Origin of the sequence: Sedimenticola selenatireducens, assembly GCF_007625115.1 — a bacterium.
GTDB lineage: Bacteria > Pseudomonadota > Gammaproteobacteria > Chromatiales > Chromatiaceae > Sedimenticola > Sedimenticola selenatireducens_A.
The window spans coordinates 1-115,343 of record NZ_VMNH01000010.1; the positions used below are offsets into that span (position 1 = coordinate 1).

Here is a 115,343-nt window from a genome sequence, read left to right on the forward strand (position 1 = left end):
ACAGCTTCTCTGCGAAACTCTTCGGTATAGGCTGGTTTTCTATGCTTTGTCATGTGACATCTCCGTGCTAGACCTAAATCTAACTATAGAAGGTGTCTACTATTCGTGGGTAACTCGGTTTTTCCTGATTTTAATAAGCGTGTAATAATTCCAAAAAAACTTTCCCAATATATTTCTCTTGCACCTTCGGCAGTAGAGCTGCGAAAAGATTCACTAAAAAGATTATTAGGATTCTCATTTGGTAGACCTGGATATGAATCTAGTTGATCGCCAAATAAGTAGGCGCTATGTCTAAAGCCCAATATGATATTTTTTATAGAATCATTGGTTTCTAAATAAACAAGTGATTCTTTAATCCATTTAGAACAGCCGGGCTGCTTTACTTCAAAGAGCAGTGCAGGTGGGCAGCCGCTAAAACTTAGATGCAATAATCCTTTTCCATCTTGCTCGAGAATTTTAGAAAGAGCATAGGTTGGTTCCACTATATGGCTGTCTCCAAAACTTGCCCAAGTAACATTATTTTCGAAGTATCTGCAAGACACATCAGGACTCAAGTAATCTGCACCCTTAGTGTGACATTCCTTTCTTTTAGGGCTAGGTTGGATAGTTTCAGTATATATATTATTTGCAAAGCGCCCCTGAAACCCTTGGTATAAATGGCCTGAAAGTCCCACCGATAATACAAGAATGATTGAAGCGGCAGAATATTGAAAAATAGCTTTTCTATTAAACGACGTTTTGCTTCTAAATGGCTTTTCAATGAATCGATAGCTCAAGTACGACAATATAAAGGTAGCTATGATAGCCGATACAAGCATCGGAGTACTTGGTTCTCCGATTGTTTTAAGACGGAGAAATGCAAACAGTGGTTGATGCCACAAATACAGTGAATATGATATTAGCCCTACAGATACAAACAGTCTGGTTGAAAGGAATCGTCCAACAAAAGTATCACTCTTCCCGAAGATAATAATGAAGCATGTTCCAAGAACAGGGGTTAGAGTAAAAAAGCTTGGAAAAGGCGTTTGTGCGTCGAAGAATAATATTGACACTAAGATTAGTAAAAGCCCAAGTAACCCTATTATTTCCCTCGTTAATTTGGTCGTGGATATCGTTTTTAAATTCATGAAAGCCACTAAAGATCCAAACAACAATTCCCACGCACGACTAAAGATCAAGTAGAAATTTTCATCTACCCAGCCTTTTGTCGATAAATATTGTGAGAGAAAAAGCGAAATTAGAGATATTACAACTAGTATAGAGATGATGTTTTTTTTGCCTGCTGACCAAAGAAGCATCAATAGGATAGGGAAGAAAATATAATACTGTTCTTCAACTGCAAGGCTCCATGTATGCAGCAGTGGCTTTTCATCTGAGACTGTTGAAAAGTATCCACTTGTTAAATAGAAAAATATGTTTGACGAAAATGTCGCTACTGAGACAAGACTTTGAGAATAAGATTTCAATAAGTCGGCAGGCATTAATATAAATGCAGCGATTGTGGTGAAAAGTAAAACCAGACTTAGTGCGGGAAGTATTCTTCTGGCTCGGCGTTCATAGAAGTTTATAAGTGAAAACTGCTGTTTACTTATTTCGGCTACAATAATTGATGTAATCAAATAACCGCTGATAACAAAAAAAATATCAACGCCGATATAGCCACCACTAAAGCCAGAGAAGTCTCCGTGAAATAATATGACTGGGAGAACGGCTATGGCGCGTAGACCATCTATCTCTTTTCTGTATTGCAACTAAGTATTCCTTTACAAGGATTGATTAATGTTCCAAGTCATCCGCGCCCGGTGTTGTCCACGGGCTGCAGGAGAGTCACATATATAGTTATTGTACTGAGTAACTGATAACCATCCAAAATGTAAATGTCAAATCACAGGTGTGCAACCTACCGCATATTTAAGCTTGTTAAAGAGCTCAATCATTTGAAATTGTTCTGTTTGAAGCCACTGTTTTAGTTCTCCTGCATTGAGACGATCGACCTTCATGTCCTTTTCAGGGGTTTGGAGGGAGACAATTTAGATAGTTTACGGCTCAGTGACCAAGCGATTAGAGGCTGTATTAGTTTCACTGCTTTAGGCTTGCATACGCAATTAGGGATAGGGGTGGGTCAAAAGTCCACAACTGACAGCCCAGTGACCGACGCCCAAGGTATATTTCTACATCACCAAAATGAACATTTCAAATCAGGGTCAGGCAAGGATCATTTGTTGCCTATTTTGGGTGATTAGTGCGTTTCAAATGTGCACCAGATGTGCACCGGGGAAAAAACAAAGGAGTTGGGATTTCTCCTAACTCCTTGATTTTATTGTGGTGGGCCATGTAGGGGTCGAACCTACGACAAATGGATTAAGAGTCCACTGCTCTACCAGCTGAGCTAATGGCCCAATTTATGGGGTGGACGATGGGGCTCGAACCCACGACAACCGGAATCACAATCCGGGACTCTACCAACTGAGCTACGCCCACCATAAACTGTAAAGAACTTGGCACGCCCGGCAGGATTCGAACCTGCTACCCTCGGCTTAGAAGGCCGATGCTCTATCCAAATGAGCTACGGGCGCATGATCGAAAAAAAATGGTCGGGGTAGAGAGATTCGAACTCCCGACATCCTGCTCCCAAAGCAGGCGCGCTACCAGACTGCGCTATACCCCGATGACCGGACCCTCGCCGTATCGCGAAAGAGGCCGGAATAATACGCAGCCATCTGCAATGAGTCAACGAAAAAATTCGCTAATGGGGTGCTTCACGCGGTGAAAAAAGTGGTCAATCGCGCTATTATGCGCCCCTTCCTTTCAAACTGTAGTGGAATCTCACGAAATGAGTGCAAATATCCTTGATGGCAAGGCCATCGCCGCCGATCTTCGCAGCGACATCAAGGCCCAGGTGAGCCGGATGACTGAGGCTGGCGAGCGTCCACCGGGTCTGGTAGTGATACTGGTCGGCGAGGATCCGGCTTCCCAGGTATACGTCCGCAACAAGCAGCGCTCCTGTGAAGAGGTAGGATTCCTATCAGAATTGCGCAGACTGCCCGCCGAGACGACCGAGGCCGAACTTATAGCGCAGATCGATGAATTGAATGCCCGGGAAGATGTCGATGGCATTCTGGTGCAGTTACCACTGCCCAAGCAGATCGATGAAGAGACCGTTACCGAACGCATTCTACCCACCAAAGATGTAGACGGCTTTCACCCCTACAATGTGGGCCGTCTGGCGCTGCGTATGCCGATTATGCGCCCCTGCACCCCCAAGGGTGTTATGACCATGCTGGAGCGCACTGGACAGCGCCTGGAGGGGCTAGACGCGGTGATTATTGGGCAGTCCAACATTGTCGGTCGACCCATGGCGCTGGAGCTGCTCGCCGCCCGCTGCACCATCACCGTTTGCCACAGCCGCACCAAGGATCTGGAAGAGAAGATTTCCAAGGCGGATATTGTGGTTGCCGCCGTGGGCAGAGCCAATTTTGTTAAGGGCGAGTGGATCAAACCTGGTGCCCTGGTGATCGATGTGGGTATTAACCGACTTGAAGACGGCACCCTTTGCGGTGATGTGGATTACGCCTCGGCGGCCGAGAAGGCGGCGTGGATTACGCCCGTGCCTGGCGGTGTTGGCCCCATGACCGTCGCCACACTACTCGAAAACACCTTGCAAGCACGGGAACTGCACGACCGTTAATGCTTCTCCGGCGCGGCTTGTTCTTTGTTCAAGTCGCGCCCTACCCACTCCATTCTTGCTCGCAACAATCGCTTTAACAGCTGTAAAAGCAGCCAGATAGAGGCGAGTGGAAATAACACGGTCTGCATCAGAAATACCACGATCATCTGGATGGCATGCTCGCTGATATGGGTCGCCGCTTGATTGAATGCGGCCATTCGGGATTCAATATCTATCGCACGAGTAGCCGTTTCATAGACGCGCTTTGCTTCATCAAGCAGTGATCGTTCATCGGCCTTCGCCAGTGGCGGCTGAATCTCACTATTCACTTCACCAATATGAGTGGCCGCTTGTTCAAGTTGTGTTTGAGATTCACTGTATTGCGGCGCTAAAAATGCACGATAAAAACTTTCGCTACCAATTGCCATCAATGCAACAGAGAAACGCAGCACCAACAAGACCAGCGCAATCCGGCACAAAAACCTCCGTGTACCAATCAGCGACTGACTTGGCCACCAGAGCACCCATAGCAAGCTGGCTACCGCTCCAAGCGTAATGTAAGTCAGCCAGGACGATGCCATAGCATCCAGTAGGACGCGCTGGATACCAAACGAGGTGCTGCTGGCCAGCATCACCCAGGAGAATCGCTCGACTAGATCATTAACCGGATCCAGTATTTCTCCCGGTTTAAAATTAAGACCAATTCCTACTGGTTCTATCGCTACTTCAGTCCCCTGGGCCACTGAAATAACCCCATTTAATCCCCGACTCAAAGCAAAAACCACGAGCGCACGCTTGAACCCCGCCTCTGTGTATTCATGACCCAACCGATCTAGCGTGCCGAACTGGATCAATGCCATCAAAACAATCAGCAACAGAGAATAGGTGAATTTTCGGGTCAAGGGATGGAACATTGTTTGCGCTCGTCCATTGAATGTGAGATCAATGTTTAGATCATACGCCGATCTTGTACTTTACAACCACAACAGAGAACTGGACGGAAAAAATATCTGTGGGATAACGTGACGTACTGGGCAAGGTAGAATAACTATGGCTTTCATCATCACCAAATACGCTCACTTCCTCGGTATTCTGCTGCTGTTTTCCAGTTGTCTACTGGAATATCAGCGGCTCAAGCCAATACTTACACGTGCAGAGGTTAAGCGATTAGCACGCGTCGATATTGTTTTTGGATTATCTGCCTTGCTGGTTTTAATGAGTGGATTGGCAATGGCGCTTTGGCTAGCCAAGCCACTGGACTATTATCTGAACAACTGGATTTTCCACTTCAAATACAGCCTATTCATTGTCATCGGGCTGATTTCAGCCTACCCAACGGTTTTCTTTATTCGTAACCGACGGGGGAATGATGCGGATACTCTTGACCTACCGAGAGGCATGAAAACAGTTATCACACTGGAATTAACGGGGATACTCTGCCTGCCTTTGCTGGGTATATTAATGGCGGCTGGGTTTGGTGCAATCAGATAAGCCGATAAGGGTCGGAGTCGAATAGCACTTACTTAAGCAGATTCGTATCCAATGTAGGGTGGGTTAGGCGCGTTGTTTGCGCCGTAACCCACCAACGGTGCCGTCAGGCACACCTTAAATAAACGACTTGTGTTGCTGCGCAACGCTTGGTGGGTTACGCAAAAAACGCTAACCCACCCTACATTTGAGCTTAAGTAAGTACCATTCGGGTCGGAGTCAATTTTTGACTCCGACCCTTTGCCGATTAGGCCGCAGGATAATCTTCCAAGCCCGGATTACCCTTCATGCCAACCAGCTTTGGGGTATTCAGTTTATTGATCTTCACCTGTTTCTGATCACGCAAATAATCGGCGACCACATCCCAGATAGGACGACCGGGTGATTGTGAGCCCACCGTTGCCCAACCGGCGACCATATATTTTTTATTCGCTTCGATCTTGGTGCCATCATCCAGTGTCATGTCACTGATACGCTTACCGAACGATTGATTGGGGTCGCACACATAATCCAGACCACCTACCCGCACCATATCTCCGCCCTGCTGGAAGTAAGGGTCTGGATTAAACAGATTATCACCCACATCTTCCAGAATCGCCTTGATGTCGGCACCACTCATCTCTCGACGGTAGGTTTCTGGATAGGTGATGCAGGTTTGGTCCATGACGTTTTCCATGGTAATGGTCTGCCCGGGTATGACGGTCGTTCCCCAACGGAAGCCTGGGGAGAGCGATATCTGTGCATCATTCACTTTATTTAATGCATCACAGATCACTTGATCAAAGGTGCCATTGAAGTTTCCACGCCGATAGAGTGTCTCTTCAGCGAGCGCCAAAGGCTCTTCAAGTTGCGTCTTGTAAGGCGCACGTACCTGATCGATGTAAGCCTGCATGGCAGGATCAGCTTTCAAAAGATTGGAGAAGATCGGCACCAACCGGTATTGGAAGCCTTGGAGTTTGCCATTACGCACATCCAGATCCATAACGCCGAGGAATTTTCCGTTGGAACCGGCATTGGTCACCAAGGTTTTTCCTGAGCTATTTTCAACCACCGTTGGTGCCGGCATACCATCGTGAGTATGGCCACCAAAAATCACATCAATGCCGGTGACTTGTTCCGCCATCTTGAGATCCACATCCATGCCATTATGTGACAATACCACGACCAGATCGGGTTTTTCGTTGGAGCGCACCTGATCAACTACGGCTTGCATTCGCTCATCCTGAATACCAAAGGTCCAATCAGGTATAAAACGCTGTGGATTGGCGATTGGCGTATAGGGGAAGGCCTGCCCAATCACAGCAACGCGAACACCATTCACTGTGCGCATTGTATACGGCTTAAAAGCGAGGCCCGCATCTTCGTTGAAGCCATCAAAATCACTGAACTTGTAATCAAACAGCGCCTCTTCAGTGACTTTCACATTCTGCGCAATGAACTCACCCTTGAACTCACCGATATTTTCGATGACCTCACGGTCCTGATAAGTGAACTCCCAATGCCCGGTCATGATATCTACGCCCAGGAGATTACAGGCTTCCACCATATCCTTGCCACGGGTCCAGTACGCGGTACCTGAACCCTGCCAGGTATCGCCACCATCGAGCAACAACGAGTTACCATCACCCCGCTCTGCACGCAATCGCTTGACCAGACTGGCGAGATGAGCAAAACCACCGACCCTACCGTATGTTTTAGCCGCTGCATCATAATTCAGATAACTGAATGCATGAGCCGCCGAACTATCCGGCGTGACGCCAAAGTGCTTCAGAAAAGCGTTACCCACCAGATGGGGTGCTTTACCCAATGCGCCACCCACACCCAAATTGACATTGGGCTCACGAAAATAGACTGGATTCAACTGCGCATGACAATCTGTCATGTGCATCAGACAGACATTACCGAACCGTGGGATCTCATAGAGATCGGTCGGACGCTGACTGGAAGCACGAAGTGATCCCGGCAGTAATCCAGCCGCACCTGCCATACCCATGAGGTGCAGGAACTCTCGTCTTGATAGGGTCATAGTGAATTAACCTTTTTCCAGGCACTGATCAAACCAATGACAGGGCCTGTAATTTCTTATTGTTTACCACTGTGAAACAGCCCGTTTCACAGTGGTTTGGACTTGCTGCACAAGGTGCAGCATACCTCCCAAAACATCAAAACTAACCGATGGCCTCTTCAGCAGAATCCGTCTCACCTTTGTTATCAGTCCAGGTTAGTTTGAGTTTTTCGCCTTCACCGCCATCAAATTTAAAAGAGAGATAGGGGTTTTTGGAAACACCGCCACTCCAATGTGCGTTCATCACCATCTTGCCGCCTACTTCACAGACTACTTCCTGAATATAGTGAGCCGGCACCATGCCACCCGCCTTGGAGTCTTTACGAAATCCAGATTCCATCTGATGAGTTAACAGTGCCTTGACGGTGGTGACACCATCTTTAAATTTTGCGCGAATCTTGATGCTCTTTGATGCCATGATCGATACCTCAATATGTGTCTAATGTTTAATTGATTGAGTTGTAAAACGGCATTAACCGCCACAACCACCAATGGTCACCTTGACACCTTTTTTTGCTGTGTAGAGCTTGCCACCTGCCTTGACCACAGCAATGACATCACCACTCTTACCCATTTTAATACGGGTTGATGCATATCCATGCGCTCCACCCATCAGGTCAAAACTAGCAACCAGGGGAGCAGGATTATTGGGAGCAGCAATAGTGATGGATTCAACACCCGCCATGGTTGCAGTTACGGTAATGGGTACCACCGCTCCGTTCTCAGCAATCTCGGGGGCCTTAATGCTGATATCACCACTCTCCATCATTTCAGAAGATCCCAATAAATTGGCAAGTCCTTCTGTCATATCTTTTGCACCAAAAGCCTTGGCCGGCCAGGCAGCAAGGACGGTCGTTGGCATTAACAGCCCAGCACTTACCGCCACACCCAGAGTGCTGGCGGCCATGGAACCCTTGATAATCAATCTGCGTAAATTATTCATAACTGTTTCCTGTATTGATTCTATATGCTCAGGGTTTAACGGTGGTCAGGCCTACGCTAACCCAATCCTGCATACCACCGCGATACCACTTCAGCTTGTAGGCTGGATAACCCATTTTCGTGAGTGTTTTTATGTTCACTGATGACTGGGGGCACCATATGCCATTACAAAACAGCACCAAGGTCTTGGCATTGCGGAAATCCCACTTGCCATCCATCTCCTGGACACTGAATTGTTTGACCAGGATATCGTGCAGGGTCTCCGCTTCCGCCTCGATCTCGAAGTTGCCGGCAACATCGATATTGATCCAGTTCCAGGGAATGTTCACCGAGCCAGGAATAGTGCCTCGCTGGATCCAGTCCGGGGTACGGGAATCCACCAGCATCACCGAGCGGTCCCCGTTGCTGATCCGTTTCAGGTAGCCCAGCACCTCCAGCTCACCTACGGTGTCCACCCCCGGTACCAGCTGCATCGGCTGGATGCAGAACGGCGGACAGTGGCGTGAAGTACGCGCGTATGCCTTCGGGATAGTGGCGTTTTCATCGTCGATACGACGAATGGTTACCGTCTTCCCCTGGTGCATCACCTCCAGCGACTCCATCGCCGGAGTAATCTTGGCTTTCGGGCCGGCCAGAGCCTGACCTGCCAGTACCAGGGTGCCGGCCAGGATCAGGTTGATAAGTGCCTTGCCATATTTCATAGTCTCTCTCCTTCAGTGATCGGTCTTCAGTACATTGCCTTCAGGTAGGAGGGTATCTCCAGCTTGCTCTGCGATACCGCCTGCTGGTAGCCGAGATTGCCCTCGCTCTCGGCCTTGTTGGCCAGCCTGATCGCTTTTGCGTAGTCACCCTCTTCGACCGCTTTCTTGGCGTTCTTGATGAACTTGCCAGTATCCCGCCACTCGCCATTGACCGAATCCGCCTTCTTCTGTGCCGCTTCCGCCCGGGTAATCGCCTCGGAGGCTGTTGCAGCATCCGCCTTCATCTCACCCGCCAGCAGTGCTGTGCTGCCAGCCATCAGGCCGAGAACAATCGCTACTGCGGCCCATCGTTGTACTCTGTTCATAGTCTTCTCCAGATTCTCTGCTTGTCTGATTCTGTACTTATCCAGCAGGCTCATTTTCGTGCGCCGGGCCCGTTAAGCTCCAGACCATTGCTCAGGTAACTGAGGAAATACTCCAGGTTGCGGTACTCCGGACCCTGCGCCTTCATCGGTTTGGCACGAATATTCTTGTTGCAGCCAGTGAAGCGACGGTGCAGGGTGCCCACGGTGCCCCAATCGACCTTGGAGCGGTACACCGGCCAGTGGGTTATATGACCGACCGAGGGACTGAGGATCTCGGTACGCACCTTGAGCCCGGTGTTCTGAACATGGCAGGTGGCGCAGGAGAAGTTGAGCTGGCCGCGGCGGGTAAAGTAGAATTTCTTGCCATCTTCATAGGCGGCCATTGCACGTGGATCATCCTTCGGGACTTCGACATTAACCACCTTGCCCCGGGACTGGAAGGCAATGTAGGAGAGGATGTCGTTGATCGGCCCCTTCTTGTACTTCAAGGGCTTCTCGCTGTTGGCCTTGCGGCACTGGTTCAGTGCCAGCGGCAGGGTCATCACCAGCCCCTGCTCCCGGTCCCAGCGTGGGTAGTTGTGGGCAATCGCCGGACCATCGGGAAAGCAGTCCTTATAGCCCTTGCCATTGGCAAACGGTTTTTCCCACATCACCTGCCCACGATCGATGAACGGCTCGTAGGGAGGGAATTCTTCGATCGCTTCCCAGTTCTCTCGCCCGACTGGGTCGATGGCGTAAGCGCCGTTGGCGTACTCCTCCATCGGCACGTTGGGGAACTTGCCCTTATAATATTTAATGAAGGCCATACGATCCTCTTCGGGACCGGCCTGTGCCGACACGGCCGTTACTAGCAGCACGGCCAAACTGATCAGTAGCTTTTTCATAGTCTCTCTTCCGGTAGCAGTAAGCAGTTGCGTGAGCGTTGTCTCTAGAGTGTCCAGATATACTCAACGACCTTATCAATCTCGTCATCTGTTAAGACCTTGAAGCGGCCGAATGGCACCATTGCAGACTCCGGGTTAGCCGCCGTTGCATCCCAGATCTGAGCACGTAGCTTGGCCTTATCAGGAAAACGGGCTTTCATGGCAATCAGGGGCGGGCCGATGTTGCCTGGTGATTCGCCATCCTCGATCATGTGGCAAGCAAGGCAATTGCCTTGACTGCGACCGGTTGCAATGGCCTTGCCTGCTGCCACGATTTTTGGATCAGACGGTGCTGCCATCGCGGCCGGCTCTTGTTTTGTTACGGGTTTATTTGAGCAGGCGGTTAACCATGCTGCTGATGTGATGACGACCAGTGTTGAAACCAGTCTGACCATTTTTCTCATCATCTCCTCCTTAGGCGGATGCTGAAAGGTGACCGCTTGCCCAATGGTAGGACGTTAGCCTGTGTGCTTCCCTGCACGCCCTGTTATCGGACAACCGGTCAGTGATGTCGTCAGTCTGCCTAGTTTATTGCTTTACTCAGGAAGATTGCTGTCGGCAGGGTCGCTACGGCCAGATCTTCCCGGGGCAGATTTTCAGACGTACCTGATTATGGAAAGTGATTTGCTTGTTGAAAATTGGAACATACAGCCGCTGATATTGGGGTTTACCTTAACCGCACTTGGGAGGCTACCCATGTAAATCCGCTTTTCCATTCTTTAGTTCGGATAGTCAACAGACTGTTGTTGGTTTTTGAGTTACAGGTACCACAGCGTACCGGAACAGTGGAGGGTAAAAAACAAGGTGTTTTATAAGGTAGATTCGCTTGCACTATCACACCCAAAAAAGTGGACGCAGTAGTACAGCTATTGGGATTCCAGCGTCAACATCATACGCATCAGGTCTGATAATGTTTTCGCTTCCATCTTATCCATGACCTTTGCCCGATGCGCTTCAACAGTGGATTGACTCACTGAAAGCTCTGAGGCAATAAGTTTATTTCGTAACCCCTGTATTACAAGTTCGAGCACCTCACGCTCACGAGGTGTAAGACGCGACAACTTGGCTTCAATATCAGCAATATGGGAAGCCTCGCCCCGTTGACGTGCGTCATGCTCAAGGGCTCGATGTACACTGTCCAGTAGGGACTGATCATTAAAAGGTTTCTCGATAAAATCAATCGCTCCTGCCTGCACGGCACGCACAGCCATCGGTACATCACCATGTCCCGTAATGATGATAATAGGTGGGCAAAGTGCTTCTTCTGTCAATTGCATCTGCAGATCCAACCCACTCATTCCTGGCATACGCACATCCACCACGATACAACCAGGACGGGTCGGGTCAAACTGCTTGAGATAGCTCCCCGCCGAATCAAACAGCTCTACCTTGAGGCCAACAGATTCCATCAATAGCTGAAGCGCTTCCCGCACTTCCTGGTCATCATCGACAATAAAGATCGTACTCTCACTCATGACGCTGTCTCTCTTGTTTGTGACGTTGGCAACTGGAACACGAAGGTGGCTCCTTTACGGCTATCTGATTCGACAAAGATACGGCCCTTATGCGCTTCAATGATCCCCTGACTGATAGACAGACCCAGCCCCATGCCATTTGATTTTGTCGTAACAAAGGGATTAAACAGTTGATCGGCTATCGAGGCATCCAATCCCGGCCCTGTATCACGCAGCACCACTTTTACATAACCGTCTTGTAGATTCCGGGTAGAAATATTAAGCACGCGCGTCCCTTCAGGTACCTCTAACATGGCTTCTATCGCATTTCTTGCCAGGTTCAGGATCACCTGATCGATCTGGACATGTTGGGCGAGCACCGCACCTACATGTTCATCCAACTCCAGATCAATTCTGACACCGGCCTTACGAATCTCCGTACGGAGTAGCGTGATCACTTCATTAATCACTTCATTAATATCAATCAGACTTAACTCAGGCTGCTCTTTTTTTACAAATTGCCGGAGGTGACGAATAATTTTGCCGGCCCGTGCCGCCTGCGCACCAATACGTTCCATCACATCAATCACTCGTTCAGTCTCTCCGTTGTTGCTCTCCAGCATGCGGATACAGGCATGTGCATTGGTCGCTATAGCCGTCAACGGTTGATTAATCTCGTGGGCGATCCCCGATGCCATTTCACCCATCGTGCTCAAACGCGCCACATGAGCCAGATCATCCTGGTGCTGTCTTGCCTCTTCATCGATTCTTTTACGATCACTGATGTCACGGAACACCACAACACTGCCAACCGTCTTAAACTGGGCATTCTTAATCGGTGTGCTGGAATACTCCACCGGAAAACTGCCACCATCTTTTTTCCAGAATACATCATCATTGACAAAACGGGGAATCTGATCCCTGCAAGTCGCATAGACCGGGCATTGATCAGCGGGGTGAGGGGTGCCATCTGCACGGGTATGATGCAAGATTTGATGTTGATTCTTACCAAGCAGCTCTTCTACTGCCCACCCAGTGATTTGCGTCATTGCCCGATTGGCGAAGGTGGTATTGCCCTCCATATCTACCCCAAGAATACCATCCGCCACAGAATTTAGAATCAGCTCATACTGCTGCTCAAGATGCAACTTGGCCTGCTTTAACTCCCGATTGAGACGCGAGACCCAGGCCGTCATAAACAGCATGAAAGCAACAAACACTGACGTTACCAACAACCAATACCAATATTTTTTTATCGCATCCAGCAGGGTAAATCGTCCGGAATACTCATAGGGAGGGAGATGTAGATCTATTAACAGATCATGTACCGATTGATAGTCCAGTGGTATGGTCCAACCGGCATAGTTACCCGCCTTCGCGGCTGGGTGGATCTTCGGCATGTTCAATAGAGCAACCGCAACTTTTTGGGCCAGCTCATTAGAGGTATGCAATACTTTACTGAACGGCCACTCCGGATAAAGTCGGGTACTGCGATTAAGCAGAAAACCAGGATTCACCTTGGGATTGATGATTTTAAAGTCATGGATGTTGATCAGCTTGGCGGCGGCCATACGTTCGAGGATGTCCGTACGAACCATCCCCACATCAACCCGGCCATCCCTGACAGCACGCACCACATCATCATGGATACCACCAAAACTGAGTGATGCCATATCTTTGTAGGGATCCAGACCGATAGCCTTTAATTCACGCCAGGACGTCTGAAATCCTCCCAACGAAATCACGTCAACCGCCAACAGGCTTTTCCCCTTCAGATCGGCAAGCGTATTGATATCATGACGATCCTGTCGCGTGAAAATGACACCCCCAAATACGTTATTCGCCACATCACCTGCCTGATTATTGAGTGTGGCAATACGCGAAATACGATAACGCACCTCCAGGTTGACATAGATACCGGGGTTAACGAGGATAAAATCAACCTGACCAAACTTGACGGCAGGATCTACCTCATCAAAATCGAGCGGAACTATCTCGAACTGATATCTTGGTACCACCCTACTCAAATAGGTGGCGGTAGGTGCCCACATGGCGTAGGTGGCTTCATTACCCCGATGGCTCAGCACACCGATCCTAATGACCTGGTCTTCTGCTTGGATAGGGCCAAATAGCTGTATTAGCAGCAGGAAGAACAACAGGGTCCGACGCCACATGGTGATATCCTAAATGGGTGATGATTGCAGACTACGGAAATTTGCCTGAGCAGGCAAGTTCATAACCTGCTACCACACAGCCGCTCTCCAAACATAAAAAACATCCACTTGCTGTTTATTTACATATAAAAATCAATTCGTTAACCCATATCATCTCTCCTTTGAATTGCTCTGGCAAAAAAAACCTGGTCACACCATAATGGAGGTAGGGAATAGAGGAGATAACAACATGGCTAACTATCAACACATCTTACTTGCTGTCGATTTTTCCAAGGAGTTTGAAACCGTACTTAAAAAGGCGATCGAGCAACAGAAAATCAACGACGCCCAGATGACTTTGGTACATGTTGTAGAGTACACAGGTGCTATGTACACCGGTGAAATCCCTTTACCAGAAGATCTGGACCTGGATCAGCGTCTCGCCAAACAGGCGGAGACGAAACTGCAGGCAATGATTGATCAGCACATGCTAAAAAACGCCAAGCAACAAGTAGAGATTGGAACACCAAAACGGGAGATCGTCCGCGTTGCTGATGAGTTGAATGCCGACCTGATTATTATCGGTAGTCACGGAAGACATGGTCTACAGCTGCTGCTCGGATCAACCGCCAATGGCGTGCTTCATCTGGCAAAGTGTGACGTATTAGCGATACGGGTTGAAAGTGACTGAAACAAAGGCCGGAGCTGAAGCCTGGAAAATACGACAGTGGCTGCCGATCCATGACCGGCAGCAAGGGCGATCGCATGCAGCGTAGACGTTTTATTCAGGCCATTACCCTGGGAACATTGGCAGCCCAGCTACCGACCTTAAGAGCGGGCGAACCCCAGCCAGATGACGCGTCTATCAAGGACTATCTCTACCGCATGCGTTTCCCGGATGACCACTACCATCAGGATATCCTGACCAGTGATCAAGACAAGGTCATTCTCAATCAAGTATGCAAACGCCTGAAAAGGATTCAGCGCGTTGTTGGGTACGGAAACTTCAATATTATCAGTTTTGATGAGGCGCTCGATTTATCAAATCGCTATTCGCGGGTTGGTTCTTTTACCCCTCGAGAAACACAACTGATTGAGCAATTGTTCTATGAGGATGCAGGCATCTATGGTTTCTCAGGCGAGAAGACGATGGAAAAACTAACGGCATCGATTGACCGTCAGGATGTTCGTAAGATACCCGGGTCAGGGCATTTTCTTTTTCGCGGCAGACCCACTGAACTTTACAATGACATCCGCAGCAAGGTCGGTGAGCAGGTTGTGCTTACCTCGGGCATCCGTGGAGTTGTTAAACAGATGAGTCTGTTTCTAGACAAGGCAAGCCGCAACGAAGGTAATCTCTCACTCGCGTCACGCTCTCTGGCTCCACCCGGCTACTCTTTCCATGGAACCGGGGATTTCGACGTCGGCCGTAACGGCTGGGGTAGCCTCAACTTTACCGAGGCCTTTGCTGCAACAGAAGAATTCCGGCGACTCACCGATCTTGGCTACATCGACATCCGCTATCCCATCGACAATCGGCTGGGCGTTCGCTTCGAACCCTGGCATATCAAGATAGGCTGACATGAAGCAACTGACGCTCCTACTTCTGTTACTGTTCACCCAAAGTGTCTTGGCCGATGACCGCCTTGAGTTCAGCCTGCACAAAATAGACTCGGGTGTCCCCGGACCTACGATCCTGGTGGTGGGCGGTATACAGGGTGATGAACCGGGTGGATTTCATGCCGCATCACTCCTAGCAACCGATTACCAAGTTACCCAGGGTAGTATCTGGGTAGTACCAAACCTTAATTTCGAAAGCATTATAAAACGCTCTCGCGGCGTCTATGGCGATATGAACCGCAAGTTCGCACGCATGAAAACGACGGACCCGGACTATTCAGAGGTAGAGCGCATTAAGTCACTGATACGCTCACCTGAAGTGGACTTCATCTTCAACATGCATGATGGCAGCGGCTTCTATCGCTCACAAAATATTGACAGTCAGCACAATCCAAATCGCTGGGGGCAGAGCATTATTATTGACCAGGAGAAGCTCGACACACCGAAATACTCCGACGTTGGAACCTTTGCCCGCGAAGTCACAGAACAGGTCAATCAACAGCTACTCAGTGAGGAACACCGCTACCACGTAAAAAACACCCACACTCGGCAAGGCAATGCCGAAATGGAAAAAACCCTTACCTACTACGCCATCAATAATGGCAAAGCCGCCGTTGGTATCGAAGCCAGCAAGAACCTGCCTACCCATGAACGGGTCTACTATCACCTAAATGCCCTGGAAGCCTTTATGCAGCGACTGGGGATAAAGTTCACACGCTCATTCAAACTGGAACCACTGCTTGTAAAGCAGACTATTGATAATAATATTCGCATTGCGTTACATGAGAACCGACTGCTTCTGGATGTTGCCGAAGCGCGCCGACGCATCAACTATCTCCCAATGAAACGTGATGCTCGAATTGAGTTTACGGCTAGCAACCCCCTGGTTGCGATCACCAGCAAAGGCAATGGTTACCATGTTAACTATGGCAACCGGAATCTGACTTTCTTGCATCCTCAGTTTTTTGAATATGACACGAGCCTGAACGCTATTGATATGCACGTTGACGGTAGCCGCTCCAACGTCAACCTTGGGAGCATTGTGACGGTGGCCGAGCACTTTTCAGTGGACCCGCTTGAAGGCTATCGCATCAATGTGATTGGCTGGACCCGCAAAGGAATAGATAACGAAGTGGGTTATGAGATAAAGCGTGATCACATATCGCGCCATTTCTCCGTGGATCTGAGCGGCACACTCTTTCGGGTTGAGGTCTACCATGAGGAAAAATTCTGCGGCATGGTGCTGGTGAAATTCGCCGGGGCACAGGAAGATCAGCACGCCAGTCTTGAACAGAAGAATGAATCCTGATTTACGGACTAGATAAACCAGCCAAATTGCACGGCAGCCATGTATAAGAGTGTCCCGCTAAAGATACTCAGTAAGGCATTACCCCGCCAGAGATGCAGCAACGTCGTCAACAACAGCGCCAACAACTCATTCACCCCATACGGAGTCTGCGTAAAATCAAGGGATTTGAGACTATAAAGCACTAGCAAGGTCATGATCGCCGGTGGCATATAGCGCCCCAGATACATCAGCAGGGGATGATCACTTTTATTACGAAAGGCTACAAATGGAATCAGCCGCGTGATGAACGTTGCAATCATCATCACCAGAAAAACAGCCAGCAGATAGCCTGTCTGACTCATGACATCACCTGCGTTGTTCTATTGCGGAATAACAGCAGCGTAATGGAAAGCGCGATAGAGACCAGCAACATTTGCTCTTTGAATAACAACAGTGCCACCAAACCACAGATCAGAGCGACCACAAACGGATAGGGTTCGCGCAACTTTTTCCACTGCTCAATCATCAACACCATAAACAGTGCTGTCAGCGCAAAGTCCATCCCCGTGGTATCAAACTCTACATTGGCACCAAACAGGGCACCCAAGGCGCAACCCGTAACCCAGTAAGACTGGTTAAGCGCAGTCAGCGCAAGGTAATAATCCTGCTCATCGTGCCCTTCTGGCGCATGGGTACTGGTAATCAGCGAATAGGTTTCATCTGTCAGGCCAAAGATCAGATAGAGCTTTTTAAGGCCCTTGGCACGATAACGCCCCAAAAGTGAGACACCAAAAAACATATGTCGTGAATTGAGGATGAACGTGGAGACCGCCACTTCGAACAGCGAGGCCTGAGCAGCCAATAGCCCCACCGCCATAAACTGGGCCGCCCCGGCATAGACCGTCAAACCCATCAGCGGCGCATAAAACCACTCATAACCCAGATTCTGAAACAGAATACCGAAGGCCATGCCCAAGGGCACATAGCCGAACATCACCGGTATAGAGGCCCTAAACGCTGCGCTCATTGTGGAGGGCATTTATAAACTGTCCTTAGTGCATCTCATTCTGCTATCCAAGTTAGCGCCGTTGTGAATAATTTCCGGCGGTGCTAACAATCTGCCTGAATCGGAGACAGCTAGCCGAGCCAGACACGAGCGTTACGGAACAGTCGCAACCAAGGCCCATCCTCGCCCCAACTATCGGGATGCCAGGAGTTGGTTACACTGCGAACCACGCGCTCCGGATGGGGCATCATGATGGTGACGCGGCCATCTTGACTGGTCAGGCCAGAGATACCCAGTGGGGAACCATTGGGATTGGCAGGATAACGCTCGGCGATCTCACCACTGTTCTCCACATATTGCATTACGACCTGCTGGCCGACCGAGTCCAGATGATGCACATCGCGGAACTCCGCCCTTCCTTCGCCATGGGCAACAGCGATCGGCAACACCGAGCCGGCCATACCTTGCAACAGGATAGAGGCGCTCTGTTGAATTTTGACGCTCACATAACGCGCCTCAAACTGTTCAGAACGATTCCGTACAAAGTGCGGCCAGTTCTCTGCACCCGGTATCAGGTCATGCAAATTGGAGAGCATCTGGCAGCCATTGCAGACACCCAGGGAGAAGGTCTCCTGGCGCTCAAAATAGGCCTGAAACTGATCTCTGGCCCGGGGATTAAACAAGATCGATTTGGCCCACCCTTCACCGGCGCCTAATACATCACCGTAGGAAAAGCCACCACAGGCGACCAATCCCTTAAACCGGTCCAGCGCTACCCGTCCTGAGAGAATATCCGACATGTGCACATCAATACTGTCGAACCCTGCCCGGTGGAACGCATTGGCCATCTCAAGCTGACCATTAACGCCCTGCTCGCGCAAAATCGCTACCTCAGGCCGAACCCCGGTATTGATCATTGGGGCAGCCACATCCTCCGCTGGGTCAAAGCTCAGTCTGACCTGAACACCTGGATCGCTTGCCTCGGCAATACGGTCAAACTCCTCTTGGGCGCAAGTTGGATTATCGCGCAGTTGCTGCATGGCGAAGGTGGTCTCTGACCAAGCCTGCTGCAATTCAATACGCGTCATATTCAGCCGTGCCTGTTTTCCTCGCTGAATTTCAATGCGATCCTGATCATTCAGCGTACCGATCAGATAGGCATGATGACCTAAACCCGCATCATGGAACTGCTTGAGGACCGCATCGGTATCATTGTGTCGTACCTGAATCACCGCCCCAAGCTCTTCATTAAACAGTACGGCCAAATCATCGTCAGCCAGGTCATCCAGTTGCACAGTTACACCGCAGTGGCCTGCAAATGCCATTTCGCAGAGGGTGGTAAACAGGCCGCCATCTGATCGGTCATGGTAGGCCAACAACAGGTCGTCTTGATTCAGATCCTGTATTACCGCAAAGAACTGCTTCAGTGCATGCGGATCATTCAGATCCGCACCCTGTCGCCCAACTTGTCGGTAGACCTGCGCCAGTGCAGACGCACCCAAACGATTCGCCCCCTTACCCAGATCAATCAGAATAAGATCGGTGTCACCCTGATCGACCCGTAGCTGGGGCGTCAGTGTTCGCCGCACATCCGTAACCGGGGCAAAACCGCTGATGATCAAGGAGAGGGGTGCCGTCATGGCGCGCTCTTCACTCTCCTGCCGCCAGACACTTTTCATGGACATGGAGTCCTTACCGACCGGTATGGATATTCCGAGAGCCGGACACAATTCCATACCCACCGTCTTAACGGTGGCATAGAGATTGGCATCTTCACCGACATGACCGGCCGCCGCCATCCAGTTAGCAGAGAGTTTAATGTCGCTGATCTTTTCTATGGCTGTTGCCGCCAGATTGGTAATGGCCTCACCAATGGCCATACGACCAGAGGCTGGAGCATCAATCAACGCCAGCGGGGTACGCTCACCAATGGCCATCGCCTCACCCGCATGCCCGACGTAATCGGACAAGGTAACGGCCAGGTCTGCAACAGGCACTTGCCAGGGTCCGACCATTTGATCCCGCGCTACCTGACCGGTAATTGAGCGATCGCCGATACTGATCAAGAAGGTTTTATTGGCTACAGAAGGTAGGCGTAACACACGCCCCGCAGCCTCATGCAAAGTTACACCGCTAAAATCAAGCGCGGGTTTGTGGAAGGTGCGTCGCTTGACATCGCGTAACATGCGTGGCGGCTTACCAAACAGCAGCGGCATGGAGATATCGATGGGATTATTCTCAAAATGGGCATCACCCAGCAGCAGATGCTCTTCATCCGTGGCCTCACCGACGATCGCATAGGGGCAACGCTCACGCTCGCAGATCTGTTTGAATTCGTCCAGGCGATTAATATCAATCGCCATCACGTAGCGCTCCTGCGCCTCGTTACACCAGATCTCCATGGGTGACATACCGGGCTCATCATTGGGCACGGTGCGTAGCTCAAAACGACCGCCACGTCCTGCGTCATGCACCAGTTCTGGCAAGGCATTGGAGATACCACCCGCGCCAACATCATGAATAAACAGAATCGGATTATCTGTTCCTCGTCCCCAACAACGATCAATGACCTCTTGGCAACGGCGTTCCATCTCGGGGTTGGAGCGTTGAACAGAGGCAAAGTCCAAATCTTCAGCGGAGGTGCCACTGGCCATGGATGATGCGGCACCACCCCCCAGCCCAATCAGCATGGCCGGTCCACCCAGCACAATCAGTGGCGAACCGGCGGGGAAATCGTGCTTCTTGATATGCTCTTCGCGAATATTACCCAGGCCACCCGCCAACATGATCGGCTTGTGATATCCCCGCAGCTCATCGCCTTCCGGACCCGCCACCCGCTCTTCAAAGGTTCGGAAGTAACCACACAGATTGGGTCGACCAAATTCGTTATTGAATGATGCACCACCAATGGGCCCTTCAAGCATGATATCCAGGGCGGAGACTATTCGATCAGGCTTTCCGAAATTCTCTTCCCACGGCTGTTCGGCACCCGGAATCCGAAGATTGGATACCGAGAAGCCGGTCAGACCTGCCTTTGGTTTAGAACCTTTCCCCGTCGCACCTTCATCACGAATCTCGCCACCCGAACCGGTTGCAGCACCTGGGTCTGGTGAGATGGCGGTCGGATGATTATGGGTCTCCACCTTCATCAGGATGTGGATAGGCTCTGCGCTGTAGTGATAGCGATGGGTATTCGCCTCAGTCAACCAACGCTGGCCCTGGTGGCCCGTCATCACCGCCGCATTATCTTTATAGGCTGACAGGACATTTTCGGGTGATTTTTCGGTGGTATTTCGAATCATCTTGAACAGCGAGTGCGTCTGCTGCTCACCGTCAATAATCCAATCCGCATTAAAAATCTTATGCCGGCAATGCTCAGAGTTGGCCTGAGCAAACATCATCAACTCCACATCGGTTGGGTTTCTCCCCAATCCCTGAAAACTCTCCACCAGATACTCTATCTCATCATCGGAGAGTGCCAGCCCAAGTTGGCCATTCGCGATTTCCAGGGCCAGCTTACCGCCACCCAGCACATCGACCGTGGTAAAGGGTTTTGGTGCTGCCTTTATGAAGAGACAAACGGCCTCGTCCATTTCGGAAAAGACCATCTCGGTCATTCTGTCATGCAGGGCTGACTGCGCGAGTGAAAGTTCAGTTTCACTAAGCGACGCACCACCCTCCAGTGTCAGGTAATAAGCGATACCTCGCTCCAGGCGATCAACCTTCTCTAGCCCACAGTTATGGGCGATATCAGTTGCCTTGGTAGACCAGGGCGAAATCGTGCCCACCCGTGGCGTCACCAGCACCAGCTGTCCGGCGGGCTCATGCTCGGCAAGATGAGGGCCATAACGCAGCACGCGTGCTAGAACGGCCTGCTCGTCACCACTAAGCGACTGATTAAGCTCTGCAAAATGAATAAACTCGGCATACAACCCGACCGGGCGACCTACGGCCTCGACAAGACGTCGTTCGAGTTTATTAAGACGGAAATCTGAAAGGGCTGGAGCACCACGAAGAGTGAGCATGGAGTACCTTATTGGTGAATGGAAAACCAAATCGGCAATGATACTCCAAGCCGATGAAAATTTCCGCCCCGTAACGGACCCCTCTCAGTGGAAAATGCGCGTTTTTTACTCAATCAAGTGATTCGATACGACGCCGATGATAGAGGGAGTAATAGCGTATCCGCGCCGGGGCATGCGCAATCCACCCGGAGATGAGGATAATCAGGATAAACAGCTCAGCCTTCAATTCAGGAAAGGGGGATATCAGAGCCAACAGCAGCAGTTTGACGAATACCGCCTGCCCCCTCAGCTGAAAGAGCCAGATACCATTTGAGTAGATCGATATAAGGGACAAACCCACACCAGAGATGAGCGTCAGGTAAAGATAGAGTTGCCAGCTCTGATCCACCGCCGGGTAGAGAAATCCCGCCCCCAGGCCACCCAAGCCAACCAGATGAGTTGTCCTGAATAACACATTCATCCAGCGCTGACCCGGGAGAAATCTTGACTCTTGTGGGAAAAACCAGGCTTTAAACGCCATACTTTAGACCTCAAACCAGGGACTTACGTCTGATTGATTCGTCAGGGTAAGTCGTGAGGCCAGTTGTGGCAATCGACTTAGAATCGACTCCCGCACTTTATCAGGGTGGTTATTTTTTTCGCTCACATGCGCCACCACAAGATGACGCAGCCGATCATGATCAATATCCGCCAGCAGTGCGGTGGCCTGCTCATTATTCAGATGACCCAACCGACCTCCTACCCGACGCTGTAGGGACGGTGGATAGGGCCCAGAGGCTAGCATTGCTTGATCGTGATTAAATTCAAGCAACAAGGCATTGATGCCTAATAACATCTCCTGGATGTGGGGTGTAATCATCCCCGTGTCAGTGAGAACGCCCAACCGGCAGTCGGATTCTGCAAATACATACTGCACCGGTTCACGTGCATCATGGGGAACGGGATAGGGCTGCACGGTGAGTGCCCCAATTTCGAAGGGGGACTGATGACTATGAATCAGCCTCAGCTCAGGCAGGTCTCCGCAACGGTTCTGTTGATGGGTACCGTGGGTAATCCACACGGGGATGCCATACCGTCGAGCCAGAGGTCCTACGCCCCTGATGTGATCCTGGTGTTCATGGGTGACCAGAATCCCATCCAAACTCTCCGGCATTACATCCAGCAACGCCAATCGCCGCACAACCTCTCGGGCCGGATAGCCACAATCCAGCAGCAAGCGGGTACCACCACCCTCAATGAGCGTGGCATTCCCCCGACTACCACTACCCAATGAGGCAAAACGCACTAAATCATCCGCTATCTATCGAAGTATCTTACTGAAGCTGCTCATGCAGAAGCGTCAGAATACGCAGGGCCGTTTCAGAATTCTCCTGTACACCCTCTTTATTCCTGACCTCTACGCGGGTTCCGCGCCCATCTGCTTCCAGCCCCACCTGATACTGACTCTCTTTATCGATGTTCTGATCATTATCACGCCAGAATGCCAACTTGGATAACAGACCAGGCTCTTCTGTCTCCTTTAATGGATCGTTGTAACGCACATAATAGACCCGCTTTGTGATGTCGCGATCCTCTACCGCAAAGCCGACACGATCCAGGGCAACACCTGTCAGTCGCCAGGCCCTGTTCAGCTCTTCATCCATCAGCAGTAGCACTTCACTGCTGTTGCGAACCAGCCTTGAGCGAGCCTGAACCGCACCAGTCCGCGCCAGTGAAGAGCGGGATTGCTGATCAGCGACTCCCATATAGTTCATGATACGGCGAAGCATTTCTGCTTCAAGCCCATGATCCGTGGGCCGGGGATTCCAAACAGTTCGCTCTGGATCACCGCCGCCATCTAGGATGTACTTCTCCTCCATACCCCGATGAGTAAGGTAGAGCTCAGTGATTCCATCAGTAGTGGCCGGTTCTATGCGCAGACGGTACTGATCACGTGTAGCTGCCGAATAGGCCCCTTCAAAGACCGACCGAATCTTATCGGTGATGAAATCATTCTTGATATCGGCACGATTCTCTAACCAATCGGTCACCATCACACCGACCGTCGGATCCTGTTGCGATAACAGAATGCCATTCTCTTGCCAGAAGGCGACCGTCTTATACCAGACATCATCGGGCGAGCCCTGGATCCGTAACCAGCGCTGATTGCCATCACGCATCACCTCGATCTTCTCTATCTTAGGCAATACACCAGTTCGAGTGGCTACCCTGCCCTGAATCCGTTCCCGTTCCAGCTGTCCCGAAAGCGTTGTGGCCTCGGCACGAGAAGAGCCTGGGATAACCAGCTGATCATTGATCGTGCTTTTGGTGAGATCTGGGGGTATCTCCAGATTAGTACCCGCATCTTTAGCCTTCTTATACTCAACCTTGCGGTCAGGTAAAACATCTTCCACACTCGGAAGTGCACCGCAGCCAGCAACCAAGCTGGCAATCAAGAGTGAAACCAGTTTGTTTCGGTAGTTCAAAGCCATTATTTAAATAAACCTTATTATCGCCTCAATGCGGGCGTTTTTTAGAGAATACCGGCGGCAACCATTGATTGGCGCAACGGGGCTTGATAAGCCTCAGCAAACCATGTCAATGGCAGACGAATACCCTTGGGTATAAGACCCATCTCAGCCAACGCCCATTTAACCGGAATTGGATTCGATTCCAAAAACAGGTCACGATGCAGCGCAGCCAGCGTAGCGTCTATACGGGCGGCCTCATCAGCATCCCCATTCCTTGCCGCCGTGATCATTTGATGCATGGCCGCGGGTGCAATATTGGCAGTCACTGAAATGGTTCCGACACCGCCCAGCAGAATAAATTCACGGGATGTCGCATCATCGCCGGTAATGAGTGCAAAATCGCCGCCGCACAACGCCTTCAACTGCGCAACGCGATCCAGTTGCCCGGTCGCCTCCTTGATGCCCACAATATTCTTTATTGCAGAGAGTCTGCCTACCGTTTCCGGCAGCATGTCGCAAGCCGTTCTGCCCGGGACGTTATACAGTAGCTGGGGAATATCCACAGCCTCTGCTACCGCTTTGAAGTGCTGAAAAAGCCCTTCCTGGGTGGGTTTGTTGTAATAAGGGGTGACCAATAGACAACCGTCTGCACCGGCTTCTTTAGCACAGCGCGTCAGCTGGATTGCTTCTGTCGTGGAGTTTGCACCAGTCCCGGCGATGACTGGCACCCGCTTATTGGTATAGCTGACAACTTGCCGTATGACTTCGCAATGCTCCTGTTCATCCAGGGTTGCAGACTCACCTGTCGTGCCCACAGCTACAATGGCATCGGTACCCTGCTCAACGTGCCAGTTCACCAGCGCACGCAAGCTATTCTCATCAACGCTGCCGTCTTCCCGCATTGGGGTAACGAGCGCTACCATACTGCCTTGAAACATGTGAAAAAACTCCAAATAACCGGCTCAATCGCCCATTCTAAAACGCCTGATTGGACGCTGACAAGGCGGAGCGCTAACTCTACAGAACTCGGATCTGCAAATCGAGCTCAACCCATTGTAATTCATCGCTATTTGATTTGTTACAGTGAAGTAAAACTTATTCAAGAGTTTGTGATTAAATGGTAATCAGACAGTTTGCTAACAAAAACCCAACCAGAACAAGACAAGTGAACCCTGGGGACGCTACACTCAAGGTAAATCAACAGGAGTAACGATAATCTATGTCCACTCAGAACTACTTGGTTATATCTGCACTCGGAAAAGACCGCCCCGGCATCGTTGACGCTTTATCAAAATCAATTCTGGAATTTGGCTGCAATATTACTGACAGCCGCATGACCGTACTGGGAGGGGAGTTCGCCATTCTGCTCATGGTAGAAGGCAACTGGAATACCCTGACCAAGATGGAAGAGTCTATCGCCGGACTTGAGCAGCAGCTCAGCCTGACCATCATCGCCAAGCGAACGGAACAGCGCGATAGAAGTAATCCGTTCCTCCCCTATGTGGTAGAAGTCGTTTCACTGGATCATCCTGGCATCGTCCATCAACTGGCCAGCTTCTTTTCAAAACGAAGCATCAATATCGAAGACATGGCCACCACCAGTTATGCCGCGCCACACACCGGCACAATGATGTTCTCGGTGCACATGACAGTCGGAATCCCCGCCGATATTCATATCGCCTCGCTCAGGGACGAATTCATGGAATTTTGTGACGCTATTAATCTAGATGCCATCATCGAGCCAGCCCAGCGCTGATCAGCTACTGAATCAATTTTCTCATTGCAGGTAATACACAAGAATGAATGACCAGGATAAGAAGCGCCTGTTCGTGCTGGACACCAATGTGCTAATGCATGATCCCACCTCCATCTTCCGCTTTCAGGAGCACGACATCTTCCTCCCAATGGTGGTACTGGAAGAGCTGGACAAGGGCAAGAAGGGCATGTCCGAAGTGGCACGTAATGTCCGCCAGGTTTCCCGCTTTCTCGATGAACTAATGTCGGGCGCGAGCAAGCAGGAAATTGATGCGGGCCTACCCCTACCCACGCCAAGCAACGGTAAAAGCGTTGAGCCCATGGTACCGGGTCGCCTCTATTTCCAAACCACTACGCTGGCCAATAATCTGCCGACCTCTTTGCCAGGAAATACACCTGACAACAATATCCTGAGTACCGCATTAACACTGCAACAAGCCCATCCCGAGCTGGATGTCGTACTGATCTCCAAGGATATTAATCTAAGGATAAAGGCCGCTGTCGTCGGCATCCCTGCTGAGGATTACTACAACGACCAGGTGCTGGATGATGTTGACCTACTGTATAGCGGTGAAGCAGAACTGAGCAGCGACTTTTGGGAGAGCCACAGCAAAGACCTGGATTCCTGGCAAGAGGAGGGGCGCACTTTTTATCGCATCAAGGGTAGCGACACCCAGGAGTGGTACCCCAATCAATGCCTCTTCCTGGACGATGAGACCAACTTCGAAGCGATTGTGCGACGCCGGGATGGTGATGACGCCATCATTGAGATGGCCACCGATTATCGTAGCCAAAACCATGCCGTATGGGGTATTCGCGCACGCAACCGGGAGCAGAATTTTGCCATCAATATGTTGATGGATCCTGAAGTTGATTTTGTATCACTGCTCGGTACCGCCGGCACGGGCAAGACGCTCCTTGCACTGGCAGCGGGACTCACGCAAACGCTGGATCTGAATATCTATCGCGAGATTATCATGACCCGGGTAACCGTACCTGTAGGTGAGGACATCGGTTTCTTGCCCGGCACTGAAGAAGAGAAAATGACGCCGTGGATGGGTGCCCTGATGGATAATCTTGAGGTATTGACCCAGACCGAAGGGGGTGAATGGGGGCGCGCTGCAACCGATGATCTGTTGCGATCCAGGATTCGTATCCACTCACTCAATTTTATGCGTGGCCGAACATTCTTAAAGAAGTACATCATTCTGGATGAGGCCCAGAACCTCACGTCCAAGCAGATGAAGACGCTGATCACCCGTGCCGGCCCTGGCACCAAGATTGTCTGCCTGGGTAATGTGGCGCAGATTGACACGCCTTATCTGACCGAAACCACCTCTGGGCTCACCTACGTAGTTGATCGATTCAAGGACTGGAATCACAGTGGCCATATCACGTTACTGAGAGGTGAACGTTCCCGTCTGGCTGACTACGCTTCGGACACCCTGTAATAACCAGCAAATCCAGGCAGGTTCGTTAGAAACCTGCCTGGCTGTTGAGCAAGTGCAAAATCGCAGCACGATTGGTCCAAGAACTGGCTCGATGTGCAGCCTGTGATACGCCTAGCCAACGCATCTCGCTGTGTTCATCCGCATTAAGCTTTATCAAGCGCCTTGAAGGCAGGCGCAGATAAAAGAGATGCTCCCTGTTGTAGTGCGCAGAAGGTGAGAATCGTTTGCGCCAGGCGGGCAGAATAGGAAATCGTTCAGTATGTCGGGCATCCAGAAGCTTGCCACTGTGTCGAAGCCCCGTCTCTTCAAACAGTTCACGGGCGGCCGCATCACGGGGCGTCTCCCCCCTCTTCAGGCTCCCGGTAACCGATTGCCAAAAACCCTTTGGATGGGTGCGATTCAACATCAGCACCTCGCCCTGATCCGTATAGATCACAACTAAAACAGACTCTGGACGCTTGTACAGACAGCTCAAAGGAATACTCATCAAGGTGATGTCAGGCCAGCAGTCACTCACCGGGAATGCCTCGCCTGACAGATTATCGTACAAAATAAAAGCCCAGCGGAAGGCCTCTCCCGCTGGGCTTTCTACACCAAAAGAACGTTACGCCTTCTCTTCAACTTGTGGTGTACGCACCCGGATTGAAAGTTCACGCAGTTGCGCTTGGCTCACCTCAGAGGGGGCAGACGTCAACATACAGGCTGCGGTCTGTGTCTTGGGGAAGGCCATCACATCACGGATAGAGCTGGCACCTGCCAACAACATGACCAAACGATCAAGACCAAAGGCAAGACCACCATGCGGAGGACAGCCGTACTTCAGGGCAGACAGCAGGAAGCCGAACTTCTCTTCCGCTTCCTCTTCACCAATACCCAACAGCCGGAATACCTTCTCCTGCACATCACTGTTATGAATACGGATCGAACCACCACCGACTTCAGTACCGTTTAATACCATATCGTAGGCGCGCGAAAGGCAGGCACCGGGATCACTCTCAAGCAGATCGACTTGATCCTGCTTCGGCGCAGTAAACGGATGATGCAACGCATTCCAGCGCTCACCACCCTCATCCCATTCAAACATCGGGAAGTCCACCACCCATACCGGGTGCCAGCCAGATTGCATCAGACCGCGATCTTCACCCAGCTTGACGCGTAATGCACCTAAGGCTTCATTGACAACAGAGGCCTTGTCCGCGCCAAAGAATATCAGATCTCCATCCTGAGCCCCGGTTCGTTGCATGATGCCATCTACTGCATCATCCGGCAGGAATTTGAGAATCGGTGATTGCAGACCCTCACGACCCTGACTCGACCACTCGTTGACCTTGATATAGGCCAGCCCGCGAGCACCATAAATGCCGACAAACTTGGTGTACTCATCTATCTCTTTACGAGTGAGCTCACATCCCTTGGGCAGACAAAGCGCTGCCACTCGACCCTTCGGATCCTTGGCGGGTCCTGAGAACACCTTGAAATCAACGCCGGACATCAAGTCCGCTACATCCACCAACTCCAGTGGGCAACGGAGATCGGGACGATCAGAGCCGAAGCGCCGCATAGCTTCCTGATAGGTCATATGAGGAAAAGGATTAGGCAGATCCAGATCCAGTACCTGCTTGACTACACCCCGGATCATCTCCTCCATTGAGTTCATGATCTCATCTTCACTCATGAACGAGGTCTCGATATCCAGCTGGGTAAATTCTGGCTGCCGATCGGCCCGCAGATCTTCATCACGGAAACAGCGCACGATCTGATAATAACGATCCATACCGGACATCATCAGAAGCTGTTTGAACAGCTGGGGTGACTGTGGCAGGGCGAAGAAATGTCCTGGATGAGTGCGAGAAGGCACCAGATAATCGCGTGCGCCTTCCGGTGTGGCCTTGGTCAGCATCGGCGTCTCGATATCCAGAAAGCCCTCATTATCCAGATAGCTACGCAGGGCTCGTGTCACTGCAGCACGCATCATGATGCGTTTCTGCATCTCGGGACGGCGCAGATCCATGTAGCGATACCGCAACCGAACCTCCTCTGACACCCGCTCATGCTCATCAAGCTGGAATGGCGGCGTATCGGCACGATTCAACACATCAAGCGCCAGCCCAAGAATCTCGATCTCACCGGTGGGCATATCGGGATTAACCGTACCCTCAGGACGCGCCCGTACCCGGCCGCTGACTTTCAGCACATACTCACTTCGCACATGCTCTGCAGCGGAAAAAACATCAGGCAGATCAGGATCATAGACCACCTGGACCAATCCTTCTCGATCACGAAGATCGATAAAGATTACGCCTCCATGATCACGTCGCCGATGAACCCAGCCGCAAATTTCAACCTCTTGGTCGATGTGTGAGGCGTTTAGATGACCGCAATAATGGGTGCGCATACTCGATATTACCGTTACTGACTGAAGACGGACGAGGAATTCGGCCGCTGAGAAAAACAGGAAATTTTAAGGTTTGGACCCTAGCGGCGCAAGCTTTCAGGCCAATTAAATGATTTTTTTGGCTGATAAGGCTATTCAGCAGGCTTAACTGACGACGATTCCGGCACACCTGATGGTAGTGAATGGGGTACAACCGCCCCCATGGACATAAGCATCTTCAGCCCATCATCCACGCTCATTTCTAACTCAATTACGTCTTCCCGTGGCACCATGACGAAATAGCCACCCGTTGGATTGGGCGTCGTAGGAACATAGACATTGATCACGTCATGGCCCGTTTTACGCTGCGCCTCACCTACATCCGTACCGGTCTGAAAGGCCAGGGTCCACAGTCCTTTGCGCGGAAATTCAACCAGCAAGACCTTTCGAAAAGACTGCCCGGCCTCACTGAACATAGTCTCGGCAAGCTGTTTTGCGCCTGAATAGACCGAGCGCACCAGCGGTATTCGCGCCAACAACTGCTCCCATACGGAGATCAGAGAACGCCCAAACAGGTTTGCCACTAACACACCGGTAACAAACACAATCAGCAGAGAGATGACGATGCCGATTCCAGGGATACTAAAACCCAGTAGATTTTCAGGGCGATAAGCTTCGGGAACGAGCTGTAATGTCCCATCCAGCCAACGCACCAGCATTCTGACGACCAGCAAGGTGATACCCAGCGGCACCCAAACCAGTAGACCGGCAACCAAATAGCGGCGGAAGAATCTCATCTAGCGATGATCAGGCATCACAGCCGCCACAACCACCTGTGGAACAGGCCGGTGCCGGCTTGGTATCCTTCTTATCGGCACTGTGCAGATTTTTCTGCTTACCGCTTTTGAAATCCGTCTCATACCAGCCCTGCCCCTTCAAACGAAAACCAGCCGCTGAAATCATCTTTTTCAGTGCAGGCTTAGCGCACTCGGGACAATCGGTCAGTGCAGCATCACTCATCTTCTGCATGGCTTCCAACTCGTGGCCGCAGGCTTCACAACGATACTCGTAGATTGGCATGAAATACTCCTAAAAACATAACATCCCCTAAGCATTGGGGTGCAAAAACTCGGCGGATTCTAGCACAGTTGTCAAACAGGCATAGTGCTAGTTGCTGGCATCAAAGCCCGAAGTCATCTGAATAACCCCCTTTTTCAGCCCGCTCCTGAGCCTTAGCCTCTTCAATAAGTCGAACCAGCTTCGCATGCTCTTCTTCAGGCAGGCCAAATTGAAGAAAACGTTCCAAATGCAACAAAATCCGCTCTAACATGGCATCTCTTTGATACAGATAGAGCACACTCTGCGCCAAACTATCAGGGTCATCGCCCTGCCCTCGCATCTTCCTGGCTACTTCTAAAGCGGCTTTAAGCTGATCGGCTGTCGGTTTCACTAACACCTCCCGTCAGGTCTTTTCGACCCTCTTCCTCTAGATTGGGACTGCTGGATAGAGATCAAGTCAACTAATGTATATGTTGTGCAGATGAGGTGTCTTTGGCCAATAGCAGCTGCTCAATAGATTGGCCAGAAACCGGTTTGCTAAACAGATATCCCTGGGCAAAATCACAACCCTTATCGACCAGAAGGGCTAACTGCTCTTCTGTCTCAACCCCTTCGGCCACCACCTTGAGACTCAGACCATGGGCCATAGCTATAGCTGCATTGACCAGCTCCCGATCCTCTTCATCAATCGTGATATCACGAATAAAGCTTTGATCAATCTTAAGAATATCAAAAGGATAACTCCTCAAATAACTCAATGATGAGTAACCTGTACCAAAATCATCCATCGAAATATTGACACCCAGTGTACTCAGCGCTTCAAGGGCCTTATCAATATACCCATGACCACTCATCAAGACACCTTCTGTGATCTCCAGTTCCAGAGCCGCAGGTTCAACCTCCGCCCGAAGAAGCGCCTGCTGGATAAAGGGCGCCAACTGCGGATCGCGGAATTGGCGCGGCGAGATATTAACAGCCATCTTCAGCGGCTGACCTGAAACCTGCTGCCATTGCACCAACTGGGACAATGCCTGTTCAATAACATATTCCCCAATCGGTACTATCAGGCCGGTCTGTTCCGCGATCGGAATAAACTCCGCGGGAGAAACCATGCCCAGCAAAGGGTTCGTCCAACGCAACAGCGCCTCGACACCGATCATGCTACGACCCGGGATCTCGATCAGAGGCTGATAGCAGATACTGAGTTCACCCCGCCCCATGGCCCCGCGGAGTTGCTCTTCGAGCAGCAATCTTCGGGCAACACCCTGATTCATCGACTCGGTGAAATAGTGGTAAGTATTGCGCCCCGCCTCTTTGGAGTGGTACATGGCCATATCAGCATTTCTTAAAAGCTCTACAGATGTTGCGCCATCCTCTGGATAGATGGCGATGCCTAAACTCGCCGTCAACACCAGCTCTCGTCCCTGCAGCTTGAAAGGTTGACGGAATTGTTCGAGGACCTGTTCCGCCACCTGCCGCGCATCACTCACATCGTTTAGTCCACCCAATAGAATAATGAACTCATCACCGCCTAAACGACCTACCGTGTCATACTCACGAACCACTGCTCGCAGGCGCAATGCCGCCTGCTGAAGGAGCTGATCTCCCGTCTCATGCCCCATGGTGTCATTCACCTTTTTGAAATCATCCAGATCAAGGAACAATACCGCTACCTGGTGGTCCGAACGACCGACATCTTTGATCAATTGCGACAGGCGATCCAGGGCTAAAAAACGATTCGGCATTCCGGTGAGATTGTCATAATGTGCTTGACGCAGTATCCGCTCCTCCTGTTCTTTCTGTAGCGTGACGTCCTCTTTCACCGCCAGGAACTGCTTAATTGTCCCCTTTTCGTCCAGCACGGGCGCAATATAGGCCCGCTCCCAAAACAGTTCGCCGCTCTTCTTTTTGTTCTGAAATTCCCCTTGCCAAGTCTTGCCCGAGGTAATGGTCTGCCATAACTGCTCGTATTGGCTTTTGGGTGTATTGCCTGATTGCATTATTCGGGTATGCTGACCGATGACCTCTTCATACTTGTAGCCTGAGATCCGCTCAAACGCGCTGTTAACATAATCAATGCTGCCATCGGTATCCGTAATCACCACGGAAACCGGACTCTGCTCAATGGCCTGGGAGAGGGTTCTAATCTGCTCTTCGCTACGCCTTCTACTGGTAATATCACGGATGATCTCCAACCGTGAAACCGTTCCATCACGATTATGGATGGGCGCACTCACCACCTCAAAATCCTGCCCTTGCGGTCTTGATGACAGGTATTGCACCACCCGCTGCTTACCCGAAAATACAGGTACTGGGCTATAGTTTGCATCGGGATCCAGCGTGGCTATAGAGTCCTGGCAAAGCTTTCCCGTCTGCTCGCCAAACCAATCAATCATAGTCTGATTCATGTAATCAATGCGGCCTTCGGCACTGACAATCAGTAGACCTTCACCCACTTCGTTCATCGACTCAAGGATAGTGCGATAGAGCGACTGACTGGCGGCCAGCGCTTGCTCCGTTTTCACACGATCAGTGATATCCAGGATACTAACCGGGACATTACGCATCTCATCCTCTCGCACGGAAATTGGCATGGAGATCAACCCAGTGATCTCCTGACCATCCAACTTTCGGAATGTTGCCTCACTGCGAAAATAGCTGCGACCTTCCCAAATGGCGTTCAACTCTTCGATAAATACAGCCGCTGAATCTTCCACGAACGTGCGATCGATAGAGTGGATAAGCGCCACCTCATTCTCGGCCCCAAACAATTCCAGTGTCGCCTGATTCACATGCAACACTTTTATCAGCCCCGCGAGATCTTTGATCGCTTCTGGACGATCGGCCAGGTAGCGACGCAGATCCGTGACCCCCTGATCCCGGAGCAACTGAAGCGTCTTCATCAACTCAGAGAAGTCTTCATTCCAGATAGAGATTTCAGCACTATCAAATAGGGTGCGATATCGACTCTCTCGCTCACGAATCTCAACTTCAGCCTGCTTGCGGGCAGTCACATCATGCAGCATAGCAAGCACACAACTCTCCCCCGCATACTCAATCAGGCACGCTGAGAGCTCGATATCCATTTGACGGCCCGTACTATCGGACATTCGCACACTGTAATCATAAACAAATCCTGTCTCTTGCATCTCAGCAAGCCAGGCATCCCGATCCGCCTTACAAGGCCAGAGGCCGATCGTGGTGGACTTACCGGCCAGTAACTCATCCTCTGTCCAGCCAAAAGTCGCTATGTACGCGTGATTCACGGCCAGGTAGCGACCATCGCTCGTTGCCGCGATAGAACTGGCTATAGGACTGACGTCAAAGCTGTTACGAAACAGCGTTTCACTGTCTCTTAACTCATGCTCTATCTGTTTACGCCGACTGATATCCAGATGGGTACCACTCATCATCAGCGGCGATCCACTGGCACTCCACTCCATCACTTTGCCGCGGGAGTTGACCCAAAGCCAACCCCCTTCTTTTTTGCGCTGGCGATACTCAACATCGTAATAGTCGGCTTCATGAGCAAAATGATCCTCCAGCGCCGCTTCTACCAGATGAATATCATCAGGATGTATAAAGCTGCGCCAAGTAGCGACATCCAACGGCATCAACTCTGCAAGTTCATAGCCCATAATTGTGGCCATGCGCTCATCAATCTCCAGCCGTTCATCCACAATATCCCAATGCCAAGTCCCTGCATTAGTACCCTCAAGGATGTTAGCGGCCTGGTTACGCTCTCGTACCAGTGCATCTTCCATCTGCTTGCGTTGGGTAATATCTCGATAGGACCAAAAACGTCCATAGTGATCGCCTGCCTCAGAAACCAATGAGGCGCTGTAACACTCAAATACCCGCCCATCTTTTAACGAAACCACTTCACTCCCATGCTCATAGGGATTTCGCTGCATACGACTGATCCAGGTAGCAAACAACCGAGGATTCGCAACTTGTTCCAACTGATGACCAAACAGTTCTGTTTCAGATTCAGTTTTTATGATCGCTTCAGGCAGTTGCCACAGTGCCTTCAATCGCCCATTCCATGAGAGAATATCGCCGCCATTGTTGACTGCTAGGATGCCATCCTCAGACGCCTCCTGCTGGGTGGAAAGGACGGTATTCTTGTAGCGAATCTCTTCATGGGCACTGCGTAGCAAATCCTGCCTGCGCAGAATCAACCCAAGTAACAAGGTCGCCAGGGGAAAGATAACCAGGATGGGAAGGGATACCGTTTGAATGATCGTCCAGCGTACCTCATCAGGCATAAACAACATGCAAGTCAACACCACGCATTGCACCGTGATACCAAACAGGTAAAGCTGCACCCCACCAATTTGCCAGTCTCGATACTGGGCTATATAGCGCCATCCCAAGCCAGTGAGGGCCGTAGAGATAATCACAATACTCCCAACAACAGCTCCGCCTCCCCCTTGATAGAGGCGAAACAGGACCATTATCACCCCAGCAATCAAGGTTGGCAGCCAGCCAAAGAATAGGCCGCAAATGCTGATCAGTACCCAGCGGGTATCAAAAAAGATACCCGGTACAAGCGCCCAGGGTGTCAGCATCACGGCAATGCCGATCACGCCCACCAGCACGCCGGAGACGACCTGCCGCAAGCGGTGATTAGGCAGTGCGCCCAAGTCCAACACTTCATAGATAACGCCAAGGGCTAATAGGAGAATGGCGTTACTAAATAGGCCTGGGAAGCTACCGGTATCCATGATTTTTCGTGAAAATTGTCTTATTCAAGCTCAACATAGTGTGAATTGGCAAAATGACCCCATTTTCAGAGTTTAGCGGCCAGTAACACCCGTTCTACAGGCATAGTCATCAATTTTTACGCTGATTAAAGAGTCAATGTGAGTGATCACCCGACTATCCCGTATCAGGAATCTTCTATACTCTAGATTCCGGGGATACCACCCGATAAACACCACTTGAGAGGGGAACACCTATGAATGCAGCCTGGGTAGTTGTAGCTGATACAAGCCGTGCACGAATCTTCTCCGCTGAAAATGCCTTCAGCCCACTCGTAGAAATCCAGACCCTTGACCACCCAGAAGCCAGACTTCACGCGGGCGATCTGGTCAGCGACAGGGCCGGCCGAGACCGTAGTACCGGCGCACGCAGCCATGACGTGGGACATCTGAACGAGACAAAACGGGATGAGGCGCTACGGTTTGCATCTGAGGTTTGTGCCACCCTTGAATCAGGTCGTGCCCACGGTCACTTCAATAAACTGCATGTCATTGCTGCACCCAGTTTTCTTGGTCTGCTGAGAAAACAGCAACCTCACCCACTGCAGAAAATGGTTGCCACTGAGATCTCTAAGAATCTTACGGCCCAGGACGTGGAAACCATTCGTAAAAACCTACCCCATCGACTCTAAATAAAACAAGGCTGCAGTGGACTACCTGTCCACTGCAGTTCCAGAATCCGCTCAAAGGGAATGTTAGGCAATACCCGCAAAAGTAAACCCGGCATCCTCTACGGCTTGCTTCACCAGATCATCATCCTCAACACCGGTAACCGTAACCAGGCCACCTTCTAGCTTAATTTCCACACGGGCCTCTTGCGCCGCTGTTTTTATCGCCTGCTCCACAGAACTGGCACAACCACCGCAACTCATCCCTTCCACTTTATAGGTCTTCGACATCATTGGCTCCAGATATTAAGTGTCTTTAAATAACTATTCCGCAGCTAAACCGTCCGTCGCCACCGTCTTAGCAACAGTGAATTTGATACCACGCTGACCGATGACATTGCCATGGCAGCCCCGGCGACTACTGGATTCAACATACCTGACGCGGCCAGCGGAATCGCAATAAAATTGTAGATCAGCGCCCAAAACAGATTCTGGCGGATCTTGTTGTACGTGGCATGGGAAATAGAGATGGCATCGGCGATCAATCCTGGGTCACCCCGCATCAATGTAATACCCGCTGTGTGCATGGCCACATCAGTCCCGGTACCCATAGCCATTCCCACATCAGCCGCAGCCAAGGCAGGGGCATCATTAATGCCATCACCCACCATCGCTACTGTATAACCCTGGGCCTTCAGGCGAGCCACTTCTGCCGACTTCTCCTCAGGCAATACCTCAGAGACCACCTGATCAATCCCGACAGCATCTGCAACGGCCTTTGAAGCGTGGCGATTATCCCCCGTCAGCATCACGGTGAGAATACCGCTTCGCTTGAGCGCAGCTACTGCTTCCCCTGCTTCAGGCTTGATGGGGTCGCTGACGGCGATGTAACCCAACAACCTGAGCAAGGGATCTGTCTCGGCCACCCACATCAGCGTCCGGCCGGCTGACTCTAAGGCCTCTCCTGACACAATCAAAGCCTGCAAATCAACGCCCCCTTCATCCATCAAGCGGCGATTACCAATCAGTAGCTGACGCCCATCGACACGCGCAGAGAGCCCTCGGCCCGGCCTGGCTTTAAAATCTGACACGGGAAGCAGTGCAAGCTGATCCTTTTCCGCACGGCTCAGAATAGCATGGGCCAGTGGATGTTCACTGCCCTGTTGCGCAGACGCCGTCAGTTGCAGTAAAGCCGGCAGATCCCCCTCATGCGCCACAACTGACTCTACGGCTGGCCGGCCCACTGTCAGCGTACCCGTCTTATCCAGCACTACTGCGGTGCTGTGATGGGCACGCTCCAGTGCCTCGGCATCCTTTATCAACACCCCTTTGCGCGCTGCCACGCCAGTTCCAACCATGAGCGCGGTAGGTGTCGCTAATCCCAACGCACAAGGACAGGCAATCACCAGCACAGAAACCGAAGCAATAAAGGCCACCTCGAGATCTGAACCAATCAACCACCAACCCAAAAAAGTAGCTACGGCTATCAAGGCAACAACGGGTACAAAGATCGCTGATATCTGATCCACCAACTTCTGTACCGGCGCCTTACTGGCCTGGGCAGATTCAACCAATCTAATAATGCGGGAGAGTGTTGATTCCGTTCCGACGGTCGTGGCCTGAACCCTGAGTAAGCCTTCACCATTGACAGAGGCTCCTGTAACCCGATCATCAACCCCTCGCTCTACCGGTAACGACTCTCCCGTGATAAGTGATTCGTCCAGCTGGCTCATTCCCTTCAGGATGACGCCATCGACCGGCACACGCTCACCGGGTCGGATCACTACCACTTCGCCGCTGGTCACCGTTTCGGCCGGGACTTCTAAAATCACACCATCCCTTTCAACCCGCGCCATCTCTGGCTGCAAATCCATCAGTGCTCGAATAGCAGAGGCCGCGCTACGTTTTGCCCGACCTTCCAACCACTTACCCAGCAATACAAGGGTAATCACCATCGCGGCCGCTTCAAAATAGAGATGCCCGCCGGCACCACCCGTAAAGGTCACCCAGGCACTCAAACCCCAAGCAGCGCTGGTGCCCATGGCAACTAAAACGTCCATGTTACCTGCGCCCCCTCTCAGCGACTTAAAGGCTCCTTCATAAAAACGCCAGCCCAACCAGAACTGAACAGGGGTCGCCAGGATCAATTGCCAGACTGCAGGTAATTCGACATGAATACTCAGCGGCATCAACACCATCGGCAGAGCCAGTGGTAATGTCAGAAGAACCGCCAGTATCAACTGCATCAGCTCTCTGCGGCCCTGCTGCAACTTCATCTGGTCCAGTTTCGCCTGCTGTTCTGCCGCAGTAACGGCAGGGTGAGCGGTAAAACCCGCCTTTTCCACAGATAAAATCAGATCCTGTAACGAAACAACGCCTGCGGGTGCGGTAACGGAGGCCTTCTCGGTGGCCAGATTCACCACAGCGCGCTCCACACCAGGCAGGCGCCCGAGCACTTTTTCCAATCGCCCTGAGCAGGCGGCACAAGTCATGCCACCAATCAGTAACTCATGGGTTTCCGGAGGTACGCTAAAACCCGCCTTGGTAATAGTTGCGGTTACATCACTGGCCGATATCTGTGACACATCAAAATCAATAGTGGCGCTGTTGGTGGCCAGATTTACCCGCGCACTGGTAATGCCAGGCTGTTTCCCAAGCACCCGCTCCAGCCGCGTCGAGCAGGCCGCACAGGTCATGCCATCGACGGGCACATTGAGACTGATCGAGTGCTGCACGGTGTCACTTTGCATTGGAGTCGCCAGGGTAGATTGTGTCATATGCCACAGTTTATTCAGTTGCTGAGTTTATCAGGCTTCACTAATACCTTCCTCCCCTGAATTGGACTAAAGCAGCCGTGAAAAATTCGCAAATATTGGGCTTACTAACGAAAAAAAGGCGAAACCTCATGCCAATAACTGATGAATATTAATTTTAGTATATTTGTCCTATTATTTTCATACATTACACCTGTTACTTCTAGCCCGAACGCATTTCACAGGTTATACTAATGATTACATTAAAAATTTAAATAAAACTTTCAGGCCAAGAGCGCCAAAAAAAGCAGCAAAAACGCCTAACCTTTGAAATCCAACCTAAAACTTCTCTGAAGAATCGAAGCTATGACAGTCAAGCACTACGACACTATTGTAATTGGTAGCGGACCTGGAGGCGAAGGCGCCGCCATGAAGCTGACCAAATCCGGGCAGAAAATTGCCCTCGTTGAAAAGCATGACAAGGTTGGAGGCGGCTGTACCCATTGGGGCACTATCCCAAGTAAGGCACTACGGCATAACATCTCTATGCTGGTGGACTACAAACGCAACCCTCTGTTTCAACACTCTGTAGAACAGGTGCATGTGGATTATCCCAAGATGCTGCGTGCGGCGGACTCCGTAATCCAAGAGCAGGTAAGTACTCGCTACCGTTATTACTCCAGAAATAACGTCGATATCATCTATGGGACGGCCTCATTCATTGATGCCAATACCCTTAATATATTGCATGTGGATAAAACATCCGAACAAATCACTGCAGATCACTTTGTAATTGCCACCGGTTCATCTCCCTACCACCCGGAAGACATCGATTTTTCACACCCGCGGATTCATGATAGCGATACGATTCTATCGATGGAGCGAACACCAAAATCACTCACGGTCTACGGTGCTGGCGTCATCGGTTGCGAATATGCCTCTATCTTCTGCAATCTTGATATCAAGGTGAATCTTGTCGACACTCGGGACCGACTGCTCTCGTTCCTGGATGACGAGATCACCGATGCCCTCAGCTATCATCTGCGTAATCAAGGCGTGGTCATTCGAAATAATGAGGAATACACCCGGGTTGAACCACTCGAAGACGGCGTCATTCTTCATTGCAAATCCGGGAAGAAATTTAAGACAGACATCTTACTCTGGGCCAACGGTCGTTCTGGTAATACGAAAGGCATGGGCCTGGAAGAGATAGGTATCCGCGTCAACCATCGTGGACAAATCGAAGTCAACGAAAAGTACCAGACCGACCTGTCACATATCTTCGCCGCCGGGGATGTGGCCGGCCCACCCGGACTGGCCAGTGCCAGCTACGACCAGGGTCGTTTCGTAGGCTCTCAGATCAGTGAGGGGAAATGCGACTGGAGCTTGATTGAACAATTCCCTACCGGGATCTATACCAACCCAGAGATCAGCTCTCTGGGCAAAAGTGAGCGGGAACTGACTGAACAACAGATCCCCTATGAGGTAGGGCACGCCATGTTCAAGAGCATTGCGCGGGCGCAAATCACAGGCCATACCGTGGGGATGCTGAAGATCCTGTTCCATAGGGAGACGTTCGAAATACTCGGCATCCACTGTTTTGGGGAAACCGCTGCGGAGATCATCCATATCGGTCAGGCCATCATGTCCCAAAAAGGCAGTGCCAACAGTCTACTCTATTTCACCGAGACCACATTCAACTACCCCACCATGGCCGAGGCCTATCGCGTTGCAGCACTGAATGGACTAAACAGGATTTTCTGATTCTGCCGTGAGTGAATAGCCGAACTGTCAAACACTCAACTGCTTGAGTCGTTTGACGGCCCCTGGATGCCCCTGTGCGGCGGCCTTTCGGTACCAACGTGTTGCCTGACGCTCATCCGCCGGACCACCCCTTCCTATCCTGAACATCTCGGCCAGATTGTACTGAGCCATGGGATCGCCATGAAGGGCGGCCTCACGATACCAGTTGATCGCTTCCGCGGGATCCGGATCAACCCCTTGCCCTTGATCATACATGTAGCCCAGATTGACCTGGGCGTAGCCATGTCCCTGCCTAGCCGCCAGGGTTAACCAGTAATGCGCCTTGGTAAAATCCTGCGTAACACCTTCGCCATTTCGATACATATCACCGAGGCAGTTACGTGCAGCGGCATGACCTTGCTCAGAGGCACGCTGAAACCAGCTTGCCGCCAAGGTCTGATTTCGCGGCAGGCCAATACCCTGATCATAACAACGACCCAGACGATATTGGGCCTGCGCATCGCCCTGCTCGGCCGCTTTCGTAAACCAGCGAACCGCCTGACTCAGACTGGCTTTGACACCAATGCCCTCACTATATAGCAATGCCAGATTGTACTGAGCATCTGCAACACCCTGATCCGCCGCGAGCTGGTACCAATTGAGCGCCTGAGACAGATCCCTCGCGACCCCCTCGCCACGATCGAACAGCACCCCTAAACCATACTGCGCATTTACATCACCCTGCTCAGCCAATTCGACCCAACAGCGATACGCCTCTTCATAGGCTCTACGTGCATAGGCGGCCACCCCCTGTTCATAAGAGGCTGCCTCCTGTGTAATCTGACCCAACTCTCGTTGATCACGCGATATCGAACGCCGCGGGGCAAGCATCCGGAACTCCTTGAAAAGCAAACTGGAAACAGCGCATTATCCCACGAAAACCGACCCATTTCTCCATTCACTGTTTTTTACCCAAATCCAGACTAACGGCAGGTGGACATTCATCCACACAGTGGCACAATCCCTCCCTAGTCATAAACTACCAAGACTTCACACATCCAATTAACAGGAAACGTTAATGAATGTAAAAACAGTGTTGCTCATAGCCCTGCCACTTATCCCCAGCCAGATACTGGCCAATGAGCTAGAGGAGTTGCAGGCGCAACAGGGTGAATTGAAGCGCGAGATTGATAACCTTCATCAATCGACGAGCGATGAACAGACACGCCTGGAGGAGCTGCAACGCCAGATTGAAGAACAGCACAAAATGAACCAATTACTTGACAAACAGCTAAAAGCAGAGCGACTTCGTCAGCAACAGAAGGGCGACTAAATCGCTATCCAGTTATTCACAATTCCTGTGGATAACATTGTGGAAAAGTTGCGTAAACAGCCCCTGACCACCCAGTCATAAAACAGCAATATTAGATTGGCTATTTTTTATACAAACAGCAATAGTCTTTATTTATCAGCATGTTATAAAATAAAGCCGATTTATATCAGGATCAACAGAGCAGCCTGATCAGCAGGCACGCACCCATTAGGCAAACTGTGCAAACAATTCCTCACCCCAACAATGGTTTAGCCGTTGAATTAAAGAAACAGAGATAACAATCGAGCGGAACTATGTATTCCACTTCACCCTAATCCATAGCGTCATCCCGCGACGAGACTGATAGAATAGCCGCATGCCAAAGTCTGATACGCCGTTCTGGATCAGTAAAGATCTCACCCAATTCACTCCTCAAGAGTGGGAATCACTCTGCGATGGGTGTGCGAAGTGCTGTCTGCACAGATTCGAGGACGAAGATACCCAGGAGATCCACTTTACGAATGTCTGTTGCCGCTATCTGGATCAATCAGATTGCAGTTGCCGTGACTATCCGAACCGCTCAATCAATGTACCTGACTGCGTTACCATCACGCTGGAAGTATTGGCTGATCCTTATTGGCTTCCCGAAAGCTGTGCCTATCGCCTGTTGGCTGAAGGAAAGCCCCTCCCCGAGTGGCACCCACTGGTTACGGGTGACAGGGATCACATGGTGTTTGGAGGTCACTCTGTAGGTGGAAGGGTTATCAATGAGGAGCACGCCGATAACCTTGAGCATCACATCATTGACTGGATTAAATAAATACCCTGCTTACGAGACTCAACGTGGAACAATTGAACACCATCACTGAATTCCTGGAAACCACAGGGGCCCGCCTGCGCTTTTTTGATATGGGGAGGCGTATCACCAAGATCCCACGCGACCGTTTTTTGCAATTTGAAAGGAATGACATCCCCTACCCCTACCCATTGCAACAACAGGCTTGGTTTGCCCTGATGTTTCAAGACAAGGGCAACCAACAAGAGCCCTTAATCTGGTTCCTACGTCTGCCACTTGATGAGCAAGGCAAACTGCTACAGGCCGCTCGTGATGATTTTATGCATCGACTCATTGAGCGTATTGGGGAAAAGATGCAGGAAGATAAGGAAGGCGATCAATTGGAGACCGCCCTGCAGGATAACCCCTATAGTTTTAAACCCAAAGAAGATCGGATGGCGGCGTTTCATGCCCGCATTTCCAAACTGTTGAAATCCCCGCCCTCAAAATACTTTGAGCATGCCCAGCGTTATTTTGCTGGAGAGCTAGGCTGGGATCAGTGGTCTTTCATCGGCTATCAGGGTATTGCAGACAGTGCCGCTCGAGTGGATGACACCAAAAGCGAGTCCACGATTGCTTCAGCCATTGGCTCGATGCCGGTACAGCCATTGATCGCACTTTGTCATTGTCTGGAGAATGAAACCACTTCGCTAAAGACCACCCAGGCACTCCTCAACAGAGCCCAGCATGAACTGCAACAAGCCACGCCTGATCCCAGTGTACTGGCGGCACTGATTCGTGGATGCGCACAGTCCACATCGGGCAATCTTCAGCGAGAGTTGATCCAAACTCTATTAGCTGCACCGAGCGGGAATCATATTGAGATACTTACCGCACTATCAGGCCGCGCCTGGGAACAGCTCTTGGATGAGCCTGTGCGCATGTTATTTCTCGAACGCCTGGCTGAAAATAGCGCCGGCCAGGAAGCATTCAATCTCTGCATGGCAGACTTGCTGTATATACCGGGCATGCGCGAGCCCGTACTGGCCAGCGTACGTGACCCAAAGCGTTCGGAGAAATTATCAATCGCAATCGGCGCCCTGTTTCAGAACGTGACGGGCTGATCGAATGGCGGAGAAAAGCACCATTTATCGCGCAACGATCAATCTGTCCGATATCGACAGAGGGGTCTACACTGAACAGCAATTGACCCTGGCGTGTCATCCCTCTGAAACAATGGAACGATTGTTGGTTCGCATCATCGCTTACTGCCTGTGCTTCGAAGAGACATTAGAATTTACCAAGGGTATTTGTGAAGGGACATCACCGGACATCTGGATGAGAGATCAGGATGGCCGCATTCTGCATTGGCTGGAGGTAGGACTACCTACGCCTGAACGTATTCAGGAGGCCTGCCGGCGTGCTAAGCACGCAACCTTTTATCTCTATGGACAACACCTTGATCGCTGGTTGCAGATGCATGGCGAGAAGCTGACAGCTTTATCTCGCTTACAGTTATTTCGAATTGAGGCCGACTTCCTTAAATCCCTGGTCAATAGTGCATCCCGCAAAATGAGTTGGACTGTCACCCAAACCGAAGGCACCCTCTATCTCAGTGATGGAACACAGGATCTCACGACACCCATCACATTGATTAAACTCCCTTAATAACCCTAAAAATATTCAGTAAATCAGTAGGTTCTAAAAAATATCCCTTCTATGCCAAAAAAAATGCACTATGATTTAGTACATGTCACAGCTCTATCTTTCACAGCATCTGCGCGATCAGTTGGGATTGCTGGCCAGTCTCGGCTATCCCAATGAGACCTGCGGGGTATTGCTGGGGAAACAGACAGAGGGTCAAGTGTCGGTTCACCGAATAGAGGAGACCCCTTATCCAAATCTGGAGCAGGCTGACGCTCACTTTAATCTGGATCCACTCGATCTGCATATCGCATCCCTAAAAGCACATCGCCACGGCCTGGAGATCATTGGCATCTGGCGCGCACTACCCGACAAGCACTACACCCCTGCACCCGATGAGTACAAATCAGACTGGACTGACTACTCCTACCTCCTTCTCTCTGTAACACCAAGAGGCGTTGCTGGTCTGCGATCCTGGCGACTGACCAGTAGCCAGCTCACGGAAGAGGACTTGATGCTCTAATTCCAGCCGCAAACACCTGATAATAATCCGCTGTAACCGCCTTATGTATATTCCACTTTGATATGACCTATAAAGCAGTCTGCCTCATCGCTATCAACCAAACCCATTAACACAGAACAGCCGCTCCTACAGCGGTCAAGCTGAGTGAATTGCATTCACCGCCCTGTGATGTCATGCTCAGCTGAAATGATATTCTCATCGAACCTAAATATGGATATCTCACTCCTCAGAACATTTCTCGAAGTGGCCAAGGTGAGGCATTTTGGCAAGGCGGCTGAGACACTCTGCGTCACTCAATCTGCGGTTAGCGCACGCATCAAACAGCTAGAGTCAACGCTCGGCGTAGAGCTATTCATTCGGAAAAGGGGCGATATCCAACTGACCATTGCCGGCAATCGCCTGCAACGGCATGCTGAAACTATCGTCAAGGGTTGGGCCAGGGCACGGCAGGACATCGCGATGGAGTCATCGCACTCCGACTCTATCGCCATTGGCTGTGAGAACGACCTTTGGTCCATTCAAGTAAAACGATTGTGCCAACAGCTGCGAAAACAGGCGCCCGACATGATGGTGCAGGTCGAGATTCTGCCCCGTGAGACGCTGATTCAGCGCCTCACGGCGGGACTGCTGGATTTGGTCTTCATGTTCGAGCCACCCCAGATGTCTGATCTCATCATCGACAAGGTGGCGGATATATCGATCATAATGGTCTCATCGGATAAAACAGTTCGTGCATCCGAGGCCATCGACGCCCACTACACCCTCGTCGACTGGGGTAACAGTTTCTCAATTCAACAAGCCGAATTTTTTCCAGATGCGTCCGTACCTATGATGCGCACAGGGTCCAGCACTGTAGCCTACGACCTGATAATGGACCAAGGGGGTTCTGCTTATCTGGCTCAACAAATGGTGGATGACGCCTTGAAACAAGGCCTGTTGTTTAGAGTTGAAGATGCACCGGTGTTTCAGCGCCATGTCTATCGAGTGATGCAACCGGAGAGTGAACGTAGAAGGCCGATTAAGATAGCCATAGCCAGCCTGCCAACACTGGATTAATCAACCAATGAGCGTACAAAAGCGCGGATAAACTGTGCTGCGAAAAAACAGGTGGCGGGCAGTCGGTGTATCCACCGACTGCCCGCAATTTAGAACGTTTCCGGGTGTTTATTGCCCTGCCGACGAGGGCTTCCCGGTTTCCGCGCACTACCCTCTTTCTCTTTGGTAGTCGGGCGTTTGGTTCTTACACCATCACTCTGTTTACGATTTTTATGATGAACGACTTCTGCCCACTCATCGAGATCATCAAACTCATCCCTATCGGAACGTCTACTCACCGTCGGGTCTCCAACAACAATTAGTTAGAAATTGATTACCAAAAGGTATTTTAGTCTAGAAAAAAGCGGAATTAATCAAATCCCATAAAATCCGGATCACCCAGTTGCTGCCGCAACATACGCAACTCCATCAATTGCTCGACACGCCGTCTCGCCTCGGGACTACTTTTTTTCGCTTTTGATGTTACATAATCCAGATCTACCTCATCTTCGGCATCCAGATCGTCATCCTCGATTACATCATCTACCCTGTTCATTCATGGTCAACTCAAGCAGGTTAAAGAGGCACACTAATTACCTTCTGAGCCATAGCAAGGTAAAGTTAAATATTTTTGTCGTGATGACAAATATTTTTTATCGATGCCTCATTTGATGGTTCTACTGTGTCGTCGAGTACCCGGGTGATCAGCCCCATGACCGGTGTGTCCGCCTGAGGTAGCCGTGCCTGCACGACATACCCTCCGCCCGGAGCCTCCTGCATCGAATTGCCATGCTGATCTTCCAGGGCATCCAGAATAAAAAAGCGATTCCCGGCAGGAGTCAATAATTCCAGACGATCCCCGACGGCAAACTTGTTCTTCACATCCAACAGTGATTTCCCACTCTCGGCGTCATAACTGACCACTTCCGCCACAAACTGCTGACGTGAACTACGGGACGAGTTATCCCGGTATGACTGCAACTCTTGACTCTCATGTCGCTGATAAAAACCATCGGTATAGCCACGACTCGACAGATTCTCCAGTTCACCCATCAACTCAGGACGGAAGGGCCGGCCCGCAACAGCATCATCAATGGCCTGTCGATAGATCTGAGTCGTCCGGGCAGTGTAGTAGTGTGACTTGGTGCGCCCCTCAATCTTCAGGCAATCCACGCCAATATTAACCAGCCGATGTATATGCTCAACGGCCCGCAAATCCTTTGAATTCATGATGTAGGTACCATGCTCATCTTCAAATATGGGCATAAACTCACCAGGCCGTTCCTTCTCTTCCAGCAAATAAACCCCATCAGCCGCCGGGTGACGAACCTGTCCCGACTGAGCAACTCCGGTAACCTCTTCCCCCGCTCCCGCTTGCCCGACTTTATACTCCCATCGACAGGAGTTAGTGCAGCTACCCTGATTGGCATCGCGATGATTAAAATACCCGGATAGAAGGCAACGACCGGAGTAGGCGATGCAGAGTGCCCCATGCACAAAGACCTCTAACTCCATATCCGGACAAGCTTGGCGAATCTCTTCAATCTCATCCAGAGAGAGCTCACGGGAAAGTATCACCCGCGTCAGGCCTATCTGCTGCCAGAACTTTACAGACGCCGCATTGACGGTATTCTCTTGCACTGAGAGATGCACCTGCATCTCGGGCCAGCGCTCTCTTACCAGCATGATCAGGCCAGGATCTGACATGATCAGTGCATCGGGTCCCATCGCCACAATGGGGGCGATATCATCCATAAAAGTCTTCAGCTTGGCGCCATGGGGCATCAGATTGCAGGCGAGAAAAAACTGCTTATTCTGCGCATGGGCTTCATGGATTCCGGTCGCCAGATTCTCTTCCAGGAAATCATTATTACGCACACGAAGACTGTAACGCGGCATCCCGGCATACACAGCATCCGCCCCATAGGCAAAGGCATAGCGCATGTTTTTTAATGTTCCAGCGGGAGATAGCAATTCAGGCTTTTTCATCAGATGTGTCACTGCGGTGTCGAGAGGATACGCACTATAGCGCAGAGCTTAACGCAGTGCCAAAAGAACAAATCCCTGCACTAAACAGGGGAAAGCCACGTACAGCGACATCCACATGCTTGTGCCCAATACTGCTATCGATCACCTTTGATACGGAGAGATATTGCAGTATCCTCGATGGCAACCCTAGTATATTGATTGCCACACCCACACATCAGCAGCCCATTCCATGAACAATCTGTATCAACATATCAATGAAAATGCCGCGATAGTAGCTCAAGCACTGGACGCCCATCTCAAAGAATCCACTACCAAGCAGCGTCCGGTGATCCACCAGGAAAATCTCGAAGTTTTGATAGAACGACTCCAACTGGATCAGCACATAGCATCGGGCGATCTCAGTGGCGAAAAGCTCAAACAGTTTGTCACCGACTACCTTAATGCGACCACTCGACTGCATCATCCTGGCTTTCTGGCGCACCAGGTAGCGGTACCTCACCCAACTGGCGCTTTGGGTTCCTGGATAGACGGCTCAACCAATAATGCCATGGCCATCTACGAGATGGGTCCTGCCGCCTCCAGTATTGAATACTTCATGATCAACTGGATGCTCTCCAAGATTGGCTGGAAAACCGTACCAAGCAACCAGCAACTTAATCCAGAATCATTACATGCCGGGGGCGTATTGACCCACGGCGGCTCTTTGGCGAATCTAACCGCACTGCTTGCTGCACGCAGTGCACAGGTACCCGAGTTCTGGAAATCCGGGAATCCTGGCAATCTGGTGATACTGGTCCCTGAGCAGTCGCACTACTCGATGAAAAGGGCCGCAGCAATATTAGGGCTGGGGGAAGATAATTGCCTCACCCTGCCTGCCGATCCTGATGGCCGGGTGCAACCTTCAGAGATGAATCAACAGATTGAGGATCTGGCAACAGAGGGAAAACGCGTGATGGCGATAGTCGCCAATGCCTGTGGCACTGCAGCTGGACTGTACGATCCTCTCCCGGAAATCGCCCACATCTGCAAGCAACACCAGATATGGTTACATGTCGACGCTGCCCACGGCGGTGGTGCACTGGTGTCCGAGAAACTGCGCCATCTGCTAAACGGTATTGATCAGGCAGACTCCGTAGTCTGGGACGCCCACAAAATGATGTGCACACCAACCGTCTGTGCCGCTGTGCTGATCAAGGATCATCGTCACCTGGATCACGCGTTCGAACAGGAAGCGAGTTACCTGCTACACGCCAAGGACCAGCCTGGTTTTGATTTTATCTCACGTACAGTGGAGTGCACCAAAGCAGGCCTGGGATTACGTCTGTTCATGACCATAGCGGCGCTGGGTAATGCGGGGCTTGCAAGCCATGTCGAGGGGCTTGTCGAAAAGGCCAAAGAGGCGGCTCAACTCATATCGAGCAGGGACACATTTGAAGTTGCGATCACCCCGGAAACCAATATTGTATGTTTTCGTATCGGTGAAGATGATGACACCCAACTGGAGATTCGCCGACGTCTGCTTGAGCGGGGAGACTTTTACATTTCATCAACACTCTATCGGGGTGTTCGCTGGTTAAGATTGGTTTTTATGAATCCACTCACTACATTGGATGATATTGAGCAGTTACTTGCTGAGATTGAAGCGATTCAGCAGCAGATACTAACGCCATAGGAATATCTTGGATGCCAGAAGGCCCTGAAATTCGTCGTGCTGCCGACCAGATTGAACTCGCCCTAATTGATAAACCATTACTTCAAGTCGAGTTTGGGCTGGACCGTTTAGCACCCTACGCCAAGAAACTTCTGGAAAGCCGAGTATGTGCAATCGATACAAAGGGAAAGGCCATGCTCACCCGATTTGACAACGGCATGACACTCTACACCCACAATCAACTGTATGGACGATGGTATGTTGGTGATAGAGACCTTAATCCAAAGACAAAACGAAAATTGAGAGTGACATTACGGACCAACGACAGCGCCGCACTGCTTTACAGTGCATCCACAATTGAGTTACTCACTGATACGCAGATCCGGCACCACCCTTTTCTCAGCAACCTGGGGCCGGACATACTGCACCCAACAACCCATATTGAGCGGGTATTACAACAACTGACGAACATCTCATTCAGAAAGCGACGCTTGGGCTATCTGCTAACCGATCAGTCCTGCCTGGCAGGTCTTGGTAACTACCTGCGGTGCGAGGCACTTTTTGACGCACAACTGCATCCGGCAATGCGACCTATCGATTGTACAGCTAAGCAGTTTGAAAGATTGGCACAATCGATACTCTCACTTGCCCGACAGTCTTATGAAACTGCCGGAGTAACCAATGAGATTTCTCACGCCAAGCAGTTGATTGAAAATGGTGCGACCTTTGAGCAGGCCCGTTTTTATCTTTTCCGGCGCGAGGGTCTGCCCTGTTATCGATGTAACCAGCCCATAGAAAAATTAACCCACTCAGGCCAGGCATGCTACCTCTGCACTCAGTGCCAGACGAAGGCTCAATGACCCATATATACTTCATTATCCAGCCACTCCGCCGATGAAGTCATTAGCAGAAGAAGCTAACAGAATCATGCTGCCAGCAATAATTGACATCGAAGCATCAGGGTTTGGACGGAATAGCTATCCTATAGAGGTCGGCATTGTCCTACCGGATCAGAAAAGTTTCTGCAATATCATTCGGCCTGCTGATGAGTGGACCTACTGGGACGATTCGGCAGAGGCTGTACACGGCATCACCCGCGAACTACTACTGAAAAAGGGTAAACCACCGCATGAGGTGGCAGATAAACTCAACCAACTGCTCCAGGGCACAAAAATCTATACCGACGCGTGGAGCCATGACATTTCGTGGATTGGTAAACTCTATGACCTGACCGATATACCTCAACTCTTCTCACTGGACAGCCTGAGAAGCCTAATGACAGAACAGCAAGCAGCACTCTGGCATCCCACCAAAGAGCAGGTAATTTCTGAATTACATCTGGTCCGGCACCGCGCCAGCACCGACGCATTGATACTGCAAGAGACTTTCAGACGCACGGCTGCTGCAGGCATCAATAATCCATGAAACCTGGCGACCTGATTCAGGCATTGATTGTAGTAATTATCTGGGGTTTCAATTTTGTGATGATAAAGACGGCTGTTTCAGAAATCCCTCCTTTAGCGCTTACCGCACTCCGCTTTAGTTTTGTTGCGCTATTGGTTGCACCTTTTTTTCGTCCCACCCGTGAACAGTTACCCAAACTCATCTGGCTGGCCCTGATACTCGGATGCGGCCATTTCGGTATGTTGTTTATTGGGTTAAGGGGAGCAGATGCCGCTACGACAGCGCTGATGATTCAGCTGGGTATCCCTTTCAGTGTCATACTGGCAACCGTGTTTTTTTCAGACTCATTGGGATGGGGACGTATTCTGGGAATGAGTCTCGCCTTTGCGGGAGCCGCGTTACTGGCTGGGGAACCACATGGCGCTACACCTGCTGCATTGGGAGCCTTGCTATTTTCAGCCTTCTGCTGGGCTTGGGCCAATATTCTCATTAAGCAATACACACAGATACACGCCATGACCATCATTGGCTGGATGAGTCTGTTTTCAGTCCCTCTCCTTGTCCTTGCATCCTTTTTTCTGGAAACCGATCAGCTGACAGCCATTCAGTCTGCAAGCTGGAAGGCCTGGGCCGCTCTGGGATACATTGCTATAGGTTCATCCATCATTGCCTATTACATCTGGTACAGATTGATTGCACGCTTGACAATCAATCAGGTGGTACCCTTTTCAATGTTAGCGCCCATGCTAGGTGTTGCGGCAGGCATCTTGATACTGAATGAGGAGTTTACATTTTACAAAGCCTTGGGTGGCCTTTTAACCATTGGCGGGATTACCCTGATAGAGATCAGACAGGCTCGATTACGCAAGCGAGCCTTGCGTGCTACACCGATTGAATAGAGATCCCTTCTCTGCGCTATACAGGTCACAGACTCTGACGGTAGATACTCTATACTGGTACATCATAAACGACTAAGCTTCATACTATGTTTTTAACGGGCAAATACACCCACCTTATGTGCTCATCTGCAGTGATCGCTCTCCTTGCATGCGTACAACCAAGCCATGCTGGATCAGAGATCACTAGTTTCAATAAGCCAAAGGGAGTATTTCAGACACTGACTACTGATCTCTCAAAAGCAAACCAGTTAGAGCTTTATGATTTCGCCACCCTTGCGCTTAAAGAGGTCATCGCTGTCTATGAGAGCAGTTACCAAGAGAGTCACAGTGAACAACCACAAAAGAAGGAAGCACAGCTGAAACTGGCGCGTTGGAGACGAGGATTACGTAGCTTTATCGACCAGCTGATCACTCTACAAAATACGATGAGTTACCAGAATAAATTCGACCTCATCACCACTCCATCAGGCCCGGCCGTGTTGTACATCAATGATAACCCAGTCGTGTTGAGTGGGCCTGAAATAGCCAAAGCCAATCTTATGGAACAAAATATTGTCGAAGGTTTTTGTCTCCTGCACGACTGTAGTGTCTATCGCGAAACGCCTGTTGAAGAGCCTATAGCCGCTGAGAAATTTTCTACCGGCACCTGGCATCTAATGCATAGACAGGGTGCACGTTATGAAACGCCTGATGGATTCATATTTATTTTCCGTACGCTGGACCAGCGTGAAGCGAAACAGCAATTTTGTGAGACGCTTGTTCAAGACCTAAGATTATTTCTCACCCATATTAAGCGTGCGAAGCAAGCGGGTTATATTATCGACTGGCAAAGCATAACCATCTCGACACTGCATGATGATAAAACAGAGCACATTGTCATAAATGGTGAGGGGGATTACCTGAGCATGGATTTCAAATCACTGAACAAGCTTACACAGCTGGATAACCGGTTTATTAAGTGGGCCGAAAGACGAATGGCAGGCGAAAACCCTGTGGTTACTATTACTGATGCCGATAGACTTTGGTTACAATCCCAATAATAGACACCGCTAACACTTCCTGCATTTAGTTACTGCCGAGCAAATCCTTTCGTAACGACTTGGCCATTCTGGCGAGGCGAGACTCAACGCGCATTCTATCCATAACGTCTGGCCACGCCAAATGAGCAAGATGAAATGTGCTTTCATGGTGTTCTAAATCGACTAACCTGAAGATCACCAGTGATTCATGTTCCAATGCATGAGAATTAATGAGTGACAGTGAGAATCCGGCGAACCAGACTGCCATTTGTGCAATAACGGAGAGACGTCTATCACCTTGAAAGGGAGGAAGCACAGCGAAATCAGATATCAGCGCACTCAACTTCTCGGCTACAGTGAGTATATTTTCTCCTTCTGCACGACGTACACGCTGGATGATTTCCTGCAGATTCGATTGCTGCACATTCGAGAAAAGCAACAACCGGGTATGGTCATCATAGATATAGATTGATACGCCATCCGCAGTTATCTGATCAACCCGGTCAGGGACCCAGCCTTTACTCACCAGATTATGCGTAAAATCCCGCCGAGCTTTATACTTAGAAAAATCAGCGACATTGCCCATAGCCCTACTCTCAGGTGACCGCCTCATTAACTAAAAAGATAGTTTATAGATCGCCTGGTAACAAGGTAGCAGTATCAGAAATGAAGATTAACTGAGATGAGGTCAACATCAAACAGATCGTCGTATATCGGCATACAAACCACATTACCACCGAGCTTGTATGCCGACTAATTAAACTAATTGTGACTCAATATACGCGCTATTTCCACGCCATCCTGCATGTTCAGGATATGACTACTGTTTACAACAGTGACGTGAGATTTACCTTGAATAGCCTGAATGCTGTTCATATCCTGACTAAAGACAGGAACCAATTCATCACCCATACCAACTGGCCCTGTACGAATAATTGAGTGGTAAGCAATATCCGGATGCTTCTGACTGTTCAGCCAAAACAACAGGGTACCGGGTCGTGCAGGAACGAGATCAATCAAGGCGCCCCGTGACTCACGTAATACACGCGTTTTTCCACCGCTAAAAAAGTTCTGCACCAAACAGAAAGGATACGGCACATCTGTCGTCTCTAATGCCTGTATCGCACGACCGGTGCCCACATGAGGAGAAGCGACGGTTATCAGACGCTTCGCATGCGTCACTCCGCCTCTTACTAAGGCGATACGCGCGACAATACCGCCTGCTGAGTGAGCAACGAGCGTCACCGGTTCATCTGGATGTAACTTTGAGATCTGTTGCAACATCGCTTGTAGCAGATCGGCCTGAATCATCATGGGTGCCAACGAAGGCAACTCAACTTGATACAACGTATTGTTACCGTCATCGCCTACAACGGGAATGAGTTCGACACCATAAGGATCTGCACGCAGAATACCTGCACGCTTCCAGCCTTTCTCTACCAGTACCGCATTGACACCACTGGTCTCCCAAGAGGAAGCACTGCCGAGGTAGCCGTGAATCAACACCGCCACATCAGCCTTGGCCAAAGGGGCCAATCCTACGAACATTAGAGCCGCAATGGCTGCTTTCAAAATATTCATATCCTTCTCCTACTGATACTCCGATCTGGTGCTATACCATCACATCCAGATTTTAAAATTATCATCGCATGGCTTACGCCATCGACTGGTAATAAATATTTTGCGGATGCTTGGCCTCTGCAAAGAAGTACCAACGCTCAGCAATAAGTCCAAGGTACTGCAACGCAAACGCCGCAATAGGCAGTGACGACGACTCCAGGATATACGCCGTGGCCAGAAGTGCGATTGGCAGCGGGAAAACCGCCAGCATGAAAAACACCTTAATGAGTCGCAGTGCAGCTGGAGTCCGACCATGGAAGAATTCTCTGGTATTAAATGCCCCACCCATAAAACCCTGACTCAGCTGTTTCAGTGTCGGATGACGTACACCAATAGCGGTACGCAAACCATACTTGTCACGCAAGTTCCGATTGCGCACCAACGATGCAGCACGGGAGATTGCGCCGAGCAAAGTAAAGATGACAGCCCAAGTACCAAACAATGAAACCAGACCCAGACTTACATAGGCCGAAAAAGCAGCAGCAAACATGAACCCTGATGCAAGTCCAAGTAACGTATAGTTAAGCACGGTCAGCGGCGTGTGCCACTCCTGCAAAAACTTGAGGCTGGCATAGATCATCGCCGTACAGACAAACAGCGCAAATGCAGCAATACTCGCCATAAAGCCAATGATTAAACTTAGATCAACCGCAAGGGTGTCGGCCACTGTAAATAACGGCTGGGTCCAACCATAGAAATGAATAACACCATAGAGAAACACCAGAAACATAAACAGCGGTAACACAATCACTTCTCGGGAAAGCCATGAAGTACGCCACATGGTAACTGCACGCCAAGCGCGTTCTGGTCGTCCGAGATGAAACACCGATGAGATTAATCCCAACACTAGAAACAAAAGCGCAACCAGACTGCCAATGGCATAAAAACCAAGACTCTCCTGCACAGGAATAAGGTTGGCGAGCGCATACACCTGTCCGGTATAGAGGGCCAGGAACAGTCCTTGACCAATGCCAATAAGAGTAGTTAAAAATATCACTGAAAATGCCGGATGCATCGTTTAATCCTATTACTAAACAGCTCTTCTAACAGCTCGCAAATTGTAGGTTGGGTGAGCCTGCGAACCCCAACATGGCGTTGAGCAGACCCGGATTCGTTGGGGTTCGTTCCACTCACCCCAACCTACACGTGACGCCATGGGCGCTTACCAAGCCACATCGTCCAGGGTATCGCCCTGTTCGATTGGCATTTCGACCTCTTCCTTACGCAGCGGGTTATCCGCCCGGATCAACTCATCCTCATGGATCTGCATCTGACTTCTACGCCGTGGCAGATAGTGATTGGCAGGCTGCGTACCCCACTCGGGTTGCAGTTGATAGCCTCCCTGCTCGCGAATCGCCACCGATGCGGCTGAATCAGGATCGTGAATATCGCCAAAGATACGTGCAGAAGTCGGACAAGCCAGTACACAGGCCGGTTTGCGTTCAGATTCAGGCAGGCTTTCATCAGTGACGCGATCAACACACAACGTACACTTTTTCATCACCTTGTTTTTCGCATCGATCTCGCGGGCACCGTAAGGACAGGCCCATGCACAATACTTGCAGCCGATGCACTTATCATAATCCACTAAAACAATGCCATTATCTTCACGCTTGTAGCTGGCGCCTGTAGGACAGACCGGCACACAAGGCGGGTCTTCACAATGCAGACAAGACTTGGGGAAATGAACGGTTTCCGTATTAGGGAAACAACCCACTTCAAAGGTCTGCACGCGGTTAAAAAAGACCCCGCTCGGGTCAGCATCATAGGGTCGCTCGTCAGGCAGCGGACCGGCCCAGCCCGAGCTGTTCCACTCCTTACAACTGGTGACACAGGCGTGACAACCGACGCAGACATTCAGATCAATAACCAAGGCCAATTGGGTCATAGCTTGCTCCCTTTTGACTTGCCTATCTTGCCCGCAAAGAATGAGCGCCAGCGTCCACGATAGGTCTTCTGTCCCGGCAACGATTTCTGCGCAATGAACTGCGGTGACGTCTGAGCCGGCTCTGCCGGACCTGCCTTGTAAATCTTTACCCGCACATCAAACCAGGCCGCCTGACCGGTAACCGGATCAGAATTGGAGAGATGATCGCCCGATTCACAAGGGGGCAGTTCTTCCGGAATCAGATGATTCAACAAAAATCCCTTTTGTGACTCGTTGGCCTTGGGTGACAGCCCCCAAGCACCTGCGGCTTTTCCTATTGCATTCCAGGTCCAGACGGTACCCGGCTCCACGGCCTCGGAATAGCGGCACATGCAGCGTACTTTACCCGTGGGTGACTCCACCCAGATCCAGTCACCGTCATCAATTCCTTTGGCATGGGCCACGATCGGATTGACGAACAGGTAGTTGTGGGTATGGATCTGCCGCAGCCAGACATTTTGTGAATCCCAGGAGTGATACATCGCCATGGGCCGCTGGGTCAGCGCATTCAGTGGATACTCATGGGTATCCACCAAACGAGACAGCAACGGTTCACTGTAGAAGGGCAGCGGATCAAAGTGCATCTCGATGCGTTTGCGCAGCCGCTCGGGCGGTTTACGACCTTTACCCTTGCCCTGTGCAGCCAACCTGAACTTCTGCAACACCTCGGAATAGAGATGAATTGTGATCGGCTCGGCATAGCGGATCATGCCGTGATTTCTCGCCCAGTGCAGATAACCCTTATTCCAGTTACGCATATACTGGTAGGACTTGGGCAGCTTGTAATGGTAGTAACAGTCGTTCTTCTGATACATCTCCCACTGCCGTGGATTAGGTTCACCCTTGAGGAACTTCTCCCCACCCTTGCCGCGCCAGCCGGCCAGAAAGCCAATACCAGAACCGGGGGAGGTCTCATAATTGGTGATGAAGTCTGGATAGTCCCGATACTTTCGATCACCTGTAGAAGTGACGAATGCTGGTAGTTTTAGGCGGCTACCCAACTCCACCAGTACCTCTTGGAATGGTTTGCACTGCCCCGTCGGCGGCACTACAGGAATGCGCACCGAATCTACCGGCCCGTCAAACTCTGAGATCGGACGATCCAGCATCGACAGTGCGTCATAGCGTTCCAGATAGGTGGTATCGGGCAGCACCAGGTCAGCGAAGGCCACAGTCTCTGACTGGAAGGCATCACAGACAATTAGGAAAGGAATTTTGTATTCGCCCGCCTCATCCTTGTCCGTCAACATATGGCGTACCTGTTCCGTGTTCATGGAGGAGTTCCAAGCCATGTTCGCCATGAACAGTAACATCGTGTCGATCGGATAGGGATCGCCACGCCAGGCGTTGGTGATGGCGTTATGCATCAGACCATGCACTGAGAGCGGATACTCCCAGGAAAACGCCTTGTCCAGGCGTACCGCTTCGCCATCCTCATCAACAAACAGATCGTCCGGTTTGGAAGGCCAGCCCAGCGGCATACCATCCAGCGGTGTATTAGGCTTCACCCCATCCGGGCTATTCGGCGGTTTGGGACAAGGGGGAATGGGACGCGGGAAGGGCGCTTTGTGACGGAAGCCCCCCGGGCGATCAATGGTACCGAGCAGGGTCATCAGAATGCTCAGGGCCCGAATCGACTGGAAACCGTTGGAGTGGGCGGCAATCCCCCGCATCGCATGAAACGCTACCGGATTACCGGTAATCGATTCGTGCTCATTCTCCCAGCTATCGGTCCACTGGATTGGCAGCTCAATCTTCTGGTCACGGGCGGTTACACCCATCTCATGAGCCAGGCGACGGATGGTATCAGCGGGAATGCCGGTAATCCCTTCAGCCCACTCTGGCGTGTACTCTTCCAAACGATCTTTCAACAACTGGAAGGCAGGCTTCACGTGGGTGCCATCTTCCAGACGAAACTCACCCAGCAGGCGTGGCTCGGTGCCGGGCGTATGAGTAGAGATCTCTTTATCCAGGTCCCGATCCCACCACAGTTTGTTCTCGGGATCGAAACAGCCCTCTTCCACATGCATTTCAAAGCGTTTGAACAGACCGTGATCATCCCGCCGGGGATCATCCACTACCAGTTCAGCCGCATTGGAATACTGGGTCAAAAACTCCCGATCAAACAAACCCTGCTTGATCAGCTCATGATTGATCGCCAGGATCAGTGCACCGTCAGTCCCTGGCTTGATAGGCACCCACTCGTCCGCAATCGCAGAGTATCCTGAACGGATTGGATTGATGGAGATAAAACGGCCACCCCGGCGTTTGAACTTGGAGATATGGATCTTTAACGGATTGGAGTCATGATCCTCGGCCGTACCAATCATAACGAACAATTTGGCTCGTTCCAGATCGGGGCCACCAAACTCCCAGAAGGAGCCGCCGATGGTGTAGATCATTCCGGCCGCCATATTGACTGAGCAGAACCCACCGTGGGCCGCATAGTTCGGCGTACCAAACTGTTTGGCAAACATACCGGTAAGGGCCTGCATCTGGTCCCGACCGGTAAACAGGGCAAATTTCTTGGGGTCCTCTGCCCGAATGCGGGCCAACCGCTCGGTGATAATATCGAACGCCTGCTCCCAGGAGATCTCCTCAAAACCGGAAGTGCCCCGCTCTGCGTCCTGCTTACGTAATAGAGGTTTGGTGATCCGCGCAGGAGAGTACTGCTTCATGATGCCGGACGAGCCCTTGGCACATATAACACCCTGATTATGAGGGTGTTTTGGATTACCTTCGATATGACGAATTTCGCCATCGCGCAGCGTTACCCGGATACCACAGCGGCAGGCGCACATGTAGCAGGTGGTGGTTTTGACCTCCACTCGCCCCAAATCATTATCAGATTGGGTGGTTGGATCTTGCATGAATGGCATCCCGGGTCGCTGAGTAAAAGATTGCTATTTAATCTTATTCTAATATACCGATTTTTACTACTCTTGCAAAATTGGGGTTTTCACCCACTGTCAACCTAGAAAATGCTATCGCTCCATGATTGAGGTTACTCAGTGGGGTACTCTAAAAAATGCGCGTGACATTCTGGCACTTTTTAAATACCGATAAACGCCCCCCTCAAGACTCCAATGCCTCCCACCTCCCGTAGGCCTCATTCAGTGCCGCTTCTGTTTCCTGCAACTGTTGCTGCACTTTGGCCTTATCCTCCTTGGGCCGCTTATAAAAGGCCGGATCGGCTACACGCATCTGCAGCTTCTCCAACTCTCCTTCAAGCTGCTCTATCAGCTTCGGCAATGTATCCAACTCGCGCTGATCTTTATAGCTCAGCTTTTTCGGTTTACTGCTTGCTACGACGGGTGTCCGCTTTTCTGGCTCAGTTCTTACGACTGAAGGTTTGGATGGTGTTTCAGCGGGCGAAATTTTGCGCTGACTAAGCCAATCGTCATAACCACCCACATACTCATTAACTCGACCTTCACCTTCGAATACCAGCGTGCTGGTGACGACATTATTCAGGAATACCCGATCATGGCTCACCAGCAGCAGCGTGCCTTTGTAGTCCAGCAACAACTCTTCCAACAGCTCAAGAGTCTCAACATCCAGATCATTGGTGGGCTCATCCATCACCAGTACATTGGCGCTTTTGCTGAACAGTCTGGCCAATAACAACCGGTTGCGTTCACCACCAGAGAGCGCCTTCACCGGTTGCCGCACCCGATCCGGGGTAAACAGGAAATCCTGCAGATAGCTGATCACATGCTTGCTGCTGCCGTTGATTTCTACTTTGTCGCTGCCGTCAGCGACATTGTCCTGTACCGACTTTTCGTCATCAAGCTGGGCACGCAGCTGATCAAAATAGGCCACCTCCAACTTGGTGCCATGCTTGACCGTACCCGTATCTGGCTGCAGTTTCCCAAGCAGTAGATTGAGCAAGGTCGTCTTGCCAGCACCATTAGGGCCGATAACGCCAATACGGTCGCCCCGCATGATCGTGGTGGAGAAATCACGCACGATCGGATTACCATCCCAGGCATAGCTGATACCTTCTACCTCAACCACCAGCTTGCCGGAACGTTCAGCCTGCTGCAGCGCCATGCTGACATTGCCAGCGCGCTCACGCCGTTGGCCACGCTCAGCCCGCAGCGCCTGCAGAGCCCTCACCCGCCCTTCGTTGCGGGTTCTCCGGGCCTTGATCCCCTGGCGAATCCACACCTCCTCCTGGGCCAGCTTTTTATCAAAACGGGCATTGGCCTTCTCTTCGGCATTGAGCATCTCGGCCTTGCGGCGCATGAAATTCTCGTAGTCCCCTGGCCAATCCGTGAGTTGACCCCGGTCCAGCTCAATAATGCGGGTCGCCAGCTTACGCAGGAACATTCGATCATGGGTTACAAATAACAACGTGCCTTCATAGTTGAGCAGAAACTCTTCCAGCCAGTCGATGGAGGCAATGTCCAAATGGTTAGTCGGCTCATCCAGCAACAGGAGATCCGGTGCTTGTACCAGCGCACGCGCCAGCAATACCCTGCGCTTCAACCCACCGGAGAGCGCGGAAAAGATGAGATCAGGATCTAAAGAGAGTTTTGAGATGACGGTTTCAACTCGCTGTTCAGACTGCCAACCATCGACTGCTTCCAACTCATGCTGCACCCGTGAGAGCTGATCCAGCAGCTTTTCACTGCTCTCAGTGGCCAGCTGGTGGCTGATCTGGTGAAAGCGACGTACCAAGTCACCCAGTTCCCCCAAGCCAGTAGCTACCACATCGAACACCGTTCCTTCGATGCCCTCGGGAACCTCCTGGGTCAGACGTGTAATGACAGCTCCCTGCTGAACCGAAAACTCGCCATCATCGGCCTGGATTTCACCTGCAAGCAGTTTCATCAGGGTCGATTTTCCGGCACCATTGCGTCCAAGCAGACAGATGCGTTCACCGCGCTCTATGGCCAGATCCAGACCATCAAGCAACGAGGGGCCACCAAAGCCTAGCTGTATTTTGCGCAGATTGATCAGCGCCATTTTTCACCCACTACTCATATAAAACAACAAGGGTGCCGATTGTAACCCAGGAGGAACGTTTTCATAACGCCGATCTTTGATGATTAGCATTCAGGAGTGTGATCACCGGCATTTTCCTGCATTTGATTGCAGCAGAAACCATCCAGCGTACCGAATCGGGCCAATCCAGGGCTAAACAGGTAGCATTAGACATACCTGATATGTGAAGATTGGGTGAGTGGCTAAACAGGCCAGCCTATCAATATAGATCAATCTAATAAAAACACGGGAGAAGCCTTGAGATGAAGACCAAGATTCTACTTAAAGAATCCGAGATGCCGACTCACTGGTACAACGTAATTGCCGATATGCCGAATCCGCCCACCCCGCCGTTGGGACCCGATGGCAATCCGGTAGGCCCTGACGCCTTGGCGGCCATTTTCCCTGAAGCATTGATCCAACAGGAGATGAGCGGTGAACGCTGGATCAAGATTCCAGATGAAGTACGTGAAGTGTTACGTCTCTGGCGTCCCTCTCCCCTCTACCGGGCTCATCGCCTGGAAAAGATGCTGAATACCCCAGCAAAGATATTCTATAAAAATGAATCCGTCAGCCCGGCCGGTTCACACAAGCCAAATACCGCTGTAGCCCAAGCCTATTACAACAAACAGGCTGGTATTAAGAAACTGACAACCGAGACCGGGGCAGGACAATGGGGCTGTTCAATTGCCTTAGCAGGTCAGATGTTTGGTCTGGAAGTTGAGGTCTTCATGGTCAACATCAGCTATGGCCAGAAGCCCTACCGCCGTACCATGATGAAAACCTGGGGGGCCCAGGTACATGCCAGCCCTACAAACCTGACCGAATCGGGCCGCTCTGTACTGGCCAAGGACCCGAACAGTGAAGGCTCATTGGGCATCGCCATCTCTGAAGCAGTTGAGATTGCAGCAAGCAGGCCTGACACAAACTACGCCCTGGGTTCCGTGCTCAATCACGTACTGCTGCACCAGACAATCATCGGTGAAGAGGCGAAAAAGCAGCTTGCCATGGTAGGTGAATATCCAGACATGATTTTCGCGCCTTGTGGTGGTGGATCAAACTTTGGTGGTATCGCTTTCCCGTTTTTTGCAGACAAGGCGGCCGGTAAGCAAATTGAATTGATCGCCGTTGAACCCACCTCCTGCCCGACACTGACCAAAGGCACCTATGCCTATGACTTTGGCGATGCCATCGGTCTCACTCCTCTCATGAAGATGTACACCCTGGGTCATGATTTCATGCCCCCAGGCATCCATGCAGGCGGTCTCCGCTATCACGGTGACTCAGCCTTAATCAGTCAGCTCTACAATGAAGGATTACTAGGGGCTGTAGCCGTACCACAGATAGAAACCTTCGAGGCTGGCGTGCTCTTTGCCAAGAGTGAAGGCATTGTTCCCGCGCCTGAATCAACCCACGCCATTGCTGCCACAATCCGTGAGGCAAAGCGCTGCGCTGAGACGGGTGAAGCCAAGACCCTGCTGTTCAATCTGTCAGGCCATGGTCACTTTGACATGACATCTTACGACCGCTACTTTGCGGGCGAGCTGGAAGACTATGATTACCCTGAGGAGGCGATCAAAGAATCTCTGGCCCATCTGCCGAAGGTTGGTTAACTGAATTACCCGGGGAGGTTGGAGTCAAATGATTTGAATCAGGCTGAAATACGAAAATATACCCTGGTTTAAATTGACTCCGACCCCGGTGTAACAGACCCGGGATATTTTTCCGTACTTAGAGAATAATCGATGAAAAACCTCTCCGACAAAGAAGCCTGGGAAGGCGTTGCCGACTGCATCAGCTGCACGCTGCGAAATTCAGTGCTGTTTGCGGGACTGGAAGAGGGCGACTTCGACAAGATTCACCAACCCATCGACCTCTACACACTGCCTGCTGGATCAACGCTTTATCGGACTGGGGACAAGGCTGATCGTCTGTATACGATACGTAGCGGTGTATTGAAGCTTATCCAATACCTGCCAGATGGCACACAACGAATAGTGCGTCTGATCCGTTCTACTGATGTAACGGGGCTGGAAGCCCTGCTAGGCCAACCCTATCAACATGATGCCGTGGTGTTACAACCAACCCAGGCCTGTAGCCTGCCTGTGAGCGTGGTACAAGCACTCTCTCAAACCAATCCAAAATTGCATCATGAGTTACTGAAACGCTGGCAAAGAGCCCTCGAAGAAGCCGATGCATGGCTAACAGAGCTCTCTACTGGCTCAGCCAAGCAGCGTGTTGCACGCCTTCTGTTACGTTTGGTGCGCGACCAGGCAACGAGTGAATGCGAGCTGTTTCCACGCGAAGACATGGGGGCCATGCTCGGCATCACTACGGAGACCACCAGTCGTACAATCGCAGAATTCAAGCGCCAGAGCCTATTGGTGGAGACTGAACCCAATAAGTACCTCCTGGATATCCGTAACCTGGAGTTTATTGCTGATAATTGAGGAATATCATCTCTTGGATTGAGATTTTTCAATGCAGGGCTGCAAATGAGATCGTAAGGTTGGAAAAGATCGATTTAACAGTACCAGGGATATTGGAAGTCCCCCCAGGAGTCTCACATGCAGCAGTCCCTTACGCGGGAAGAGTATTCTGTATTCTCGCTAGAGATTGAAAAATCAGAAACCAACTGCAAAAATGCAGACGAAATCATTGATCACTTCAAGGCCTGTATAGAAGCTGATCCATCGGCTGAATTTATTGCAACCTTCGATCACTACTCCCATACCCGTAAGTTGCCGAACGGGGTGATAAACGAAGAGATCCAAGATGCCCGCAATGTTCTGTTCTGCTTTGGACTTGCACTGCCGGCACCTGAGGTGATGGCGGTTCGCCCTCGCTCCATAGGGATTGTTGAATTGCCCGAGCATTTTTTCATTACCTTTATGGAAGCCCCCATGCCCGTGGCTAACACAGTTATGGAGAGTTGGGCTAAATCGCTCTGCCGGAAACCTGCGAGGATGGCGTCCCTGTAGTAGCAGTGTCAGTGTTATGCGGTAAACTAACCGTTTACCATTCACAAGATACTGTGAGACCCATGCATCAAAACCTGCAACTCGCCTGGTTACTGTTCGCCATCCTACTTTTAGGCGGATGCGCAAGTACGGCCCGCTTCCCAGACAACCCCCCCCTGGTAGAAGCCAAACCAACAATGCACCCTCAAGTCCCTGAATCTACCCTCGTGATACTGACCATATCGGGCGGTGGAAGCCGGGCATCGGCGTTTGCCTATGGGGTACTGGAGGCACTCTGGCAGACCCCCGTATACGATGATGCCAACTCACCTTCGCTCTTAGATAAAGTCAATCTTATATCGGCGGTCTCCGGGGGTAGCATCATCGCCGCCTATTATGGATTACACGGGGATAGACTGTTCCGCGACTTTCGATCTGACTTTATAGATCAGGATGTTCGCAGTGAGTTGCGCCAGCGGATGTTATCACTTGAAAACCTCTCCAGGCTCTCTTCCACAACCTTTGGCTCCGGCGATATTCTGGATGAGTTCTTCCGTGAGAAGCTCTTTGGTGAACACACGCTCAGCGAGCTATTCGATGAACAAGGTCCGATGGTGATCATCAACGCCACGGATCTCTTCAAAGGGAGCCGCTTTGGATTTACGCCCGAGTTTTTTTCTCTGATCTGCTCCGACACACAACAATTTCCTGTTGCACGGGCTGTCGCAGCATCCAGCGCCGTTCCGCTCATCTTCACACCAGTGACTATGACCAACCGCGCGGGGAATTGTAACTACCCCGTGCCCCAATGGGTTCACAGTGGCTTAGCCGAAAAGAATACCAACCCACGCCGCCATCGACTGGCGCAGATTTGGAGCCGCTACCTGAATCAGACCGAGCACCCCTATATTCACCTATTGGATGGTGGACTTTCCGATAACCTGGGGCTTCGGGCGATTATGGATCAGGTGATTATTCACGATGGCCTGATCAATACACTGAAAAACCACTCGCTGAATGGCGTTCGTCGTATCGTGTTGATTGAAGTTGATGCGGCCGCCCGTCTACCCACCGAATGGGAAAAGATGCCAAGCCATCCTCCCCAGTCAGTCATCCTCGATGCTGCCAGCACCACACCTCTGAGCAACTATAATTTTGAGACCAAGGCCTATCTGCACAGCCATATGACCCCTTGGCTGGAACAGAAAAGGGGGCCAGAGGAGTGTCCGGATCAAACAGATTGTCGACTGGAACTCTACTTTATTAATGTAGATCTGGAGGATGCCACTGAACAGCTTAATGGTCAGGCATTGTCGAGTATTCCCACTGATTTCAATCTGCCAGAACAGGGCGCCGACCAGCTCATCCGAGCCGGACAGCGACTGCTGCGTGAGCATCCGGAGTTCAAGCGTCTGTTAGGAGAAATGTACCCGGGAAATTGAGGCTGTTTCTATGAATACCAGAAGTGTTGACCCGGTAAAAACGCTTATCCCTTGGCCCCATAATGGCGTTCAACATACTGCGCTACTAATGCCTGAAACTCCTGCGCAATATGATCACCTTTCAGGGTGACGGTCTTCTCTCCATCCTCATAGACTGGCGCTACCGGGACCTCCCCACTCCCCGGAAGACTGATCCCGATATTGGCATGTTTGCTCTCACCAGGACCGTTAACAACACAACCCATGACTGCTACATTCATCGCTTCCACACCCGGATACTTGCCACTCCAGAGTGGCATTTGGTCGCGAAGATACTGCTGGATCTCTTGGGCCAGTTGCTGAAAAAAGACACTACTGGTACGACCACAGCCTGGGCAGGCTATCACCATCGGGGTAAATGAGCGCAGCCCCATCGACTGCAGAATCTCTTGCGCCACCTGCACCTCTTGGGTTCGAGCGCCACCCGGCTCTGGAGTCAGAGAAATGCGAATGGTGTCCCCAATCCCCTCCTGCAGCAACACAGCCAAGGCAGCCGTAGACGAGACAATACCCTTTGAACCCATACCGGCTTCTGTCAGCCCCAGATGCAGGGCATAGTCACAACGACTTGAAAGCGCTCGGTACACACCGATCAAATCCTGCACGCCGCTCATCTTGCAAGAGAGAATGATCCGATCTCGCCCCAGCCCAAGTGCTTCCGCCCGACGGGCATTATCCAGGGCAGAAACAACCATGATCTCCCGGGTAATTTGGTCGTTATCCAAGGGCTGGGACGACTGCGCATTCTCATCCATCATGCGCACCACCAGCTCCTGGTCCATACTACCCCAGTTAACACCGATACGAACGGCCTTGTCATAACGGCAGGCCAACTCAATCATCGATGCAAATTTCTCGTCCCTATTGGCACCGCGCCCCACATTTCCAGGGTTGATCCGGTATTTGTCGAGTGCCTCGGCACATTCAGGATATTTTTGCAGCAGCTTATGGCCGTTGAAATGAAAATCACCCACAAGCGGAACATTAACACCCCGCTTATCCAGCCCCTCACGAATAGTTGCGACTGCTCGCGCCGCCTCTTCCGTGTTCACGGTGATTCGAACCAGTTCAGAACCCGCCTTATGCAGTTGGGCAACCTGGTTAATGGTGGCAGCGGCATCGGCCGTGTCAGTATTGGTCATTGACTGCACCACAACTGGCGCAGATCCACCCACCATGACACCGCCAACACGAACAGTCACGGTAGAGGCACGCATCATTTGGGAGCTAGACATGGACGCTTATTACTCAACAAACTTGATCGCAACACCTGTACCCGACTCAACACGCACAACTACTGCCCGCTGCGGAATGGGATCTTCGATATCCATGGCCTCCACTTCTACCACATCATCGACGGCAGGTAGAGGCTCATCCATAACAATCAGATAGAGTCCGCCATGAGAGAGGTCACGGGTATAAACATCCCTAACCCTCCCTTCAGCGTCCGTCAACCTGACATTGGAGCGGAGTGCAAAGCGGGGATGCTCACGATTATCTGCGGAGGGTGCCATCAATCAAATCGCTCCTGTTAGCTCTTTTTCAGTCTTGAGGCCACACGCAGTCGTAATGCGTTGAGCTTGATAAAACCACTCGCATCCTTTTGATCATAGGCACCGGCATCATCCTCAAAGGTAGCAATGCTGGCATCGAACAGACTGTTGGTATCCGACTTACGACCCGCCACAATGACATTGCCCTTATACAGCTTCATACGGACCACACCATTCACGACCTGCTGGGTATGGTCGATCAATGCCTGCAGTGCTTCTCGTTCAGGACTCCACCAGTAGCCGTTGTACACAATACTGGCATATTTTGGCATCAGCTCATCTTTAAGGTGGGCTGCTTCACGATCCAGCGTCAGTGACTCAATCGCACGATGCGCTTTCAGCATAATGGTGCCGGCCGGGGTTTCATAACAACCGCGCGATTTCATACCGACATAGCGATTTTCAACGATATCATCACGGCCGATACCATTCTCACCACCAACCTTATTGAGATGCACCATCACCTCAGCAGCACTCATTGGCTTGCCATCAATGGCGACAATGTCGCCTTTGGCATAGGTCAGTTCGACATAAGTGGGCTCATTCGGTGCCTGCTCCGGTGATACTGTCCAGCGCCACATATCTTCTTCCGGCTCTGCCCAGGGATCTTCAAGGATATCTCCTTCGTAGGAGATATGCAGCAGATTGGCATCCATAGAATAAGGCGACTTCTTGCCCTGCTTGACATAGTCGATCTGGATGCCGTGATCTTCCGCATATTTCATCAGCTTCTCACGGGAGAGCAGATCCCACTCACGCCAGGGAGCAATCACATGAACATCCGGCTTAAGGGCGTAAGCACCCAGTTCAAAGCGAACCTGGTCATTACCCTTGCCCGTCGCACCATGCGAAATGGCATCGGCACCCGTCTCATTGGCAATCTCAATCAGGCGTTTAGCGATCAGGGGACGAGCGATAGAGGTACCCAGAAGGTATTCGCCTTCATAGATGGCATTGGCTCGAAACATGGGGAAGACAAAATCGCGAGCGAACTCTTCAGTGAGATCGTCGATGTAGATCTCTTTGACACCGGCGGCCTCTGCTTTCGCGCGGGCCGGTTCCAACTCTTCGCCCTGACCGATATCAGCCGTGAAGGTAACGACCTCACAATCGTACTCTTCCTTAAGCCACTTGAGGATGATGGAAGTATCCAGACCACCTGAATATGCAAGTACGACCTTCTTAACGCCAGACGCTGACATGGGTAAACTCCGTAGAATGCTGCCGACAATACGGCAATCGAGCCAAGATAAGCGGCATATTATAGCGCAGTTGGCTGGCTTTTTTACCACCTGTTCAGATGGGTTTTCACGCTATTACCTTATTCAGCGACCTTGGCGTCGCCAGCGCCTGACAATGGCCTCTACATCAATGGTATCCGGACCATCCCGCCACATATTAAAGAAGTCGATATCATTACTGTTGGGTTCCGGGCTTGGACGGTGGAACTGGAAGCGTGTCGGCAGAGGCACCGCCTCGCCCAACGCCATAGCCTCACCTCGGCCAAGTGCGGCCAGGATATTGACCAGATTGGATTCAGCGTCTGGCACCAAATCACGAATGTACTGCTGATCATCGGGGTTGGTTACCCGCAGGCAGATAAAGCTGCTGCACTGAGCAAGCACGGTTTCGGAAAGCTCATGGGGCCTCTGACTCACGACCGCCAGCCCGACACCGTACTTACGACCTTCCTTGGCGATCCGCTCCATTGAGCGCCGGGTCCCCTCAAACTGGGTGCCCGCCTCCCTTGGGATATAGTTGTGCGCCTCTTCGCAGACCAACAGAATCGGAAACTCACGGGACTGTGGGTTCCAGTAATTGAATTCAAAAGCGAGGCGTCCTATCTGCGCTGAGACGGTGGGGCGTACATCAAACGGCACCGAGCTAAAATCGATCACGGTTATCTGCCGTTTTGGCTCAACCAGACCGACAAACTCCCTTAACAGATCAGCCAGGGTATCCGAAGATTTACGGCGCTTAGGCTTGAACAGAAAATCATAGCGGACGTCATTAAAGCGGCTCTGCAGTTTGATTAAAAATTCATCAAACTGACCATACAGCGCACCTTTAACCTTACCAAAATCCGTAACCTGTTCATTGGCGCGCTTAAACTGCTGGAACAACTCCGACAGTGAAAAATAGACAGGAGAATCGATGGAGATATGGGCATCCTCCATACCAGTGTTGGCCTTTCGCCGTAACACCAGGAGGAGTTCTCGTAGAAATGCCATCTGAGTGGATGATTTACTATCCTCCCGGTCAATCAGCAGGTCGACCAGCTCGCCGTAGGTCAGCAACCAGTAGGGAATCTCCAGATTACGGGCATCAATATACCGGTAAGTCCCCTCGGTAAATGCGGAGTGCTCTTGCTCGCCCTCGCGCCAGACATACTCCCCATGCAGATCCAGGAGGATCACATGAGCTTTAGGCATCACTTTGACCGTACGCTGAAGAATGCTCGCTACCGCCCAGGATTTACCCGCACCGGATTGTCCCAAGATCGCCATGTGTCGACCGAAAAGCGCCGTCGGATTTAAACAGACGCCTAAAGAGGTGAGCGAGGGTAAGAATCCCAACTCAAAACCTGTAGATTGGAACTTTTTAAACAGTATGGCGATCTCATCCGGCCGAACGACATGCACTTCTGCCCCAGGCGTCGGGTAATGAATAACACCGCGGTGGAAACTGCGATTTTCATCCAGCTCGCCCAGTGGCACCAGCGTCATCATCCCACGGACGCCACCCGCATTGACCGCATACTCTTGGCCGGCGCCGATGACCATGGTGACCACCTCGACACCACGCTGCTTGACCATGATGTAGGTGCCCAGCTGTCCAACTGCAACCTCATTCCCCCCTGATGAAACCATTGGGAAATCATCACCATCCATCAACGTGAGCTCGGCGATCATGATATTTTCACGTACTTCGGTAACTCTACCGATCAGGGTTTCCGCATTTGCCGTCATTGTTCTTACCCATTCCTGGTTAGTAACGTTTGTTATTTTTTCTCTGGATATGCCTGTTCCTGAAGAATACTCCACATTAACACGGTTTGTTGTGAAATATTATCCAGGATAGAACAGGGAATAACGGCAAGGCTGGAAATCAGAATTTCGTAAGAAACTCATCCAGCAGTTTGGCGAAGGCCTTGGGCTGCTCGGCATAGACCCAATGGCCCGCCTCAGATACAACTTGCATTTGGGACTGGGGAAATAGACGCCGAATCACAGGACGAGACGCCGGCTGCACATAATCTGATTTTCCGCCGTAGATAAAGAGGGTCGGGCCGCTATACGAGGGGGTATTCTCAAGTGGGAAACCGACTATTTCAGACATGCCTTTGGTAAGACTCGCAAGATTCATGCGCCAGCCCCATTCACCGTCGACATTCTGTAGGTTTTGCAACAGAAACTGCCTCAGACCCACTTCATCGATAGAGCGCGCTAGAATAGCGTCCGCCTCAGCACGACTTCCCACACTGCTCTCATCTACGGCATGCAGCGCCTGGTAGATCAAATCGAATCGATTCGGATAGGCAACGGGCGCAATATCCACCACCACCAGCGCCGTGACCCGCTCTGGTTTATCGAGGGCCAACCACATAGCCGCCTTACCACCCATGCTATGGCCAATCAGCAGGGCTGAATCCAAACCCTGTTCATCGATGAGCTTATCTATATCACGGGCGAGTGCTGGATAACTCACATCATCATCGTGAGGTGAGCGCCCATGATTGCGCAGATCAGGCACCAATACATGGAAGCGTTCAGACAGACCCTTGGCAATAGTCATCCAGTTTGAAGAGGAACCCAGCAGGCCATGCAGCAGTATCAGCGTAGGGTGGCGATTGGAGTAACTGCCAAATTCCCGGTAATTCAGTCTCATTGTTTTTACCCGACTAGAAATAGAAACGGCGCAGCGTTGCGGGAAACTATGCCCCCGCAAACCTGCGCCGTTTAATCATACAGCCTTAGCGTTTTTTCGGCGGCATCAGATCGGTAATGGAACCTTCCGCCATCTCCGCAGCGAAACAGATGGTTTCATTGAGGGTCGGGTGCGGATGAATCGTCAGGCCAATATCCTCTGCATCGGCACCCATTTCCAGCGCCAGCACGGTTTCACCAATCAGCTCACCGGCATTCACTCCAACAATGCCAGCACCCAGTATCCGCTTAGTCTCTGGATCGAACAGCAGTTTGGTCAATCCCTCTTCACGTCCGATACCCAGGGCACGCCCGGAGGCCGCCCAAGGGAATGCGGCCTTTTCGTAGGCGATGCCTTTTTCCTTGGCCTCGGTTTCAGTCAATCCCATCCAAGCTACTTCTGGATTGGTATAGGCAACAGATGGAATGGTCAGTGGATCAAACAGGGCATGATGACCCGCAATAACTTCCGCAGCGACCTTTGCTTCATGGGTCGCTTTGTGAGCCAACATGGGGTTACCCACCACATCACCAATAGCGAAGATATTGGGTACATTGGTACGCATATGCTGATCGACCTGAATAAAGCCGCGCTCATCCACATTGACACCCGCCAGATCAGCACCCACCAGTTTTCCGTTTGGCACGCGCCCAACAGCGACCAAAACCTTGTCATAGACGACGGATTTATCGGGAGCATTCTTACCCTCAAATGTCACCTTAAGCCCACCTTTCTGTGCCTTGATCTCGGTCACCTTGGTATCAAGCATGATGGCATTAAACTGATCCTTGAGACGCTTCTGCAGGGGGCGAACCAAATCGGTATCACAGCCGGGAATCAGGCTGGACTGCAATTCAACCACGTCAATCTGACTGCCAAGCGTGGCGTAAACCGTACCCATTTCCAGTCCGATGATACCGCCACCAACGACCAACATCTTTTTCGGAATATCTTCCAGAGCAAGGGCGCCCGTGGAATTAATCAGACGCGGATCGTCATTGGGAAAACCGGGAATGGCTACAGGGCGTGAGCCACAGGCAATGATGGCATTTTCAAAACTGACCGTGACCTTTCCCTCAGGAGTATCGACTGTGATCTTATTCGGGCCTTCAAATTGACCCCAGCCATTCACAACCTCGACCTTGCGTTGTTTTGCAAGCGCAGCGAGACCTTGAGTCAACTTGCTGACCACCTTGTCTTTGCCAGCGCGCATCTTATCCAGGTCAATTTTTGGTTTACCAAAACTGATGCCCATGTGCTCGATTTCAGCCGCCTCATTAATGATAGCTGCTGAGTGAAGCAGGGCTTTTGAAGGAATACAGCCGACGTTCAGACAGACGCCTCCCAGATTGGAATGCTTTTCTATCAGCACAACCTTTTTACCCAGATCAGCGGCACGGAAGGCGGCTGTGTAGCCGCCAGGCCCTGCACCAAGGACAACCACTTCAGTCTGGATATCTAGAGCGCCTTTTGCGCTATTGGAGCCGGATTCGTTTTTCATCTCTTCTGCTTCACCCTATGCAATTTCCACAATTCAGGATAGCCCATTCTTCCCCTGCCCTTGCAAAGCACTCATTCGAAGAACAGTCCTACAAATGGGTGATCAGGTTATCCGCGCCGTAACTTCGAGCCTGTTTTTCTAAAAAACACGCTAAAAAAAGAAAACCACAAAAAATCTTCTGTAAAATATTTGGATATTCGTACTAATTAAATATTTTTACCTGCAAAAACAAGCAAAGGGTAGCCTATTCATCGATAAATTGAAATTATAAATTACCCCAAAACCCTTATTTACCTTGATTTAAGCAAAAATAGTCTGGAAAACAGCGGGTATCAGAAAAATAATCTGGCCACTTTTCGAGAGTGGCCGGGGCATCCGCGAAGTTGATCAATGCTTCAATGCTTGAGGAGTAGGCGTTAATCGAGCCGCAAAGCCTTTAAATGATGTGTCCCATACCTTAATTGAAGAAGGATCAAGCAAGGGGAGGCAGAACACATAGCTGGGCAGAGGAGAAATAATATGCCACTGAAGGGAGCATAAAAAACGCCTCAGGAGGAATCCGTGAGGCGTTTCTGGTACATCAGTCATCGGGGATCACCCCAACGACCTAAGCAATATCAGATATCGCGGCGCAACTGACGACGGGCTTCCATCTCTTTACGCAGCGTTTCCTGTTGCTCTTTTGCAGAAGCGCGCTGGGCTTCAACACGCTTAAGCATCTCGTCACGACGAGCCTGCATCTGTTTCTGCATTTCATCACGCTGCGCCTGAATATCAGCAGGCAATTCGAACGGACGAGCTACTGTGTTCATCAACGGCTGAGGCTGAGCGGATGCAAATTGCTCGGCAAACTTACGCTGTGCCTCTACGGCATCCTGCATGGCCTTGACCTGCTGTTCAGCAAAGGCTTGCTGTTGTTGCTCCATCGCCTTCTGCTGCTCTTCCGTCATTGGTGCAACTGGGGCGTAGACTCCACCGTAAGGATAGCCATAGTAGGGTTGGTTATAGCCATACCCATCGCCATAGCCTGAAAAACGACTGCGAGCGCTGAAACTCATATTGAATGATCCGTCGGCTACACCATCACCAAAACCATCACCCAGACCATTCCAGGGACCACCCCACCATGCACTGGCTGTCATTGAAACTGTTGTAAGGGCCGCGGCAGCGACCAGCGTTGCAATCTTCTTCATAATACTATCCTTCTGATCTGCGACCCGATTCCTAACGACTATCTACTAATCCGCCTGGAATAACAGATTGTCCCGTCAGGAACCGATTTGAATTATTTAGGTACGTCCTTGTACCAAATCCTTCCGTGGGAGATGTCGATCTAACTGACCCTTAGATTACTTCGCAGGGGCAGGAGCGGCCTGTGGCGCTACGGGTGCTACTGGATAACCATAAGGTGCACCATAGGCGCCATATGGGGCATAACCATAAGGTGCGCCATATGGACCATAGCCATAGTAAGGGTTGTTATAACCATAACCTCTGCCGGTTCCATAAACATTGCTGCGACCACTGAAGTTCATGTTGAAGTCACCAGCGCCGTCTCCGAAGCCATCACCCAGACCATTCCAAGGACCACCACCCCAAGGACCACCCCACCATGCAGAAGCAGAAGCGGAAGAAGCAAGAAGAGCGGCAATTGCAGCAGCTTTAACAAATTTGTTCATTTCATTTCTCCGTAAATATCTATTCGACTTGATTCCGATGGGAAAGCCTGGATACAGCCTCGCTTTCTTGAGTAAAAGAATATTAGCATTTACTTAATCTGTATAATTCTAATTTTTTATAGATATATAAGCGTTTTAAATCACATCGACATTTTTCGGGGTCTTAACGAAAAACCCCTCCACGATGGGAGGGGTTTAGATAAACAATATCGAGGCTAATAGGCTGGCTCAGGCGGTGGCGCGCCATCATAGACATCATTCCGACGCTTCTGCAGATAGGCATCGCGCTGGAACTCATAGGGATCCAGTGCTGCCTCTTCCAAGACACGACTGGCACTCAACAGATCAGCACGGGTATCAATGGCACGTAACCCAATGAGGCTATTACGCCAGTGATTAGGTTTCACATAACGAACCGGGTCAGTATACCAGTCCACGACCATGCCAACGGTGTCACGGCCACTGCTTGGACCAAAGAAAGGTAAAACTATATAAGGCCCCGGATCCATACCCCAGGCACCCATGGTCTGCCCGAAGTCTTCACCATACTTCTGCATATTCATGTTGCTGGCAACATCAATGAAGCCCAGTAAACCGATAGTGGAGTTGACCAGTACACGACCAACATCGGTGGCGGCGCGCTCAAGTTTAAACTGCAACAGATTATTGATGGCAGAACCAACGTCGGCAAGATTACCAAAAAAATTGCTAATCCCTGTATCGACCGGAGCAGGAGTGATCGCCTTATAGCCTTTTGATATAGGTTTCATCAAAATATCATCCAGACCCTCATTAAATGAGTACATCGCCCTATTGAAACCCTCGACAGGATCCCGCGGATCCTGATAATCGCCCGTGCTTGCACAGCCCGACAACGCAACCGCAAGCAAGGTAAGCAGTGTTATTTTAAACTGCTTAAATAGACGTTCACCCTTCATTTATTCTTTATCCTTAGTAGATTCAGGTTTTCAACTGCACACTAAAGTGCCATACGTTCCCCCAAGCACTGGCGGAATTTATCATACTTGACTATCTGACACATCCATAAAACATAATTATCAGTATAATCTGACGATTTTATAACCGCGCTGCTCTAGCAATCTGAGCATCCCCTTTTCACCGGGCAGATGTAGTGCGCCAACCGCAACAAACAGTCCGCCTTCAGCAAAGGGCTCATGCAGTCGATCCACCATCCGCAGATTCCGCTCATCCACAATTCTCGACTGAAACAGCTTACCCAGCTCCTGATCACCCGCTTGACTGAGTTGATCATTCAACGCCATCAGTGCCTTCAGATCCCTTTTGAGATAGTTTTCCAGCAGTGCTTGAAAGATTGTCGGCAGCTTGTCGAGATTATTGAGTGTCTCACGCAAGAAAGTAATCTGATCGATTTCCGATAACGTATCAAAAAGATCAAGTTGCTCTTTAGCTGTCTCCAACCCGGCCACTTTTTTATTGAGTTGAACAGCCCTCTGGTAAAGCACCAGGTCCATGAATTGACCACTTTTAGCGACCGGCATACTCAACATCATGGCCAGCGCCCAGGGCTTATAGTACCGTACCGCTACCTCCGGCAGTCCCAGTACAGACACGGCTTCCACCGCCTGCTGGTAGAGCGATGGACCCAATATCTGGGGCAGTTCCCGACCATCATCAATGAACATAGCGGTCATAGCCGTCATTAGATTGGCCGCGCCCATATCAATTTCCACATAGAGCGTTGAGGCACCCAAAAACGCCTGTTCCACTTCATGCGGTAGACTAAGTACCCGCTCATCATCAGAGTGGATGGTGCCAAACAGATAGCTGACGGGTTTTCCTGGCGGTGTTATTTTAAACAGGAGCCCCTGAGAAAAGGGCATCGCTCCCGCCACTGCTGAACCTTGCCAACAAAGCAGTGAGATCGATATTGATACCAGAAGACTAAATAGTATCCGCCTGGTCGAGTTGAATTGCAGCATAAGCAGAAGCCCTAACTAAAATCGCTTTTTATCAAAAAAGACTAGCATACCGAAACCTCTGCACCATGAGATTTATCTAAGTTGTGAGGTTCCGATCGAAAACAGCCCCCGATTCCATTATCCTGTGCGCCTATGACTGACTACCCCTACAATCCCGCCATATCACAACGCTTCCGTGGATTTCTTCCTGTGGTTGTTGATGTGGAAACCGCTGGGTTCAATGCTGAGACAGATGCCCTTCTTGAAATTGCTGCTGTCATCCTGACGATGGATGATGACGGTTTTTTACACCCCACCCCTTGCCATGCTGCCCATGTCCAACCGTTTCCAGGTGCCAACCTGGAACCGAAGGCATTGGAGTTTAATGGTATAGACCCTGATCACCCGTTCCGAAATGCCTTACCCGAGAAAGAGGCGCTCAATGATCTGTTTACCCCTATCCGCAAGGCCGTAAAGGCGAGTGAATGCAATCGCGCAATTCTAGTCGGTCACAACGCCTTTTTTGACCTGGGCTTTTTGAATGCCGCCGTTGCCCGTACCGGCATCAAGCGAAACCCGTTCCACCCCTTCAGCACATTTGATACGGTGTCACTTTCAGGCCTCGCCTTTGGTCAAACCGTATTGGCGAAGGCTGCCATGACAGCAGGAATAGAGTGGGATAACAGTGAGGCCCACTCCGCCATCTATGATACAGAAAAAACCGCCGAGCTATTCTGCACCATTGTTAATCAGTGGCAGCGCTGTACGAATGGAAACACTTGGCTAAAAACCGAAGATAAACGAGCCTGAACAGTCCAAGAAAAAGCCGGCAACACCGTACGGTGTTGCCGGCTTTTTTCAGTAAATCAATTACGACTTGCTGGCAGCGGCCTCAGCCGTCATTTTCTGCAGCTCACCGGTCTGGTGCAGCTCCAGCGTAATATCACAACCACCCACCAGTTCACCCTTTATATAGAGTTGAGGAAAGGTTGGCCAATCGGCAAATCGAGGGAGATTCTCAAAAATCTCCGGATCGGCCAGAATGTTGACGTAAGCGAACTCAACACCGCAATCCTGCAGGGCAGCCGCAGCACGAGATGAAAACCCGCACTGAGGGAACTGGGGGGTTCCCTTCATGTAAAGCACGATAGGGTTGTTATCAACCTGTTCTTTAATTCGCTCTAAAACGTCCATCACTCACCTCTAAAATTGATACATAATCTGAGCGCTATATTGGGTTATTCTAGCCATTTTTCAAGTCTACATCACATTTAAACGGCATAGACCACCCCCTTTCATAGCTTCACATACGACTTAAAATGGCTTTCCCGCCCCAATCACCGTAGTGATCAGGCCCAGGACCAGATTCATTCCGATAATTCTTCGTATCACCAACAATTGCGCGCCCGCTGCCGGCAAATCACCGGCCTTCAAGTGCTGCCCCATCTGCCGGTAGGGGAGGAAATAGATATAGCAAAACAGCGCCACCATGATCAGGGCAATGGCGTGCATGATATGCACATAGACGCCGGCCTGGGCACCTAAGATACCCATCAAGATGGCATACCCACTGAAAAGAATCAGTCCGATAGCCACCCAAACCCAAGGGAAAAAACGATCCAATGTGCGTTTCATCAGTGGTAACCGATGCGGTGGTTCCAGCACCTCTACCGCCGCCGGGCGTAACGCCATGTGGGCAAAAAACATCCCCCCCACCCAGACAATCACACCCAGCAGATGCAGTGTTATATAAGCTGATAACATTTTGAACTCCTTTCTATTTACAGCGATTAAGAGTGGAAATCTGGACTAATGTCCATCGACATTACGTTGTAGCCAGTATTCCAGCAACGTCAGATGCCATAATTTACTGCCCAAGAGCCTGGTATGATGCATCTCTGGGGCAGACAGCAGCAGATCGATATAGGCGCGTGAATAAAGCCCCCGCTCGCGACAGGCACGCGATTCAAGAATATCCCGCATAAAGTGTAAAAAATCCCCGCGCACGTATTTTAATGCGGGCATGGGGAAATATCCCTTTGGACGGTCAATAACGGCATCTGGCAGTATCCCCCGGGCCATCGCTTTCAATGGGTATTTGCCCCCTTCCCGAAGTTTTAGCTCAGGCGGGCACTGTGCCGCCAATTCAACCAGCTGCTGATCCAGAAAGGGCACCCTGGCTTCCAACCCCCAGGCCATGGTCATATTGTCCACCCGCTTCACCGGATCATCGACAATCAGGGTGGTGGTATCAAGTCGCAACACCGCATCCATAAAGGTATCTGCCCCCGGCTCATCCAGGCGTTGAGCGATCATCTGGGTGGTGTGATCTTCACCGCGAAATTCCGGCGTGACCATGCGGCAGAACTCTTCGTGGTCCCGATCAAAATAGTGACGGGCAAAACGTTCCACGGCTGCTCCCTGCTTTTCTTCCATCATACGGGGATACCAGAAATAGCCGCCAAACACCTCATCCGCGCCCTGCCCTGACTGCACTACCTTGATCTGCTTTGAGACCTGCTCTGACAACAGATAAAACGCCACGGCATCCTGACCAAACATCGGCTCAGCCATCGCATCTACCGCCTCTGGCAGACGCTTCAACACTTCGTCGTTGGGGATAAGGTATTTATGATGATCCGTGGCATAACGCTCGACCACTTGATCGGAATACTCAAACTCACTGCCTTTTTCATCGGGATGATCTTCGAATCCGACCGAGAAAGTGCGCAGATCAGAGACCCCCGCCTCCGCCAACAGGGCAACCAGCAGACTCGAATCCAGCCCCCCCGAGAGTAGTACACCAACAGGAACATCCGATATCTCATTGCGCTTCTGTACGGCCTGGCGAAGACTATCGTGAATCGCCTCAAGCCACTCACCATCGCTGCGGGGTTTGGAGGGTCGTGTGGCCTTCAGCTGCCAGTACCGGCGTTCCGTTATTTTTCCGTCTGCATCGATACGCAGGCAGTGACCGGGCGCCAGCTTGCGTACCCCGTTAAGTACTGTTCGAGGGGCGGGTATGACTGCATGCAAGGTGAACTGATGATGCAACGCCACCGCATCCAGGGAGGTATCAATCCCCCCAGAGACCAACAGTGCCTGGACATTTGAGGCAAAACGAAACAGGTCACCCGACTGAGTGTAATAAAATGGCTTGATACCCAGCCGGTCTCGCGCCATGAAAAGCTGCTGCTTATGCTGATCCCAAATCGCAAAAGCAAACATACCCTGTAGACGGTCAACACACTGCTCCCCCCAGGCATGCCATGCCTTGAGGATCACCTCACTGTCACCCTCAGAAAAGAAGTGATAGCCCTTCTGTTTTAGCTCTGCCCGCAGCGCTGGATAATTGTATATCGTGCCGTTAAATACCAGTGCCAGGCCAAGCTCCTGGTCCACCATCGGCTGATTGGCCCGCTCGGAAAGGTCAATAATGGCCAACCGTCGATGGCCAAAAGCAAGCGGTCCGTCGCTGTAACTTCCCTCATGATCTGGCCCGCGAGGAGCAAGCTTTCGCGTCATCCTTGCTATCGCCTCCAGATCAGGCCGGCCTCCATCCAGACGCAATTCACCACAAATACCGCACATAAAAAATCCTATCTAATAACGCATTCTCTCAGGCAGCACACCCGCCAGAGACAGCATGAATTAGCCTATTATAACCTTGCCTAAGCGGCATCGACACACTATAGATACTATGAGCACAAAGGAGTACCTTGAATGAAAATTAGGACTGGCTTTATAATACCAAGTAAAATACTATGTTATTACATTTTTAATTTTCAATCACCTAATCAAAATTAAGGAAGAAGCAAAATGGCATACGAACTTCCCCCACTACCCTACGGCCTGGACGCACTGGAACCGGTTCTGACAAAAGAGACCCTTGAGTTCCATTATGGCAAGCATCATCAGACTTATGTAACCAACCTGAACAATCTGGTTACAGGCACTGAATTCGAAGGTGCATCCCTGGAAGACATCATCCTGAAATCCTCGGGTGGCCTGTTCAACAATGCGGCCCAAATCTGGAATCACACCTTCTACTGGAACTGTCTCTGCCCCGGTGGCTCAGACGCCAGTAGTGAACTAGCGAGTGCAATCGATAGCACTTTCGGGTCTATGGATGAGTTCAAGAAAAAATTCTCCGCCTCTGCCGCGGGCAATTTTGGCTCTGGCTGGACCTGGCTGGTAAAGAACAGTGAGGGCGGTCTGGAGATCGTCAACACCTCCAATGCGGGCAACCCGATGACGGATAGCAAGACCCCACTACTGACCATCGACGTGTGGGAGCACGCCTACTACATCGATTACCGTAACGCTCGCCCGAAATACCTCGAGTCCATCTGGGGAATTGTCGACTGGAAGGCTGTTTCGGCCAATTTTGCGGGCTAAATTGTCCCATCAATCCCCTCTCTTCCCAGTCAGGAAGAGAGGGTAACCCCCTCATAAAATTCCGCAAAAACACCTCTTGAAATTGCTAAATACCACCCTATATTTTTAGTGGGAATAGCTAATTTACCGGAGGTTTCAAATGACGCGCATGACATCTGATCCCTGGCAGCTGATGAGGCTTTGGCAGGATGATCTAAGCCGCGGGACACGCAATAACCTGGCACAAAGGGATGACTCCAGCGTTCTAGGTGGCGACTGGACGCCCGCAATTGATATTAAGGAAGAAGACGATCGCTATGTACTCCATGCCGACATTCCGGGAGTAGAACCCGAGAAAATAGAGCTCTCCATGGAAGACGGCATGTTGACCATCAAGGGCGAAAAACGCCACGAAGTGACTGAAAACAAAGAGGGATTCAAGCGGGTTGAGCGCTCTTATGGCAGTTTCTATCGCCGCTTCAGTTTGCCGGACAATACCGATCCGGAACTGATCAAGGCAAGTGGTAAAGACGGTGTTCTTGAGGTAATCATTCCCAAGGTAGAGGCAAAACGATCGAAAAAGATTGAGATCCATCCCAAACGCGGGAGCTGAAAGTATTGCCGTTCCGGGGACAGATTCCCGGAACGGCAATCATTCTTTTTTCAGCGTCAAGGCTAGCTGATAAATACGGTTTTTCTTTATGCCGGTTATTTTCGCAGCAATCGCCGCCGCTTTTTTGGTAGGCATCTCTTCCAACAGAATCTCAATGATACGTTGCGCCTCAGGATCAATTTCATCCTCATTACGTGAAGCCCCCGCAATCAGAACAACAAACTCACCCCGCCGCTGATTAGCGTCTTCCTCAAGAATCTGGCATAGCTCATCCAATGAGTGGGAGAGTATGGTTTCATGCAGCTTGGTCAACTCCCGCGCAATCACGGCTTGCCGGTCTCCGCCAAACACGCGCGCCATATCGGCCAATGACTCCGTAATCCGGTGGCTTGATTCATAAAAAATCAGCGTCATTGACTCATTTTTAAGCCGGGAAAACTGGTCGCACCTGGCCGATGATGTTCTGGCAGGAAACCCTTCGAATAAAAACCGATCCGTTGGCAACCCCGCCGCCGAAAGTGCGCAAATGACGGCACTAGGCCCTGGGATTGGGCAGACCCGCACACCCGCCTGCTGGCAGGCCCGCACCAAAGGAAAACCGGGGTCACTGATCAAGGGTGTGCCCGCATCAGAAATCAAAGCCAAGGAGCGACCGCTATCCAACTGATCCACCAGACGACTCACTAATTGCGATTCATTGTGTTCATGCAACGCCATTAACGGGGTAGTAATTCCCAGTGATTGCAACAGGGGGCGACTGTGACGGGTATCTTCTACAGCGATACAATCTACCGATGCCAACACCTCTTTTGCCCGTTCTGTGATGTCTGCACGGTTACCTATCGGCATCGCTACGATATATAACACCCCCTTATCCATTGACACGGCACACCCCAAAAAAAGATACTGTCTTGCTCAATCCTGCCTGCCCTGAAGCGACCATGCAACCTAGACATACAAACTTTCTCTTATCGCTCATCCTCCTGCTGCTTGTAATCGGCTGCGTTCCGTTACCCGGCGTAAGAGACGGTGACACCACAACAAACCTTCTGAATGAGCAAGCCAGCGCCCTGGAAGCTGCTGGAGATTACGCGGCTGCAGCGCGGTTATTTGAGGAATTGGCTAAGCAGACGTTACCCCCAGGGGATCAGGCACTGTTATTGAGGGCGGCGGAGAACTATTTCCACGCCGAAGAGAATGAACAGGCCGCGGCCCTTCTTGCACGGATCAACACCCGCGCTGCGCCCAATCTCGATTTCCCAAAACGGCTGTTGATTGCAGAGTTGGCCATCAGCAAGAGCAGACCTGATGAAGCATTATCACTGCTCAATGAAGGCATGCCCAGCGACACATCAAGTGATTTGCAACAACGCTTTCACGCAGTACGGGCGGAGGGATTCCGACTCGCAGGCAATCTACTTGAGAGTGCAAACGAATTGGGCGACCTCGATCTGCTGATCGAAGACATGGATAAACGCCTGGCAAATCAGCTTCTGATCATCCAGACACTCTCGGCACTTACAGATACCGCCCTTGACCTGCTCCAACCCAATCCTCCTGGCATTCAAGGAGGCTGGATGGCATTGGCTCGCATCATTAAGGGCCATACTGGCGGTACCTCGCGGATTCAGGAACAACTCAAACTTTGGCGTGAAAAATTCCCTAGCCATCCGGCCGTCCCCGGCTTACTCGAAGGTTACTTCGAAAAACTGGAGAGCCAATACAGACCACCAAACCATCTGGCCATCCTACTACCCAAGACCGGCCCCTATGCCAGCGCAGCAAAAGCCATACGGGATGGCTTTATGGCCGCCTACTACGAGCAACCCATTGAGAGCCGACCACGGCTGGTCTTTTATGACAGCAGTGATAGTGCAGACACCTGGCCGCTCTATCGCCAAGCGGTGGAGAGTGGTGCAGACATGGTCATTGGTCCGCTGAATAAGGACGGTGTATCACAACTGGCTAGGGCTGGTGAACTTGAAATCCCCGTTTTGGCCCTGAATCAGGTCCCACCCGAGACAACACCCCCGACCACACTCTATCAATTTGGTCTGGCGCCAGAAGATGAAGCCCGACAGGTGGCAGAACGTGCCTGGCTTGATGGACATACCAGCGCCATTGCCTTCACACCCAAGGGCGACTGGGGAGATCGGGTATTGAGTGCATTCAGAAATCGCTGGGAAAGATTAGGTGGAACGCTCAGCGAACAACAGCGTTACGACGCAAAAGAGGACGACTTTTCTGCGGCTATCCAAGCCCTGCTGAATCTTGATGAGAGCCAATCAAGACGCAGCAGACTACAACGGATACTCGGCCAGAAACTGGAGTTTGAACCACGTCGGCGCGACGATGCGGACTTTATATTCATGGCGGCCAATCCCTCCAAAGGGAGGCAGATTCGCCCACAATTCCAATTTCACCATGCCGCAAACCTACCGATCTATTCGACTTCAAGCATCTACACAGGATCACCAACGCCAGATGCTGATCAGGATCTCGAGGGGATAAAATTCCCGGACATCCCCTGGCTTCTGATCAATGAGGGAGACAGCCCTCTCTCAATGGACAAACTGGCCCAGATCCTTCCCGGCAGTAAAGGGGCCTATCGACGCCTCTACGCCATGGGTATCGACAGCTTCAAACTACTCCCCCACTTGGGGCGCCTGCAATCCTCTTCCAATGAGAGCATTGATGGCAAAACCGGCAATCTCTATCTTGACGGCATTCGCCAGGTTCACCGGCAACTGGTCTGGGCTGAAATGGTAAAAGGCAATCCTCGGGCCATTGGCTATGCCCCCCGAATGGCGACTATGGCCGAAGAGATGGAAGAGATTGCGGAAATAAAGCCCACACAACTACCTGAACAACCTGCAATGGACACCAAACCCGAACCCACTGGTTCAGGCGAGGGGTCGGCTGTAATTAAAGCTGCTGAATAAGCAATGAGCCATTTTTTCCAGGGCTGGAAGAGGGGTAATGAAGCTGAAAAGCTGGCGTGCAATTATCTGGAACAGCAGGGCCTGCGCATACTAGAGCGAAACTACCGCTGTAAAATGGGTGAGATTGACATCATCATGGAAGATCAGCGCACATTGGTATTTGTTGAAGTGCGCTATCGGAAGCAGAGCGCCTTTGGCTCAGCGGCAGAGAGTGTCACAACCAGCAAACAAAAGAAGCTCATCCGGGCCGCATACCATTATCTTGAGGCCCATAAGCGGCATAATTCAGTCTGTCGATTTGATGTATTGGCAATCACCGGGGCAGCGAATGAGCATATCGAATGGATTCCCAATGCATTTCAGCAGGAACTTGTTTAAATGAATCTGATCGAACACATCAACAACATATACAGTCAGAACGTCCAGGTACAGATGGACTCCCTCTCCGAGCTGGCTCACCCGATTGCTTCATGCGCGGAGTTGATCGTCAACAGACTGCTGGAAGGGGGGAAAATACTCACGTGTGGTAATGGAGGTTGCGCTGGGAATGCCCAGCATTTCTCATCAATTATGCTGAATCGCTTTGAACGAGAGAGACCGGGGCTTCCTGCTGTAGCATTGACGACTGACTCATCGACCCTTACAGCCATTGCCAATGACTATGACTATGATGAGGTCTTTGCAAAGCAAGTGAGGACACTGGGCCACCCCGGTGATCTACTGCTGGTTTTCACCACCAGTGGTAACTCTGAAAACATTAATGCCGCGATTCAGGTAGCCCATGAGCGTAAAATGCTTGTCATTGCATTGAATGGACGGGACGGAGGACGATTATCCGGTTTACTGCTTGAAGGGGATGAAGAGCTTTGTGTTTCAAGCGATTCCACCGCCCGGATATTAGAGGCCCATCTCCTCATCATCCACTGCTTGTGTGATTTAATAGACAGACAACTCCTTGGACACTAAGGGAATAACGGAGAAACCCATGCGTAGATTACTACCCCTTTTTATACTTTTCTCAATTAGCCTGGGCTTACTGCAAGGCTGTGCCACCGCCGTTGTTGGAGGCGCCGCGACAGGCGCATCTGTCATTCACGACCGTCGATCTGCCGGAACCATACTGGATGACAAAACCATCACCATAAAAATCATGAATGAACTGCTTCAACAGCCTGAACTAAGGGAACACAGCAGCATGAGTGCGAGCGCTTACAACCACTTGGTCCTATTGACTGGCCAAGCTGAAAGTGAAAGCTATCGGTCTCAATTCGAGCAGATCGCCTCAAACACACCGATGGTTAAACGGACAATTAATGAGGTGCAAGTTGGCCCCAACGCCACATTAACGCAGCAGAGCAAGGACACCTGGATCACCTCCAAGGCAAAGATAGAACTGTTCAATATCGACCTCCCCGGCTTCGACCCTACACGGGTAAAAGTGATCACCGAAAAGGGCGTCGTCTATCTAATGGGCATGGTGACGCCAGAAGAGTCCACTGCCGTGGTAGAAAAAATCCGTTACCTGGATGGCGTAGTGAAAGTGGTAAAGGTCTTTGAGTACCTCTGAAAAGGGCATTGAAAATCCCATAACCGATAGCGTCCGACAAGCATTAGCCGGAATTGTCGGCGAAACGGCCGTATTGACTAAGCCGGGGGATTGCTGGCCCTATGGTTACGATAACAGCCGTCGGCACGCCCTGCCCCACGCAGTAGTTTTCGCTACCACCCATGATCAGGTTAAGCAGATTGTACAACTCTGCTATGATCAGCGGATCAATCTGATCGCACGGGGCAAGGGAACCGGCACCACTGGTGCGACCGTGCCGGACCGTGGCGGTATCGTACTCTCCCTCGAACGAATGGACCGGATCATTGAGATTGATCCGGCCAATCGCATTGCGCGGGTTGAGCCTGGCGTTACCAATCTGGCGCTGCAGCAAGCACTCGAACCTCATGGGTTTTTCTGGCCCCCCGATCCCACCAGCGCCGCCGTCTGCACGATCGGCGGTAATCTTGCCTACAATTCAGCGGGCCCTCGCGCTGTAAAATACAACACACCCCGGGAAAACACCCTTGGATTGCGCGCAGTGATCGGGACAGGCGAAGAAATAAGAACGGGTGTCATCACCACCAAAGGCGTGGTGGGATATGATCTGACCCGATTGCTGATCGGATCAGAAGGCACCTTGGCCATCATCACCGAGGCCGTGCTAAAACTGACCCCCCTACCGGAGGCAAAGGCTACCGTTCAAGCAACCTATGAGGATATGCATGCCGCTGCCCGGGCGGTCTCTGCCATTATGGCCCAACCCATTACACCCTGCGCGCTGGAGTTCATGGATGGTGCGGCCATAGCGATGGTACGCAGTTACTCTGACCTGGATCTACCGGACAATGTAGGTGCCTTGCTCATGATAGAGGTGGATGGCCCGGCTCACGGTCTCACCGAGTCCACGGCCTCTGTCATTCAGGCAGCCCGAGTTGAGGGCATTGTGGCGATAAAGACCGCAGAGAACGCGGCAGAGGTGGAGAAGCTATGGCTGACCCGCAAGGCCCTGTCACCAGCACTACGAAACATTGCCCCAAAAAAGATCAACGAAGATGTCGTTGTACCGGTCTCCCGAATTCCTGATCTCATTTCCGGTTTGGAGGCGCTCTCTCAAACCTTCGATATTCAAATAGTCAATTTTGGTCATGCCGGAAATGGCAACATTCATGTCAACCTGCTCACAGACCCCAATGATCGAGATATGATGCAGCGCGCCCATCAGTGCCTGGAACAAACTTTTGATTTGGTCCTTAAATTAGGCGGCACCCTCTCCGGTGAACACGGCGTTGGGCTGGAAAAAAGAGATTTTGTCGACCGCGAGATTGAACCGACCACGTTGCACCTCATGAATGCCATTAGAAAACAGTTTGATCCGCACGGTATTCTTAACCCAGGAAAGGCCCTTCCCGAGGGTGGTGATACCGCATGAAGATAGCTCTTGGAAACGCACTGCTTCTGACGGTCAGCCTCAGCCTCGCGACCGTGGCTATCGCCAACCAGGCGCGGGTGAGCAACATTGCCATGCTGGGGCTGTCCGAATGGGATGAGCACAGCTTCAAAGGGAACACGGACTACCGGGCAACCCAATTGGATGGTACTCCGGTTATTCATGCCATCAGTAACGGCACCGCTTCGGGTCTGTATAAAAAGATCCGGGTGGACCTTAATGAAACACCCTACCTCAACTGGCAATGGCAACTCGAAAAGGGACTCCAAGAACTGGATGAAGAGAGTAAGGCGGGCGATGATTATAGCGCCCGAGTCTACGTCATCCGGGAAGGGGGCCTGCTCCCCTGGCGCACCAAGGCAATCAACTATGTCTGGTCAAGCAGAGAACTGGCTGGATCGGTCTGGTCCAATGCCTTTACCGATCGCTCACAGATGATCGCCGTTCGCTCTGCCAGTGATGTGGCGGGGATGATGTATCGGGAAAAACGCAATGTAAGGGCAGACTTCAAACAACTTTTTGGCGAAGCAGTACGCTATGTGGACGTGGTAGCCATCATGACCGACACCGATAACTCAGGCCTTCAGGCCAGCGCCTACTATGGCGAACTCTATTTCACTCAATAGCGACCATCAATACCCCTATTGAGAGAAAAATACTCACTGTACACACACCATAGCTCCACACTCTGCAACTAAAATGGTATAACTCCGTCCCAGTTAGCAAGAGGCACTTATGCTGTCTAACTGCTCAGCTTTTTAATTACCAGCCTTTACTGGTACTGAATTTGATTTTTTGGAGTATCCTGGTGAGTAAATCCATACAAATCCTGTTTTTTCTCCTGGCCGCCCTGCCGGGAATGGCGCTGGCATCAGCGACCGGCGGCAATAGTATTGACCTGACCAGCCACTGGGTTGGCTATACCGCTATCGGTATCTTTGCCATCGCCTATCTGCTGGTAATGGCGGAAGAGTTCACTCATTTAAGGAAATCCAAACCGGTCATTCTCGCGGCAGGCATCATCTGGTCAATTATCGCCTGGTACTATGCCAGCCACGGTTTTACCCATGAAGCAGAGGCCGCTGTTCGTCACAATCTGCTCGAATACGCCGAATTAATGCTGTTCCTGCTGGTGGCCATGACTTACATCAACGCCATGGATGAACGTAACGTTTTTGAAGCGCTGCGCTCCTGGCTAGTCGCCAAGGGGTTTGGTTTCCGCCAGCTGTTTTGGATTACCGGAGTGCTGGCCTTCTTCATCTCACCTGTAGCGGACAACCTCACCACTGCCTTGTTGATGTGTGCCGTGGTACTCGCTGTGGGCGGCAGTAACAGCAAATTCATCTTGCTGGCTTGTATCAACATCGTGGTGGCCGCCAATGCCGGTGGAGCATTCAGTCCGTTCGGCGATATCACCACACTGATGGTTTGGCAGAAAGGAGTAGAAACACCCCAGGGCGTGGTCGCATTTAGTACCTTCTTCGCCTTATTTATCCCCTCTTTGATCAACTGGCTGGTCCCTGCCTCGATTATGCATTTCGCCGTACCCAATGAGCAGCCATCCGGTGGTGGAGAAGCAGTCGCCATGAAACGGGGCGCAAAACGCATTATCGTCCTGTTCCTCCTGACTATTGCAACAGCCGTCAGCTTCCACAACTTCCTACACATGCCGCCCGTCATCGGCATGCTGACCGGCCTGGCCTATTTGCAGTTCTTCGGTTTCTTCCTCAAGAAGACCTATCACCGTGAACGCAACACCACCAATGGTGACGCCGCCATCGAACTGGAACACGACAGCCAGATGGGCGATGTGGTGGCCTTCGACGTATTCAATAAAGTGGCCCGTGCAGAGTGGGATACCCTGCTCTTCTTCTACGGTGTCGTGCTCTGCGTTGGTGGCTTGGGCTTTATCGGCTACCTCTCTCTCACCTCTGAACTAATGTACGTACAGCTTGGCCCCACTACGGCAAACGTAATCGTCGGCGTTCTTTCGGCTATCGTAGATAATATTCCCGTCATGTTCGCCGTACTGACCATGATGCCGGACATGTCGATGGGCCAGTGGCTGCTGGTGACACTAACAGCCGGCGTTGGCGGCTCGCTGCTATCAATTGGCTCAGCGGCAGGAGTCGCCCTAATGGGCCAGGCCCGTGGTCGTTACACCTTCTTCGGCCACCTGAAATGGGCACCCGTAATCGCACTGGGATATGCAGCCAGTATCTATGCCCATCTATGGATTAACGCCGCTATATTTTAAGCCAAGCCATTACTACCGGCAGTCCCGCTGCCGGTAGTTTCAACCCAGCCGTTTTCCGCTATCATGTTCGCTGGCTCCCTGGTATCCGGCAATGATATGAATCCTGTGAAAACATCAGCTCACCTGCTTCTGCTGATCTTGCTGTTGACCAGCAACACCCTTTTCGCAGCCGACGCCTCCCCCAATGCAATCGATATGGCAAGTCACTGGAGTGGCATTCTCGCCCTGACCATTTTTGTCACCGCCATTTTGCTGGTGAGCTTCGAAGAGATTACCCATTTAAGAAAATCCAAACCGGTCCTACTCGCTGCCGGCTTGATCTGGGCCTTGATCGGCTGGATGGCTGTCGAAACAGGTACAACGCACAGTGCAGAACAGGCCGTTCGGGTTACCTTGCTGCACTATGCGGAGTTGATGCTGTTGATCCTGGTGGTGATGACTTACATCAACGCCATGGGAGAAAGGCAGGTATTTATCGCACTACGTACCTGGCTCTGCAATAGAGGTCTGAGTTATCAGGGGCTTTTCTGGAGTACCGGAATAACCACATTTTTGCTCTCCCCCTTCCTAGACAACCTCTCCAGCGCACTATTGGTAGGCGCACTGATCCTGGTAATAGAACCAGACAACCGCCGCTTTATCAGCCTGGGCTGCATCAACGTGGTTATTGCCGCCAACGCAGGTGGGGCCTTCAGTCCATTTGGCGACATCACGACCCTAATGGTCTGGCAGCAGAATATTGAAACCACTAACGGGACACTGAGTTTTTGGAGCTTCTTTAACCTACTCATTCCTTCTCTGGTTAACTATCTGATTCCTGCCGGTATCATGCATTTTGCGCTACCACGAGGGGAACTCAAACCCAGTTGTGAGCAGGTAGTCATGCGCAGGGGTGCCCGCAGGATCATACTTTTATTCCTTTGCGCGATAGCCACAGCAGTTGCTTTCAGGGGCCTACTCCACCTACCCGCTGTGATCGGCATGCTGACTGGGCTCTCTTATTTGCAGTTTTTTGGCTACTACCTTAAGAAGACCCATCGATCTCAGGAGCCGGGAATAACCGACACTGAACAACTGGCCCTGCCCATTCCCATGGACAGTAAAAACCCATTCGACGTATTCGTCCGGGTAGCCCGCATAGAGTGGGATACGCTGTTTTTTATCTATGGGGTAGCGCTCTCTGTCGGTGGTCTGGGGTATATCGGCTACCTGGCAACCGCATCCGATCTGCTCTACAACCAGTGGGGTGCAACCTCGGCCAATATCGCGGTGGGACTCGCCTCGTCCGTGATCGAAAATGTCCCGACCATGTATGGTGTCTTAACTATGATGCCCACAATGTCACAGGGGGAGTGGCTGCTGGTAACCATGAGCGTCGGCACCGGGGGATCGATACTGGCAATAGGGTCAGCCGCAGGTGTTGCCCTGATGGGCCAATCCAAAGGTCAGTACACCTTTTTCAGCCACCTCAAGTGGTCCCCCGTGATATTGCTGGCCTATGCGGCCAGCATTATCACCCACCTCTGGCTGAACGCCCGACTCTTTTAGACAGGTGTAACGCTAGAATATCAGGTTCATCATGAAAATCATGACCACCAGGAAGAGCAGCGTCATGACGCCACCTGCACGCAGGAAGTCGGGTACGCGATAACCGGCCGGCCCCATGATCAGCGCATTCACCTGATGGGTAGGAATGAGGAAGGAGTTTGAAGTCGCAATGGCAACTGTGAGGGCAAATACCGCCGGATCAGCACCTACTCCAATCGCGATATTCACAGCCAGCGGAACCAGCAACACGGTCGCACCTACATTGGACATGACCAGGGTAAAGAAGGTCGCCAGTGCTGCAACGGCCGACTGGATCACCCAGATAGGCATATCGCCGACTACCGCAATGGTTTGCTCGGCAATCCACTTGGCGGTACCACTGGTCTCTACCGCCAAACCAAGCGGAATAAGACTCGCCAAAAGAAACACCGTCTTCCAGGAGACTGCAGTATAAGCCTCTTCAATCTTCAAAACACCTGAAAGCACCATACCAATGGCACCGGTCAACAGTGCGATCGAAAGCCGGATATCCGTGAACAGCACCATCACCAGCGCAATACTGAAGAATAGCCCAGCCCAGCCAACCTTCTGTGGACGCGTCTCTTCATGGGGATACTCGGTTGTAACCACAACAAAGTTCCGATCTGACTCTAGCCGAACCAACGACTCCCAAGCCGTGTGCACAACCAGCGTATCGCCAGCCTTCAAGGGCAAATCTCGGATATGGTCACCCTCTTGCAGAGTTGTACCGTCCCTATGCAAGGCCACCATCGATAGTCCATAGGTCTTTCTCAACCAGACATCACGAGCACTCTTACCAATCAGCTGAGAACCAGGTGGAATAACGATCTCAGCAATACCGGCCTTAGTGGAGGCAAGTGACTCAGCAAACGACTTGAGGCCATTGCGCAAGCGCAAATCGAAGTTTTCAACAAAACTGGCCAGACACTTGGGCGATGCCAGCACACCCAGAACCATACCGCCTTCGATGGCAAAATCCCGTGCCAGATCACCCCGTCCAATGCGAACCCGGCCACCAGAACCTTTGGTTGCGATCATGCGAACCCGAAAATCCGTTTCAACATCATCCAATTTCTTGCCAACCAGTGTACTCTCTGGTGGAACCACAACCTCGAAAAGGGCATAGTCAATATCGTAGATACGCTGGAAATACTCCATTGAGTTGGTCGCTGTAGTGCCGTTCTCACTGCCACCACCCGGCAGTACAAACCGTCCTGCCAAGACAAAATAGAGGATGCCTGTTATCACGAGGGCCACACCTACAGGCGTCACGGAAAACAACGACCAGACATCCATTTGCTGATTTTCCGGAAGGGCTCGGTTGGATGTCAGAATAAGGTCATTGAGCAGGATCAGGGGAGATGACCCCACCATAGTCACCGTGCCACCGAGGATGGCACAAAAACCCATCGGCATCAGCAAGCGTGACATCGGCAGCCCGGAACGCGCCGAGATACGGCTCACAACCGGGAGAAACAGCGCTGCCGCACCCACGTTCTGCATAAAGGAGGAGATGAACGCCACTGTACCGGAGATGATTGGAATAATCCGCTTCTCGGTACTGCCGCCCACCTCCAGGATAAAGGCGGCCACCTTGCTCATCAGCCCCGTCTTGTCCAAACCGGCGCCAATAATCATAACCGCAATAATCGAGACCACCGCATTACTCGAAAAGCCATCAAACAGATGCTCTGTTGCAACCAAACCTTCTGAAAGCCCCATAATCGGTGCTAACAGGCTGGTCAGCCCAAGCAACACCATCACGGTCATCGCGGCCACATCAACCCCTACCACCTCAAAGGCAAAGAGATAGATCGTGAGGATCAGCAACGCGGACACCCAGGCGATCTGAATGGTCGGCACTACACTCGCCAAGCCAATAGCCAGTAACGTGAATAGCACTGCCGCCACTATATTTTTAATATTCAGCGTGGCCGGCTCCTTCTTCTCGAGAGCGATCGAAGACTCCATTAACTGTTATACCCCAAATGCACTATTATAATATTTGCTGCCTAAACACCCTCTTCGGCCATCGGGCCATGAGTATCAGGCAAAAGACCAACTGGATTGTTTGGTCGGTAACGGCGTCCATATTCACCACAATTTACTGCCTGCAGGCCAACCCAGAATGGACCAGCACATCAAATGATGTCGCCAACAAACGGATAAAACGCTGGCAGAAAATCATTCAGTACGACGGTAAGCAGTTTCAAATGTCTCGCGGATAACCCAGAAATCACCTGCGGGTGATCTGTCACTCCGGACAATGCGGGTATAAAAGTATATCAGCCAAATCTAATAAATATCAAGGAGGTAGTGGGCATTTACTGGGGCCGAAGCCCCACTGGCAATAGAATTTTTAACTACCCACATAAAAGCATCCATCCCAGGGCCCACCACTTTGCTATGTAACCAAATGTGCTAATATCAAGCACCTTCCGATCTCTTTCTGGGTCCTCAATGCCACTCATAAATGGATTGCATCTTCGTAATGTGCAGGGTGATATCTATGGCGGTCTGACAGCCGCAGTAGTTGCCCTGCCGCTGGCACTGGCGATGGGCGTCTCGTCTGGCGCGGGGCCCATTGCGGGAATCTATGGTGCCATATTCGTCGGTTTCTTTGCCGCACTTTTTGGTGGAACACCCGCACAGGTATCGGGACCGACGGGCCCTATGACGGTGGTAATGGCGATGATCTTCACCCAGTACACCGCCATGTTCCCAGATAACCCTGCACATGGGGCCGCCTTGGCTTTTACAGTGGTCATACTGGGCGGTCTCTTCCAGATAGGGTTTGGCCTGTTACGCGTGGGAAAATTTATTGAATTGGTTCCCCACCCCGTGATCTCAGGATTCATGAGCGGTATTGGTATTATCATCATAGTATTGCAGATTGGCCCACTACTTGGTTTTGACAGCCCAGCCAAGCCGCTTCAAGCGATGCAGGCAATCCCAGGATTCCTCAATGATCTTCAGCCTGATGCGGCCACTCTGGGTCTGCTCACACTGGTCATTGTCTACGCGCTCCCAGCACTACTTCCCAAGGTTAACAAGATTATTCCTGCCCCTCTATTAGCCTTGATCCTAGGCACACTCGCCATACTGCTCATCTTCCCTGAGAGCAAAGCCCCGGTGCTCGGTGAGATACCGACGGGAATGCCACTTCCACAGATGCCCGCGTTTGATCTGCATCTTTTTCCAGGGATGATTAAGTCTGCGCTTACCCTGGCAGCACTCGGTGCGATTGATTCACTGCTTACTTCACTCGTTGCTGACAATATCACCCGCACTTACCACAAATCAGACCGGGAATTGATCGGCCAGGGCATTGGCAACACGATTGCTGGCCTTTTCGGCGGCCTACCGGGTGCCGGGGCCACCATGCGCACCGTTGTTAATATTAAAGCTGGCGGTAGAACACCCATCTCCGGCGCCCTTCATTCCATCATCCTGTTAGCGATCATTCTCGGAGCCGGATCTGTGGCAAGCCACATACCCAATGCCGTACTCGCAGGCATATTGATTAAGGTGGGTACCGACATCATAGACTGGGACTACTTCAAAAGGATTCGTCATGTCCCGATGAGCGGCATCATCAAAATGCTGGCGGTTTTACTATTGACCGTGTTTGTTGATCTTATGATCGCAGTAGCTACCGGAATGGTGATGGCCAGCCTGCTGTTTTTAAAGGAGATGGCCGACCTGGAGATGCAGAATATCAACACCATCACTGACCCTGATACAACAGGGACACCGCTGTCAGATGATGAGAAGGTCATCATGAAATCAGCCAAGGGGGATATCCTGCTTTATCATCTCGCGGGTCCGATGAGCTTTGGTGCCGCCAAGGAGATGTCCCGCCGACTAGCCCAGTTCGACCACTATCGAGCACTGGTATTAGATTTAAGCGATGTGCCCAGGGTAGATTTCACCTCCTGCCGAGCCCTGGATGATATGATCTATGACGCCCAGAGCACGGGGAGAGAGGTCTTTCTGGTCGGTGGTCGCCCACAAGTCAATCGCATGCTGGATAAGCAAGGCGTATTGAAACGACTGAAAGATGGACACCGGCATCATTTTCGCCTCAACGCCCTGCAACATGCGGCTACAAGTATCGGCATTGAGTCGACCCTGGCCTGAGACGGATTGCAAGATCGCAGGCCTAAATTCATACTGGCTGTACTCAGTCAGATATTAATAGGCTGATAAAAGTAGCACGCAACATAATAATACCTTATGGATAAGGAAAAATATTGTTACTTCTCCTTAAGGTTCTGCACTGTCAGAATTGCTGGTAATTGGAAAGAAGTTTCTAGATTCAGGGGTTTAACATGTCCAAACAACATCCGATCGTTGCGGTTACTGGCTCATCCGGCGCGGGGACTTCCACAGTCAAACGGGCCTTTGAGCACATCTTTTATCGGGACGGTGTCACCCCGGCCATTATCGAAGGCGACAGCTTCCATCGCTATGATCGAGCAGCAATGCGGGAGGCAGTGGCCGAGGCCTCTCAACGCGGGGAGAACCTGAGTCATTTTGGTCCTGCTTCAAATCTATTTGGCGAGCTCGAAAGCCTGTTCAAATGCTACAGTGAAAGTGGCACCGGCAAAAAACGCTATTACCTGCATAGTGAAGAGGAGGCCATTGAGCATAACGACCGCCTTAGCACCAATCTGGGCCCAGGACAATTTACCCCCTGGGAAGATATCCCCGATGATACTGATCTGTTGTTCTATGAAGGACTGCATGGCGGCGTCGTCACTGATGATGCGAATGTGGCCCAGTTCGTCGATCTGCTGATCGGCGTGGTACCCATCGTTAACCTGGAGTGGATTCAGAAAATTCACCGCGACAATGCTGAGCGCGGCTATTCCGCTGAAGCCATTGTGGATACCATCCTGCGACGTATGCCGGACTATATCAATTACATTACACCGCAATTCTCCCGCACCGATATCAACTTCCAGCGCGTATCGACGGTGGATACCTCAAATCCATTTATCGCACGTGACATTCCAAGTCCCGACGAGAGCTTTGTGGTGATTCGCTTCAGAGACCCAAAGAAGTTCAACATCGACTTCCCCTATCTGCTCTCGATGCTGCATGACTCATTCATGTCACGGCGTAATGTTCTGGTTGTTCCCGGCGGCAAGATGGGACTGGCCATGGAGATCATTTTGACCCCAATCATCGAAAAAATGATGGACGATCGCAGAGTCTGATTTCATCTTTAACGCATAAAAAATGCCGCATTTAGCGGCATTTTTTATTTCTCATTACTGATTATTGCGGTGACATCGGAAGGGGTATGGTCTTTCCGTTGACGTTCAACAAACCATCCGCCAACTTGGCATTGGTGAAAATAGCATCACCCTCTTTAGTAAGAAACTCTTGACCCAATAACACAACCAATTGCTGCTCCACTACATTCGAGCTCATAGCAAACAACTGCTCAGCAGTGGGCATCTCACTCTCAGGATCCACTAATCGGCGCTGTTCAAACTGCTTCATAAGATCTGCCTGGACCTTCTGCTGCAGCAACATACGAAGCATCTTTTCAGGCATCCGTAGAGAGGCATCACCAATTAACTTACTCAACACAACGGGCGCATTGGTAATCTCTTTCCACTCAAGATCAACGGCCTGAAGCGAAAGCTGGCCTTCAATCAGACCATCGGGTGTCTGCACTGACAATGAGTCAACAGTAATGACCGGATTACCTTTAAGTAGCCCGGACGCATTCCCCATCAACACACTCAACAAGGCCATACCTTTCTTCTCGTCTGAGAGCTGCTGTGCATTGATCTCTTCCACGGAGCGCTGAATCTTTAGCAGGACCGCTGCAGGCAAATTTCCAAAACCGACTTTAAGCAATGCCGGCCCATAAACCTGATCATCCACCTGCACTTTCTCCACACGATAGCGAACAAAAGCAGAGACTGAATCCGCCTCTGCACTGCTCTGTGCGTCTATACCAAGCTGGGCCAATTCAACATGCGTCCCGCTGTCAGAATCCTTTATGCCAATTTTTTCAATTGTAAATTCACCGCCGCCCAGCATCAGGCCGGACACCCCCTTACTGGAGCGGGTATTAAGAGAGACACCCGCAATCTCCAACAACTGTTGTGACGCATCACTAAACGTTAATACAGGGAGCGTAAAGTTGGCAGTGACCGCCTCAAAGGAGGCATCAAACCGCATTTCCCCCTCCATCCCTTCGAAATGAATCGCAGGGCGATTATCGCCTGCTTCAATATCCGTAGCAGGCAACTTGATCCGGGTAACACCGCGTCCGCCGATATCGATCAGCGTGTTAATATCAGCCTGATAATCCTTTGGCAGAATCGCCTCACCCTCTGCACTTATTTCACTCTGAATCTTGGCCAACCCCAGGCCAGCGGCCGTCAATGGGCCATGATCAATCTGGCTCAACAGGGTAAACCTGAACGTTTCAGTTTCACTACGATCCGGACCCACCGGCAATTTCACCAGAAAACTCGTGCGTCCCTCAGCACCAAACCAATCCCGTCGATATTCTTGCGAAGTTACCTCAAGCCCACCTTTATTAAACTGCGCTATCAATCCCTGGTAATACGTTTCAACCTGATAGCCAATAACACCGGGAGCAGCCAACAGGACAGCACCTAGCACGACAAACAGGGCTAAAAAACGTTTCATAGAATCCTCTCTTATGTGGTCCGTTTAGGTATTATGACTCAGGCAAAGGCTGGCTACTCTGCAACCTACCCTTCAATACTATCAGTAGATAGAGGCCTTGGAAGCAAGGCCTGCAAATGAAGAGATTGAAGTGGAAGTGACTTCACGAAAAAGGTAACCGCTAAGCAGAATCAACCCGCTGCCAGACCACTCTCTTGCTTAAGTGCCTGATTGATCACCTGCAAGATACTCTCTGCATCCAGACCCGCTTCTTTTAACTGTTGGGCCGGGGTGGCATGTTCTATGAAATGATCGGGCAATCCCAGATTGATAGCGCGCGTGGAATGCTGAATTGCCGCTAGGTACTCATTGACAGCGGAGCCCGCACCACCCTGCACAACATTCTCTTCCAGGGTGACCAGTAAACTATGGGTATTGGCCATCTTCTGGACCAATGCCTCATCCAGGGGTTTCACAAATCGCATATTGGCCACGGTGGCATCTACCCGATCCGCTACCTCCAACGCCGTATCCAATAAGCTACCAAAAGCAAGGATAGCGACCTGTTGACCCTGACGACGAATTTCGCCCTCACCTAGAGGTAACATGGAGAGATCATCAGCAACCGCTGCACCACAACCTGAGCCACGTGGATAACGCACTAATGCCGGCCCCTCATGATGATAGGCCGTTTGCAGAAGTTTCCTGCACTCATTCTCATCCGATGGCGCAATCACTACCATGTTCGGAATGCAACGTGCATAGCTCAGGTCAAAACTACCGGCATGTGTAGCCCCATCGGCACCGACCTGACCAGCACGGTCCACAGCAAAGGTGACATCCAGGTTCTGCAGCGCCACATCGTGAATCATCTGATCATAGGCACGCTGCAAAAATGTTGAGTAGATCGCCACTACAGGCTTCACACCATCACAAGCCAGACCGGCCGCAAAGGTAACCGCATGCTGTTCAGCAATACCCACATCGTAATAACGATCAGGAAATTGCTTGGCGTAGGTTTCCATGCCAGAACCGGCACACATGGCCGGGGTAATCGCTACCAGACGCTTATCCGCAGCCGCCGCATCACACAACCAGCGACCAAAGATCTCCGTATAACTTGGCCCGGTTGAGCTCTTCTTATCCATCTTGCCGGTCTTGGGATCAAACGGCGTAACACCGTGATAGACCAGCGGATCACCTTCGGCTGGTTTGTAGCCCCGCCCCTTCTGAGTCACCACATGCAGCAGCCGCGGCCCATGCATGAGCTTCATATTCTGCAGAGTAGCCGTCAATGTCTCAAGATCATGCCCGTCAATCGGCCCGATGTAATTGAAACCCAACTCCTCAAAAAGGGTGCCCGGCATCACCATACCCTTCATGTGTTCTTCCCAGCGTCCGACCAATTCTGATATGTGCGGCAGACTGCTGAGTGCGGATTTACCACCCTCCCGAACCCGGGTATAAAACTTGCTGGAAAGCAGGCGGGCCAGATGATTTCTGAAGGCACCAACCGGGTCTGATATGGACATGTCATTGTCATTCAGCACCACCAGCATATCCAGATCGAGGGCACCCGCATGGTTGAGTGCCTCAAATGCCATCCCCGCGCCCATAGCGGCATCACCAATCACAGCCACGACTTCCCGTTTCACACCCATCCTTTTAGCCGCCGCCGCCATGCCAAGGGCTGCACCGATAGAGGTACTGGAGTGGCCGGTACCAAAGGTGTCGTATTCACTCTCATCCCGACGCGGGAAACCCGATATGCCGTCGAGCTGACGCAGGCTGCCCATTCGATCTCGGCGTCCCGTTAGAATTTTATGGGGATAGGCTTGGTGACCCACGTCCCAGAGAAGGCGGTCCTCGGGTGTGTTCAATATATAGTGCAGAGCGATTGTGAGCTCCACCACGCCAAGGCCCGCGGCAAGATGTCCGCCAGTGCGTGAGACAGTATCAATCAAAAAGTGACGTAGTTCATCGGCAAGCGCGGGCAACCGTTCGGCAGGCAACAACCTGAGATCCTTGGGGCTTTCAATACTGTTTAGCAGTTTGAACTGACCCGCTGATCTTGATTCGCTGCTCTGTTGCCGCTCTGACATACCCGATTCCGTACTCTCTAGCTGGAGGCCCCACCGGCCATTGTAAAGCATAGCCATCAGGGAATATCCACCCTGTGGTAATGGGAGTTCTACCAGAATTTGCTGAATTAACCACTCGCGTTAGGCGAAACAGATCATTTTAGCCTAACTGCCCTGGCCAAGTCCCTATCTAATTTTGTTGATCTCTTCCAAACCATTGCCGAGCAGGAAGTCATGAAACGCCTGGGCGGAGGGTGAAAGTCGCTTACCACGACGATGCACCATGAACCATTTTTTCAGTAACGGAAATTCAGCCACATCCAAGGTCACTAGTCGACCCGTCTCCAGTTCAAGTTCAATAGTATGTGCGGAAACCACCGCCAGACCCAGACCGGCTCTCACCGCCTGCTTTATGGCTTCACCGCCATTCATCTCCATACCACAATTGAGCTCAAGCTCCTTTTCCTGAAAAAAACGCTCCAAAGCCAACCGCGTACCAGAACCGGCTTCTCGCATCAGGAAGGTCTCTTCTGCAATCCTCTTTAATGGAATTGTGCGCTGACCCACCAGTGGATGATCAGGCGGGGCAATCACCACCAACGGGTTGTCCATAAACTCTTCAAACTCCAAATCGAGCACTTCAGGGGGCTGCCCCATCAGCACCAGATCTTTCTCATTTTGCTCGAGCATGCGCATCAACTCCTTCCGGTTATTCACCGAAAGACTGAGTCTGACACCTGGATAATGACGGGAAAATGCACCCAGTGCACGGGGTGCAAAATAGTTGACGGTACTGGCTACAGCGATGTCGAGCCGACCTCGACTCAGCCCTTTTTGCGCCTCCATCACCTCTTCCATCTCCTCCAGTTGACGAAAGATCGCCTTTCCATAGGCATGCAGCTCTCTTCCAGCCTCGGTCAGATGGATTTTCTTACCCAATTTCTCAAAGAGAGGCAGGCCAACACTCTCTTCTAACTGTTTGATTTGCATAGAGACGGCTGGCTGACTAAGATAGAGCTCATCAGCAGCTCTTGTAAAACTCAAATGAGTGGCTACGGCCTCGAATACTTTCAACTGGCGAATGGTGAAATTCATAGCGCTACTTCCCCTATCTTGTTATAAGCCTAACCTTATCACAACAATCAAAAACTTTTAGTTTTATTTATAGTCAACCATGGCTATAGTCACCTCAACTCCTACGGGAGAATCGAATTATTTGCAGTGCACTGAATGCAATTACACCAATCATAATAGAGAGTAGTGAGGTAACAACAGATGGCCCTTGACCAAACCAGTCGCTATGCCGACCTGAGTCTCAACGAAGACAAGCTGATCGCCGATGGTAACCACGTCTTGGTTGCCTACACCATGGAGCCTGCTGCAGGCTACGGTTACCTGTCTACCGCTGCTCACTTCGCGGCAGAATCATCCACCGGAACTAATGTTGAAGTCTGCACCACGGATGACTTCACCAAAGGGGTTGACGCACTGGTTTACGAGATTGATGAAGCTCGCGGCATCATGAAGATCGCTTACCCAAATGATCTTTTTGATCGCAACGTCATTGATGGCCGTGTCATGCTGGTCTCTTTCCTCACGCTCGCCATTGGTAACAACCAGGGCATGGGTGATGTAAAGAATGCCCAGATGCAGGATTTCTACGTACCACCCAAAATGCTGCAACTGTTTGACGGCCCTTCCAAAGACATCAGCGACATGTGGCGCATTCTAGGACGTCCTGTTGAGAACGGCGGCTACATCGCCGGAACCATCATCAAGCCAAAACTCGGCCTGCGCCCAGAGCCCTTTGCCGATGCAGCCTACCAGTTCTGGCTCGGCGGTGACTTCATCAAGAATGACGAGCCACAAGGCAACCAGGTCTTCTGCCCCATGAAGAAGGTAATACCACTGGTTGCGGACGCCATGAAGCGCGCCCAGGACGAGACCGGTCAAGCCAAACTCTTCTCAGCCAACATCACTGCAGACGATCACTACGAAATGCTGGCTCGTGCTGACTATGTGCTTGAGACCTTTGGTGAAAACGCCTCTCACGTAGCCTTCCTGGTCGACGGTTACGTCGGTGGCCCAGGCATGATCACCACGGCGCGCCGCCAATATCCTAACCAGTACCTGCATTACCATCGTGCCGGCCATGGTGCCGTGACCTCACCCTCGTCCAAACGCGGCTATACCGCCTTTGTTCTGGCCAAGATGGCCCGTCTGCAAGGTGCCTCAGGTATCCACGTAGGCACCATGGGCTACGGCAAGATGGAAGGTTCACAGGATGACAAGATCATCGCCTACATGATTGAGCGTGACAGCTGTGATGGTCCGTTCTATCACCAGGAGTGGTATGGCATGAAACCCACCACCCCCATCATCTCTGGTGGCATGAACGCGCTGCGTCTGCCCGGCTTCTTCGAGAACCTGGGCCACGGCAACGTGATAAACACCTCCGGCGGCGGTTCTTACGGCCATATCGACAGCCCAGCGGCAGGCGCCATCTCTCTGCGTCAGGCTTACGAGTGCTGGAAAGAGGGTGCAGACCCTGTTGAGTATGCCAAGGAGCACAAAGAGTTTGCCCGTGCCTTCGAGTCATTCCCGCAGGATGCCGACCAGATCTTCCCAGGCTGGAGAGATCGTCTGGGCGTTCATAAGTAATCTGGACGACAGCTCAGAACAGAAAACCCCGCTATCGGTTGCGGGGTTTTCTTTTTATAGCCTCGGGTAAATCAGCTGGCAGCCAGCATCGCTCTTATCTCCGGCACACAAGAACCACAGCCACTCCCCGCCTTGAGCTGGTCTGCAATCGCTTGCACACTGTTCAGCCCGTGAATCCGAATACCCTCCAGGATGCGCTTCTCACCGACGCCATGACAGGCACAGATCGTCTTCCCCACATCAGCCTTTTCATCAGGGGCATGTCCTGATAGCAGGCTGGCACGCTCAGTTGCATCCAATGAGTGCTTCTTGAACAGTGCCGCTATCCAATCCCGCGGTGGCAGTTTCAGATCAGGGCCGATGAACAGACAGCTCTCCAGGATATTATTCTCAAATCGAGCCGCACGATAGCGATTGGCAGCACGATCGGTATACTCCATCCAACCCACTTCGTGCCCTTTACTACAGAGATAGGAGCGTGCCATCTCGGCCCAGTTTTCGGGGGTAGAGTCACCCGCGATTTCATAGTGCCAGAAGCCTGCCCCTCTGGAGCGCGCCCAATAGACAGCCCCGCTGGGTTGCAACTGGCGACGAGAAAAGAGGAAGCCGTGCCAGGCAAACCGTCGCTCCTGAATAGCAACTCGGCCATGCTTGAATTCCGGTTGACCGGAGAGGGGATCTACGACTCCAGGCAACAACACATTAACCCGTCCTGTTTCAGCAAATTGGGTATTCCAGTGCATGGGGATAAACAGACTGCCTTGTTGCTGATTCGTCGTTACCTTCACACGCACTATTACACTACCGCAGGCACTCTCCACTTGTGCCAAAGCACCCTGGACAACACCAAAGCCCTGCGCATCCTGCGGATGGATCTCAGCATAGGGTTCAATGGTATGACTTGCCAATCGCGGGGAAAGCCCGGTACGCGTCAGGGTATGCCAGTGATCCCTGACACGCCCCGTATTCAGGATCAGAGGATAGGTGGCATCTGCTTGATTGCGAGGTAACTGATGAGTGACCGGTACAAAGCGTGCCTTACGATCAGGCGTAAAGAATACCCCATCGCCAAACAGGCGTGCCGTTCCCTGTGGCGTAGAAGAGGTTAAAGGCCATTGCGTTGGCGACAGCGACTCATACTGCAGGTCACTCAGATCAGCCAATCCGCTGATATCAAACCCCCGCGTTCCAGCATTTTCAAAACCGGAAAGTGCCGCATGCTCACGAAAGACATCCTTCGGCTGACGATAATCGAACTGTCCCTGAAAACCCATTCGCTGTGCTACTTGGCTGATAATCCACCAATCCGGCCTGGCCATGCCTGGTGTATCCAGGAAGGCCCGCTGACGAGAAAGACGCCGTTCCGAGCTGGTAACGGTTCCACTGCGTTCCCCCCAGGTAGAAGCCGGGAAAAGAACATGGGCATACGCCGTGGTATCCGTTAGCGCCATGCAGTCTGAAACCACAACGAGTTCACACTGCGCCAAAGCACGTCGAACCTGGTCAGAATCAGGTAGACTCACGGCGGGATTAGTCGCCATAATCCACACCGCCCTGACCTTGCCAGCCTCGATAGCACTGAACAGATCTACCGCCTTCAAGCCACCCTTTTGTGGTATTGCCGGAGCATCCCAGAAGCGCTGAACTCGCTCCCGATCAGCTGCAGACTCAATCGCCATATGGGCCGCCAACTGGTTGGCCAATCCACCCACTTCACGTCCACCCATGGCATTGGGTTGCCCAGTCAGCGAAAACGGCCCCATACCGGGTCGGCCAATTCGCCCCGTCAGCAAGTGACAATTAATAATCGCGTTGATCTTGTCCACACCACTGGAGGACTGGTTGATGCCTTGAGAATAAAGAGTCACCACCCGCTCAGTGCGGGCAAACAGTCTGTAGAAGCGCTCCACCAATTCAACACTCAATCCACAACCCGCTGCAACGTGTTCGATTGATTCAGCATCGCTTTTAGCCGCAGACAAGGCCTCATCACACGCCTGCGTGGCTTGATTGACAAACAGACCATTACGTTCGCCGCCCTGTTCCAGGTAAACCAGCAACCCATTAAACAGCAAGGCATCGCTGCCCGGCTTAATCGGCAAATGCAGATCAGCGGTTTCCGCTGTAGGGGTAGCCCTGGGATCTATAACGATAACCTGTAGATCTGGATTCTGTCGCTTGCTCTCCATCATGCGCTGATACAGAACAGGGTGACACCAAGCGGTGTTTGAACCAGCAAGCACAATAAGCTTCGCACGCTCCAGGTCTTCATAGCTGCACGGCATGATATCTGCTCCATAAGCACGCTTATGTGCAACTACTGCGGATGACATACAGAGACGGGAATTGGTATCAATATTGGCCGAGCCAATAAAGCCTTTCATCAACTTATTGGCAACATAGTAATCTTCCGTCAACAATTGCCCAGAGACATAGAAGGCGACCGCATCCGGGCCGTGGTCACGCACCATCCGCTGGAAACCTTTTGCGGCTGTATCAAGCGCCTCGTCCCAGTCACTGACACACCCATCAACCATTGGTGATAACAAGCGCCCCTCATGCCCCAGCGTCTCTGCCAACGCACTGCCCTTGGAACAGAGTCGCCCATAATTGGAGGGATGGTCAGGGTCACCCGCTACTGTCACAGCACCCCGCTCATCCTGACTGACAATCACACCACAGCCGACACCACAGTAAGGGCAGGTGGTCTTAATCTTCTGTGACATCAGCAGCGCCCTCGATCGTGGGGAGCCCTGGCAGAGCCACTGACAATAACCTGAAACTGTTTTTTTATACGTTGGATGGTAAATGACATCAGCAATACTCCTGCATATGCTTGATGCATTCAGCAAAGAGTATGCCATTCAATAGACAATGGATAATTCGCCAGTAGTGCCGGCTTTTTCAGCATGAGTGGATCGATCATGCACCAACAGTGACGGACCCGCGCACAGAAGCAGTGCTTAAAACCACAAAACCAGGGGTTATAGACACCCACGCCCTTTTAGGGTCAGTCTTGCTTTAAAATCAATTCCAGCGCATCAATCAGACGCTGAGTCTGCTCATCCGTACCAATGGTAATACGAAGAAACTGATCTATTCTCGCCTGCTTGAAGTGCCTCACAATAATGGATCTTTCCCGTAACCGTGCCGCCAATTCTTCCGCATCCCGATCCGGGTGACGGGCAAAGAGGAAATTTGCCGCCGACGGCAACACCTGAAAACCCATCTGGGTCAGCTTATTGGCTAACTGGTCTCTGGTTGACATGACCCGCCGGCAGGTTTCTTCGAAATAGGCTTTATCTTCAAATGCAGCCACTGCACCACTGATGGCAAAGCGATCCAGCGGATAGGAGTTAAAGCTATTCTTCACCCGCTCCAATGCTTCGATCAACTCGGCATGACCGACTGCAAAACCGACACGCAGCCCCGCCAATGAACGCGACTTGGACAGCGTCTGAATCACCAACAGATTGGGATACCGATCCACCAACGAAATCGCCGACTCACCGCCAAAATCGATATAGGCCTCATCCACCACCACAACAGAATCACTGTGCTGCTTGAGCAGCAATTCAACGGCAGAGAGTGGCAGCAATCTACCCGTCGGCGCATTCGGATTAGGAAAAATAATTGCGCCATTGGGGATGTCATAATCGTCTGGGTCAATCTCAAACTGATCAGTCAGGGGAATGGTCTGGTAAGCAATATCATACAGCCCACAGTAGACGGGGTAGAAGCTGTAAGAGATATCCGGGAACAGCAACGGCAGTTCGTGCTTCAACAACCCTAAAAAGGCATGCGCCAGTACTTCATCAGAACCATTCCCAACAAAAACCTGCTGCGACTTGATGCCATAATAGTCGGCAATGGCATGCTTGAGTCGATCAGCATTGGGATCTGGATAGAGCCGAAGGGTTTCAGCGGCCTCTTTTGCCATCACAGCCAGCGCCTGTGGCGAGGGTGGATAGGGGTTCTCGTTGGTATTCAACTTAACCAGATCAGTCTGCTTGGGTTGTTCACCTGGGACATAGGGTGTAAGCGTGTGAACAACTGAACTCCAAAAACGATTCATAATGCAACCCGTGTGAACTTCAAACTGAAATGAAATAACAGGGTGAGATAATACCGCTAACCTCGGTCAGTTCCCAGAGCACCTGTCGCTTTGTAAGCAATTTCAAGCAACAAACAGAGCACGATGGTCGACGAACAGGACGGCCTCTGTCAAAATGGCACATCAGAAATCTGTCCGAAATTATTAGGAGCTCTTGATGTTATATCATCTTACGCTAACCACCATTCTGCTGCTGTTATCCGTGGCTAGTCACGCAGAAGGTATCAAACTCACCCCAGGAAAATGGCAGATAGAAGTTACCTCCAGCATGTCTATGATGCCCCAGCCTATCATCAAAAAACTGGAAGAGTGCATCACAGCAGATCAACTTTCACCCGCTGAACTGATGAAAGATACGGGTAGCTGCAAGGTCAGCGACATCAACTCCAGCGGCAACAAACTCTCCTGGAAAATGATCTGTAAACATCATGGCGGCGAAATGGCTGGCTCGGGTCAGTTTACTTCACAAGGCAGTCAGATGAACGGCCAAATGGAGATGGCAATGGACCTCAGTGGCCAAAAACTGACCATCCTCAACAAGTGGAGTGGCAAACGGATGGGCCCCTGCAATTAACCAATAAACCCTTAATCTACTGAAAGGCGATCTTTTGATCGCCTTTTTTATTTTTCGAGTTCGTTCGCAGTTCTGCCGAGAGATATCTCACACTTTACATACGGTTTTTAAATTAATTATTAAATATATATTGCAATCATATGATATTACGCTATTTTTAGCTTTATAGCGGAGGAGAAAGCACTATGTTAAAAAAACTGAATGTCCAAATCTGCCACAACTGCCCCCACGAACTGGTCACTGGAGTAGCCTGTGACTGGCGCCCCATGGATGAGTGCCCTTATATCGAACCCACCAAACCCAAACAGCAACGGACACGCCTGCAACTCGTGCCTATGCCGCTAACCAACGAAACCGATGCCATACGCAGTATTGATTGAGCATTACGCAACGTGCGTGACAGCCACGTCGAGTAAGTGGTCACCGATTAAACCAATCTAAGGGGATGGATAAAGGGCATCTTCGCTCTGGCTCCAGAGACGCGATGAAAACATAGTCATTAAGTGTCTGTCGTTTAGATCTCACACTTTCGAATTAGCAGTAATCGTTTGCAACTGCATCGCCATGCGGCTCACTTGGGCAGCCGTGTGATTCATCTGACCCGAACCCTCGGCTGTTTTTTCTACCACAGATTTAATCGACATGATATTTCGATTGATCTCTTCGGTAACTGCAGACTGCTCTTCACCCGCCGTTGCAATTTGCGCACTCATATCCGCAATTGTTTGAATCATTTCAGCAATACTTTGGATAACCTCTATCACTGTACCTATTTTTGCACTGTCACCGGCAAGACGCTCAACCACTGTTGCACCACGTTCAATCTCATTTGCCAATGTACTGATTGACTGCACGCCGTCTGGCACTACTTTTTTACCTGATGTCACCTCGATAGCCACTGCGCTTGTTGCTTCTGCAGTTAAATTCATCGACTGCGACGCATCCACTAATTGCTGAGAAGCCCTTTTAACTGGCTTCCTTGGCCTCCAGATCAAACGCCTTGCCTTCGAGGGTTTTCCAGCTCGCCTGCAAATTCTGCAAGCGCCCCTCTAGCATCAAGTGCCCTGCCAGTTCACCGTCCAGTATTGCTAACCTCCCGAATGTCTTATTGATATCAATCCGGCCCGGCTCAATGCGAGGTTTAAAATCTGCAGTCCCATTCAAAAAACCGGTCATCATCCCTCGATACTGGGGAAGTTGTTCATGTAGACTTCTCAGTTCAGAAAGATAGCGAATTTAGTGGGATAATTTACGCGAGAAAGCAGTCGCGCTGCAGGTACTAATATCGCTCTCATAGTCACTCCCTAACATGATGCGAACAATGACAAGTAAACGCTGTGATAACCGCATGAAATCCTGAAATCACAAGCTGCCAGCGTTGTTCAGTAATTTATTAGGTGCGGATTTTTTCCGCTTGTTTGTTCCAACATGCAATCGTCTATTAGACTAAGAAATAGGCACTCTTCCATAACTAGGATCTAATAAAGCACGCCTTTAACACCATTAAACATACGGTAAAATCCTTGTTGGTGGATACTGCACTGGATAAACCATCACTCCTCCAGCGGTTGAATATTGCAGTAAATCTGACGCAGACTGTTTGAACTACCAATTGGATCGATTCCGTCAGAATCAACCAGGCCATTGTAGTGCTGCCCCTTTCCTTGTGCGTCAGGTGACCACCACCCATACTGCGAACAGACCACATCGACTTGAAGATCACTGTTGTAACGTGCCCGGGCCTGAGTTGTTCCCTGCAATGTATTGATAACCACCCAGTCACCGTCGCCAATACCCTTTTCAAAAGCTGTCTCAGGATGTACCTCTACCAAAGGATCCGGCATGCGCTTTCTTAATGAAGGTACATTTCGTTGCTGACTATGACAAAACTGCACCCATTTGGCCGAGGTAAGCAGCAATGGATAAACCGGATCAATCCCAACCTCCTCTTTAAATCTGGGCAGCGGATCATAACCCGTTTCTTGAAAGCGTATCGAATAGATCTCCAGCCGCCCTGTGGGTGTCGCAAAGCCTTCTGTTTGATATTTTCGATACCGCGTCGTTATCGGCAATCTGATACCTTGTGGATTGTCTTCAAGTGTCTGTCGATCAACATTTGCTGGTAACAGCAGATGCTCAAGCGCCCGATCCATATCACCCAAAAAGAAGTGCTCATCCAGCCCGAGCCTCTTCGCTATCTGAAAGACAATCCACATATCACTTTTTGATTCGCCCCTCGGTTCGATCACGGCAGGTCGTAACTGAATATGCGCATCCGCTTGCTGCGAAACATGGAACCCGGCGTATAGCCCCGTACGCTCCCAAGGCGAGGCCACAGGCAAGACAATGTCGGCATACTCTGCCGTTGGGTTCATAAACAGATCAGCATGCACATAAAATTCAAGCGCTTTAAGTGCCTTTTCTGTATCCGGCGTAGGCGGCTTTGTCAGTTGCGGATTGGCGCCAAAACTGATTAACGCCTTTACACTGTAGGGTTGATGATGCACTACTGCCCGATAGAGATCCGTTGAGCTGATCCACCCCATAGTCCCCGGACCCAATGGTCGCTCAGCCAGCCCCAATGCCTTCTGCTTCTGCTGTACATCCATCAGGTCAAGGCCAAAAACATTGTTGATAGTTGGTTTTTCAAAATAGACATTGCCACCCGGCGCATCCAGATCACCGGTCAGGGCATAGAGTAACGAGATAGCACGAGAGGTCTGGCTTGCCTGTGTCTGCTGAGCTGTGCCGGTCCAGGTAAAATAACTGACTGGACCACACTCATGCAGCAGACGCGCCGTCTTATAGAGCTGCACCTCACTCACCCCGGTAATACTGTGCTGTAGTTCTGGCGCGTAACTTTTACAGCGATCAGCATACAACTGAAAAGCGGGTGAACAACTGATTGCCCCCTGCAGGGTTTCTATCGTGAAAGATCCAAACAGCGCAGGCATGGCACACTGATCATCGGCCGTTTTATTTTTTGCGTTTACACGTCTGACTGATTGTTTGACTTCATCCCACTGTAGATAACATTGATCAGAACCTTCCGCATCAATATCGGCCTCAGTCAGTAACGCGCCAGAATCCATTCGCACTAAAAAAGATCCGTTACTCGAATCACGAATAAATGCTGCATCAAACCAGCCCTTCTCAATCATTACATGCGCGAGAGACATGGCAAGAATGCCATCGCTTCCTGGACGTACTCTCAACCATTGGTCCGCCATCGATGCCATTCCCACTTTACGGCAATCGATCACAATCAGTTTCGCACCCCGTTTTTTGGCACGCCGAACCTGCGTGGCTTGCGCTAACCAGGTAGCCGTAGGATTAAAGCCCCAAAGGATAATACAACCGCTCTTTTCATAATCCGGCATACCGATACCTGAACCCAACGTATGGACCGGCGTAAAGTCTTTGTGCCAGTTGCAATTCTCTGTAGCAAAAACGGTATTGGGCGAACCAAAGGCATGGGCCAGTCGATTAATCCAAACAAAGCTGTCTGAGACAGCAGTTCCACTCGGTGTCGTCACTGAAAAAGCGACGCTTTCACGGCCATTTGTTTGCGCTAACGTGTTTAATCGATCGGCAACTGTTTTTAGTGCATCCTCCCATGGGATCGGCTGCCATCCGGGATCTGCTGACCCTTTTGGGTTTGTACGTTTCAATGGGGTTAGAATACGCTCCGGGCTATTTACCCACTCAGGCGCCGTGCGTCCTTTAATGCAGAGATGTTCACCCGTGGGATGCGTGGGATCCGGCTCTACAGATACCAGCACCCCATCACGCACCGTTGAGATACAACCACAGCGAGAAATACAGAGTGCACAATAACCTGAAACCTTTTTCTGCATTGATTAGCCTACTAGCAAATATACGAATACTGATACATCACACAATTACTCTATTCGAACATACTCTTCGACTACAAACCTTTTCACGTAAGCAAAATGAAAGATAGTCGTTATACTGTTATCTTGTGAGCCTTAAACGATACCTAACGACATTTTTCTAAGAGACAACCCTACTCTATGCTGCCTGCGCCACCTGATCCGCATGCCATTGCTGTTCTACTCCTGATTGTAGTCGCCCTCTTTCTCTTTACCCGCGATCACATTCCGCTGGAAACTTCATCACTCCTGATACTGGTCACACTCGTAGTAGGCTTTGAAGTATTTCCTTATACCCACGACGGTGTAACACTGCAGCCCGGCGACTTCTTTACCGGCTTTGGCAATGAGGCCCTGGTCGCTATTTGCGCACTCATGATTGTCGGGCAAGGACTAGAGACAACGGGCGCACTGCGACCGCTGGCGTCCCTGCTCTCCAAGCATTGGGCAAACTGGCCTATGCTCTCCTTTCTGATCACGCTGCTTTCAGCGGCCATACTCAGCGCCTTCCTCAACAATACGCCGATTGTAGTGATGCTGCTGCCAATCCTTATCAGCGTCTCCATCCGCAATAAACAAGCTTCCTCCGGCATCCTGATGCCAATGGGACTCGCCACACTGCTGGGTGGGATGGCCACCACTATTGGCACATCGACGAATCTGCTGGTTGTTGCCATCGCCGCAGATCTCGGCATGCGCAATTTTGGCATGTTTGATTTTGCCTTGCCGGTCATTGTTGCCGGGAGTGCTGGACTGGTTTACCTGTGGTTGATCGCACCCCGATTACTACCCCATCGCCAGGCACTGTTATCGGATACTTCTCCACGCATCTTCGATGCCGTGCTCTACATCAACAGTGACAGCTTTGCTAACGGCAAGACGCTTGCAGAAGTACTGGAAAAAACGGATCGCCGCATGAAGGTGGATCGCATTCATCGAGGCGAGGGGCTAAACCTTACGCGTCTACCCACGGCAGAACTGCGCGAGGGCGATCGTCTCTTGGTACGTGACACGCCCGAGTTGTTGAAAGAGTATGAAACACTGCTTGGCGCCACGCTCTATAACGCTTCAGACATCGAAAACCCGATTGACGAGGAGCACCCCCTCTCATCCGAAGGCCAGCTCATGGCCGAGGTTGTGGTAACCGAGGGGTCGCTACTGCACCGAAAAACCCTCAAGGAGTTGCGCTTTGCCGAGCATAACAATGTGGTAATCCTGGCTATTCACCGGTCCCAGGCCCAAGCAACTCAGACAATTCGCAGTGGTATGGGTGATGTACGGTTAGAGAATGGTGATGTATTGCTGATACAAGGGGCTGCCCATCAGATTGAGGCGCTGAAGAGCAGCGGAAAGCTCCTGGTACTGGATGCCTCCGTGTATCTGCCCGAGACGCGCCGGGCCCGACTTGCCCTGCTGATCATGGCTGCGGTCGTGGCCTTCGCTGCAACGGGCACCCTGCCCATCGCCACCAGCGCCCTCTGTGGTGTCGGTGTGATGCTCCTGACACGCTGCCTGGACTGGGAAGATGCCGCCTCAGCCCTCAGCACCCGAGTCATCCTGATTGTTGTGGTGAGTCTGGCGCTAGGTCTGGCATTAATGCAGACCGGGGGCGCCGACTATATCGCCAGTCTGTATGTAGCCCTCTCCACTGGATTACCCACAAGTGCGATACTTGGCGGGTTGATGCTGATGATCGCAATCCTAACCAATGTGGTCTCCAACAACGCGGCTGCCGTTATTGGGACACCGATTGCCATCAGTATCGCCAGTCAATTAAACCTGCCACCAGAACCTTTTGTGCTGGCCGTGCTGTTTGGCGCCAATATGAGCTATGCCACACCCATGGGCTACCAGACTAACTTATTGATTTACAGCGCTGGAGGTTATAAATTCTCCGACTTTCTGCGAGTTGGCATCCCCTTGACCCTGATTATGTGGATCGGCCTACTGAGTATGCTTATTATGATGTACAACCTTTAAAAACTGCTATTTGCCCCCATTATCGGGGTCTGTAATCTGTTAACAAAATGACACCTATCAAAACCGAAAGGACTACGCATGATTGAAAAAACGCTTGAGCGGGCGATGTATGCCACCCGCTGGGTTCTCGCACCCATCTATCTCGGCCTGAGCCTTGCCCTGATAGCCCTCGGCGTGATGTTCTTTAAAGAGGTGTTTCACCTGCTTGGCATCATCTTCACCGTTACAGAGACTGACTTGGTTCTGGTCGTCCTCTCGCTGATCGACATGGCGCTGGTGGGCGGGCTGCTGGTGATGGTGATGTTCTCCGGTTATGAGAATTTCGTCTCCCAACTTGATGTCGCAGAGGATACGGAAAAACTCTCCTGGCTGGGTAAACTGGACACCAGCAGCCTGAAGAACAAGGTGGCCGCCTCTATCGTGGCGATCTCCTCTATCCATCTACTGAAAATTTTCATGAATGCGGTCAATATCCCTGACAACAAACTCATGTGGTATGTCCTTATCCATCTGACCTTTGTCGCCTCTGCCGTTGCGATGGGACTTCTCGACGCCAAGACCAAGCATCACTGATATCTAAGTTGCCCCCCCGACTCCGCTTACTGAAAGGCGGAGTCTACCCTAGACTTAGTACAGCGGTCCTTGAACAACGGCAATGATTCAAGGATTAATATTGCTTTTTTGCCGTACACTACGTAGCTTAGTTACTCTTAATGTATGATAACTGACACGCGCTAAGCACCCTGACAGAACGTAACGTTTTGGAGGCACCATGACAAAGCCAACCACAGAAACAAGCTCCATACCCTCAAAAATCATCAAGGTAAAAAAAACGGATCTCCCACTGGTGTGTCCAAGACCCACAGACAACACATCTGAAATGCATCCAAGTGTCTTTTTACCGCTGAAACAACCGGGTGATATCGCGAGTTGTCGCTACTGCCGCACACGTTATCAAGTTGAAGATTAACCTTCGTAGAGCTTCATGAACCCACGCTCAGAAAACCCATTCATGCGCGACTTGCCGACTAAAATTACCGGAACACCCCGACCCCCAAGTTTATCATAGGCCTTTTTGGCGGCGGGTGATTTTTCAATGTCATACTCAGTAAAGGCAATACCTTTGGCCTTAAAAAAACGTTTGGCCTTTTTACAATAGGCACACCAGGTTGTGCTGTACATAATCACGCGCTTTGAACCGGAGTTACGCGTACTACCAACGGCGGAAGGAGCTATTTCATAGGTGACATGGGTATAGCTATTAATCTTGAGCTCCACCTGCTCAGCTGACTGAGTTACCGGTTTACTGTCGCCAAAATGCACCTTGCCCTGTTCATCGAGCCACCGATAGATCTCAGCATCAACCACACTCACTGAGGAAAATATAATTAGCAACACCCAAATGAGATAGCGCATTTTCTTCCCTCCCAGAGTAATCCTTTACTGACACTTTCCCAGAATATCGTGCAATTTGCTGCCTGAGCGCAACTGAGATCATCTAGTGCAGCATAAATTGTTGTAGCAACGAATAATAACCCGGGGCCAACGATATCGAATTATGGTCGGTACTTTTTATCATCGCTACCTTCACTTGATTTTCCGGGAAGGCATCGGCAAGCGTACGAGTATGTACTTCTGGAACAATCCGATCATGATCCGCAACGATAATTAGCGTTTGAGCGTCTATCCTGCTTACTCTACTCAACGAGTCATATTGCTCTTTCATCAAATACTTGGCGGGAAACCAGGGGAAATTGCGCTGAGCTAAAGCAACAATGCTGTCATAAGGTGTAATTAATACCAACTTTTCAACAGGCCGCTCTGATGCCAGATAAGTTGCAATGCCACTCCCCAAACTGCGCCCCACAACGACAAGTTTACTGTGTTGCTTGATCGAGTCATCGTATATCCGCAGTGCATCCGCATATAACTCCCGCTCACTGGGCTTGCCACTGCTACCCCCATAGCCCCGGTAATTGACAAGATAAACCGTGTGATCAGGAAAAGCCCGTTTAAAAGGCTCTGCGTTTAATAGCACGGCTTCTGCATTACCACCAAAATACAAAATGGCACGCGTTTTTCCAGGATTGATAACGATCAGATTAATTGTCTCGCCATCACTTTCAAAGGGGACTGTCAGATAGGCGT

105 protein-coding genes and 4 tRNA genes (1 of these 109 running past the window's edge) are annotated in these 115,343 nt (G+C 51.1%); 44 read left to right on the forward strand and 65 right to left on the reverse strand.

Translation table 11 applies throughout. The features are described from left to right. Positions 1-83 precede the first annotated feature (83 nt). From FHP88_RS09975 to FHP88_RS09995, 5 genes are all read right to left on the reverse strand, one after another. Positions 84-1,751: an acyltransferase family protein gene (locus FHP88_RS09975; RefSeq protein WP_144358907.1), complete on the reverse strand. Its 1,668-nt coding sequence runs from the start codon at positions 1,749-1,751 to the stop codon at positions 84-86. A gap of 572 nt (positions 1,752-2,323) precedes the next feature. Beyond that, a tRNA-Lys gene (locus tag FHP88_RS09980) sits at positions 2,324-2,399 on the reverse strand. Between the two features lie 6 nt (positions 2,400-2,405). Further along, positions 2,406-2,481: transfer RNA gene (locus FHP88_RS09985), tRNA-His, on the reverse strand. Positions 2,482-2,499: 18 nt separating this feature from the next. Beyond that, positions 2,500-2,576, reverse strand: a tRNA-Arg gene (locus FHP88_RS09990). A 15-nt stretch (positions 2,577-2,591) separates the two neighbouring features. Then, positions 2,592-2,668, reverse strand: a tRNA-Pro gene (locus tag FHP88_RS09995). A 165-nt stretch (positions 2,669-2,833) separates the two neighbouring features. On the opposite strand from FHP88_RS09995, the gene folD reads away from it, so the two are divergent. Beyond that, positions 2,834-3,688: a bifunctional methylenetetrahydrofolate dehydrogenase/methenyltetrahydrofolate cyclohydrolase FolD gene (gene folD, locus FHP88_RS10000; protein WP_144358908.1), complete on the forward strand. Its 855-nt coding sequence runs from the start codon at positions 2,834-2,836 to the stop codon at positions 3,686-3,688. Here the strand turns inward: folD and FHP88_RS10005 are convergent. After that, positions 3,685-4,581 carry a hypothetical protein gene (locus FHP88_RS10005; RefSeq protein ID WP_144358909.1) on the reverse strand — a complete coding sequence of 299 codons (897 nt, stop codon included), beginning with the start codon at positions 4,579-4,581 and terminating at the stop codon, positions 3,685-3,687. The two genes, folD and FHP88_RS10005, sit on opposite strands and share 4 nt — an antisense overlap. Before the next feature lie 136 nt (positions 4,582-4,717). Between FHP88_RS10005 and FHP88_RS10010 the strand changes: the two genes are divergently transcribed. Further along, positions 4,718-5,158: a DUF2214 family protein gene (locus FHP88_RS10010; protein ID WP_144358910.1), complete on the forward strand. Its 441-nt coding sequence runs from the start codon at positions 4,718-4,720 to the stop codon at positions 5,156-5,158. Positions 5,159-5,402: 244 nt separating this feature from the next. Here the strand turns inward: FHP88_RS10010 and soxB are convergent, their stop codons facing one another. The 9 genes from soxB to FHP88_RS10055 form a co-directional block, all read right to left on the reverse strand. Then, positions 5,403-7,181 carry a thiosulfohydrolase SoxB gene (gene soxB / locus FHP88_RS10015; protein ID WP_144358911.1) on the reverse strand — a complete coding sequence of 593 codons (1,779 nt, stop codon included), beginning with the start codon at positions 7,179-7,181 and terminating at the stop codon, positions 5,403-5,405. A gap of 142 nt (positions 7,182-7,323) precedes the next feature. Then, the gene (soxZ, locus tag FHP88_RS10020) at positions 7,324-7,638 is read right to left on the reverse strand and encodes a thiosulfate oxidation carrier complex protein SoxZ (RefSeq protein WP_144358912.1); all 315 of its coding nucleotides are present in this window, start codon (positions 7,636-7,638) and stop codon (positions 7,324-7,326) included. 54 nt (positions 7,639-7,692) lie between these two features. Next, on the reverse strand, positions 7,693-8,163 hold the full coding sequence (gene soxY, locus FHP88_RS10025) for a thiosulfate oxidation carrier protein SoxY (RefSeq protein WP_144358913.1): 471 nt from the start codon (positions 8,161-8,163) through the stop codon (positions 7,693-7,695). A gap of 28 nt (positions 8,164-8,191) precedes the next feature. Further along, the gene (locus FHP88_RS10030) at positions 8,192-8,863 is read right to left on the reverse strand and encodes a rhodanese-like domain-containing protein (RefSeq protein WP_144358914.1); all 672 of its coding nucleotides are present in this window, start codon (positions 8,861-8,863) and stop codon (positions 8,192-8,194) included. A gap of 26 nt (positions 8,864-8,889) precedes the next feature. Next, entirely contained in the window at positions 8,890-9,228 is a 339-nt protein-coding gene (locus FHP88_RS10035) for a SoxXA-binding protein (protein WP_144358915.1), read from the reverse strand. 50 nt (positions 9,229-9,278) lie between these two features. After that, positions 9,279-10,112, reverse strand: a complete 834-nt coding sequence (soxA, locus tag FHP88_RS10040; RefSeq protein WP_144358916.1) for a sulfur oxidation c-type cytochrome SoxA — start codon at positions 10,110-10,112, stop codon at positions 9,279-9,281. A 44-nt stretch (positions 10,113-10,156) separates the two neighbouring features. After that, positions 10,157-10,555, reverse strand: a complete 399-nt coding sequence (gene soxX / locus FHP88_RS10045; RefSeq protein ID WP_335341581.1) for a sulfur oxidation c-type cytochrome SoxX — start codon at positions 10,553-10,555, stop codon at positions 10,157-10,159. Positions 10,556-11,017: 462 nt separating this feature from the next. After that, positions 11,018-11,626, reverse strand: a complete 609-nt coding sequence (locus FHP88_RS10050; protein WP_144358917.1) for a response regulator transcription factor — start codon at positions 11,624-11,626, stop codon at positions 11,018-11,020. Continuing rightward, on the reverse strand, positions 11,623-13,779 hold the full coding sequence (locus tag FHP88_RS10055; RefSeq protein WP_260843239.1) for a PhnD/SsuA/transferrin family substrate-binding protein: 2,157 nt from the start codon (positions 13,777-13,779) through the stop codon (positions 11,623-11,625). Before FHP88_RS10055 ends, FHP88_RS10050 begins: the two co-directional genes overlap by 4 nt. Positions 13,780-14,008: 229 nt before the next feature. Between FHP88_RS10055 and FHP88_RS10060 the strand changes: the two genes are divergently transcribed. The 3 genes from FHP88_RS10060 to FHP88_RS10070 are packed head-to-tail and all read left to right on the forward strand — an operon-like array spanning position 14,009 to position 16,687. Further along, the gene (locus FHP88_RS10060; protein ID WP_144358918.1) at positions 14,009-14,449 is read left to right on the forward strand and encodes a universal stress protein; all 441 of its coding nucleotides are present in this window, start codon (positions 14,009-14,011) and stop codon (positions 14,447-14,449) included. 50 nt (positions 14,450-14,499) lie between these two features. Then, a complete protein-coding gene (locus FHP88_RS10065; protein WP_260843240.1) occupies positions 14,500-15,339 on the forward strand; it encodes a M15 family metallopeptidase in 840 nt (279 codons plus the stop codon). Between the two features lies 1 nt (position 15,340). Further along, positions 15,341-16,687, forward strand: a complete 1,347-nt coding sequence (locus FHP88_RS10070) for a M14 family metallopeptidase (RefSeq protein ID WP_144358919.1) — start codon at positions 15,341-15,343, stop codon at positions 16,685-16,687. An 8-nt stretch (positions 16,688-16,695) separates the two neighbouring features. Here the strand turns inward: FHP88_RS10070 and FHP88_RS10075 are convergent, their stop codons facing one another. The 7 genes from FHP88_RS10075 to dapA form a co-directional block, all read right to left on the reverse strand. After that, complete coding sequence (locus FHP88_RS10075) at positions 16,696-17,028, reverse strand: branched-chain amino acid transporter permease (protein WP_144358920.1); 333 nt, start codon at positions 17,026-17,028, stop codon at positions 16,696-16,698. Then, positions 17,025-17,705: an AzlC family ABC transporter permease gene (locus tag FHP88_RS10080; RefSeq protein WP_260843241.1), complete on the reverse strand. Its 681-nt coding sequence runs from the start codon at positions 17,703-17,705 to the stop codon at positions 17,025-17,027. Before FHP88_RS10080 ends, FHP88_RS10075 begins: the two co-directional genes overlap by 4 nt. 98 nt (positions 17,706-17,803) lie before the next feature. After that, positions 17,804-21,697 carry a phosphoribosylformylglycinamidine synthase gene (gene purL, locus FHP88_RS10085; RefSeq protein WP_144358921.1) on the reverse strand — a complete coding sequence of 1,298 codons (3,894 nt, stop codon included), beginning with the start codon at positions 21,695-21,697 and terminating at the stop codon, positions 17,804-17,806. Positions 21,698-21,806: 109 nt separating this feature from the next. Beyond that, a complete protein-coding gene (locus tag FHP88_RS10090; protein ID WP_144358922.1) occupies positions 21,807-22,217 on the reverse strand; it encodes a hypothetical protein in 411 nt (136 codons plus the stop codon). 3 nt (positions 22,218-22,220) lie between these two features. Continuing rightward, entirely contained in the window at positions 22,221-22,982 is a 762-nt protein-coding gene (locus FHP88_RS10095; protein ID WP_144358923.1) for an MBL fold metallo-hydrolase, read from the reverse strand. A gap of 28 nt (positions 22,983-23,010) precedes the next feature. Further along, positions 23,011-24,168 (reverse strand): outer membrane protein assembly factor BamC, encoded by a 1,158-nt coding sequence (gene bamC / locus FHP88_RS10100; protein ID WP_144358924.1) that lies wholly within the window; start codon positions 24,166-24,168, stop codon positions 23,011-23,013. A gap of 41 nt (positions 24,169-24,209) precedes the next feature. Continuing rightward, complete coding sequence (gene dapA / locus FHP88_RS10105; RefSeq protein WP_144358925.1) at positions 24,210-25,085, reverse strand: 4-hydroxy-tetrahydrodipicolinate synthase; 876 nt, start codon at positions 25,083-25,085, stop codon at positions 24,210-24,212. Positions 25,086-25,366: 281 nt separating this feature from the next. Between dapA and FHP88_RS10110 the strand changes: the two genes are divergently transcribed. Both FHP88_RS10110 and FHP88_RS10115 read left to right on the forward strand, forming a co-directional pair. Further along, positions 25,367-25,903 (forward strand): glycine cleavage system protein R, encoded by a 537-nt coding sequence (locus FHP88_RS10110; RefSeq protein ID WP_144358926.1) that lies wholly within the window; start codon positions 25,367-25,369, stop codon positions 25,901-25,903. A 43-nt stretch (positions 25,904-25,946) separates the two neighbouring features. After that, positions 25,947-27,353, forward strand: a complete 1,407-nt coding sequence (locus FHP88_RS10115) for a PhoH family protein (RefSeq protein ID WP_144358927.1) — start codon at positions 25,947-25,949, stop codon at positions 27,351-27,353. Positions 27,354-27,378: 25 nt separating this feature from the next. Here the strand turns inward: FHP88_RS10115 and nudB are convergent, their stop codons facing one another. The 6 genes from nudB to FHP88_RS10145 form a co-directional block, all read right to left on the reverse strand. Beyond that, positions 27,379-27,903 carry a dihydroneopterin triphosphate diphosphatase gene (nudB, locus tag FHP88_RS10120; RefSeq protein WP_260843242.1) on the reverse strand — a complete coding sequence of 175 codons (525 nt, stop codon included), beginning with the start codon at positions 27,901-27,903 and terminating at the stop codon, positions 27,379-27,381. Between the two features lie 54 nt (positions 27,904-27,957). Further along, a complete protein-coding gene (gene aspS / locus FHP88_RS10125) occupies positions 27,958-29,748 on the reverse strand; it encodes an aspartate--tRNA ligase (RefSeq protein WP_144358928.1) in 1,791 nt (596 codons plus the stop codon). Between the two features lie 131 nt (positions 29,749-29,879). Continuing rightward, the gene (locus FHP88_RS10130; RefSeq protein WP_144358929.1) at positions 29,880-30,524 is read right to left on the reverse strand and encodes a DUF502 domain-containing protein; all 645 of its coding nucleotides are present in this window, start codon (positions 30,522-30,524) and stop codon (positions 29,880-29,882) included. A 10-nt stretch (positions 30,525-30,534) separates the two neighbouring features. Further along, complete coding sequence (locus FHP88_RS10135) at positions 30,535-30,807, reverse strand: FmdB family zinc ribbon protein (protein ID WP_144358930.1); 273 nt, start codon at positions 30,805-30,807, stop codon at positions 30,535-30,537. A 100-nt stretch (positions 30,808-30,907) separates the two neighbouring features. After that, positions 30,908-31,177 (reverse strand): hypothetical protein, encoded by a 270-nt coding sequence (locus FHP88_RS10140; protein ID WP_144358931.1) that lies wholly within the window; start codon positions 31,175-31,177, stop codon positions 30,908-30,910. Positions 31,178-31,247: 70 nt separating this feature from the next. After that, positions 31,248-35,513: an EAL domain-containing protein gene (locus FHP88_RS10145; protein WP_144358932.1), complete on the reverse strand. Its 4,266-nt coding sequence runs from the start codon at positions 35,511-35,513 to the stop codon at positions 31,248-31,250. A 233-nt stretch (positions 35,514-35,746) separates the two neighbouring features. On the opposite strand from FHP88_RS10145, the gene FHP88_RS10150 reads away from it, so the two are divergent. Continuing rightward, positions 35,747-36,181, forward strand: coding sequence for a host attachment protein (locus tag FHP88_RS10150; RefSeq protein ID WP_144358933.1), 435 nt, complete (start codon positions 35,747-35,749; stop codon positions 36,179-36,181). A gap of 63 nt (positions 36,182-36,244) precedes the next feature. Here FHP88_RS10150 and FHP88_RS10155 read toward each other — a convergent pair whose 3' ends face one another. Together FHP88_RS10155 and FHP88_RS10160 are read right to left on the reverse strand one after the other, a co-directional pair. Then, positions 36,245-36,448: a heavy-metal-associated domain-containing protein gene (locus FHP88_RS10155; RefSeq protein ID WP_144358934.1), complete on the reverse strand. Its 204-nt coding sequence runs from the start codon at positions 36,446-36,448 to the stop codon at positions 36,245-36,247. Positions 36,449-36,492: 44 nt separating this feature from the next. Beyond that, positions 36,493-38,907: a heavy metal translocating P-type ATPase gene (locus FHP88_RS10160; RefSeq protein WP_222106671.1), complete on the reverse strand. Its 2,415-nt coding sequence runs from the start codon at positions 38,905-38,907 to the stop codon at positions 36,493-36,495. Positions 38,908-39,276: 369 nt separating this feature from the next. Between FHP88_RS10160 and sthA the strand changes: the two genes are divergently transcribed. Next, positions 39,277-40,674 carry a Si-specific NAD(P)(+) transhydrogenase gene (sthA, locus tag FHP88_RS10165; RefSeq protein WP_144358935.1) on the forward strand — a complete coding sequence of 466 codons (1,398 nt, stop codon included), beginning with the start codon at positions 39,277-39,279 and terminating at the stop codon, positions 40,672-40,674. Positions 40,675-40,701: 27 nt separating this feature from the next. Here the strand turns inward: sthA and FHP88_RS10170 are convergent, their stop codons facing one another. Continuing rightward, positions 40,702-41,544, reverse strand: coding sequence for a tetratricopeptide repeat protein (locus FHP88_RS10170; RefSeq protein WP_144358936.1), 843 nt, complete (start codon positions 41,542-41,544; stop codon positions 40,702-40,704). Between the two features lie 187 nt (positions 41,545-41,731). On the opposite strand from FHP88_RS10170, the gene FHP88_RS10175 reads away from it, so the two are divergent. The 6 genes from FHP88_RS10175 to FHP88_RS10200 all read left to right on the forward strand — a co-directional run bounded on the left by FHP88_RS10175 (position 41,732) and on the right by FHP88_RS10200 (position 45,963). After that, positions 41,732-41,986: a hypothetical protein gene (locus tag FHP88_RS10175; RefSeq protein WP_144358937.1), complete on the forward strand. Its 255-nt coding sequence runs from the start codon at positions 41,732-41,734 to the stop codon at positions 41,984-41,986. 355 nt (positions 41,987-42,341) lie between these two features. Beyond that, positions 42,342-42,785 (forward strand): YcgN family cysteine cluster protein, encoded by a 444-nt coding sequence (locus FHP88_RS10180; RefSeq protein WP_144358938.1) that lies wholly within the window; start codon positions 42,342-42,344, stop codon positions 42,783-42,785. A gap of 23 nt (positions 42,786-42,808) precedes the next feature. Further along, the gene (locus FHP88_RS10185) at positions 42,809-43,864 is read left to right on the forward strand and encodes a DUF3549 family protein (protein ID WP_186297680.1); all 1,056 of its coding nucleotides are present in this window, start codon (positions 42,809-42,811) and stop codon (positions 43,862-43,864) included. 4 nt (positions 43,865-43,868) lie between these two features. Further along, positions 43,869-44,408: a YaeQ family protein gene (locus FHP88_RS10190; protein WP_144358940.1), complete on the forward strand. Its 540-nt coding sequence runs from the start codon at positions 43,869-43,871 to the stop codon at positions 44,406-44,408. Positions 44,409-44,490: 82 nt separating this feature from the next. Next, positions 44,491-44,907 carry a Mov34/MPN/PAD-1 family protein gene (locus FHP88_RS10195; protein ID WP_144358941.1) on the forward strand — a complete coding sequence of 139 codons (417 nt, stop codon included), beginning with the start codon at positions 44,491-44,493 and terminating at the stop codon, positions 44,905-44,907. A gap of 210 nt (positions 44,908-45,117) precedes the next feature. Further along, positions 45,118-45,963, forward strand: coding sequence for a LysR family transcriptional regulator (locus FHP88_RS10200; RefSeq protein ID WP_186297681.1), 846 nt, complete (start codon positions 45,118-45,120; stop codon positions 45,961-45,963). Between the two features lie 89 nt (positions 45,964-46,052). Here the strand turns inward: FHP88_RS10200 and FHP88_RS10205 are convergent, their stop codons facing one another. From FHP88_RS10205 to yegQ, 3 genes are all read right to left on the reverse strand, one after another. Beyond that, positions 46,053-46,241, reverse strand: coding sequence for a hypothetical protein (locus FHP88_RS10205; protein ID WP_144358943.1), 189 nt, complete (start codon positions 46,239-46,241; stop codon positions 46,053-46,055). A 71-nt stretch (positions 46,242-46,312) separates the two neighbouring features. After that, positions 46,313-46,498: a PA3496 family putative envelope integrity protein gene (locus FHP88_RS10210; RefSeq protein WP_144358944.1), complete on the reverse strand. Its 186-nt coding sequence runs from the start codon at positions 46,496-46,498 to the stop codon at positions 46,313-46,315. A gap of 65 nt (positions 46,499-46,563) precedes the next feature. Beyond that, positions 46,564-47,931 carry a tRNA 5-hydroxyuridine modification protein YegQ gene (gene yegQ / locus FHP88_RS10215; protein ID WP_144358945.1) on the reverse strand — a complete coding sequence of 456 codons (1,368 nt, stop codon included), beginning with the start codon at positions 47,929-47,931 and terminating at the stop codon, positions 46,564-46,566. Positions 47,932-48,160: 229 nt separating this feature from the next. Between yegQ and FHP88_RS10220 the strand changes: the two genes are divergently transcribed. From FHP88_RS10220 to FHP88_RS10240, 5 genes are all read left to right on the forward strand, one after another. Beyond that, entirely contained in the window at positions 48,161-49,603 is a 1,443-nt protein-coding gene (locus tag FHP88_RS10220) for a pyridoxal phosphate-dependent decarboxylase family protein (RefSeq protein ID WP_144358946.1), read from the forward strand. 11 nt (positions 49,604-49,614) lie between these two features. Then, positions 49,615-50,442 (forward strand): endonuclease VIII, encoded by an 828-nt coding sequence (nei, locus tag FHP88_RS10225; RefSeq protein ID WP_144358947.1) that lies wholly within the window; start codon positions 49,615-49,617, stop codon positions 50,440-50,442. 34 nt (positions 50,443-50,476) lie between these two features. Next, entirely contained in the window at positions 50,477-51,007 is a 531-nt protein-coding gene (locus tag FHP88_RS10230; protein WP_186297682.1) for a hypothetical protein, read from the forward strand. Then, positions 51,004-51,885 carry a DMT family transporter gene (locus tag FHP88_RS10235; protein WP_144358948.1) on the forward strand — a complete coding sequence of 294 codons (882 nt, stop codon included), beginning with the start codon at positions 51,004-51,006 and terminating at the stop codon, positions 51,883-51,885. Before FHP88_RS10230 ends, FHP88_RS10235 begins: the two co-directional genes overlap by 4 nt. 86 nt (positions 51,886-51,971) lie before the next feature. Next, entirely contained in the window at positions 51,972-52,925 is a 954-nt protein-coding gene (locus FHP88_RS10240; RefSeq protein ID WP_144358949.1) for a hypothetical protein, read from the forward strand. A gap of 25 nt (positions 52,926-52,950) precedes the next feature. Here the strand turns inward: FHP88_RS10240 and FHP88_RS10245 are convergent, their stop codons facing one another. The 6 genes from FHP88_RS10245 to FHP88_RS10270 all read right to left on the reverse strand — a co-directional run bounded on the left by FHP88_RS10245 (position 52,951) and on the right by FHP88_RS10270 (position 61,422). Further along, positions 52,951-53,490 carry a hypothetical protein gene (locus tag FHP88_RS10245; protein WP_186297683.1) on the reverse strand — a complete coding sequence of 180 codons (540 nt, stop codon included), beginning with the start codon at positions 53,488-53,490 and terminating at the stop codon, positions 52,951-52,953. Between the two features lie 176 nt (positions 53,491-53,666). Beyond that, positions 53,667-54,485, reverse strand: a complete 819-nt coding sequence (locus tag FHP88_RS10250) for a lipase family alpha/beta hydrolase (RefSeq protein WP_144358951.1) — start codon at positions 54,483-54,485, stop codon at positions 53,667-53,669. Between the two features lie 73 nt (positions 54,486-54,558). Then, the gene (locus FHP88_RS10255; RefSeq protein ID WP_144358952.1) at positions 54,559-55,539 is read right to left on the reverse strand and encodes a dimethyl sulfoxide reductase anchor subunit family protein; all 981 of its coding nucleotides are present in this window, start codon (positions 55,537-55,539) and stop codon (positions 54,559-54,561) included. 147 nt (positions 55,540-55,686) lie between these two features. Further along, positions 55,687-56,412, reverse strand: coding sequence for a 4Fe-4S dicluster domain-containing protein (locus FHP88_RS10260; RefSeq protein ID WP_144358953.1), 726 nt, complete (start codon positions 56,410-56,412; stop codon positions 55,687-55,689). Continuing rightward, on the reverse strand, positions 56,409-59,321 hold the full coding sequence (gene soeA, locus FHP88_RS10265) for a sulfite dehydrogenase subunit SoeA (RefSeq protein ID WP_144358954.1): 2,913 nt from the start codon (positions 59,319-59,321) through the stop codon (positions 56,409-56,411). The genes FHP88_RS10260 and soeA overlap by 4 nt, the downstream gene beginning before the upstream one ends. Before the next feature lie 205 nt (positions 59,322-59,526). Then, the gene (locus FHP88_RS10270) at positions 59,527-61,422 is read right to left on the reverse strand and encodes an ATP-binding cassette domain-containing protein (RefSeq protein WP_144358955.1); all 1,896 of its coding nucleotides are present in this window, start codon (positions 61,420-61,422) and stop codon (positions 59,527-59,529) included. A 281-nt stretch (positions 61,423-61,703) separates the two neighbouring features. Here FHP88_RS10270 and FHP88_RS10275 point away from each other — a divergent pair, with 281 nt between their 5' ends. The 4 genes from FHP88_RS10275 to FHP88_RS10290 all read left to right on the forward strand — a co-directional run bounded on the left by FHP88_RS10275 (position 61,704) and on the right by FHP88_RS10290 (position 65,842). Then, positions 61,704-63,053 (forward strand): TrpB-like pyridoxal phosphate-dependent enzyme, encoded by a 1,350-nt coding sequence (locus tag FHP88_RS10275; RefSeq protein WP_144358956.1) that lies wholly within the window; start codon positions 61,704-61,706, stop codon positions 63,051-63,053. Between the two features lie 132 nt (positions 63,054-63,185). Then, positions 63,186-63,890 (forward strand): Crp/Fnr family transcriptional regulator, encoded by a 705-nt coding sequence (locus FHP88_RS10280; protein WP_144358957.1) that lies wholly within the window; start codon positions 63,186-63,188, stop codon positions 63,888-63,890. A gap of 117 nt (positions 63,891-64,007) precedes the next feature. Then, positions 64,008-64,421, forward strand: a complete 414-nt coding sequence (locus FHP88_RS10285) for a DUF6858 family protein (protein ID WP_144358958.1) — start codon at positions 64,008-64,010, stop codon at positions 64,419-64,421. Between the two features lie 62 nt (positions 64,422-64,483). Then, the gene (locus FHP88_RS10290; protein WP_144358959.1) at positions 64,484-65,842 is read left to right on the forward strand and encodes a patatin-like phospholipase family protein; all 1,359 of its coding nucleotides are present in this window, start codon (positions 64,484-64,486) and stop codon (positions 65,840-65,842) included. Between the two features lie 44 nt (positions 65,843-65,886). On the opposite strand, the gene ispG is transcribed toward FHP88_RS10290, so the two are convergent. The 10 genes from ispG to FHP88_RS10340 form a co-directional block, all read right to left on the reverse strand. Next, positions 65,887-67,116, reverse strand: coding sequence for a flavodoxin-dependent (E)-4-hydroxy-3-methylbut-2-enyl-diphosphate synthase (gene ispG, locus FHP88_RS10295; RefSeq protein ID WP_144358960.1), 1,230 nt, complete (start codon positions 67,114-67,116; stop codon positions 65,887-65,889). Between the two features lie 9 nt (positions 67,117-67,125). Then, the gene (locus FHP88_RS10300) at positions 67,126-67,395 is read right to left on the reverse strand and encodes a PilZ domain-containing protein (RefSeq protein WP_144358961.1); all 270 of its coding nucleotides are present in this window, start codon (positions 67,393-67,395) and stop codon (positions 67,126-67,128) included. A gap of 17 nt (positions 67,396-67,412) precedes the next feature. Next, positions 67,413-68,636, reverse strand: coding sequence for an argininosuccinate synthase (locus FHP88_RS10305; RefSeq protein ID WP_144358962.1), 1,224 nt, complete (start codon positions 68,634-68,636; stop codon positions 67,413-67,415). Positions 68,637-68,759: 123 nt separating this feature from the next. Then, positions 68,760-70,403 carry an ATP-binding protein gene (locus FHP88_RS10310; protein WP_144358963.1) on the reverse strand — a complete coding sequence of 548 codons (1,644 nt, stop codon included), beginning with the start codon at positions 70,401-70,403 and terminating at the stop codon, positions 68,760-68,762. Positions 70,404-70,542: 139 nt separating this feature from the next. Next, positions 70,543-71,322 carry an alpha/beta fold hydrolase gene (locus tag FHP88_RS10315; RefSeq protein WP_144358964.1) on the reverse strand — a complete coding sequence of 260 codons (780 nt, stop codon included), beginning with the start codon at positions 71,320-71,322 and terminating at the stop codon, positions 70,543-70,545. A gap of 85 nt (positions 71,323-71,407) precedes the next feature. Next, complete coding sequence (gene lpdA / locus FHP88_RS10320) at positions 71,408-72,862, reverse strand: dihydrolipoyl dehydrogenase (protein WP_144358965.1); 1,455 nt, start codon at positions 72,860-72,862, stop codon at positions 71,408-71,410. 617 nt (positions 72,863-73,479) lie between these two features. Continuing rightward, positions 73,480-74,055 carry a sulfur globule family protein gene (locus tag FHP88_RS10325; RefSeq protein WP_144358966.1) on the reverse strand — a complete coding sequence of 192 codons (576 nt, stop codon included), beginning with the start codon at positions 74,053-74,055 and terminating at the stop codon, positions 73,480-73,482. A 156-nt stretch (positions 74,056-74,211) separates the two neighbouring features. Beyond that, positions 74,212-74,541, reverse strand: a complete 330-nt coding sequence (locus FHP88_RS10330) for a sulfur globule family protein (protein ID WP_144358967.1) — start codon at positions 74,539-74,541, stop codon at positions 74,212-74,214. A 215-nt stretch (positions 74,542-74,756) separates the two neighbouring features. Beyond that, on the reverse strand, positions 74,757-75,479 hold the full coding sequence (locus FHP88_RS10335; RefSeq protein ID WP_144358968.1) for a VacJ family lipoprotein: 723 nt from the start codon (positions 75,477-75,479) through the stop codon (positions 74,757-74,759). Positions 75,480-75,599: 120 nt separating this feature from the next. Continuing rightward, the gene (locus FHP88_RS10340) at positions 75,600-76,403 is read right to left on the reverse strand and encodes a TraB/GumN family protein (protein ID WP_186297684.1); all 804 of its coding nucleotides are present in this window, start codon (positions 76,401-76,403) and stop codon (positions 75,600-75,602) included. 231 nt (positions 76,404-76,634) lie between these two features. Here FHP88_RS10340 and rnt point away from each other — a divergent pair, with 231 nt between their 5' ends. Further along, the gene (rnt, locus tag FHP88_RS10345; RefSeq protein ID WP_144358970.1) at positions 76,635-77,291 is read left to right on the forward strand and encodes a ribonuclease T; all 657 of its coding nucleotides are present in this window, start codon (positions 76,635-76,637) and stop codon (positions 77,289-77,291) included. Between the two features lie 60 nt (positions 77,292-77,351). Here rnt and grxD read toward each other — a convergent pair whose 3' ends face one another. The 3 genes from grxD to FHP88_RS10360 form a co-directional block, all read right to left on the reverse strand. Further along, positions 77,352-77,675 carry a Grx4 family monothiol glutaredoxin gene (gene grxD / locus FHP88_RS10350; protein ID WP_144358971.1) on the reverse strand — a complete coding sequence of 108 codons (324 nt, stop codon included), beginning with the start codon at positions 77,673-77,675 and terminating at the stop codon, positions 77,352-77,354. Positions 77,676-77,795: 120 nt separating this feature from the next. Continuing rightward, a complete protein-coding gene (locus FHP88_RS10355) occupies positions 77,796-78,245 on the reverse strand; it encodes a CopD family protein (protein WP_144358972.1) in 450 nt (149 codons plus the stop codon). Between the two features lie 45 nt (positions 78,246-78,290). Next, positions 78,291-80,072 (reverse strand): N-acetylglutaminylglutamine amidotransferase, encoded by a 1,782-nt coding sequence (locus FHP88_RS10360; RefSeq protein ID WP_144358973.1) that lies wholly within the window; start codon positions 80,070-80,072, stop codon positions 78,291-78,293. 228 nt (positions 80,073-80,300) lie between these two features. Here FHP88_RS10360 and FHP88_RS10365 point away from each other — a divergent pair, with 228 nt between their 5' ends. Next, positions 80,301-80,879, forward strand: coding sequence for a superoxide dismutase (locus FHP88_RS10365; protein ID WP_144358974.1), 579 nt, complete (start codon positions 80,301-80,303; stop codon positions 80,877-80,879). 139 nt (positions 80,880-81,018) lie between these two features. Next, complete coding sequence (locus FHP88_RS10370) at positions 81,019-81,471, forward strand: Hsp20/alpha crystallin family protein (RefSeq protein WP_144358975.1); 453 nt, start codon at positions 81,019-81,021, stop codon at positions 81,469-81,471. Positions 81,472-81,510: 39 nt separating this feature from the next. Here the strand turns inward: FHP88_RS10370 and rsmI are convergent, their stop codons facing one another. Continuing rightward, positions 81,511-82,350, reverse strand: a complete 840-nt coding sequence (rsmI, locus tag FHP88_RS10375; protein ID WP_144359021.1) for a 16S rRNA (cytidine(1402)-2'-O)-methyltransferase — start codon at positions 82,348-82,350, stop codon at positions 81,511-81,513. A gap of 62 nt (positions 82,351-82,412) precedes the next feature. Between rsmI and FHP88_RS10380 the strand changes: the two genes are divergently transcribed. The 8 genes from FHP88_RS10380 to nhaD (FHP88_RS10415) all read left to right on the forward strand — a co-directional run bounded on the left by FHP88_RS10380 (position 82,413) and on the right by nhaD (FHP88_RS10415) (position 91,214). Beyond that, complete coding sequence (locus FHP88_RS10380; protein WP_144358976.1) at positions 82,413-84,413, forward strand: penicillin-binding protein activator; 2,001 nt, start codon at positions 82,413-82,415, stop codon at positions 84,411-84,413. 3 nt (positions 84,414-84,416) lie between these two features. Continuing rightward, positions 84,417-84,791 (forward strand): YraN family protein, encoded by a 375-nt coding sequence (locus tag FHP88_RS10385; RefSeq protein WP_144358977.1) that lies wholly within the window; start codon positions 84,417-84,419, stop codon positions 84,789-84,791. After that, positions 84,792-85,379 (forward strand): SIS domain-containing protein, encoded by a 588-nt coding sequence (locus tag FHP88_RS10390; protein ID WP_144358978.1) that lies wholly within the window; start codon positions 84,792-84,794, stop codon positions 85,377-85,379. It abuts the gene before it with no gap. 19 nt (positions 85,380-85,398) lie between these two features. Next, positions 85,399-85,980, forward strand: coding sequence for a BON domain-containing protein (locus FHP88_RS10395; protein WP_144358979.1), 582 nt, complete (start codon positions 85,399-85,401; stop codon positions 85,978-85,980). Next, positions 85,967-87,391: an FAD-binding oxidoreductase gene (locus tag FHP88_RS10400; RefSeq protein WP_420492998.1), complete on the forward strand. Its 1,425-nt coding sequence runs from the start codon at positions 85,967-85,969 to the stop codon at positions 87,389-87,391. Before FHP88_RS10395 ends, FHP88_RS10400 begins: the two co-directional genes overlap by 14 nt. Further along, on the forward strand, positions 87,388-88,035 hold the full coding sequence (locus tag FHP88_RS10405) for a DUF3047 domain-containing protein (protein ID WP_144358980.1): 648 nt from the start codon (positions 87,388-87,390) through the stop codon (positions 88,033-88,035). Before FHP88_RS10400 ends, FHP88_RS10405 begins: the two co-directional genes overlap by 4 nt. Positions 88,036-88,268: 233 nt before the next feature. Then, complete coding sequence (gene nhaD / locus FHP88_RS10410; protein ID WP_186297688.1) at positions 88,269-89,666, forward strand: sodium:proton antiporter NhaD; 1,398 nt, start codon at positions 88,269-88,271, stop codon at positions 89,664-89,666. A 96-nt stretch (positions 89,667-89,762) separates the two neighbouring features. Beyond that, positions 89,763-91,214 (forward strand): sodium:proton antiporter NhaD, encoded by a 1,452-nt coding sequence (gene nhaD / locus FHP88_RS10415; protein ID WP_144358981.1) that lies wholly within the window; start codon positions 89,763-89,765, stop codon positions 91,212-91,214. A 12-nt stretch (positions 91,215-91,226) separates the two neighbouring features. Here nhaD (FHP88_RS10415) and FHP88_RS10420 read toward each other — a convergent pair whose 3' ends face one another. Then, the gene (locus tag FHP88_RS10420; RefSeq protein WP_144358982.1) at positions 91,227-93,206 is read right to left on the reverse strand and encodes an SLC13 family permease; all 1,980 of its coding nucleotides are present in this window, start codon (positions 93,204-93,206) and stop codon (positions 91,227-91,229) included. A 68-nt stretch (positions 93,207-93,274) separates the two neighbouring features. On the opposite strand from FHP88_RS10420, the gene FHP88_RS10425 reads away from it, so the two are divergent. From FHP88_RS10425 to FHP88_RS10435, 3 genes are all read left to right on the forward strand, one after another. Next, on the forward strand, positions 93,275-93,463 hold the full coding sequence (locus FHP88_RS10425; RefSeq protein ID WP_144358983.1) for a hypothetical protein: 189 nt from the start codon (positions 93,275-93,277) through the stop codon (positions 93,461-93,463). Between the two features lie 232 nt (positions 93,464-93,695). Further along, the gene (locus FHP88_RS10430; RefSeq protein WP_144358984.1) at positions 93,696-95,375 is read left to right on the forward strand and encodes a SulP family inorganic anion transporter; all 1,680 of its coding nucleotides are present in this window, start codon (positions 93,696-93,698) and stop codon (positions 95,373-95,375) included. 191 nt (positions 95,376-95,566) lie between these two features. After that, complete coding sequence (locus FHP88_RS10435) at positions 95,567-96,457, forward strand: phosphoribulokinase (protein WP_144358985.1); 891 nt, start codon at positions 95,567-95,569, stop codon at positions 96,455-96,457. Positions 96,458-96,518: 61 nt separating this feature from the next. Here FHP88_RS10435 and FHP88_RS10440 read toward each other — a convergent pair whose 3' ends face one another. From FHP88_RS10440 to FHP88_RS10450, 3 genes are all read right to left on the reverse strand, one after another. Next, entirely contained in the window at positions 96,519-97,913 is a 1,395-nt protein-coding gene (locus tag FHP88_RS10440) for a YdgA family protein (protein ID WP_144358986.1), read from the reverse strand. A gap of 170 nt (positions 97,914-98,083) precedes the next feature. Next, positions 98,084-99,994, reverse strand: a complete 1,911-nt coding sequence (gene dxs, locus FHP88_RS10445) for a 1-deoxy-D-xylulose-5-phosphate synthase (RefSeq protein WP_144359025.1) — start codon at positions 99,992-99,994, stop codon at positions 98,084-98,086. Positions 99,995-100,159: 165 nt separating this feature from the next. Further along, positions 100,160-101,068 carry a LysR family transcriptional regulator gene (locus FHP88_RS10450; RefSeq protein ID WP_144358987.1) on the reverse strand — a complete coding sequence of 303 codons (909 nt, stop codon included), beginning with the start codon at positions 101,066-101,068 and terminating at the stop codon, positions 100,160-100,162. Positions 101,069-101,248: 180 nt separating this feature from the next. On the opposite strand from FHP88_RS10450, the gene FHP88_RS10455 reads away from it, so the two are divergent. After that, a complete protein-coding gene (locus tag FHP88_RS10455; protein ID WP_144358988.1) occupies positions 101,249-102,634 on the forward strand; it encodes a ribulose-bisphosphate carboxylase in 1,386 nt (461 codons plus the stop codon). A gap of 71 nt (positions 102,635-102,705) precedes the next feature. On the opposite strand, the gene FHP88_RS10460 is transcribed toward FHP88_RS10455, so the two are convergent. Together FHP88_RS10460 and hisC are read right to left on the reverse strand one after the other, a co-directional pair. After that, positions 102,706-105,360, reverse strand: coding sequence for a nitrate reductase (locus tag FHP88_RS10460; RefSeq protein ID WP_144358989.1), 2,655 nt, complete (start codon positions 105,358-105,360; stop codon positions 102,706-102,708). A 284-nt stretch (positions 105,361-105,644) separates the two neighbouring features. Next, positions 105,645-106,709 carry a histidinol-phosphate transaminase gene (gene hisC, locus FHP88_RS10465; RefSeq protein WP_144358990.1) on the reverse strand — a complete coding sequence of 355 codons (1,065 nt, stop codon included), beginning with the start codon at positions 106,707-106,709 and terminating at the stop codon, positions 105,645-105,647. Positions 106,710-106,905: 196 nt separating this feature from the next. Between hisC and FHP88_RS10470 the strand changes: the two genes are divergently transcribed. Both FHP88_RS10470 and FHP88_RS10475 read left to right on the forward strand, forming a co-directional pair. Next, positions 106,906-107,322, forward strand: coding sequence for a DUF3617 domain-containing protein (locus tag FHP88_RS10470; protein ID WP_144358991.1), 417 nt, complete (start codon positions 106,906-106,908; stop codon positions 107,320-107,322). Positions 107,323-107,507: 185 nt separating this feature from the next. After that, complete coding sequence (locus FHP88_RS10475) at positions 107,508-107,702, forward strand: hypothetical protein (RefSeq protein WP_144358992.1); 195 nt, start codon at positions 107,508-107,510, stop codon at positions 107,700-107,702. Positions 107,703-107,843: 141 nt separating this feature from the next. On the opposite strand, the gene FHP88_RS10480 is transcribed toward FHP88_RS10475, so the two are convergent. The 3 genes from FHP88_RS10480 to FHP88_RS10490 all read right to left on the reverse strand — a co-directional run bounded on the left by FHP88_RS10480 (position 107,844) and on the right by FHP88_RS10490 (position 111,179). Further along, the gene (locus FHP88_RS10480; RefSeq protein ID WP_144358993.1) at positions 107,844-108,251 is read right to left on the reverse strand and encodes a hypothetical protein; all 408 of its coding nucleotides are present in this window, start codon (positions 108,249-108,251) and stop codon (positions 107,844-107,846) included. Between the two features lie 37 nt (positions 108,252-108,288). Continuing rightward, entirely contained in the window at positions 108,289-108,501 is a 213-nt protein-coding gene (locus FHP88_RS10485) for a hypothetical protein (protein ID WP_144358994.1), read from the reverse strand. A gap of 374 nt (positions 108,502-108,875) precedes the next feature. Beyond that, a complete protein-coding gene (locus FHP88_RS10490; RefSeq protein ID WP_144358995.1) occupies positions 108,876-111,179 on the reverse strand; it encodes a molybdopterin-containing oxidoreductase family protein in 2,304 nt (767 codons plus the stop codon). A 177-nt stretch (positions 111,180-111,356) separates the two neighbouring features. Between FHP88_RS10490 and FHP88_RS10495 the strand changes: the two genes are divergently transcribed. The 3 genes from FHP88_RS10495 (at position 111,357) to FHP88_RS10505 (ending at position 114,165) form a co-directional block, all read left to right on the forward strand. Further along, positions 111,357-113,195, forward strand: a complete 1,839-nt coding sequence (locus tag FHP88_RS10495) for an SLC13 family permease (RefSeq protein WP_186297686.1) — start codon at positions 111,357-111,359, stop codon at positions 113,193-113,195. 78 nt (positions 113,196-113,273) lie between these two features. Then, positions 113,274-113,768, forward strand: a complete 495-nt coding sequence (locus FHP88_RS10500; protein WP_420492999.1) for a TIGR00645 family protein — start codon at positions 113,274-113,276, stop codon at positions 113,766-113,768. Positions 113,769-113,967: 199 nt separating this feature from the next. Next, on the forward strand, positions 113,968-114,165 hold the full coding sequence (locus FHP88_RS10505; protein WP_144358996.1) for a zinc-finger domain-containing protein: 198 nt from the start codon (positions 113,968-113,970) through the stop codon (positions 114,163-114,165). On the opposite strand, the gene FHP88_RS10510 is transcribed toward FHP88_RS10505, so the two are convergent. Then, positions 114,162-114,611 carry a glutaredoxin family protein gene (locus FHP88_RS10510; protein WP_144358997.1) on the reverse strand — a complete coding sequence of 150 codons (450 nt, stop codon included), beginning with the start codon at positions 114,609-114,611 and terminating at the stop codon, positions 114,162-114,164. The two genes, FHP88_RS10505 and FHP88_RS10510, sit on opposite strands and share 4 nt — an antisense overlap. Before the next feature lie 82 nt (positions 114,612-114,693). Next, positions 114,694-115,343: the 3' portion of an alpha/beta hydrolase gene (locus FHP88_RS10515; RefSeq protein WP_144358998.1), read on the reverse strand. It continues 115 nt past the right edge of the window; the window shows 650 of its 765 coding nt (coding positions 116-765); the start codon falls outside the window, past its right edge; the stop codon is at positions 114,694-114,696.

Bases quoted from the DNA above. Each gene is read 5' to 3' on its own strand.
- folD (WP_144358908.1), top strand. From the start codon at position 2,834: ATGAGTGCAAATATCCTTGATGGCAAGGCCATCGCCGCCGATCTTCGC.
- FHP88_RS10005 (WP_144358909.1), bottom strand. From the start codon at position 4,581: ATGTTCCATCCCTTGACCCGAAAATTCACCTATTCTCTGTTGCTGATT.
- FHP88_RS10010 (WP_144358910.1), top strand. From the start codon at position 4,718: ATGGCTTTCATCATCACCAAATACGCTCACTTCCTCGGTATTCTGCTG.
- soxB (WP_144358911.1), bottom strand. From the start codon at position 7,181: ATGACCCTATCAAGACGAGAGTTCCTGCACCTCATGGGTATGGCAGGT.
- soxZ (WP_144358912.1), bottom strand. From the start codon at position 7,638: ATGGCATCAAAGAGCATCAAGATTCGCGCAAAATTTAAAGATGGTGTC.
- soxY (WP_144358913.1), bottom strand. From the start codon at position 8,163: ATGAATAATTTACGCAGATTGATTATCAAGGGTTCCATGGCCGCCAGC.
- FHP88_RS10030 (WP_144358914.1), bottom strand. From the start codon at position 8,863: ATGAAATATGGCAAGGCACTTATCAACCTGATCCTGGCCGGCACCCTG.
- FHP88_RS10035 (WP_144358915.1), bottom strand. From the start codon at position 9,228: ATGAACAGAGTACAACGATGGGCCGCAGTAGCGATTGTTCTCGGCCTG.
- soxA (WP_144358916.1), bottom strand. From the start codon at position 10,112: ATGAAAAAGCTACTGATCAGTTTGGCCGTGCTGCTAGTAACGGCCGTG.
- soxX (WP_335341581.1), bottom strand. From the start codon at position 10,555: ATGAGAAAAATGGTCAGACTGGTTTCAACACTGGTCGTCATCACATCA.
- FHP88_RS10050 (WP_144358917.1), bottom strand. From the start codon at position 11,626: ATGAGTGAGAGTACGATCTTTATTGTCGATGATGACCAGGAAGTGCGG.
- FHP88_RS10055 (WP_260843239.1), bottom strand. From the start codon at position 13,779: ATGTGGCGTCGGACCCTGTTGTTCTTCCTGCTGCTAATACAGCTATTT.
- FHP88_RS10060 (WP_144358918.1), top strand. From the start codon at position 14,009: ATGGCTAACTATCAACACATCTTACTTGCTGTCGATTTTTCCAAGGAG.
- FHP88_RS10065 (WP_260843240.1), top strand. From the start codon at position 14,500: ATGACCGGCAGCAAGGGCGATCGCATGCAGCGTAGACGTTTTATTCAG.
- FHP88_RS10070 (WP_144358919.1), top strand. From the start codon at position 15,341: ATGAAGCAACTGACGCTCCTACTTCTGTTACTGTTCACCCAAAGTGTC.
- FHP88_RS10075 (WP_144358920.1), bottom strand. From the start codon at position 17,028: ATGAGTCAGACAGGCTATCTGCTGGCTGTTTTTCTGGTGATGATGATT.
- FHP88_RS10080 (WP_260843241.1), bottom strand. From the start codon at position 17,705: ATGCCCTCCACAATGAGCGCAGCGTTTAGGGCCTCTATACCGGTGATG.
- purL (WP_144358921.1), bottom strand. From the start codon at position 21,697: ATGCTCACTCTTCGTGGTGCTCCAGCCCTTTCAGATTTCCGTCTTAAT.
- FHP88_RS10090 (WP_144358922.1), bottom strand. From the start codon at position 22,217: ATGGCGTTTAAAGCCTGGTTTTTCCCACAAGAGTCAAGATTTCTCCCG.
- bamC (WP_144358924.1), bottom strand. From the start codon at position 24,168: ATGGCTTTGAACTACCGAAACAAACTGGTTTCACTCTTGATTGCCAGC.
- dapA (WP_144358925.1), bottom strand. From the start codon at position 25,085: ATGTTTCAAGGCAGTATGGTAGCGCTCGTTACCCCAATGCGGGAAGAC.
- FHP88_RS10110 (WP_144358926.1), top strand. From the start codon at position 25,367: ATGTCCACTCAGAACTACTTGGTTATATCTGCACTCGGAAAAGACCGC.
- FHP88_RS10115 (WP_144358927.1), top strand. From the start codon at position 25,947: ATGAATGACCAGGATAAGAAGCGCCTGTTCGTGCTGGACACCAATGTG.
- aspS (WP_144358928.1), bottom strand. From the start codon at position 29,748: ATGCGCACCCATTATTGCGGTCATCTAAACGCCTCACACATCGACCAA.
- FHP88_RS10130 (WP_144358929.1), bottom strand. From the start codon at position 30,524: ATGAGATTCTTCCGCCGCTATTTGGTTGCCGGTCTACTGGTTTGGGTG.
- FHP88_RS10135 (WP_144358930.1), bottom strand. From the start codon at position 30,807: ATGCCAATCTACGAGTATCGTTGTGAAGCCTGCGGCCACGAGTTGGAA.
- FHP88_RS10145 (WP_144358932.1), bottom strand. From the start codon at position 35,513: ATGGATACCGGTAGCTTCCCAGGCCTATTTAGTAACGCCATTCTCCTA.
- FHP88_RS10150 (WP_144358933.1), top strand. From the start codon at position 35,747: ATGAATGCAGCCTGGGTAGTTGTAGCTGATACAAGCCGTGCACGAATC.
- FHP88_RS10155 (WP_144358934.1), bottom strand. From the start codon at position 36,448: ATGTCGAAGACCTATAAAGTGGAAGGGATGAGTTGCGGTGGTTGTGCC.
- FHP88_RS10160 (WP_222106671.1), bottom strand. From the start codon at position 38,907: ATGCAAAGTGACACCGTGCAGCACTCGATCAGTCTCAATGTGCCCGTC.
- sthA (WP_144358935.1), top strand. From the start codon at position 39,277: ATGACAGTCAAGCACTACGACACTATTGTAATTGGTAGCGGACCTGGA.
- FHP88_RS10170 (WP_144358936.1), bottom strand. From the start codon at position 41,544: ATGCTTGCCCCGCGGCGTTCGATATCGCGTGATCAACGAGAGTTGGGT.
- FHP88_RS10175 (WP_144358937.1), top strand. From the start codon at position 41,732: ATGAATGTAAAAACAGTGTTGCTCATAGCCCTGCCACTTATCCCCAGC.
- FHP88_RS10180 (WP_144358938.1), top strand. From the start codon at position 42,342: ATGCCAAAGTCTGATACGCCGTTCTGGATCAGTAAAGATCTCACCCAA.
- FHP88_RS10190 (WP_144358940.1), top strand. From the start codon at position 43,869: ATGGCGGAGAAAAGCACCATTTATCGCGCAACGATCAATCTGTCCGAT.
- FHP88_RS10195 (WP_144358941.1), top strand. From the start codon at position 44,491: ATGTCACAGCTCTATCTTTCACAGCATCTGCGCGATCAGTTGGGATTG.
- FHP88_RS10200 (WP_186297681.1), top strand. From the start codon at position 45,118: ATGGATATCTCACTCCTCAGAACATTTCTCGAAGTGGCCAAGGTGAGG.
- FHP88_RS10210 (WP_144358944.1), bottom strand. From the start codon at position 46,498: ATGAACAGGGTAGATGATGTAATCGAGGATGACGATCTGGATGCCGAA.
- yegQ (WP_144358945.1), bottom strand. From the start codon at position 47,931: ATGAAAAAGCCTGAATTGCTATCTCCCGCTGGAACATTAAAAAACATG.
- FHP88_RS10220 (WP_144358946.1), top strand. From the start codon at position 48,161: ATGAACAATCTGTATCAACATATCAATGAAAATGCCGCGATAGTAGCT.
- nei (WP_144358947.1), top strand. From the start codon at position 49,615: ATGCCAGAAGGCCCTGAAATTCGTCGTGCTGCCGACCAGATTGAACTC.
- FHP88_RS10230 (WP_186297682.1), top strand. From the start codon at position 50,477: ATGAAGTCATTAGCAGAAGAAGCTAACAGAATCATGCTGCCAGCAATA.
- FHP88_RS10235 (WP_144358948.1), top strand. From the start codon at position 51,004: ATGAAACCTGGCGACCTGATTCAGGCATTGATTGTAGTAATTATCTGG.
- FHP88_RS10240 (WP_144358949.1), top strand. From the start codon at position 51,972: ATGTTTTTAACGGGCAAATACACCCACCTTATGTGCTCATCTGCAGTG.
- FHP88_RS10245 (WP_186297683.1), bottom strand. From the start codon at position 53,490: ATGGGCAATGTCGCTGATTTTTCTAAGTATAAAGCTCGGCGGGATTTT.
- FHP88_RS10250 (WP_144358951.1), bottom strand. From the start codon at position 54,485: ATGAATATTTTGAAAGCAGCCATTGCGGCTCTAATGTTCGTAGGATTG.
- FHP88_RS10255 (WP_144358952.1), bottom strand. From the start codon at position 55,539: ATGCATCCGGCATTTTCAGTGATATTTTTAACTACTCTTATTGGCATT.
- FHP88_RS10260 (WP_144358953.1), bottom strand. From the start codon at position 56,412: ATGACCCAATTGGCCTTGGTTATTGATCTGAATGTCTGCGTCGGTTGT.
- soeA (WP_144358954.1), bottom strand. From the start codon at position 59,321: ATGCAAGATCCAACCACCCAATCTGATAATGATTTGGGGCGAGTGGAG.
- FHP88_RS10270 (WP_144358955.1), bottom strand. From the start codon at position 61,422: ATGGCGCTGATCAATCTGCGCAAAATACAGCTAGGCTTTGGTGGCCCC.
- FHP88_RS10275 (WP_144358956.1), top strand. From the start codon at position 61,704: ATGAAGACCAAGATTCTACTTAAAGAATCCGAGATGCCGACTCACTGG.
- FHP88_RS10280 (WP_144358957.1), top strand. From the start codon at position 63,186: ATGAAAAACCTCTCCGACAAAGAAGCCTGGGAAGGCGTTGCCGACTGC.
- FHP88_RS10285 (WP_144358958.1), top strand. From the start codon at position 64,008: ATGCAGCAGTCCCTTACGCGGGAAGAGTATTCTGTATTCTCGCTAGAG.
- FHP88_RS10290 (WP_144358959.1), top strand. From the start codon at position 64,484: ATGCATCAAAACCTGCAACTCGCCTGGTTACTGTTCGCCATCCTACTT.
- ispG (WP_144358960.1), bottom strand. From the start codon at position 67,116: ATGTCTAGCTCCCAAATGATGCGTGCCTCTACCGTGACTGTTCGTGTT.
- FHP88_RS10300 (WP_144358961.1), bottom strand. From the start codon at position 67,395: ATGGCACCCTCCGCAGATAATCGTGAGCATCCCCGCTTTGCACTCCGC.
- FHP88_RS10305 (WP_144358962.1), bottom strand. From the start codon at position 68,636: ATGTCAGCGTCTGGCGTTAAGAAGGTCGTACTTGCATATTCAGGTGGT.
- FHP88_RS10310 (WP_144358963.1), bottom strand. From the start codon at position 70,403: ATGACGGCAAATGCGGAAACCCTGATCGGTAGAGTTACCGAAGTACGT.
- FHP88_RS10315 (WP_144358964.1), bottom strand. From the start codon at position 71,322: ATGAGACTGAATTACCGGGAATTTGGCAGTTACTCCAATCGCCACCCT.
- lpdA (WP_144358965.1), bottom strand. From the start codon at position 72,862: ATGAAAAACGAATCCGGCTCCAATAGCGCAAAAGGCGCTCTAGATATC.
- FHP88_RS10325 (WP_144358966.1), bottom strand. From the start codon at position 74,055: ATGAAGAAGATTGCAACGCTGGTCGCTGCCGCGGCCCTTACAACAGTT.
- FHP88_RS10330 (WP_144358967.1), bottom strand. From the start codon at position 74,541: ATGAACAAATTTGTTAAAGCTGCTGCAATTGCCGCTCTTCTTGCTTCT.
- FHP88_RS10335 (WP_144358968.1), bottom strand. From the start codon at position 75,479: ATGAAGGGTGAACGTCTATTTAAGCAGTTTAAAATAACACTGCTTACC.
- FHP88_RS10340 (WP_186297684.1), bottom strand. From the start codon at position 76,403: ATGCCCTTTTCTCAGGGGCTCCTGTTTAAAATAACACCGCCAGGAAAA.
- rnt (WP_144358970.1), top strand. From the start codon at position 76,635: ATGACTGACTACCCCTACAATCCCGCCATATCACAACGCTTCCGTGGA.
- grxD (WP_144358971.1), bottom strand. From the start codon at position 77,675: ATGGACGTTTTAGAGCGAATTAAAGAACAGGTTGATAACAACCCTATC.
- FHP88_RS10355 (WP_144358972.1), bottom strand. From the start codon at position 78,245: ATGTTATCAGCTTATATAACACTGCATCTGCTGGGTGTGATTGTCTGG.
- FHP88_RS10360 (WP_144358973.1), bottom strand. From the start codon at position 80,072: ATGTGCGGTATTTGTGGTGAATTGCGTCTGGATGGAGGCCGGCCTGAT.
- FHP88_RS10365 (WP_144358974.1), top strand. From the start codon at position 80,301: ATGGCATACGAACTTCCCCCACTACCCTACGGCCTGGACGCACTGGAA.
- FHP88_RS10370 (WP_144358975.1), top strand. From the start codon at position 81,019: ATGACGCGCATGACATCTGATCCCTGGCAGCTGATGAGGCTTTGGCAG.
- rsmI (WP_144359021.1), bottom strand. From the start codon at position 82,350: ATGGATAAGGGGGTGTTATATATCGTAGCGATGCCGATAGGTAACCGT.
- FHP88_RS10380 (WP_144358976.1), top strand. From the start codon at position 82,413: ATGCAACCTAGACATACAAACTTTCTCTTATCGCTCATCCTCCTGCTG.
- FHP88_RS10385 (WP_144358977.1), top strand. From the start codon at position 84,417: ATGAGCCATTTTTTCCAGGGCTGGAAGAGGGGTAATGAAGCTGAAAAG.
- FHP88_RS10390 (WP_144358978.1), top strand. From the start codon at position 84,792: ATGAATCTGATCGAACACATCAACAACATATACAGTCAGAACGTCCAG.
- FHP88_RS10395 (WP_144358979.1), top strand. From the start codon at position 85,399: ATGCGTAGATTACTACCCCTTTTTATACTTTTCTCAATTAGCCTGGGC.
- FHP88_RS10405 (WP_144358980.1), top strand. From the start codon at position 87,388: ATGAAGATAGCTCTTGGAAACGCACTGCTTCTGACGGTCAGCCTCAGC.
- nhaD (WP_186297688.1), top strand. From the start codon at position 88,269: ATGGCGCTGGCATCAGCGACCGGCGGCAATAGTATTGACCTGACCAGC.
- nhaD (WP_144358981.1), top strand. From the start codon at position 89,763: ATGAATCCTGTGAAAACATCAGCTCACCTGCTTCTGCTGATCTTGCTG.
- FHP88_RS10420 (WP_144358982.1), bottom strand. From the start codon at position 93,206: ATGGAGTCTTCGATCGCTCTCGAGAAGAAGGAGCCGGCCACGCTGAAT.
- FHP88_RS10425 (WP_144358983.1), top strand. From the start codon at position 93,275: ATGAGTATCAGGCAAAAGACCAACTGGATTGTTTGGTCGGTAACGGCG.
- FHP88_RS10430 (WP_144358984.1), top strand. From the start codon at position 93,696: ATGCCACTCATAAATGGATTGCATCTTCGTAATGTGCAGGGTGATATC.
- FHP88_RS10435 (WP_144358985.1), top strand. From the start codon at position 95,567: ATGTCCAAACAACATCCGATCGTTGCGGTTACTGGCTCATCCGGCGCG.
- FHP88_RS10440 (WP_144358986.1), bottom strand. From the start codon at position 97,913: ATGAAACGTTTTTTAGCCCTGTTTGTCGTGCTAGGTGCTGTCCTGTTG.
- dxs (WP_144359025.1), bottom strand. From the start codon at position 99,994: ATGTCAGAGCGGCAACAGAGCAGCGAATCAAGATCAGCGGGTCAGTTC.
- FHP88_RS10450 (WP_144358987.1), bottom strand. From the start codon at position 101,068: ATGAATTTCACCATTCGCCAGTTGAAAGTATTCGAGGCCGTAGCCACT.
- FHP88_RS10455 (WP_144358988.1), top strand. From the start codon at position 101,249: ATGGCCCTTGACCAAACCAGTCGCTATGCCGACCTGAGTCTCAACGAA.
- FHP88_RS10460 (WP_144358989.1), bottom strand. From the start codon at position 105,360: ATGTCACAGAAGATTAAGACCACCTGCCCTTACTGTGGTGTCGGCTGT.
- hisC (WP_144358990.1), bottom strand. From the start codon at position 106,709: ATGAATCGTTTTTGGAGTTCAGTTGTTCACACGCTTACACCCTATGTC.
- FHP88_RS10470 (WP_144358991.1), top strand. From the start codon at position 106,906: ATGTTATATCATCTTACGCTAACCACCATTCTGCTGCTGTTATCCGTG.
- FHP88_RS10475 (WP_144358992.1), top strand. From the start codon at position 107,508: ATGTTAAAAAAACTGAATGTCCAAATCTGCCACAACTGCCCCCACGAA.
- FHP88_RS10480 (WP_144358993.1), bottom strand. From the start codon at position 108,251: ATGAATTTAACTGCAGAAGCAACAAGCGCAGTGGCTATCGAGGTGACA.
- FHP88_RS10485 (WP_144358994.1), bottom strand. From the start codon at position 108,501: ATGATGACCGGTTTTTTGAATGGGACTGCAGATTTTAAACCTCGCATT.
- FHP88_RS10490 (WP_144358995.1), bottom strand. From the start codon at position 111,179: ATGCAGAAAAAGGTTTCAGGTTATTGTGCACTCTGTATTTCTCGCTGT.
- FHP88_RS10495 (WP_186297686.1), top strand. From the start codon at position 111,357: ATGCTGCCTGCGCCACCTGATCCGCATGCCATTGCTGTTCTACTCCTG.
- FHP88_RS10500 (WP_420492999.1), top strand. From the start codon at position 113,274: ATGATTGAAAAAACGCTTGAGCGGGCGATGTATGCCACCCGCTGGGTT.
- FHP88_RS10505 (WP_144358996.1), top strand. From the start codon at position 113,968: ATGACAAAGCCAACCACAGAAACAAGCTCCATACCCTCAAAAATCATC.
- FHP88_RS10510 (WP_144358997.1), bottom strand. From the start codon at position 114,611: ATGCGCTATCTCATTTGGGTGTTGCTAATTATATTTTCCTCAGTGAGT.